Consider the following 115,343-nt stretch of genomic DNA (forward strand, 5'->3'; position numbering starts at 1 on the left):
AGAGATTCCACAGGATTCAAAGGATATTTCGATTATTTATAATATTGATAGCAATAATGTGAATGGAGCATTCCATACATCTCAAGATGGAGTAGAATCACTCATCAATCAATGTCGGATGGCAACTGTAAAGGACTTAAGTAAAACAGATAAGCCCCTAAATAATGAATTTAAAAAAGTAAAAGAGGAGCTTATTAGTTCTCCAGAGAAAGTTATTTTTTTACAAGATGATACTTATATTCTTGCAGTTAAAGAAGAGGGCATAGTATTTTACTTTGCCAAATAATAAAAAAACATAAGTGTGTAAAGCATTTGGCTTGCATTTACAGGCTCAAAATGTATTTATATAATGAGAGTATTAAAATGATAATAGAAGAGGTGTAAGGGTGAAAAAAATACTGGTTGTTGTAGATATGCAAAATGATTTTATTGATGGGGCACTAGGCACTAAGGAAGCTGTTAGTATTGTACCTTATGTCATAGAGAAAATTAAGGAATACCAAGCAAATGGTGATCCCATTTACTTTACAAAGGATACCCATGGGGAAGATTATTTGAGAACACAAGAAGGCAAGAACTTACCTGTTCCACATTGTATTAAAGGGACAAAAGGGTGGGCATTACAACCAGATATTGAAGCCCTTGCTACCTCTTTGCAAATAACAAGTGAAGGCTCTATTCTTTATGAAAAAGGCATTTTTGGAGGGGAAGAATTGGCTAAAACCTTAAGGGAGAGTATAGAAGACCAAAGCAAGGTAGAGATAGAATTGGTTGGCTTATGTACAGATATTTGTGTGCTTTCGAATGCCATTTTGCTTAAGACTTATATGCCAGAAGCAGTAATCAAAGTAGATTCAGCAGGATGCGCAGGGGTAACGCCTGCCACACATCAAAATGCCTTAGAAGCCATGAAGATGTGTCAAATCCAGATTGTTTAAAAGAGGAATAGACTTCTCAACAGGAAAGATATACTTAGGAAAGAAATTTACAATAATAAAAGTTATCATTAGGGCTATAATAATGAGGAGTACGAAGAGGAGGAAAGAGATATGTATAAATTTGATGCAGAAAAAGTAACAGAAGAATTAGTAGAATGGATTAAAGATTACTTTGAAAAAAATGGTCCAGGGTGTACAGCAGTTGTAGGTATCAGTGGTGGTAAAGATAGTTCTGTAGTAGCAACAGCTTGTGTAAAAGCCTTAGGTAAAGAAAGAGTACTTGGTGTATTGATGCCAAGTGGAGAACAAGCAGATATCGACTATAGCTATGACCTTTGTAAGACTCTTGATATTCCTCATGTTGTCATTAATATAGGTAGTACTGCAACAGCTATGTTTGATGTACTAGGAGAGGCTGCAAAGGCGTTAGGTCGTGAGAGTATCTCAGATGTTACACGCATTAATACACCAGCGAGACTTCGTATGACGACTTTATATGGTGTAGCAGGTATGTGTAATGGACGTGTAGCCAATACTTGTAACTTATCAGAGGACTGGGTAGGGTATGCCACTAAGTTTGGTGATGGTGCTGGAGACTTCTCTCCTTTATCACAGCTTACAGTAACAGAAGTAAGAGCAGTAGGGAGAGTGCTAGGTTTACCAAGTAAGTTTGTAGAGAAGACACCAATTGATGGTTTATGTGGTAAGACAGATGAGGAGAATTTAGGATTCACCTATGAAATGTTAGATGAGTACATTCGAGAAGGTAAATGTGAAGACCTAACCATTAAAGCTAAAATTGATGATATGAATGCAAAGAACTTACACAAGCTCCAACCAATGCCTCATTTTGTAGTAAAATAATTATAATTTAATTAAATTAAATCTTTTCATAGATAAACTTTAGACAGGACATACTAATCTCAAGACGTATTAATTGAGGTGAAGTATGCGCAAGTCTACAAAAATTATTTGGATAATTATTGCAATTTTGCTTGCTTTGATTCTCCTGGTGGGCGTGTATTTTTATAATTTATTAAGTGATATACAAGTAGAAAATAGTGGTGTAATTACGCCAGAAACACCAGTATCTTATCCCACACTCCCAGGTATTAATCACATTTTATTAGTAGGTGTAGATAGTACAAATACAGAAGCAGCAACACGTTCAGATGCAATGATGTTACTGACTTTAGACACAGAACATGACAATATTAAGCTAACTTCTTTTGTCCGTGACTCTTATGTGAATATTCCAGGTCAAGGCTATGAAAAGTTAACCCATGCCTATGCTTATGGAGGTCCAGAGCTACTGATAGAGACCGTGAGAGAGAACTTCCAAGTGGATGTAAGTTGTTATGTAGTCATTGATTTTGCATCTTTTATTGAACTTGTAGATATGCTTGGAGGTGTAGAGGCCACCTTAGAAGATTGGGAGCTTAGTGAGTTTAATCGTGTATCTAATGAAAACTATCGTAAGTTTTATAATGGAGGAGAAGAAGACTATATAAGTATTGATGAACCGGGTACGTATACCCTCAATGGTTATCAAACACTTGCTTTTGTCAGAATGCGTAAGAATGATTCCATTTATGCAAGAGAAGAAAGACAACGTATGGTGGTAGAAGAAGTCTTTAATAAGGTCATTCGTATGCCATTTAATATGTACTCTAAGCTTTTCAAACAGGTACTACCTTATATTAAAACCAATATGAATCCATTTGAACTTATGAAGTTAGGTTTTACAGCACTTCAGATTGGAACAACGGATGTAAGGCAAATGGAATTCCCAGACCCAGATAGGGGCCAAGGCGGTATTATACCGGGCAAAGGTTGGGTACTACAGTGGGATGAAGAAGCTGGTAGAGAACAGCTTCATGAATTTTTAAATGAGTAATATAAGACAGATATAAGTATAATTATGTGTCATAGGAAAGGATATTCCTAAGCCCCAATAGGCTTTGTGATATCCTTTTTTTAAATATCTTAAGAAAGATTAAGAATTACTAGCATAAGATTTTAGATTTTATCTCTAAAATAAGAAGATGAAAAGAGGTGATTACTATGATACAGATATTTAAGCGTGCAATAAGACTTATGTTATGGGATTGGAGTACTTTAATCCTATTTGAATTAATTTATAAATTTGGTGCTATGATTATAGCGTTTCCATTACTTGAAGAACTTTTAAGATTTGCGATGCAAAGAGCAGGGCTTAAATATTTGAGTAATCAAAATGTACTTTTAATCTTAAAAAGCCCTATGGCAATTCTTGTTTTAGTAGTATTGGTGATTTTACTAGCTTTTTATATTTATATTGAAATAACAGCTATTATTATATATTGTGACCAAGGTATGAAAGGTGAGAAGATTAGTGTAACAAATCTTTTTGTACAAGCAATAAAAAAGGCAAGTTATATCTTGAAACCTCAAAATGGCTTACTTATTTTGTTTGTTATTGTGATTATTCCTGTGACAGGGTTTCTCCTTACAACAGAAATTTTAAGTAGTTTTCAAATACCAGAGTTTATTTTAGACTTTATACATAAGTCCCCTGTACTTAGGCTTTCTTATATGAGTCTATTAATTTTATTAGAACTACTAGTAATAAGATGGATTTTTAGTATTTATGAAGTGACACTTCAAAATAGAAGTTTTAAAGAAGCAAGAAAGATAAGTAGAGATATGATAAAAGGAAAGATTATCAAAACAACTGTTTATTTCTTGATATGGACGTTATTTGTGACTGTTGTTAAATGGATGATTTACCTTATGGTTATTGGAGTATCTTTAATCCTTGTTCAAGTATCTTATAGTGGTAGCAACCTTAAAAATGAGCTTTGGTTTAACTATACCATGTTGAGCCAGGGACGTTTATTTTTTGATGCTCTTATTCAATTTGTGTTAGGATTTGGCTTTATATCAGCGCTTTATTATAGTTTGAATGAGACGTATCCATCCACAGAGCAAGTTATAAAACAATCAAAGGGACGTAAACGTGTAATAAGGGGGCTCATTAAAGGGATGAGCATAGCTATCTTATTAGGATTTTATTTTGATTATAATGTGAACAGAGATTGGATCTCGGGGATAAGAAATATGAATCCAAATACAAAAGTGATTGCTCATAGAGGGGCGTCTTTATTTGCGCCTGAAAACACTTTAGCGGCATTAGAGGAAGCTGTAAAGCTGGGGGCAAATTATGCAGAAATAGATGTACAACAACTTAAAGATGGTGAACTTATTTTGATGCATGATACCAATTTTAAGCGCACAACAGGTGAAAATAAAAATGTTTGGGAATCAACTTATGAAGAGGTGAAAACCTATGATGCAGGCAGTTCTTTTAATCCACATTATGTAGGAGAGCAGATTCCAAAATTAGAAGATGCCATCGTTTATGCCAAAGATAAGATTGACCTTATGATAGAGCTAAAACTTACAGGCTATGAGGAGGGACTAGAAGAAAAGGTCGTAGAACTCATAGAAAAGTATAAGCTGACAGACCAATGTATGATTGTATCTATGAATTATGATGTGTTAACTAAAGTTAAAGCGATGAACCCAGCAATCAAGACAGGTTATATTACAGCAGTAGCTTATGGGGATTTCGAAGAGCTAGATGGCGTAGATGCCTATAGTATAGAAGCTTCTTTTGCCACTGAGTTTCTTGTAAGAACGCTTAAGTCAAGAGGCAAAGAGGTTTTTGTATGGACACTTAATAATGAAAAGCCTATGTTAGATATGATTAAGCTTGGGGTAGATGGGATTATCACAGATAATCCAGATTTAGCTCATTATGCACTGGGTATCCAAGAAGAGCGCTGGCCTCTTTTTCCTTTTCAAGTAGGACAATTTGAATTATGATAAGATGAAAATTAAAGAAATTTTTGATTTAAATTGGAACGTGTAATTTTTTATAAATTGGCACAATCTAACTCTAGACATTGAATAAAGGAGTATAGATTGTGAAGACATTTATCTTTTTAGGTATTGTACTATTAACAAATATTATTCAAGGCATAACTGGTTTTGCAGGTACAGTCTTAGCTATGCCATTTTCTATTTTACTACTAGGTATAGATGTAGCTAAACCGCTTTTAAACATTATAACTTTAGTAGCGTGTATACTAATTGTATTTGAATCCTATAAGGATATTGTATGGCAAGAGTTTTTAAAGATGACACTGATTATGTTGGTTGGAGTCTTTGTAGGAGAGTATATCTACACTCTTTTCCCAGTAGATATTTTGCTTACAATTTATGCAGTCTTTATTATAGCTATTGCTTTAAAAGGGATTTTTGTGAAGAAAGAATATGAAGTAAGTGATGCTATCTTGATAGGTGTTATTGTACTAGCGGGTATTGTACATGGTATGTTTCTTTCAGGTGGGCCACTTCTTATTATTTATGCGGTTAAGAAATTACCTAATAAAGGAGAGTTTAGAGCCACATTAGCGCCTGTATGGATTGTGCTGAACACTTATCTACTCATTAAACAATTTATAGGTGGTCTTATAACGCCTAATATTATGACGTTATCTTTATTCGCTCTCCCAGTTTTGATTGTAGCTATTATTATAGGTAAGAAGCTTTACTATAAGATGAGCCAAAAGGCCTTTCTTATGCTCTCTTATATCCTACTTCTAATTTCAGGTATAAGCTTACTCATTTAAAAATAATTGCCCCATTATTGAAGGTATCAATAATGGGGCAATTATTTTTTTTATAAAAACTTTAAGAAAAAATGAACCAAAGGGCGTATACTTGTCTCTATAGTAATAGGTGCACCTAATAAGCGTGAGAAGATGGAGGAAATGAAGTGGATGAAATAGAAATTGTACAAAAGGCAAAACAAGGCGATATGCATGCCTTTGAATTGCTTTTTGAAGGGTATAAGGCAAAGGCTATGCGAACGGTATATTTGATGACAGGTAACCCGCATACAACAGAAGATATTGTACAAGAAGCCTTTACAACGTGCTATTTGTCTCTTCATACCTTGAAGCAGCCAGAGTATTTTAAGACTTGGTTTTTTAAACTTCTAACACGCCTTACATGGAGAACAATGAAAAAGGAAAAAGGTCTTGTACCTACTGATACAATCAATGAGATTATGGAGCTGGCAGATGCCAAAGCCAAAGTAGATATTATGGAGGAGGTACAAGATAGAAACGAAATCTATAGCCAAATCCTTAAGTTAGATTACAAATTACAAACAACAATTATTTTGTATTACTATAATGAACTCACTGTCAAAGAAATAGCAAAGGTGATGGGATGTTTAGAAGGAACAGTTAAATCTAGACTTTATACAGCAAGAAAGCAACTTAAGCTTCATTTGATAGAAGAAGGCAAACAACATAAATCAAAGGAGGCGTATGGGATATGAATAAACAAGAGCAAGACTCAAGAATTAAGCAAGTGCTTACGGATAAAGCAAATGGAATAAATGAAAATGCAGTATCTTTTAGAAAGATACAAGCAGCTATATATGAAAAGGAGCAAAATGAAATGAAACAAGGAAAGTTCTCTTTTAAAAATAAGAAAAAAGCAATGATAGCAAGTTTTTGCTGTATAGCATTACTCTCAGGAAGTCTTATTGCAGGGACCATTGCAAAAAGCTGGATAGGTCATGGAGACCATAGGTATCAAACATTCCCAACAGCACAAAAGGTTCAAAAAGATTTAGGTTTTGTACCTAACTATGTAGAAAGCTTACCAGGGGGATTTGAATTTGTATTTGGTGGAAAGGATGAATCCTCTCTGGTAGATGAACAAGGTAAGTCTATTGTAGATACTAAAGGGATGTCATTATGCTATGCACAACCAGGTAGTAAAGATATGCTCACATTAGGTGTAGAGCAAATACCACAACAATACATGACATATGATCATATGCAAGTATTAGAAAATACTTATAAAGGTTATACATTCTACTTTGATGAGCAAATGTACAAATTCGTTCCAGCAGATTACGTATTAACAGAAGAAGATAAAAATGCACAAGCAGCTGGGACATTGGAAATTAGCTATGGTTCAGATGAAGTAACAATAGAACAAATCCAAAGCATTTGGTGGAATGATGGAGATATTCGCTACTATATTATGGGTAGTGACTTTGGCTTTACATCAGATGAAATGGTAGAGATGGCTCAGGCTGTTATTGATGCAAACTAATTACAGATAGGGCTATGGCAGAAGTAATATTTATAGATCTGAAATAGTAAAAGGGTTATAAGACTAGAGATTACCACTAGTTTTATAGCCCTTTTACTATTTCAACATGTCCAAACCTTAAGAAATCGTAAGTAAAAATGAGGAAAATAAAATGTTACAATTAAGTATGAAAATAGAAGGAGGAGTAATAATGAACAGAATAGTAAATCAAAGTGTTATTGGGGTCATATGTGGCATAATCATTTTTCCATTAATCTTTCCTTTTGGGCATGAGTTACCGCAAGCAGCTAATGAAACGCCACCTGTAATTGATTTAACAGGACTCTATTCATCTAGTGAGGCATGGGAACAAAGTTATAAAGAAGTAACTAAGCAGATTAATACATTATCAGAATATGAAGGTCAGCTTGATGATGAAAATAAATTAGAAGAATGTCTTAAGCTAGATGAGAAGATTAATAAGGACATGGAGAAATTACATGTCTATACCATATTGAAGACCAGTATGGATCAAGCTGATCAACAAGCTATAGCACAAAAGGGCAAAATTCAGCAACTACAAACGGATTATTTTGAAAAGGGTGCATTTCTCATGCAAGACTCTGAAGATGAAGCATACGCTGATGAAGGCGATAACTTTTATATGAGAATGGAGTCTATGTTAGGTCAAATAGATACTGTTTATGAACAAATTTTATATGCTGATAATGATGGAATAAGTGAAGAAGACTATAACCAAAAGCTTAAAAATAGACAATATAGTTTAGCGGCTCTTTATAATATGGAAGTTTCTAAAGAAGTTATCTTTAGCCAAACGCTAGGCTATGACAACATCCTTGCATATCTTACTGAGAAACAAGGGGTTGATGAAGAGGTTTATGAAGTAGCCAAAAGAGAAGTAAAGAAAATGAAACCTTTATTAGAACGTTATATAGAACTAAGTAGCAATATGAATATACATATTTCACCAGAGCAATATACTTATGATCATGTACCAGAATTAATTCAAGAAGCCTACCAAATGTTTGGACCAACATATACAGATATTGCAAAGCAAGCATTTGAAGAGAATTGGATTGATCCTTTTAGAGCACCTCATAAAAGTGAAGGCGCTTTTGCAATAGGTACTTATACAACTCATCCTTATATTGTCTTAAACTATGAAGAGACGCCAGATGGATTAGCTACAGTAGCTCATGAGTTAGGACATGGTATACATTATGAGTTATCAAGAAACAATCAACCTTATGAAAAATGGCAAGCAGATATTTTTGCTGCAGAAATTGCATCAATAGCAGCAGAACAAAGCATTTATAATACTATTTATCAAAATGCAGAAACAACAGAGGAAAAGCAATCTGCTTTAATATTAAAGGCTGAAAGTTTATTTAATACGCTTTTTTATCAGATGACCATTGCAGAGTTTGAGGAGAAGGCTTATAAGCTTGTGGAAAGCGGAGAAACACTAACAGCTGAAACACTTAATAGGATATGGGAAGAAGCAAATAAGGCGTACTACGAAGAAAGTTACTCACAAGAGGCAGCTTGGGCAGGTATTTCACATATCTTTGAAAACTTTTATACATTCCAATATGCAACGGACTTTGTAGCAGCAGAAGCTGTAGTGTCAGAACTTATGAATGGAAATGAAGAAATGCAGAACAAGTGGATCAAGTTCTTACAAAGTGGAGGAGAAAAAGCAGGCTATGAGCTCACTAAAGAAGTACTAGGCATTGACCTAAAAAAACCACAGTACTATGAAAATGTAGCAGCTCAGTTTGAAGCTTGTCTCGATGAGCTTGAGATGATTAGCTAGAAATTGATATGAAGGAAAAAGATGAAAGGCTAAGAATGGAGGAGAGGTCGCTGAAATGACCTCTTTTTTGTATTTTTGATAGTGCAGAATTCATTGGAAATAAAACATGAACGTGGTAGAATAGAGGCAACTTATAACAGATGCGGAGGAAAAATGATGAAAAGACAAGATTACATTTCATGGGATGACTATTTTATGGGTATTGCCCTTCTTGCTGCTAGACGTAGTAAGGACCCAAGTACTCAAGTAGGGGCGTGCATTGTAAGTGGTGATAACTCAGACCATACACGACCAAATACGATTTTAAGTGTAGGATACAATGGGCTTCCAATTGGATGCGAAGATGACCAGTTTCCATGGGGAAGAGAAGGGGATTTCTTAGATACAAAGTATCCATTTGTGGTACATGCAGAGCTTAATGCTATTTTGAATGCACAAGGGAAATCGTTAGTGGGATCTAAATTATATGTAGCACTTTTCCCTTGTAATGAATGTTGTAAAGCAATTATTCAATCGGGTATTAGAGAAGTCATTTATCTTTCAGACAAGTATGCGCAAACGGATGCAGTAAGAGCATCGAAGAAAATGTTTGAAGCAGCAGGTGTGAAGCTAACAAGGTTAGAAACAGCTACTGAGAGTATCAAATTAAAATTTGATGTAGAGTAAGATTTGAGGCTATGGAAGTAGCATTGATGGATGAGTCGTTGAATATGATAGAGTATAAGATCATATAAGGAGAGATGCATATGGGAGACGCCCTAGTTTTTTCTATTATTGCATGTATATGTGGTGGCATTTTTGAAGCAATAGGAGTGACAGCATTTAAGCTAGATCATCCCATTCACTTTTGGTCGGGAACAGTTATAAAAAGTGAAGAGATAACAGACATTAAAGCCTATAATAGAGCTAACGGATGGATGTGGGTAATCTATGGTGCATGCTATATTTTAGCAGGAATAGTAGCCTTTTATAAAATGGCCTATGGTGGTGTCATACTGGGTGTAAGTGCCATGCCTGGGATGTTTGTACTGATGGGAACCTATGTAAGCATCGAGAAGAAATATCGTGTCAAAAAGGCTGAAACAATAGAAGAAAAGCTAAGACGTCAAATGAAAGATGATGCATTCAAATAAGCATAGAAGGTGGTGTACAAAAGATGAAGGTTATACAATACTATCATTCCCCTATTGGACCAATAGGCATTATTGAAGAAGAGCAAGCGATTACCCGTATTCTTTATCCAGGTGAAATACTAGAAGAAGTGGTGAAGGAAGAAGAAACAAGCTTGCTAAAAGAAGCGAAGAAACAAATGGATGCATATTTTGCAAACCAGCTTCAACAATTTGATTTGCCTTTAAGACCAGTAGGTACACCTTTTATGCAAGAGGTATGGAAAGCCCTTTTAGACATCCCTTATGGAGAACTTAGATCTTATAAAGATATTGCTGAGGCAGTAGGAAGAAACAAAGCATACCGTGCAGTAGGTCTTGCCAATAATCGTAATCCTATTCCTATCATCATTCCATGCCATAGAGTTGTTGGAGCTAATGGCAAGCTAGTTGGCTATGGCGGAGGACTTGAAATCAAAGAATATTTAATAGAGTTAGAACAAAAAAGTGTTAGAGATTAAATTCTCTAACACTTTTTTGTATAGAGTTTTTTATTTTAAAATAAAAATAGTTTAGATAAGTATAGTTGTTTAAAGAAACATATATTTAAGTATAAGGAAAATAAGGGAGTTGAAAACCGATGAATAGAGTAGAAGGGAGTAAGGATTATATTATTGAACATCTGTTATCACGAGAAATCTTAAGTGGTCTATACCCTAATATTCAATTTTATACTTTGACACCAAGAATTTCTCACATCGTAGTACCGGAATATGCAAATAAGGAATTAGATGAATTAAGAAAGGCTGGTATAGGTATATTTACACCTATATTATTTGGTCTTGATATAGAAGAGGCGCTAGAAGAGGTAAATATATCATCCTTTCATGAATCACCTCTAGGAGAATTAACAGGAAAAGGTACATTGATAGGTTTTGTGGACACGGGAATTCAATATACCAATCCAATCTTTCAATACGAAGATCGTACAACACGTATTAAATCTATATGGGATCAGAGCATAGAGGGTAATCCACCAATTAATTATGGAATGGAGAACTATGATTTTGGTTCTGTATATACAGAAGAGGATATTAATAAAGCCTTATTAGCTGAGAACCCTTATGAGATAGTACCCTCACAAGATACCAATGGACATGGGACATATCTTGCAGGTGTTGCGGCAGGTAAAGATAGAATAGGAGATACAAGATATATAGGAGGTGCACCCGATGCAGATATTGTTGTAGTTAAGCTAAGAGAGGCTAAGTCGTATCTGAGAGAAGAGAATCTATTACCAGATGAAGTAGCTGCTTACCAAGCTAATGACATTATGGAGGGGATTAACTATTTAGTAAGTGTGGCTATTAATCTCAATAAGCCAATCGTCATTTGTTTAGCTCTAGGGAGTAACCAGGGTGCTCATAATGGTTTAACAATAATAGAGCGCTTTCTAAACAGCTTTGCAGATATCTATAATGTTATCTTGGTATCATCATCAGGAAATGAAGGAAATAAGGCACATCATTATGCTGGTACTATTAAACAAGGGGAGAAACAAGAAATAGAAATTAATGTTGAAGAAGGAGAAAAGGGATTTACAGTTCATTTATGGGCTACAGGTTCAGATAAAATTTCTGTAGGATTTAGAACACCTCTAGGCAATACAATACAAGAAGTTCCTACAATATTTACTGAAGTACAAAGCTTCTCCTTTAATCTAGAAAAGAGTAGAGTGACTTTAGACTATGAATTTCCTAATTTAATTACAGGAAGTCAAAGTGCTGAACTCAAATTTATAAATCCTATAGCTGGAATATGGAAGTTATATATCTACGGAAGCAAGATACTGTTTGAAGAATATGATCTTTGGCTTCCAAGAGAGGAATTTATTAAGCAAGGAACAAGGTTTCTAAGACCAGATCCTCTTACAACAGTAAGTATTCCGTCAACTGCAGAAAAGTTAATAGTTGTGGGGAATTATGATGTATTAAGTAATGGCATCTATCCGTCATCAGGGAGAGGACCGACGACTAATGCAATAATCAAACCAGATATTATAGCTCCTGGCGTAAATATATTAGGACCTAATCTGGATGGGGGATATATACCTATGACAGGAACAGGAGCATCTACGGCGATAACTGTTTCAGCTTGTGCCCTTTTATTACAGTGGGCAATTATAGAAGGTAGGTTTCCTATTATTAATACAAATATAGCTCGCACAATTCTCATTAGAGGAGCAAAAAGGGATGCTAATGTAACTTATCCAAATCCTATAGAGGGATATGGAAAGCTAGATCTAAGAGAAAGCATACAAAATATTTAAGATAAATAATAGAAGCTTAAACATATACTTAAATATAAATGAATGAGGGAGCTGAATGAGATGGAGAGTAGACAAACAACTAGGGATTATATTATACAGCACATTATGTCAGTAGAAGCTCTAAGAACAATATATCCTACAGTTAAATTTTATGAACTAGCCCCTGGGATTTCGCATATAGCAATTTCTGAAGGACAAGAAGCAGAACTCAATAAGATTAAACAAGGAGCTGTCGCAGTATTTACTCCCATATTAATGGGGTTAAATATAAGTGGGGTATTGGAAGAGACAAATATACAGCCCTTTCAACAAGGTTCTTTTATCGAGTTAACAGGTAAGGGTACGATGATAGGATTTGTTGATACGGGTATTCAGTATACTAATAATCTCTTTAAATATGAAGATAATACAACACGTATAAAGGCCATATGGGATCAAACTATAGAAGGCAATCCGCCAATGAATTATGGAGTAGACAACTATGATTTTGGTTCAGTATATATGGAAGAAGACATTAATAGGGCACTAGCTTCTGAAGACCCTTATAGTATTGTACCCTCTAGAGATAGCAATGGACATGGAACCTACTTAGCAGGTGTTGCAGCAGGTAAGGATAGAACAGGTGCGGTAGGCTATACAGGAGGTGCACCTGATGCAGATATTGTTGTTGTCAAATTAAGAGAAGCTAAAGAATATCTAAAAAGAGAAAATTTGTTACAAGAAAATGCTGTGGCGTATGAAGTAAATGATATTATGGAGGGGATTAATTGTCTTATAAAGTTTGCCCATGATTTAGATAAAACCATTGCTATATGTATAGCCCTAGGAAGTAATTATGGTGCCCATAATGGATTGACATTAATAGAAAGGTTTCTGAATGATAAATCCAATGTTTATGATGTTATTCTTGTGTCTTCAGCAGGCAATGAAGGTAACACTTCTCATCATTATTCTAATAGGGTTAAGCAAGGTGAAACGCAAGAGATAGAGATTAATGTTGGTGAAGGTGAAAAGGGAGTTGCATTTGCTATATGGGCTTCTGGTGTAGATAAGCTTGAAGTAGGTTTTAGAACACCATTAGGAAATAATGTAGATGTAGTTCCTATTAATTTCGAAGAAAGACAAGAGTTTAAATTTAATTTAGAAAAAAGTCAGGTTACCATAGATTATGAATTTCCAAATCTCACTACAGGCAGTCAGAGTATAGAGGTGAGACTTGTAAATCCGGTGCCAGGAATATGGCGGCTTTATGTACATGGAAAATATATATTGTCAGGAGATTATAATATATGGCTTCCAAGAGAAGGATTTATAAAAGAAAGTACAAGATTTCTAAGACCAGATCCAGAAACAACGGTTTGTATACCTTCTACTGCAGACAAGGTAATCGTAGTTGGAGGATATGATATAGTAACTCAAGGGATATGTCCATCATCAGGAAGAGGACCTACAACTAGTGAGGTAATTAAACCAGATATTATAGCTCCAGGGGTCAATGTACCAGGACCAGATTTGATAGGGGGATATACAACGAAGACAGGAACGGGAGCAGCGGCAGCGATTACTACAGCAGCCTGTTCATTATTATTGCAATGGGCGGTAGTAGAGCAGAATTTTAATATTATTAATACAAGTATTGCAAAGACTATCTTAATAAGAGGAGCAAAAAGAAGTCCGGGAATAAGTTATCCCAATCCAGTAGAGGGGTATGGAAAATTAGATTTAGAGAGTAGTATTGAGAATGTTTAGAAAAATTTGGTTTAAGCATTAGTATAGATTAATAAATAGGGGGAGTTGAGGTGAATGGAAAGTAGACAGCAAATTAGAGACTATGTAATAGAACATATTATGTCTAAAGATGACTTACAAAGATTATATCCTAATATCAAATTTTACGAAATTGATTCTCGCATTTCCCATATACAAGTCCCAGATAGTGCTAGAGAAGATTTTGAAAGGTTGAAAAAAGGTGCAGTAGCAGCATTTACACCTATACTATTTGGACTAAATATAAGTGAAGTGTTAGGGGAAGTAAATATATTACCTTTTCAGCAACCTGGGTTGTTAGAACTTACAGGGAAAGATATTATGATAGGTTTCATTGATACAGGGATTCAATATACCAATAATCTTTTTCGATATGAGGATGGTACAACAAGAATAAAAGCTATATGGGATCAGACAGTTGATGGAAACCCACCAGTGAATTATGGATTTTATGATTATGACTTTGGATCCGTATATACTGAAGAAGAGATTAATAGAGCACTAGCATCAGATGATCCTTATAGTATTGTACCTTCTAGAGACACCAACGGGCATGGAACGTATTTAGCTGGTATTGCCGCAGGGAAGGACAGGGGAGGAGAAACAACTTATACTGGTGGAGCACCTGATGCGGAACTTGTAGTAGTAAAATTAAGAGGTGCGCAGCAATATCTTAGAGAAGAAAAACTGTTGCCAGAAGAGGTACCAGCTTATCAGGCCAATGATATTATGGAGGGGATTAACTATGTAATAAAATATGCACTTGATAGAGATAAGCAAATTGCAGTATGTCTAGCATTAGGAAGTAATTGGGGAGCACATAATGGCCTTACGATTATTGAAGAATTTTTGAGTAGAAAAGCTAGTGTATATGATGTTATTCTTACTTCGTCGGCAGGGAATGAGGGGAATTTATCTGGTCATTATTCTAATGTCATTAGACAAGGAGAGATGCAAGAAGTAGAGATTAATGTATCAGAAGGTGAAAATGGATTTTTTCTCAATGTATGGACTATGGGAGCTGATAAAATTGCGGTGGGTGTTAAAACACCTTTAGGGAATACTATTAATAAGGTACCGATTAATTTTCTTGAGGTACAAACTTTTACTTTTGCACTAGAGAGAAGTGTAATTACAGTAGATTATGAGATTCCTAACTTGATTACAGGAAGTCAAAGTGTAGAAATGAAGTTTAAGAACCCTACCCCAGGAATATGGAAGATCTATATATATGGAGAAAACATTTTATTCGGTGATTATAATATATGGTTGCCAAGAGAGGGATTTATAAAAGAAGAAACAAGATTTTTAAGACCTAATCCTCAAATAACAGTATGTATTCCATCTACAGCTGAAAAAGTAATAGTAGTAGGTAATTATAATTCGCTGAGCCAAAGTGCTTATCCTTCATCAGGGAGGGGTCCTACAACCAATGCAGTCATCAAACCTGATATTATCGCGCCAGGGGTAAATGTGCCAGGTCCAGATTTATTTGGTGGATATACAACTAAGACGGGAACAGGAGCTTCAACAGCTATAACTGCAGCAGCATGTGCATTGCTACTCCAATGGGCAGTCGTAGAGCAAAATTTTAATATTATTAATACAAATATAGCAAGAACTATTTTAATAAGAGGTGCTAGAAGGAAGCCTAATGTAAGTTATCCAAATACGGCAGAAGGTTACGGTGTGTTAGATTTAAAAAATAGTATACAAAATATTTAATACAAGATAGAGTGTGTAAAAGCAGAGAAATAGGAGGATATTTGAGCCTATTCTCTGCTTTTTTGATTATTATACAATAAAAATATATCGTTTTTCGATAAAAATATATTGAAAATAGAATTAGATAGGTCTATAATCAGTTTGAGGTGATATTATGAAGAATGATAATTTAAGTAAATTTTTGTATGGATTATGTATAGCAGGATTAATTGTACTAACAGGTATGATTGTAGGCTTACCATGGGTTGTGAGATGGTTAGTAAGTCGGGTTAATTTTTATAGTGAGACACATACTATAAGGCTAATGATTTTATTGTATACAACAGGCATACCAGCTTGGATCATACTATGGCAAACCAAAAACTTAGCCCATAATATTATTGAGCGTAATCCTTTTTCAATCGCTAGTAAGAAAAACTTAAAAATAATTAGCCTATGTGCAGTGGTGATTTGCTTGGCATATGGTACAGCTCTTTTATTTATTCCAGTAACTATTAGTATGATTGTTATTGTGGGTGGGGCTTTTATGGTAGCTTTAATTGGTGCTATTTTGTACAAACTAGTAGATGTGGCCATAGAAATACAGGAAGAAAATGAACTTACAATATAGAAGAGGTGATTTACATGGCTATTATCGTAAACTTAGATGTTATGCTTGCCAAGAGGAAGATGAGTATGAATGAGCTTTCGGAGCGAGTAGGTATAACCCTTGCCAATTTATCAGTTCTTAAAAATAATAAAGGCAAGGCTATTCGATTTTCAACATTAGATGCAATTTGCAAAGTGTTAGAGTGCCAACCAGGAGATATACTTGAGTATAAGGAAGATGAGGAGTAATCAAGATGAAACACTATTTAAAGCAATATCAACCAACCTTTATATTAGGGATCATAGATATCATTTGTATTATAACTTTCAATATGAATTCTAGAGTTTTAGAAAATGGTATGTTAGAAGAACCTTTCTTTCTTGTACCTATTATCTGGCTTCTTACAGTGCTCGTTTTAGTGATGGCAGTAGTGACAACAGTAAGATTAGTAATTAAGAAGATAAAATATAATCATTAAGAGAAAAGAGGGGAGTAAGATGTATCAAGAAAGGATGCGCTTAGGAGCAGCACTTATATTAAGTTTTGCACTTAGTGAATTTATTATATTTGGGGGACTTGGGATAGCAGTGCCACTTGTAGTAGGTATTTTTTATACTTTAGTTTTAATACTTGATAAAGATAAGTTAAAGGGTAAGAGATTAACCAAATGGTGTATACCTGTTTTACTTATTACATTATGTTTTCCGTTATTTGATAACGACACCTTGAAGTTTTTTAATCTCATATTACTTTTTATGTTATTGATTATTCATATAAGTGAACTATATAACTTGAATACATATGAACCATACACTATTCAGTGGTTATTGAATCATTGTAGTTTAGGTATCATTAAGCCTTTTGAATGCTTTGGTAAGGCTATACAAGATGTAAAGGTGGAAAATGAACAGATACCAGAGAGTAAGGGGCAATTCATCAAAAAGATTATTATAGGGGTTATAATCAGTATTCCCATACTCTTGATGGCAGGATTTTTGCTTATAAGTGCAGATGCAGCTTTTCAAGGGGTAATGAATTTCTTCTTGGATAAAATAGAAATAGATTTATTTTACATTGTGACACGTGCAACATGTATAAGTCTTCTATTTATTCCTTGTATAGGTTTCTTTAAAAACTTAGAAGAACCTATTGATCAAATAGAAGGACAGAAAGATACATGTGCTGATGCATACGAAGACGATGAAGTAAAGATACAATGGAAATTAAGCACTAAGAAAGTAGATTTTACAATAGGCATGACCGTGTGTACGTTGCTTATAGGACTATATCTTGTTTATTGTATGGCACAACTAAGCTACTTTGTATCTGCTTTTAGAGGGATTTTGCCAAGTGATTTTACCTATTCAGAATATGCGAGAAGAGGTTTCTTTGAAATGTTACCTATAACACTTCTTAATATTGGTATTGTTGCAGGGCTTAATTTAGTTGTACAAGGTAAAGAGGAGAAGAAAAAAGCAAAATGGCTTAAAGGTTATAGTGTATTCTTTATTGGCTTTACCATATTTATCATTTCAACAGCATTTGCAAAGATGATTATGTACATGAGTGAATATGGATTAACTATTAAACGTGTTTACGTCACTTGGTTCTTAATATTAAGTTTACTAAGTATTGTATTGATTGGAATAAGTCTATTTAAATCCCACTTTAGAATCATTAAGAAGTTAATGATTACCTTTATGGTACTTTATATTGGATTAAATTATTGTAATGTAGATTATTTGATAGCGAAGTATAATGGGTATTTATATGAGACACAACAAGTAGAAGTGGAAAGAAGTTTTGATGATTTAAGCTTATCTAGTGTAGGTCCTTTTATAGAAATGAAAAGTAAACATTATAATGATTATATAGAAAGCTACATATGGGAAATAGAATATAAGAATCAGTGGGAGAGCTGGAATTTGGCTAAATACCGTGCAAGTCAGTTGATTCAACAAGAAGGACATACAGTGATAAAAGAGGATAAAAGTATGGATAGGCTAGGCATAGACTAGCTAAACTTAGGAGGGGATATGATGATTAATACTGGGTGGTTAAATGTAGGGAGTTTGATACTTGGATTGATTGCTTGGGGGGCGCCTATTCTAAGTTTGATTCAGTACAAGAAAGCTTCTATAGGAAGATATAGCCTATATGCTGTCATAAGCTTTAGTGCATGTGTGACCTCATTATATATGCAAATACTTTATACGGGTCATCTGATACAAATAAGTGATTGGACAGCACTCCTAGATACCTATGGAGCTATAATAGGTGCTTCATCTATTCTTTTGGTGGTGACAGTTGTAATTAATTTCATTGCATTGGTCTTGTATTTGAGAAAAGAATAAGCGCTTAAAACACATTATATTTTTACTGCTCATAGTAGGAGAAAAATAATGTGTATTTTTTTATCCTACTTTCAACAAAATAGCTGTATTGATTGTATTGTTATTAAAGGGAAAAAATATAAGGAGGTAGGGTGACGAAGAATATGGAGTATACACCGGAAAGAATAACGGATTTATATAATAAATATGTAGATATGGTCTATCGTATATGTTTTATGTTTTTTAAGAATGAGATAGATACTGAGGATGCTGTACAAGCTATTTTTATGAAGGTTATTGAAAAAGAGCCAACGTTTGCAAGCGTAGAACATGAAAAGGCTTGGTTAATTGTTACAGCTCAGAACCACTGTAAAAATCAACTTAAGCATTGGTGGCAAAAGCGTATAGAGTTTGATAGTGCCACCCACGATTCAGTACACCATGATGAGGAAAGTGGAGTGCTTGAATTGGTATTAAAGCTACCTGATAAATTTAAGCTACCCATTTATCTTCATTACTATGAAGGATATAGTACAGATGAAATAGCTCAGATGCTAGACGTAAATGCTTCCACTTTACGGTCTAGATTAAAAAAAGGACGGGAACTACTTAAACTCGGAATAGGAGGAGAAGGCGATGAATGAAAAAGAAATTTATACAAGCTTAGAATGTATTAAGCCTACACAAGAACAAAAAGATAGAATGTTAAACAATATATTAGCACAAGCAAAGCAGAAAAAGGTAGAACCTCAAAAAACTTCAAATGTAGTAAGCTTTAGACCCAGACAATGGATGTATGTAGCAGCAAGCCTTTTAGTTGTTGTAGGGGTTGGAAGTTATGTAGGCAAACAAAGTTTGATGACACCACCAAGCTATATGGAACCAGAGAATCCATCCTATGGTCAGCAAGTAGGCGTGAGAAAGTTTATGAATTATAAGGGCTATCGTTATGTATTTTTAGAAAAGATCCCACAAAATATAGATTTTAGTAGTTTAACCAATCAGTTAGGCCAATTAGAAAGTTTGCTTATATTTGGAGAAACGACAGATACTGCCAAGGAGTATGCCACAACTTTTGCACAAGGGGGAACCATTTGGGAAAGTAAAGATTATAACCCAGACTATCGTGTAATCGTAGAGTATGAAGGGCAATATTATTTATGTGAAAATGTAGGGCGTTCAGATGATACTTATTTTGACCTTGCTCATTTCTTTGAAGCAGCAGATTTTGGTGAACGTGCTTTAGGAATAGAAGTAAGTAGAAGAATAGATGGAATATTTGTTACAGAATTGGATCAACAAACAAGTAAAGCATTGCTAGAAGGCATTAGCAAAAGTAGATTTTTGGAACCAGCTCAGATTCCTTATGAGGAGCTGGCAAGTGATGAGGCAAGAGAGAAAAGCATAACATTAAAGGTACTTTTAAGTGATGAGACTTCTTTAGAAATTTTTGCAACACCGTCGTTAAGGATATTAAGTATAGGTGATAACTATTACCAGATATCAGAAGATGTACAAGAAATTTTTAATAGTATAATACCTTATTAAGAGTAGAAAAGTAGCTCCTCTAGAGTCTTAGATACTAGAGGAGCTACTTGTGTATTACATAAAGTGAATTAAGCTTTTACAAGGACTTTTTCTACTTCTACTACATAGAGTACATGATAATCTTTATTTGGATACCATTTACCATCTAGCTCTGTTTCAATAAAGCATTCAGGTTTAAACTCTTGAGCATATAGCTTTTTGCATACAAGAGCCAGGTTAGCTTCTTCGAAGTAAGGTGTTTCACCTTCGTGAGTAAGTGTTAAGCCAGCTTTAGCAATTTTATCTTCATCTCTACCAGATACTTTACCAAGATAGCCTAACTCTTTTTTAAAGGATTCATCATAGAAAGTAAGAGAAAATCTATCTGAGGCATCTATGAATGTCTTAGTATAACGTTGTGGGCGGATAACAACATAAGCAACATTTTTGCCCCACATAACTCCTAGGCCTCCCCAAGATGCTGTCATTGTATTCGCTTTTCCATTAGCCTGGGCTGTTACAAGCATCCAGTCTTTACCGATAAGTTGAAATGGATTTTTATCTAAGGCTTCTGGTTGGATAGATACAAATTGATTCATGTTAACATCTCCTTTTAATATACATATAGGTATGGTATAACTAATTATAATACATTATGGATGTACTTATGTATAAAAATATTAAAGGGGGATAAAGATGGACAGTGTTTTTGAAGTAGTACAAACGCTTATAGCTGTACTTGTAGCCATTACATTTCATGAGTTTGCGCATGGTTATGTTTCATATAAATTAGGAGATCCAACACCAAAGCAAACAGGAAGATTATCTCTTAATCCCTTTAGACATTTAGATTTTTTAGGGACCATTTGTTTGATGGTTGTTCATTTTGGATGGGCAAAGCCAGTACAAGTTAATCCTAATTACTATAAGAACCCTAAAAAGGGTATGGTGTTAGTAGCTCTAGGTGGGCCAGTGATGAACTTTTTGATTGCTCTTCTTAGTGTATTCTTTATGGGTGTGATATTAAAGGTAACAGGTGGCCAAGTAACGGTAGGTTATATGGGAGATATTATTATCTTTGTGTATGGACTTTTACAGATGTTAGCAATCATTAATTTAAGTTTAGGTATTTTCAACTTGATTCCAATACCACCACTAGATGGCTCCAAAATATTAGGTGCAATCTTGCCACAAGATAAGTATTTTAAATATATGAGGTACGAGCGTTTTGGTTATTTAGCATTGCTACTCATTTTGTCTTTTTATGTATTACGTACACCCCTTAATATGATTATGAGTGGGATGTATGAAGGCATTTGGTTTATAGTAAGTCTTATATTAGGTGTATAGGAGCACAAATATTTTGTAGAATAAATACTGGGCATTGTAACCATACTAGATTTGTACGTATAAACAGTTTCGTAAAATTTAGTTAAGGAGGATTACGCCAATGCCTAAGGTAAGTTGTTCAGTAGAATCGTGTTATTACAATAATTCAAGCGTTTGCCAAGCAGAAAGACTCCAGGTTGGAGGAGAAGGTGCATCTATTACAGAGGCTACCTATTGTGAATCCTATACCAGCAAGCAAAATGCCCGTAATGCCATAGAACAGGTAGGTTATCCTGGACAGACAGAAACGATATGTTGTGACGTGAATACTTGTATGTATAATTCAGGGTGGAAATGTTCTTTAAATGAAATTGAAATAAGTAGCTTGTGTAATGTAAGTAACTATGCTCATACAGACTGTTTAAGTTTTGAAAGGAATAGTTAAAAGGAGGTGTCTTAGGACACCTCTTTTTAATTGACTAATGGTTTTTTAGAATATAGTATATAATTATTAGAAAAAATAAAAATATAACTATTTTGTGGGGAAAATATGAGAAAAGTATTAGAGAGTTTACATCAAGGAATCTGTATACTAGATCAGGATAGTAAGATTAAATTTGTAAATAAAGCTTTTAGTGACCAAGTACACTTATCACATCAAGATATTGAAAATAAACAAAAGGATGAAGCTTTTAGATTTACAGATGACAGGAAATATTTAATTATAAAAGATGAATATGGATGTGTAGACCATTTAAGTATTAAATATATAGATGAATTTTTTGAAGGTGAACAAGTAAAGTATATGATCATTGAAGAATGCCAGTATAAGCAAGAAAGAGACATGTTTGAGGCCTATTTTAATCGACTACCTTTCTTGGCGGGCATTAAAGATATAGAAGGTAGATATCTTTTTATCAATGATCAATGTATAGAAGTATCTAAAACATTATCAGATGTAGATACTAGGGAGGAAATATTAGGCAAGACAGATTTAGAACTATGGAATACTCAATATGGCCTTCAGCTAAAAGAGAAAGAAGAAATGGTAATACAAAATAAGTGTCCAATAACGTATGATGAAGAAGCTATCATAGGAGAAGAAACGATTTATTTTCATGTGACTAGAAATTATATCCCAGATGCCCGGGGAGATGTAAAGTACCTTATTGGTTCTAAGATAGATAGAAGTTATGAGTATGGGATGGAACAACGATTGGAAAAGAGCTATGAGCAAATGTCTACGTTAAAGAGTATTTTAAACGATACGGACAATGCCTTAGTTGTACTAGATAATGTAAAACAAGAGATGATGCAACAATTAAATGCAGAGTATATAAGTATTCTAACCTATGATGAAAAAAATGGAATAGTTGGTTCACGAATAAAGTATGGTTCAAAATACTGGAGAGAAGAAGAAGATTTTAAAGGCGTAAAAATTGCATGGGCAGATGTTAAAGATAAACAGTTTTGGGGACTTAAATATATAGATGAAGTGGAGCGTAATAATAGGAAGAAAGAAAAATACGAAAGATACGATTTAAGGATATCAGGAATAATCTATGAAGCGGCATATCCTCTAGTGTATCAAGATGAAATACTAGGAGTCCTTTCTTTTGGATATAGAGATGCAATACATATACCTAAGGATCTAGATACTTTTATAGAAGTTCTTGTCAGACATATAAGCGTATTGCTTAAAAATGCTAGTTTAGCAGAAATGATTAAAAATGTACTTAGAGAAAATAATTTAACTAAAGAAGAGATGCACTGTATTATTAATAATGGGGTAGATGTAATAAGTATTATTGGCCTAGATGGGATAGTTAAGAAAGTAAATAGAGGTTATCGTGAAGTATTGAAATGGGAAGAAGAAAAGATAATAGGGGAACACTGTGATCAGCTAGTACATCCTCATGATATGCCATTATTTGAGGAATGGGCAAGAAGATGTTTACGACAAGAAAATGTTGAACCTTTTACATGTAGGATTCAATGTGGAGATGGTGTATATAAATGGATACAGTGGAAAGCTAAAATATTAGAAGAAAATGATCTAATTATAGCCATGGGAAGAGATGTTACGAAAGAACGACAATTAGAAGAAGCAAAATTAGAGTATGAAAGAGCGTTGCAAATGGAAACTCTTAAAAACGAATTTTTTGCTAATATGTCTCATGAATTTAAAACGCCAATTAATATTGTACTCTCTATGATGCAGCTCATGGGAAAAAATATAGAGGATGGAAGTATTAAGTATAATAAAGGAGTAAACTTAGATAAGCATATAAAGATTGTTAAACAAAATGCTTATAGATTATTAAGGCTTGTCAATAACTTAATTGATATGACACGTATAGATGCGGGATACTATAAGATGAATTTTGAAAATCATAACATCATTAGTATTGTAGAAGATATTACCATGTCTGTAGCAGAGTATACTGAAGAAAAAGGTATTAACCTTGTTTTTGATACACAGGAGGAAGAGGTTATCCTTGCGTGTGATCCAGATAAGATAGAACGTATTATGTTGAATCTACTTTCTAATGCAGTTAAAGCAATGACAAGAGACAAACAAATAGAGCGAGGCCTGAAAATCGAAGTAGATATAAAGGTAGAAAAAGAAAATGTTTATATTTATGTAAAAGACAATGGTACTGGTATCCCTAAAGAAAAGCTACAAGATATATTTACAAGGTTTGTACAGATTGAAGACAGTCTTACAAGAAAATCAGAAGGAAGTGGAATAGGATTAGCTTTAGTTAAATCACTTGTCGAAATGCATAGAGGTGAGATATATGTAGAAAGTGAAGAAGGTATAGGAACAAGCTTCTGGTTTAGCTTACCTATTAGACAAGAGGCCAATGTAAATGTTATAGGTGATCCTACTATTGGTAATAAAATTGAAAAATGTGTAATTGAGTTTTCAGATGTATATAGCATCCATTAGTGGGTAGTTAACTAGAAGGAGAATAAGATGCTAAAGTTTATTGGTGTAGGAAGTGCTTTTAATACAAGATTAGGTAATAATAGTGCCTTTATTAAAGAAGGTCAAGAAATGCTTTTGATAGATTGTGGTGGCACAGTATTTCATGATGTGCAGCAATTGGATTTATTGCAGGGAATCCATAAATTAAAAATTATGATTACCCATACTCATCCAGACCATATAGGAAGCTTGGGAGAGGTTATATTTTATTGTTATTATATTTTAAAGATAAAGGTAGAGGTTTTTTATCCAAATGAAGCGCTTATAAAGTCTTACTTACGTATTATTGGAGTAACAGAGGATATGTATGTGTTGGATGGGAATTGTGAAGTAGACTTTGAATTAAATGGACTGGGATTAATCCATGCACAGTGGGTACAACAGGTTCACGTAGATACTATGCCTGCCTATGGATTTATCTTAAATACAGAAGAACAAAGGCTGTATTACAGCGGAGATTCCAGTCAAATCCCAGATAAAGTTATTGAAGAACTAGAAAATGGTGAGCTTGATGTTATCTATCAAGATAGCTGTGGATTGGATTATGAAGGTAATGTCCATCTCTATTTATATAAGTTAGCGGATAAGATTCAACCTCAATATAGAAAGCAAGTCTATTGCATGCACCTTGATCAGCATATTAAAATGGATGAGATTAGAGGGTTAGGATTCAATGTTGTAGAACGAGAGCCTGTACCTAATAGAATAGAATAAAATAACCCCTTATAGAAAGTCTTGTGAATTGACTTTCTATAAGGGGTTATTTTTATGGCGGAAGGGTTAGGACTACATGTACACTATCCCTTTTACATTTGCTCTTAAAAAGAGACTTTACAGGCGGCGTATGCCGTCGGCTAGGAGGTTGAAGCCTAGTACGACTAGGGCAATCATGATACCAGGGAAGATTGCAAGGTAAGGTGCCTGTAGCATATAGGGTTGTGCTTCGCCAAGGATCTTACCCCAACTTGCAAGTGGAGGTTGTAGGCCTAGTCCTAAGTAGCTTAGACCGGCTTCTGAGAGGATAGCTGAAGCGAAGGAGAGTGTAGCAGTTATATAGATACTAGAGGCTAAGTTGGGCAAAATGTGTACAAACATAATGCGAAATGGATTGATGCCTCCAGTTATGGCAGCTTCTACAAAGGTAGCATTCCTATATTGTAAGTAACCACTGCGTACAATCCTAGTAAAGCGTGGGATGTTCATAATGCTTAGTGCCACAATAATCATTGGCATATTAGATCCCCAAAGGGCAATAAGCATAAGTGCAAGTAGTGTGCCTGGAAATGCCATCTTTACTTCAATAAGCTTGATAATGAGCGTATCAACAAAACCTCCGAAGTACCCTGAAGCAATCCCTAGTAAGCCTCCTATTAAGAGAGAAAAGCATACTGTACTTATTCCAATGACAAAGATTAATCTAGCACCTACCATAATACGGCTTAGTACATCTCGACCAAATTGATCTGTACCCATCAAATGTATGAAAGATGGGGCTTGAAGTTTGTTTATAATATCCATAGCCTCTGGGTCATAAGGTGTATAGAAAAAGCTAGTAAGCGCTAATAAACCAATAAATCCAATTAAAAATGTTCCAATAATAAGTTCAGTATTCCATTTGAATGCCTTCATATTAGCGCCCTCCTATTACACGGATACGTGGGTCTATTATGCTGTAGAGGATATCTACTATAAAGTTGATCACAACAACAATCCCTCCTAAGTAGAGGACAAGCCCTTGGATAAGAGGAAGGTCACGACTATTAATAGCTGTAACAATAAGGTTCCCAAGGCCTGGAAGGTTAAAGACATTTTCTGTAATAATACTCCCACCTAATATATCAATAACGAGCATGCCTAAAATAGTAATAGTAGGAATAAGCGCATTTTTGAAGACGTGTTTGGTGAGGACTTTGCCTTCGGATAATCCTTTGCTTCTGGCTGTCTGGACATAGTGCTTGGGAAGTTCTTCGAGCATAGTTGTGCTCAAGTAACGGATGAGTACAGCAGCAGCTCCCAGTGATATGGAAAGACCAGGGAGAAAAAGACTTTGAAACCACTTCAAAGGATGAGTAACAAAAGGTATATAGCCACCACTTGGAAAAATGTTGAGCGTGACAGAAAAAAGTAGTACCAATACAATACCCATCCAAAAAGAAGGAATGGCGATACTCAGTTGTGAAAGGATACAGACAAACTTGCCGCTAGCATGGTCATGACGTACAATGAACAGTCCTATAGGCAGTCCAATGAGCACTGTTAAGGTAAGTGAAACAAGTGCTAGAGATGCTGTGACAGGAATACGTGCAAGAAGGAGTTCACTAACGGGTATATGGAAGCGAATAGAGTCACCTAAGTTTCCTCTAAATGCATTACCTATCCAATCTATATAACGTGTGAGAGCTGGTGCATCTAAATTCAAAGATTGTCTCATCGCCTCAAGTTGTAAGGGGTCTGCATCGGGACCCAGTATAATAGAAGCTGGATCCCCTGGCAGTATTTGAAATACCCCAAATGTCACAATAGATATCAGAAGTAAAGTGGTGATTAATGAAATGAATTTTTTAATATAGAATCCCATAAGACCACCTTTTATTCTCCTATATAGTAAAGCTTCGTTGCATCAAAATAAGGTGCAGGATAAGGGGTATAACCTTGAAGATCTGGTTTGGATGCCATAATTAAGTGTGGATCCATGATGTAGACTGCAACCGCTTCATCTGCAAGAAATTGTTGAGCTTGCTTATAAATTGCTGCACGTTTATCAGGGTCCGTTTCATGGATACCATCAGCTATAAGCTGGTCATAGGTATCACTCTTTAAGTGGTAGAAGTTTTTAGCGTATTCACTTTGATAGCGTACAAAGGTTTCGTGTGGGTCAAGCTTACCTGCTAAGCCGATAATAGTTGTTTCGTAGTTACCACCACTATAGACTGTATCTAGCCATGTACCCCATTCCATAAGTTCAATATTAAGGGTAATGCCAACTTGTTTTAACATATCAGCAAGCACTTGAGCTGTATCAATATGGGTTTGGTAGTTAGAAGGAACTTTAATGGTTGTTGTAAAACCATTAGGAAGTCCAGCTTCTTCTAAAAGGGCTTTTGCTTTTTCCGGGTTATAAGGATAAGGTTCCTTTTGGCTAAGATCATTGAACCAGAAGCCCATTACAGGGCTGGCATTGGTATAAAGTTTGCTACCATAACCACCTACAACACCATTGATAATTAAATCTTTATCTATAGCATAGTTGATTGCTTGACGGACTCTTAAGTCGTTAAAAGGCTCGATATCATGATTGAGTGCAAAGATCTGAACCATATTTTGTGGGAAAGAAGTCATAGTAAAGTCTTTTTCTAAAGCAGGCACACTCATAGAAAGCACTTGAGCTATATCTAAGTCACCTGATTTAAGCGCCATTAAAATACTACTTTCATCTGTCATAATACGGAATTCAATTTCATCTATAGATGCCATACGTGTTGTATCGTAATAGGCATCATTGCGTTTAAGAACAATACTTTTAGCTGGTGAATAGCTTACAAAACTAAAAGGACCTGTGCCTATAGGTTTGCTGGATTGCTCTGTATAATTTTTAGGAATAACGGGTTCAATCAAGGTGCTTAAGAAAGAAGCATCTTGGTTACTTAAAGTAAAGGTTAAAGTATCTTCATCTATTGCTTCAATAGAAGTTACAGATTGGAATTTTGATGAAAGAGGAGTTTCACCATTAAGACCGGATAAACGTTTATAAGAGTATAATACATCATCCATTGTCATAGGTTCTCCGTTATGGAAGGTTACATCAGTTCTGATGTCAAAAGTATACTGTAGGCCGTCGTCGCTTACGGTATAGTCTGTGGCAAGTTGAGGTAAGAATGCACCTTTTTCATCAAAACGAATAAGTCCCTCAAAGACATTGTTCATGACAGCCTTTGTGTCAGCAGCAGCGCTTAGGTGAGGATCTAGGTGATCAGGTTCTGATGGCATAGTTGTGCGTACAATTCCACCTACTTGTATTTCACTAGTTAGAGCCGTGACATTAGTAGATGCCTTAAGGTCTCCTCCAGTGTTGTTTGTACATCCTACTGCTAATAGCATAGAGCAAGAAAGTACTAAGCTTAAAAATTTTTTCATAAATTGCCTCCTTGTACAATGCACACTTATAAATGTATAAGTTGCGCTTGTTATAGTATTCAATACGCTTCTATTATAAAAAAGTCTGAACTTAGATACAAGAAAAATTAAGTGTAACCATTTTATAAAAATGGAATAATATGGTAGTAATTAGAATGTGGAAAGAGGCGATGAGGGATGAATAATCAATTAGGTTTAATTGCTATTTTAGGAATAAGCTATTTGCTTCTAAGCCAAGAACACGGATTTGACTATCGAGGAGAAAGTGGAGAAGGCTATAAACAATTCAAGAGCGAACTCTATGACATTAGTTTTAAGTATCCTGCAGACTGGACTAAAAATCCTAACTATGAAGAACGTTATGATGGCCCAGGGGGCTTCGTAGAAGTTGCAGAAATTGAAGCTTATAATAGGCCAATAAATGTGGTTGTACAGCAAGAAATTAATACACCTATTAAACCTTTTGGGATGAATCCAAAAGTTATGGATGTAGATTTAGATGGTCAACCAGCTAGAGTAATTATACCATCAGCAGATCAAAATAAAGTTTTTGATAGAGAAGTAGCAATTATTGTCAAAAATAAAAAGCCTGTTGTTGAAGGTCAAGAGAGGTATGACTACACAATTATATGGACCGATAAAGCAAATCTTGAAAATATACTTAACTCCTTTAAATTTATATAGAAATCCAAAGTTAAATAAAGTAGGTACTCTGATTATTTTTGAAAGTTTAGGGTATCTACTTTTATGATATAAGCAAAGTATGTTTTCCTAAATCAATAAGTTTTTTGTGAAGGTATATAATGAGGATAAGTATTTTTAATAATTATAGGGACAAGCATTAATAAATGCAAAGTAATTGATGATAAAAACTAAAGTTTTATGAAAAATGATGTCTTATTGATGGGAAAATGTTAAGATAGACATTAGAAATAGGACAAAGGAGTCAACAGATGAAGCCATATATTGTACCACAACTTGAATTAATAGATGAGGATTTAACCAACTTAGAAGATGAGATGGTTATAGAAGAAAAACATCTTAAAAGTATTTATATAGAAGAGCAAAACTGTAAGAATGTACTTTTTAAAGGATGTATTTTAGAAAATGTTACTTTTAGTGATAATTGCTTTAAGAAAATAGAGTTTAATAATGTTATTTTTAAGCGCTGTGACTTATCTAATATGAGCTTAGAAGATGCTATTTTTCACATATGCCAATTTGAAGATTGCAAATTAACGGGTCTTAATATTCCAGAAAGCTGTGTGCAGTATACAACTTTTAAAACATGTATTGGAGATTACTTAGGATTAGGATTTTCAACACTGAAAGAAGTAGATTTTGAAGAATGTAGCTTGAAAATGAGCTATCTTGGAGAATGCAAGTTTCAAAAAGTACAATTTAAACTATGTGATTTAACTGGAGCTGAAATGGCAGGTACAAAGCTTAAAGGATTAGATTTCACAACCTGTCAAATTGAAGGATTAAAGGTAAAGCTACAAGAATTAGTAGGCCTTAAGGTTACACCAACTCAAGCATTAAATTTTGCAAAAATGCTTGGATTAAAAATAGAGGGGATGGAGTAAGATGAGTAGACTATTTTATACAGAAACAAGAAAACGTTTAGCTGAGCAACTTGAAGAAGGGAGCTTAACATTACTATTTTCAGGAAACGCACCTAAAAAAAGTGCAGATGAATGTTATCCTTTTACAACTAATCGTCATTTTTACTACTTATGTGGTATTAAAGAAGAGGGTATTATTCTTGGACTTATGAAGGTTAAAGATGAAGTTAAATCTATTTTGTTTATCAAAAAGGCTGATCCTGTAATGGAAAAATGGGTAGGTAAGACTATTTCTAAAGAAGAGGCAGAAGCAATTTCAGGCATTAGTGAAATTCATTATTTAGATGCCTTTGAAAGTACACTCCATCATGCCATTATGTCTGGTGATGTTCATAAGATTTATTTAGACTTTGAAGTAGATGGATTTAAAAATGATTTAACTAAGGAGCAACGCTTTGCAAATGACTGTAAAGAACGTTATCCTTTTGTGCAATTTGGCAATGTACATAATCATATTTCAGCGTTACGTATGATTAAATCCGAACATGAAATAGACAAGTTGAGAGAAGCTATTCAAATAACAGATGAAGGGATTAGAGCCCTTATGCAAAATGCAAAGAGCGGCATTATGGAGTATGCACTTGAAGCCCATTTTGACTTTGTACTTAAGACACATGGAATAGAAGACTACGCGTTTAAAACAATTGCAGCATCAGGGGTAAATGCTACAGTGCTTCACTACTCAAGCAATAATAGTGTGATTCCACAAGATAGCTTAATACTCTTTGACTTAGGTGCTCAATATGAATACTATAATGCAGATATTACAAGAACATTCCCTGTAGAAGGTAAGTTTACCCAAAGACAAAAACTCTTCTATAATATTGTACTACGTGCAAACGAAGAAGTAATTAAAATGATTAAACCAGGTATACCGTTTACTGCACTTAATGAACGTGTTAAAGAGATCTATTTTGAAGAACTTGAGCCACTTGGATTAGTAGAGACAATGGAAGATGTGAGCAAATACTATTATCATGGTGTAAGCCACTTCTTAGGTCTTGATACACATGATGTAGGTAGCCGTAAAGTAGAACTTCAAGAAGGAATGGTACTCACTGTAGAACCAGGTCTTTACATTGAAGAAGAAGCCATTGGTATTCGTATTGAAGATGATATTCTTGTTACAGCAACAGGATGTGAAAATCTTTCTAAAGATATTATTAAAACAGCGGAAGATATCGAAGCGTTTATGGCAAAACGCTAAGTTAGAACTAAAAAGTTCTGCCACCCAATGCCTAATTTATAGGAATGGGTGGCAGAACTTTTTATTGTTAGTTGTAAGTAATACTTTCAGAGGCTTCAAGACCTTCAAAGTAGCTACCAATTTGGTCATCTAAATCTTCGAGGACACAAGTGTAATCTCCAATAGTTATGTAGTTCATGCTTGGAATAATATAGCTTGTAAATGTTGTATGGTCATCTAGAGAGAATTCAACGCGGTATGAGAGGCCTTCAGTCTGTGCTTTTGCAATAGCCTCATAGTCACTTGTTTCTAATGTAGCAACTTTGGCATGAGTGAGTGCATCTAAGAGTTTTACGCTATCTTCTTTTTCTAACATGTTTAAGATAGAGCCACCCATGTGGTCAAAGATATCTGTAAACATAATATGTTGTTGCAAGTTAGCAGCTTGAAGATACTCTTTTATATCAATAGGTGTATCATCTGCTTTACCTACATTTTCACAAATATAGAATTCGCCGTTAGATTCAAAAGCCATTCTAAATGCAGGAGCGTAGTTTGTAAGCTCAAAGAGTGTACCATCATTTTGCTTGCTAATTTCTTTTCCTAATTGACTTTCTTCTAACTTGAAGGCTTCTCCATTGTTGAGGAATACATAACGATTACCGTCAATTGTCATCATAGGTCTCATACCCATAGGAGAAGTTTGCTGTGGAGCAGTTATGGCTTCTGAGTTAGTTGATACTTGTGGTGGAGTTGGTACAGAAGCTTTGGTTGTTGCACATCCTGTTAATGCACCTACTGCACAGATTGAAGCGATTCCTAAAGTTGCTAAACGTTTTGTTAATTGATTTTTCATTTTTAATTCCTACCTTCCGAAGTTGTAATCTATTTTAAATTTTTTATTCCCATTTAAGTGGTTTCACTAGTAATACAACTGAAGATAGGATTTTGTTGAGTTGTTTTGAAAAAATTTTAGATTTTATAAGAAGTATAAATAAAAGAGGCACTTCCCTAGGAATTTAAGGGAGTGCCTCTTCGTGGTTTATTGATTTAAAGCTACTGAACTGTAGCAATAATTGTCTCTGGATTCGTTAAGAGCTCAACACCTTTAGGTAATTCAATGTCGCGTACAAAAATTTTAGCACCACGATCTAAGCTACCTACATTAAGCATAAAGGATTCAGGAAGTACATCTACAGATCCTTTAACTAGAATACGTGATAAAGCTTTTTCTAATATGTATTTTTTGCTACTTAAGAGTTCTACACCTTCATAATTCATAGGGACATTCATTTTAATGTATTCACCAGGTTTGACAAACTGAAAATCTACATGAAGAATTTGAGAGTGTAGATGGTCTGGTTGAAATTCTCTTAAGACACAGTTATAAACTTGTCCTTCAAGTTCTAATGGAAACATCATATTTGTAGAGTCGTTGATAATAGCTTGAAGAGAGGTAAGAGGTATTTGAATGGCAATAGATTCTTTTAAGGATTGTCCATACATAATACCAGGAATAAACCCTTTTCCTCTTAAACTAACTAAACTGTGTTTTGAATCACGTGGCATAATTTTAAAAACTTTTTGTGACATGACAAATTTTCCCCCTTTGTAAAAATACCTATATCTTATATGTACGAGCTATAGGAGGAAAATATGCTAAAAAGATTTTGTTTATATAAAGTAGGCAACAAGAGCAATAATGAGCATATGTAAAGGATAGAAGATGTAAAAGAAAGATTTATGTAAGGGAATAGATTTATCAGGTACGAAATAGATTACAGGTAATGCCAAAATAGCAGGTAATTGCATACTAATCATAAAGAGTGCCACATCAGTAAAGAAGGTTAAATAATAAAATATAGTAAGGAGTGTAAAGATTAATGTATATTTCATTAAGCCTCTCGTTTTATAACGTTTAGTAGAGTGAAGAAAGTAGTACATAAGTAATACTGTTAAGACGCCGTATATACCATAGTCTGCAACGGTACTTAGTATTAAGATAACTATTGAAGGTAGGATGCGTAATATTAAAGGTAGATGATGGGTTGAGTTGATAAAATATAAAAGAGCAAGTGCACATAAAAAGGTAAAGCCAATATTCCAGTGAGAGAGTAGAATGAGGCCAGAGGTACTATATAGGACGTCTTTAAAAGCACTACCATAGCTAAGAAACATAAATGGAATCTGAGCAGCTAATGTCATAAGTGCAATATTTTTTGTATACTGTTTGAGGTTGCTAGTATAAGAAAAGCCACAAGCAATCTTATAAGCAAAAATAGGCATAGAAAGTCTACCGAGTAACCTGCAGATTAGATAGGGTGTAGAGTATGAAGGTAAAAATGCAAGTGCTACGTGGTCTATAAGCATCAAAATCATGGCAATTATTTTTAACATAGATGAGAACTCCTTAATTAAATATTGGCTTATATTATAGCATATTTAGTAGAGGGACAAAGTAGAAGAAATTAATTAACTTTAAATTTTATAGCACTTATTAAGCTTCTTCGTCATGCTTGATTTATGGGTGGCGTTTTTTGAAGGATTTGGTGTAAAATATGATTTGTGAAAGATACTAAAGATAAATAAGATAGATTTAAACAGACTAAAGAGAATGTGAGGCATATAATATGAAGGAATTATGGGAGCTGTTTGTTGTGTTTATGAGAATGGGCGCCTTTACTTTTGGAGGAGGGTATGCCATGCTTCCGATTATTCAAAAGGAGATTGTGGAAAAGAGGAACTGGGCTACCAATGAAGAGATCATGGATTATTATGCTATTGGACAAATGACACCAGGGATTATTGCGGTGAATACAGCAACTTTCATTGGATATAAGTTAAAAGGAATTATAGGAGGGATTGTGGCAACACTGGGTATGGTTACACCTTCACTTGTAATCATTACAATTATTGCAGCATTTTTTAAGAACTTTGCTCATTATCCTGTTATACAGCATGCCTTTGGAGGTATTCGTTTAGTGGTTATAGCACTCATTATACAAACGGTTTATACAATGGCAAAAAAGACCATTCATGATAAGCTTACAATTGCCCTTTTTGTAGTAGGATTTATATTGCTTATTGTGATACCTATTTCACCTGTATGGATTATTGTTTGCTCAGCTTTAATTGGATTAGTAGCAAGTCGCAAAAAGGGGGTAGAATAAAATGCTTATTTATATTCAACTTTTTTGTGAGTTCTTTAGAATAGGATTGTTTGCACTAGGTGGTGGGTTGGCGACAGTACCTTTTTTAGAGCAATTGATTGATAAGTATGGGTGGATTACATCAGCGGATTTATTAGATTTAATTGCCATTGCTGAATCTACACCAGGACCAATAGGGGTGAATGCAGCAACTTATGTAGGATTTAATGTAGCAGGAATCCCTGGAAGTATTACAACGGTACTAGGACTTGTCACACCTTCTATTATTATCATTATTATTGTGGCTCATTTCTTTGAAAAATTTAAAAAGCAAAAAATGGTACAAGATTGTTTTTACGGTATTCGTCCCGTTGTAGCAGGACTTATAGGTGCGGCGGGATTTAATGTAGCGAAGATGGCGATTGTGGATTTAAAAACAATTTTAGTCTGTGGTGCTTTCTTAGTTATTATGAGTAAATGGAAGAAACATCCCATTCTTTATATTGCACTAGGTGCAGGAGTGGGCATTATTTTAGGCTTGTAAGGAGGAACGAATATAAAAAGGATGATAGGAATACGTACTTTGAAAACAGGAATAGGAGCAACCATTACACTCCTTATTGCCACTGCGCTTGGACTTAAGTATGCAACGGCAGCTTCTGTTATTACCATATTAAGTATTCAAAGTACAAAGAAACAATCAGTAGAAATGGCAATTAAAAGGTTAGTTGCAACGGTGATTGCTCTTTTACTTGCAACACTTGTTTTTAATGGATTAGGATTTTATGCTTTAAGTTTTGGGGTTTTCCTAATTATTTTTATCCCTATAGCTTCAAAAGGTAATATGGTTGAAGGGATTGTACCAGCATCTGTATTAGTAACTCATTTTTTAGGAGAAGGCAGTATTACGCTCAACTTATTTTTGAATGAGCTGGCACTGGTTGTAGTTGGAGTTATTGTTGCGCTGATTATCAACTTATATATGCCAAGTGTAGAAAATGAGATTATGAAATGTAGACACGAGTTAGAGAAAACGATGTATAGTATTTTTGAAAATATGGCCTGTGCATTAAAGTCAGAATGTGCACAGGTAGATGATCGGTTCTATGCGCTACTAGGACAACAAATAGAGGAAGGCAAATCAAATGCTTATCGTTATACAAATAATTATTTATTTAGTAAGCATCCGCCTTTTATCCAGTACTTTGATATGCGTAAGCAACAGTTTCAAGTGATGGCTTATATGAAAGAACATTTTACTAAGTTCTTTATGACAACAGCTCAAGCTGATGTTGTTGCACGTTTTACAGCGGAAGTTGCAGAAAGTGTTCATGGCGAAAAGTCAGCGAAAGACCTTTTAGTACAACTAGAAAAATTAAGAGAAGACTTTAGAAAATCTGATTTACCAAAGACCCGTGAGGAATTTGAGAACCGAGCAATGCTTTATCAGTTTCTAAATGATATTGAACATTTCTTAGAGATTAAACAGAGCTTTAGAGAAAGTTTAACACAAGAGGAATTTGAGGAATATAAAAAGGGGTATGCCATTTAAAGGCATACCTTTTTTTAGTTTGAATTATGTGTTATCCAGTATGAATAATATCAAAACTATGGAAGTAAGTTTTGATGACATTATGAAAATAAGCATTAGGAGATAGTGTACTATAAATTTTTACAAAAGCCTCTTGGTCAATGAAGCCACCAGCTTTATCTAGGTGGCCACCACCAGAACCTACATGACTAGTAATGTAATTGGCGAATTCATTAGCTTTGACTTCTTTAGTACAACTACGCAAAGAGAATTTAATGCCTTCTTCATTTTGAAAATAGACAATGCATAGGGAGATATTTTCTACTTGAATGGCTAAGTCACTAATAAATCCTAAGATATTTGGATCACAAGGTCTTGATTCAAATATAGCAACTTTCCCTATAGTATCTAATGAACAATTGATTAGAGCGTTACCAGCAGTTTCAAGGTCATTAAAGGATAGATTAGAGTGTTTAAGGTTGTGAATAAGCGCTGAGTCATATGAAATAGAATCTGCCATATCTCTGTCAAGGGGATGACGAGTTTCAGATAAATAATTTGTATCAGTTAGAAGCCCGTAGTATAGAGCAGTTGCAACATTTGGGTGAGAATTGAAATCAAAATTAGCTTGAGTAAGTAAATCCCAAAGTAAAGTTGCACAGCTACCAAGGTAAGGCCTAATATCTTGAAGCTCAAATTCAGTGCCTTGAATAATGTGATGATCAATAATGCATACAGCATGGGCGCTGAAACGTGTAAGGTTATTATTATTGTAATGACAATCTACGGTCACTAATAAGTCGGGGGGCTCTAGCTTAGCAACAAATTCTAGTGGAATAGCAAGTTGCTTAATCATGATTTTGAGGTTAGGCTTTTGTATCTGGGTTCCACTATAGATGAGACGAGCAGTTTTGCCAATACTTCTTAGATAAGAATAAAGTGCAAAACCTGAAGCAATGGTATCAGCATCTGGGTTGTTATGGCATTGAATAACAATGTTTTTATATTGAATAATAGTATCTAAGATCATGGCTCAATCTCCCCTGTATTTATAGTATAATTATATCAATTTTTTTAATACTTATACAACATAAAATATAAAGATTGAGGCATATAAACGGATATATCTTCCAGTAGTATTGATTAAAGTTGAAAAATTCACTACAATAACAATAACACTATTAATTTTAGGAGGAAAACGTGGAATACTTATTCATTTATTTTTTAGTCATTAATCTTATAGGATTTGGAATGATGTATAGCGATAAAAAACGTGCAATTAAGAAAAAATACCGCATTCCAGAGAAAACACTTTTCCTTGTTGCATTAGTTGGTGGAAGTTTGGGGACAACATTAGGCATGGAGACTTTCAGACACAAGACAAAGCATTGGTATTTTAAATGGGGAATGCCAGCCATTTTTGTTTTGCAAATCATCATATTAGGTCTTGTTATGAAATACAAATAAGTAAAAAGCAGACAGAAGGAGTAGGCCATGCATTTAAGAGACTTTATGAAGCTAAAAAGCTGGGCTGTAGTAGGGGATGTAGATAATCCACTTAAATATGCTAATCAAATCAGAAATGAATTGAAAGAAAAAGGATATAAAGTATATGGTGTACATCCTACAGGAACAGGTTTCACTTATAAAAGCTTAAAAGATATAAAAGGTGATATAGACATCGTAGATTTATGTATTAATCCTATAGATGGTCTAGATTATATTAAGGAAATTGTAACATTAGGAATTAAGCACGTGCTGATTCAACCAGGTGCAGGGAGTGAAAAGATTATTTCCTATTTAAAAGAAAATGGGGTGATTGTCCTAGAAGGCTGTGCACTAGTAGGGATCAGATTATATTAAAAGAAAAGAGGGAATGGAAGATGATGAGTTCTTTTTTTATGCCAACGAAAGTAATAATAGGTGAAAATTGTATAGATGCTAATAGTCACTTATTAAAAGGTTTAGGAAGTAAAGCACTTATTGTAACAGGGAAACGTTCAGCTAAATTAAACGGATCAGGAAAAGATGTTGAAGATGCGTTAAGAAAAGAGAATATTCCCTTTGTTCTTTTTGATCAAATAGAAGAAAATCCTTCTTTAGAAACAGTAGAAAAAGCAAGAGATTTTGGATTAAAAGAAGGTGCAGACTTTGTTATTGGAATAGGTGGAGGCTCCCCTATTGATGCAGCAAAAGCGATAGCTGTACTACTTAAAAATACTGATTTAACAGGTGATACACTTATTTGTGGTAAAAGCTTAGAGGCATCACCAGTAGTAGCTGTGCCAACAACAGCAGGTACAGGAACTGAAGTTACACAATACTCTATCCTTACAGATCATAAGGCACAAACAAAGAAAAACATTGGACATACTGTATTTCCAAGGATTGCGTACTTAGATGCAAAATATATGTTAGATATGCCAAAGAATATTACTGTGCATACTGCAGTTGATGCATTAAGCCACTTAGTAGAGAGCTACTTGAATGTAAAAAGCAATGAGATTAGTGAAGCTTTAGTTGAAAGAGGTTTAGAGTACTGGGGGAACTGTGTTGATAACCTCTTAGGTGGATTCTTTACTTATGAGTGTCGCAAAGACTTGATGTTAGCTTCTATGCTAGGTGGTATGGCTATAGCTCAAACAGGCACAAGTTTACCACATGGTATGGGTTATGCACTTACTTATCACAAAGGCGTGCCACATGGCTTAGCAAATGGTGTACTTTATGTACATTATTTAAGATGCTTTAAAGACCAAGCAAAAGTTCAAAGACTTCATAAGCTCATTGGTGTAAAAAATCATGATGAACTAGAAAAGATTTTAACAGCCCTTTGTCTGACAGATATCAAAGTAACAGATGAAGAACTACAACAATACGCACAAGAAATGAGTGCAAATCAAGCAAAACTTCAAAATCACCCAGAAGAAATAGGGTATGAGGAGATTTATCATATTTATAAAGCAAGTTTAAATATTTGATGGAGTGAGGGCATGTAGGTAAGCTTATTGTATTCCAACTTCTAGTCCTCAACTTTTAAGACAGACTAAGCTCATTTCATCAAACTAACGGTCAAAACTCAGAAAAAAAGTTCACTTTTCTTCAAACATTTCCCTAAAACCAGTTTGATTGCATTTACTAAGCCTCTCTAAAAAGTTTGCGTAGAAAGTTTCCATACAATAACTTACCTTACAGCCTATCACATCATAGCCCCACCGGTAGAGGGCTAGCTAGACTACATCATATACTAAAAGTTTTTACTTCATAAAATATACTAATGAATGATGAAAATAAAAGTATTGTTAGGGGAGATAATATGATCGTTGTAAGGAAGATGGAGCCTAGTGAGGCTTCTGCTGTCAAGAAGGTGGGGCAGAGGGCTTTTGGGATAGTTGAGAGTTTATTTGTAACTAGGCCCAAGGAGGCAATGATTGCTTTATTGGATGATAAGATTGTTGGGGGCATTATTATTAAATACATAGTAAGTGATGGGAAAAAGATAGGGTACTACGATGGGGCTTTTATTGACTCGGATTACCAAGGTCTGGGGATAGGTAATAAGTTGTATGCAGAGACAACGAAATATTTATGGGAGCAAGGGTGTGATGCGCTTTGTGCTCTTGTAAAAGATGATAATGTTGGATCATGGAAATTGTTTTTGAATAATGGTTTTAGTCAAACAAGTATAAAAGAGGGCATACATCAGTTAGGTCTTGGAACCATGCTAAAAACTTATTTTACAACCCCATTTTTTATAGCTAATGGAATGGAGTTTTATCTTGCAGTCAAATATCAAAGTGTACAATCTAAAGTGTGTAAGACAGGTAGTCAAATTGCCTTATATCTTCTTGTGAATTTTTTATTGATGCTACCCACCTTATTTATGGGAAGGTCAAACTTTGGATTATTTATAAGTGCCTATATGGTTCTTCTAATAGGAGGCGTATTGTTTAGCTATATAGGTACTTTGTTCTCTAAAAGACAATGGTATTTTAGGATGAATAGTGGAGGTGCAGCCCTTGCTGCATTTATTAATCTCAGTGGTGCTTTTCCTATGATAGGTAGTTGGTATCCCGAAAAATATGAGAATACCCAGGCCTTCAAAAAAGATATGGGAATAAGTGCACTATGGGAATGGTTATTTGTATTAGGAGTAACATTTATAGCTCTTTTGTTAGAACCTTTGTACTTTAGGTATATGGCTCAAATAGGTGGTGTATTTCTGATTTTTCGTATACTTATTTTCTATCCATTTGAATCCTTTGGAGGAAGACGCGTTTATCTTTGGAATAAAGGATGGTATGGTGTATTAACGGTGCTATCTATTTTGTTATTAATGTTTTCGTAGTAGTTATTAAGATTTTGAACCTATTTAAAGAGCATGTATCTGTAGCATTTTAAATAGGTTCTTTTTATTTTTTTATAGATAGACATAAAATGAAATAAATGGTGTTAAATAAAAATATAAAAGAAACAAAAATATTTTAAAAGTGATAAAAATGTTATATTATAGACTTATGCTAACATATAGGGGGAGATTTGGATGGATACCATAGAGTTATGGAGTGACAGTATAAAAAAGATAAGTGGTGTAAAATATGTCAAGATTAAGGGTGACATTGAACATATTGAAGCAATACACATCGTAATAAATGGAATAAAGTCTCCTAAACAAATTGTTAGAGATGTGGAGGCAGTTTTGTTAGCCATGTTTGACTACCAGGTAGATCACAGAATAATAAGCGTGGCACAGCTTGAATTAGAAGAAGTTCAGACGATCATGCGTATTAAATATGAGGGGATTAACGTGAAGATGGATGACCCTTATATAGAATGCGATGTGCAACTTAGCCATAACGGACAAGTCTTTACACATACCGAAAGGGGTATAAGGACACCATTAAATAGATATATTACCATTGCTAAAGGAGCCGTTGGATGTATAGAGAAAGTGGTTCAAGGCAAATACTTTTTGGACATCATTGATGTTCAATTACATCAGAGTAAAGGGATAGAGTTTGTCTGTATCGTTATTCAGATGATTGGTAATAAGCAAGATGATACATTGATTGGAACGGCTATTATTAAAGATGATAGCTATGAAGCGGTTGTAAAAGCAACATTAGATGCGATTAACCGTAGAATTTTAACTTAGGTATAGGAGCCAATTATAAATACATAACCTCTAAGCGGAGCGGAATTATGACAGGCCAATAGCGGGCGTCTGTTAATTCACGTGAGAGGAGAATGAAACAATGAAAAATACATTCGCAAAATTATTACCAGTGGCATTTGCTTTATTAGCACTTGCAATCGCAGCTGGTGCAGAATTAACTTATATATTCTAAGATTGTATTGACTTTTATAATTGGCTTTTATATATAGATTAAGGAGATAATATACATGAAGCAATTAACATTAAAACAAAAAAGCTTCTTTTTGAGTATATATGCTATTGCAGTTAGTTTAATTATATATAGTACTATTCAGGGATGTTTTAAAATAGAAACCCAGCAGATAAGAGAAATTATATTTTTTATATTTGTAATAGGTTTAAGTGAGAGTGTAACTTTATGCTTTAAAAAAGTATCTTTTAGCACAACTTTTGCATTAACTCTGGCTACCTATTTAACATTAGGACCATTGCCGAGCTTGATATGTTTATTAGGAGGATTTCTAATTCGTGTACTTAAAATAGATGAAAATAAATATAAACATATTTTAAATACACCACTTTATGGAACAGCTTTTAATTGTAGTATGCTTATTATTAGTTTTTTAATAAGTCATCTATTATATACAAATATTACTATAGGGCTAAGTATTGAAAATCAATTCTTAGGGATTATTGCATTTTCGATAAGTTACTTTTTAGTTAATAAAGGACTTCTTGCTATGCTCCAAGGGATTTATGCAGGGGGAGTAATTAGCAAATATTTTAAAAATGAATTCTTCTTGTCAATGATTAGTTTTTTAATCATGATACCTTTTGGTTGGATGTTTGCAGTTCTTTATGAGCATTATAGTTATTGGGGAATTATTGTTCCACTATTCCCGGTTTTATTGATTCGTTATACATTTACATACTATGCAGAGGCAAAAGAGCAATATGTTCAAACGGTAGAAACATTGATGAATGCTGTAGAGGCAAGAGATTGCTATACTAATGGGCATTCAAAAAGAGTAGCTGAAGTGGCATCTCTTATTGCGAAGAAGCTAGGTTATAGGAATGGACAAATAGAAAAGCTTCGTATTGCTGCTATGTTGCATGATATAGGAAAGATAGGAATTAGTGATAATATTCTACATAAACCAGGTAAGCTAACTGATGAAGAGTTTGCTACTATAAAAAGTCATCCAGAGATTGGAGAAGGAATTATTAAGGATGTATCCAATCTAAAATATACAAGAAGTATTATTAGAAATCATCATGAACGTTATGATGGTAAAGGTTATCCAGACGGTAAAAAGGGTGATGAATTAAGTGTAGATGTTTATATCATCCAACTTGCAGATGCCATAGATGCTATGGCAAGTGACAGACCTTATCGTAAAGGCTTACCAGCTGATGTTATAGAAAGTGAAATAAGAAAAGGAAGAGGTACACAGTTCCATCCACATGTTGTGGATGCTTACCTTGATTTATTACAATCCAATGCGGAAATACAGAAAATTTGGGAGTAAAATATGTTTGTTCTATCAATAGTTGGTGCAATAATTATAGGCTATTTGTGTAAAGGACAACTGAGTAACTTGAGATTTGTACAAATAAAAGGGATTGCCTTTATCTTTGCTAGTTTCATTGTAGAATGGATAGCAAAAATACTTTTAAATCAAAATATGATTGAGTTAGGGAATGTTTCATGGAGCTTGCACCTTTTCACTTATATTTTACTAGGAATAATGATTATTAAAAATTGGGAAAAAGGCTCTATTAAACTTATTGGGATAGGGACATTGTTAAATGCTCTAGTTATTTTCTCTAATAATGGCATTATGCCAGTAGGGACATGGGCAATGGAACGATTAGGTATTCCAGAGGGGGCAACTTTACAAGGCATGTATCTTGTGATGCATGACCAGATGCATTTTAAAATACTAGCAGATATTTTGCCTATTCGAATTATGAATAGAGGATTTATTTTAAGTATAGGAGACTTATTCCTTATAGCGGGCATTATGATCATTATTATTTATGGAATGAAAAAAGAAACCTGTAGAAATTATTCTTCTACAGGTTTCCCATCATAAAGGTCCATAAAGTCATAATCAATACCATCTTTTTGATATCCGAGGATGGCATTCATATTAACGTTTTCAGCAGCTTTAAAAATAGACTTGTCCACTTGTGGATGAGTCTTTTTTAATGTAGCAATAAGCGCTTTAATCTCTGCACGTTTGCTAGAAGTCTCACCGGCAGCAACAGCACATCCACAATTCATAGCTTTGATACCATTGGCGCGGATAAAGCTTTTGATAGACTCTTCATGGACGTAGTAGAGAGGTCGTATAAGCTCTAATTCTGGGGAGTTGGTTGAGTGTAATTTAGGAAGCATAGTTTTAAAGTTACCAGCATAGAGTACATTCAGAAGAGTTGTTTCTATAACGTCATCAAAGTGATGGCCTAATGCTAACTTATTACAACCTAATTCTTTAGCTCTTGCATATAAGAAGCCACGACGCATACGTGCACACATATAGCAAGGGTAGTCAGAAGAGATACGTTCAATTACTTCAAAGATATCTGAGTCATAGAAATGTACAGGAATATCTAAATGTTTGCAGTTAGCAATAAGATTTGTTTTGTTCTCTTCGTTAAAACCTGGATCCATAGAAATAAAAACAGGGGTAAAGGGAGTATCTGTATGACGACTGAGCATTTGAAAAAGCTTCGCCAATAAGAGACTATCTTTACCACCCGAAATAGCTACTGCAATCACATCTCCTTCTTCAATAAGTTTATAGTCCTTAATTGCTTTGATAAAAGGAGACCATATATATTTTCTATAGTTTTTTTGAATACTACGTTCAATTTCAGATAAAGGCTTGATTTCCACTATTTCACCTCGATAAATAATCATTTAAGCCTTATTATAACAAGTTTACTTAGTGTACTCAAGAACATGAATTTGACATTTCTTCTCTAATTTATCTTTTGGAGAGATAACAAATTTACTATTAGAGTGTTCTTTTTGCTTTGGAATAACAATGAGGTCTACATTTTTTTGTTTTGCTACACTAATGATTGTATCTGTAGTTGGTCCGATAAGGCAAATGGTTTCATGTTCACAATCACTAAGGAGTGCATTGATTTTCTTTGCCATATCCTCTTGTGCCATTTGGACTAAATCCACATTTAAGTTTGCTATAGAATAAAGTAAGCTTGGATAGGTATAGCAATTTGTAAGTGAAAGTGGACTTGTAATATAGAGGCAGATAAGTTTAGCCCCATGCTCTTTTGCGAGAGCTTTAGTAAAGCAAATAAGGTCTGTATCCAGTGTGTGTGTAATAGGTAAGAGTATAGTAGTTGTCATAAAAATACCTCCTTTGCTATTGTATAAAATGATTATACCACAAAACAATAGCTTATTAAATATAACTATAATATAAATAGATTTTGATATTTTTATATAAAAAATATACCATTTTTAAAAAGAATAATATAAAATATCTAAGAATTACTCGTCAATTTGTTCAAGATGTAGAAAAGTGCTTATATTGTCAGAAGATTGTTCTGTTCCTTCAGGTAAGAAAACAATCTTAGGAGGCTTTTTGAACAAGTTAGAAGAAGTAGTAGGTGTATTTACTGTATAGTATAAATAGGCGGTTTCTTCGGGATAAAGATTACCTAAACATATTTTTTCTGCGTTAGGTGTAACATTTAAAGAACCACGTTCACGTACGATCATTAAACTATCTAATTGTGTTTTAAGGTCAGGTAGATATAACGTGACGTTGTTAAGCATTGTATCTGAAATATTGGTGATTTTGATATGATTATTAGCCATAGGAAAACTCCTTTCTCGAGCATAGTAGCTTTTATAGTATAATCCATTTGATTATATAATATATTATATGATTTTTGTGCTCAGTAATTGCTTAGAAGTTATTAAAAGCAAAAAAAGAGGTTGCTAGAAGCAACCTCTTTTTGTTTGGATGTTGTATTATTCACAACGACCCCATGTTGTAGTATTTTTACATGGTGATCCAAAGTTACTGCAAGGGCAATTGCAGCATTCATGATGGTGATGACGACGGCGAGGTTGGATACCAGGGTTATGATCATGTTCGCCACAACCACAGCCACAATCGCATCCACAACCACAGTTACATCCGCAGCCGCATCCGTCTTCAGAACCAGGACGACGACGAGGTTGGATACCAGGATTGTGATCATGTTCGCCACAGCCACATCCGCAATCACAGTCACGATCAGGTTTAGTACATCCGCAATCACAGTCACGATCAGGTTTAGTACATCCACAACCGCATCCGTCTTCAGAACCAGGACGACGACGAGGTTGGATACCAGGATTGTGATCATGTTCGCCACAGCCACAACCACAGCCACAGCCACAACCGCATCCGCAGCAGCATCCACAATTACATCCACAACCATAAGATGGTTTCTTTGCAGGTTTTGGAGGGCATGCACAGTTGCAACGATTTACAGTATAACCATATCCAGCACAGGTTTCTATACGAATGTCATTATTAGGCTCACATGATTTACAATTTGAATTTACATTAGAATTACAACAACAGCATTTACAACAATTACAATTACAAGACATAATATTCCTCCTTAAGAACTTTAAAGGGTTACTTCACTAGATATATTATGCAGCACCGACATAAATTGACATTATATATATAAATTTTAAAAACATATTTTTAAAATTCTTGAATATATATATATTGACAAGCTATATAAGGAGGAGGTTATGAAGAAGAATTTTCTCAGCATTCAATTAGCAACAATATTTGTGGGCAGCATAGTGGGGGCAGGGCTATCATCAGGTAGAGAGTTGAGCCAATTTTTTTCTACATATGGATATAAAAGTTTTATAGGACTTTTTATCTGTGCAATTTCTTACATATTAGTGGGGCGTATGATTGTAGATATTACGATGAAACATAATGTGAAATCATATAATGAATTTATTGATCTTGTTTGTCCTAAGGGAGTAGGGGCCTTTACAAACATTATCCTTACACTGTTTCTTTTAAGTAGTACAGTCATTATCCTTGCAGGAAGCTCCGCAGTTATTCATCAATACTTTGGTGTACCTAGATGGATAGGGTTTTTACTTATGGTGATTTTAAGTTTGATTATTTTACTTAGAAACACAGAAGGTCTTTTTGAAGTTAATATTGCTACAGTACCTTTATTAGTCATTATTATGAGTGCTATTTTTATTAGCTTTATAATAAGAAGACCAGAGACATTTTCTGTAGAGTATATTCAAGCACTTCCTTATACAAAGCAGAATTGGATTACATCAAGTTTAGTGTATTCAGGTTTTAATATTATTTCTATAGTAGGTATACTGGTGCCACTTACTTATGAATTAAGAGATCCTAAAGCACTTAATAAAGGAATACAAATAGGTTCTTGGGTACTTACGTTAGTAAGTTTTTTTATTGTGTTTTTGATGATGGTTAATTACACTTACCCACAACTTTATGAAATTCCTATTTTAGCAGTAGCAATGCAAGGGGGAAGAATTCTAAGAGTAGGCTTACTTGTTGTTATATGGATGGAGATGTTTTCATCCCAAATTTCTAATATATATAGTTTAACAAGAAGCTTAGAAAGTAAAGCAAAGATTCCGTATAAAAAAGGCGTTATTATTGTTTTGGCTATTGCAACACCATTTTCTTTTATTGGTTTTAGCAAATTGGTAGATATTCTTTATCCTTTATATGGGGTATTAAGCTTGGCATTTGTAATGTGCTGTATCATTTTTTATGTGAAAGAACATATAAGTATAAATTCATTAAAAAAAAGTAAGCAAAATGTGATTAGTAGGCATAGACTATAACATAGGTGTGTTATAAAATGCGTTTCAAAGAAGGTGCTCTTCTCGAAAGTGAAGATGTGCCTTCTTTTTTTTGTGTATTAATTTGTGTATTAAATAGAAGTATAAAGTATTTATTAATAAGGGAAGATAATGAATGTGAAATAAATAAAGAAAAAGAAAATTATAAAAAGTAAAGGAAGAGTTACTTTTTGTAATTGGATAAAGGACTATATATATTGTAAAAATATTCCTAGTAATAATACTGTAAGCTAAATTTAAAAAGCTGTGAAGTAATACTTTACAATAGAAAGTGATAGGTAAGGCACTTATTCACTAAAACAAAAATAGGGTTATAGGCAAAGTGATGATAAATGAATGTAAATTAAAAAATAAAAATGTATAATTAGTATAAAAGCGGATTGACAATAGTAAGTTAATAATTTATAATTTAGTTAACAAAAACTTACTTAAAATATTTTTATTAAACAAACTTTAAAGCTTTGTTAAGTACTTAGAGTATCTTATAGGATACAACTAGTAGCCAATCGAAACACAGCAGAACACTACATGAGGAGGCAGACCTATGAAAAAAACTTCTACAGATGCGGCGGCAATAGCTAAGCCAAAATCTAAGAACCTGTCAAAGCGTATCTTTGACTGCTGGCAGTTATACTTATTCGTATTACCAGCGATAATTTGTCTTTTACTTTTCTCTTATGTGCCAATGTACGGAGTACAATTAGCATTTAGAGACTACAACCCAATTATGGGGATTACAGGTAGCCCATGGGTTGGATTCGAACACTTTATTCGTTTCTTTAACTCATACCAATTTAAACAACTTATTAGTAACACATTAATCTTAAGCTTATACTCTTTAATAGTAGGATTCCCTATCCCTATTATCTTAGCTTTAGCATTAAACCAAGTTAAAAACAGTAAGTTCAAGAAATTTGTACAAACAGTTACTTATGCACCACACTTTATCTCAGTCGTAGTACTTGTAGGTATGCTTGGGATTTTCTTCTCAGTAAACGGTGGTTTAGTAAACCAAGTAGTACAATTATTTGGTGGAGAACCAAAATTATTCATGGGTGAAGTTAAATACTTCAGACATATGTATGTTTGGTCAGGAATCTGGCAAAGCATGGGATGGAGTGCGGTTATTTACTTAGCAGCATTATCAGGTGTTAGTCCAGAGCTTCATGAAGCAGCAACAGTAGATGGTGCGACAAAGCTTAAAAGAATTTGGCACATTGACCTTCCAACAATTCTTCCAACAATCGTTACATTACTTATTCTTAACTGTGGTTCTGTAATGAGTATGGGATTTGAAAAAGCATTCTTAATGCAAAACCCATTAAATACAGAGCACTCAGAAATCATTGCAACATATGTTTACAAAATGGGTCTTATCAATGCTGAGTATGGATTCTCAACAGCAGTTGGTTTATTTAACTCAGTAATTAACTGTATTTTACTTATTTCAGTTAATAAGATTTCTAAAAAAATCGGACAAGACGGATTGTGGTAAGAAAGGAGGAAAAGTAAATGTTAGAAAAAATATTTGGAGAAGGCTTCCATAAACAAGCAAAATCAGATAAGGTATTTGACGTTATTAATTACATCGGTTTAGCACTGATTCTGTTACTTGTACTTTATCCACTTTACTTTATCGTAATCGCATCATTTAGTTCACCTGATGCTGTATCAAGAGGTGAAGTTTGGCTATGGCCAGTAGAATTTAGTACAGAAGGGTACAAACGTATCTTTGAATACAAAGAAATTTGGACAGGATACGGTAACTCTCTTAAATACACAATAGTAGGTACAGGTGTTAACTTACTTCTTACTATTCCAGCGGCATTCGCAGTATCAAGAAAAGAATTAGTTGGTAAAAACGTAATCATGGCACTTTTCACATTCACTATGTTCTTTGGTGGTGGTCTTGTACCAACTTACTTACTTATCAACAACTTAGGTATGATGAATACAATTTGGGCACTTGTTCTTCCAGGTGCGGTAAGTGTATACAACCTTATCGTTGCAAGATCATTCTTTGCTCAAAGTATTCCAGAAGAATTATATGAAGCATCAATCGTTGATGGTTGTACTTATATGCAATACTTCTTTAAAGTTGTATTACCAGTTTCAAAACCAATTATCGCGGTTATGTTCCTTATCTACGCAGTAGGTCACTGGAACTCATACTTCAGCGCATTAATCTACTTAACAGATAGAGATATGTATCCTCTTCAAGTTATCTTAAGAGAAATCCTTATCCAACAACAATCTGTTGCTGGTGGTAGCTTAGCAAATGCTGAAGCAGTAGAAATGCAAAGAAAACTTTCTGAAATGATTAAATATGGTGTTATCATCGTTTCATCATTACCAGTACTTTGTATCTATCCATTCGTACAAAAACACTTTGTTAAAGGTATGATGATCGGTTCTGTTAAAGGTTGATATGAGCTCCTCTTAGGGGGAGTTCCTTTAACAAAATACAATGTTAGTTTTAAACTTAGCTAGAATATTTAAGCAGAGAAAAGAGGTAGTTAGTATGACAAAATTTAAAAGAGTACTTACTTTAGCTACAGCTACTGCAATCGCAGTAACAAGCTTCGTAGGATGTTCATCAAATAAAACAGCAGCTGGTAATGATACAGCAGCAGCTGACATCAACATTAACCTTACAGGTTATCCATTAGTAGACCAACCAATTACACTTGCAGCGTTTGCTTTCGGTGAGCCAGGTGGTGGAGATTGGGAAGATTACCCAGTATTTAAAGCTTTAGAAGAAAAAACAGGTATTACTGTTGATTTCCAAACAGTAAGTGGTGATGGTGCTGAAGAAAAGTTAAACCTTACATTAGCATCAAATAACTTACCAGATGTATTCTTCTCAGGTCTTAGCGATACTATGATTAACAAGTATGCTAAAATGGGCCTTTTCATGCCTCTTGAAGATTTAATTGCAGAATATGCACCAAACATTCAAGCTTTACTTGAAGAAAGACCAGAAGTAAGACAAGCGATTACAATGCCAGATGGTCACATCTACGCTATTCCTTCAATCAATGGAAACTTAGATGGTAATGTACCAACTAAATTATTTATCAACAAAACTTGGTTAGATAAACTTGGTTTAGAAGTACCAAAAACAACAGAAGAATTCCAAGCTGTACTTGCAGCATTCGTTTCACAAGATCCAAACGGAAATGGTAAAGCGGACGAAATTGGTTTATCATACGAACCAACACCACCATACAATATCTGGAATGGTGATACAGGTTTAAGTGGTGCTTTCGGTGTAACAGATAGTGGTTCAAACTTAATGCTTAAAGATGGCGAACTTCTTTTCGTACCAACATCAGATGGCTACAAAGATTACATCAAATGGACAAGAGATTTATATGTAAACAAATTAATTGATGCAGAGATCTTTACACAAGACCATAACCAATATATGGCGAAAAGAAACTCTGATTACCTTGGTGCTTACTTAACACATGGTCCAGCTGAAGGAACAGATGTAGAGTGGATCTGTATTGAACCACTTGAAGGACCAAATGGTGATAAATTATGGTCAAACTTTGAACATGGTATTGATAAAAACCGTGCAATCATCTCAGCTACAAACAAATACCCAGAAGCAACTATGAGACTTATTGACTCATTCTTCGAAGTAGAAAACTCACTTAACTTAAGATACGGTAAATCTCTTGAAACAAGAGATGGCGGTAAATACGAAGTTATTTCATTAGAACCAGGTGTACAATCAGAAGCTCCAGGTGCATACGTACCAACTCTTGAAACACCAGAAAGAATTAACGAATTCTTAGTTCAAACAGAAAGCCAATTAGCTCAACAAGAAAGATATGCTATGTACGAACCATTCTTAGCAGATGCTCTTCCACTCTTCAACTTAACTCCAGAAGAATCAAAAGAACTTTCAGCTATGGCAACAGACATCAGAAACTTTGCTGCTGAGAAAAAAGCTAAATGGACAACAAACCAAGCAGATATCGATGCTGAATGGAATAGCTACGTTGATACACTTAACAAAATGGGCTTAGAGAGATACATGGAAATCTACAGAACAGCTTATGAAAGAAGTTTAAATCAATAATTATAAATTAATAACTTTACAAAAGAAAAGCTCTCTTCGACTATGAAGGGAGCTTTTCGGCTAAGAAAAGGAAGATATTATGATGGACTCAAAAAAAATGACAAAGTTTTTGTTTTTAAATGTTATAGGATCCATTCTTTATGGGGTAGGAATACATAGTTTTACAGCACCACAACAAATTGCACCTGGGGGCGCAAGTGGTATAGGGATTTTGGTGAATTACGTATCAGGATTTCCAATAGGACTTTTTACTTTCTTGTTCAATATTCCATTGTTAATTTTGGCCTATAGATGTGTAACAAAGAAGTTTTTCTATCATGCTCTTTTTTCAATTACATTGTTTTCTTTTATAACAGACTATGTAGTTGTATTATTCCCTGTTTATGCGGGTGATTCATTGCTTGCATGTATTTTTGGTGGTGCATTTATGGGGGTAGGTCTAGCCCTTGTACATATGGCAGAATCTACAACAGGTGGATTAACAATATTGGGTGTTATTTTACAAAAAAGATATCCTCAATTTGAAGTAGGTAAGTTAATCTTTCTCCTTAACTTTACAGTAGTAGCAGTATCAGCTGTAGTATTTGGAAATATTGAATCAGCACTTTATGGAATTATAGCTATCTATATTTCTAGTATGTGTATGGATGGTATTATTTGTGGGCTTAACAACAACAAATTTGTTGTTATTATTTCAGATCATAATGAAGAAGTTAAAGCCTACATTAGTGATACAACACGTAAGGGATTTACAATTTTAAATGGTGTAGGTGGATACTCTGAAAATGAGAAGCAAGTCATTTTCTGCGCTATTGGAAAAAATGAATATGCGACAGTGAAAAAAATGATTCATACAGTAGACCCTAATGCGTTTGTAATCATTACGGATGCTAGTGAAGTTATAGGAAATGGATTCAAAAGTATGATTTAGATTGTGTTTTATGCACAAAAATTTGTTGAATAAAAGTCATTTAGATGATAAAATACAGATAAAGTAACTTAACAAATATTAAAAGTAAATTAAAGTAAAGTTTTTAGTTAATTATACCAAAAGGAGTTCAGCGAGATGACACACAAACTTATTGGTTATGTTGGTACAAGAGATCTAGCTAATGTTACAGAAGCAGATGCAAAAAATCTTGATATTATCAACATTGCATTCGGTCACGTAATTGATGGCGACGTAGTATGGAAAAACGAAACAGCTAAAGAAGACTTAGCAAGAATTAAAGCAATTAACCCAGAGATTAAATTTGTTTTATCTGTTGGTGGATGGGGTGCAGGTGGTTTCTCAGAAGCAGCTTACACAGAAGAAGGAAGAAAAAGATTCTCAAAAACAGGTGTTGATATCGTATTAGAGTACGGCTTAGACGGTTTAGACCTTGACTGGGAATATCCAAGTTATACAGTTGCTGGCATTGGCGGTTGTACCCTCGATAAACAAAACTTCACATTATTACTTAAACAAATTCGTGAAGATTTAAATGAAGTTAACAAAGATTACTTATTAACAATCGCAGCAGGTGGCGGCGCTTACTACTTAAAAGGTGTAGAAATGGATAAAGCAGCAGAGTACTTAGACTATGTTCAGCTTATGACATATGACCTTCGTGGTGGATTCCAAACACTTACAGGTCACCACACTAACCTTTATGCACCACACTTAGATTTATTTGCAGCAAGTACAGAAGAAGCTGTTCGTGACTTTATGGCAGCTGGTGTACCAGCAGAAAAACTTGTTATTGGTATTGCATTCTACAGCAGAATGTGGAAAGGTGTACCAAACGTAGATAATGGATACCTTCAAATGGCTGAAACAGTTGGAACATATGGTCCAAGCTACCATGAGCTTGTAGCAGATTACATCAACAAAAATGGCTTCACAAGACATTGGGATGATGTATGTAAAGCACCATACTTATTCAATGGTGATACATTCATTAGCTACGATGATGAAGAATCTATTTCACACAAAATCAAGTTTATGAACGAAAAAGGTTTACTTGGAGCAATGTACTGGGAGTACGGTACAGATGAAACACGTACTTTAACAGGACATATGAGACAAGAAATCGAAAAATTATAAGATTATAGACACATAAGAGAAGGTGAGTTTATGAATATTACAATCAATGGGGCAAAAGTTACTAATGTAGCAGTTGAGATGTTCTACGAAGACTTCTTGCCAGAAAACCTAAAGTATTTAAAAGGCATGTTTGAAGCAAAAGCGAAAGAACTTTATGTACTTGTTACAAATGGAGAAACTGTAGAATATAAACTTCTTGTAGGTCTTGGAAAAGAAAAAGATTTAACACAAGAAGTTGTAAGAAATGCAGTGGCAAAAGTAGCAAGAAAAGTAAAAGAACTTAACTTAGAAGGTGCAAGCATTAAAGTTTGTAAGTCTTCTGTATTAAGTGAAATGAGTATCATCGAAGCGATGACAGATGCTATAGAATTAGGTCTATATGCTTTTGATAAGTATAAAACAGACAAAAAAGAAGATAAGAACTTAGCGTTTTCCTTTGAAGAAGTAACTGATGTAGAAGCAGCTAACAGATGTGTAGAAGAAAGAAAGCACATTGCAGCAGGGATCAACACAGCACGTGATATCATAAATGAACCTTCTAATGTATTATATCCAGAAACACTTGCTGAGATTGTACAAAACTGTGGTAAGCAGTATGGATTTGAAGTAGAAGTACTAGAAGGTACAGAGCTTGAAACATTAGGTATGCATGCTATGCTTACTGTAGGGAACGGCTCGGTACATAAACCACGTCTTATCGTAATGCGTCATAAAAATGGTGGAGACATGGAAACATTAGGTTTAGTAGGTAAAGGGCTTACTTGTGATACAGGTGGCTACTCTTTAAAATCAAGTGATTCTATGTACTACCAAAAAACAGATATGAGTGGTGCAGCAAGTGTTCTTGGTACTATGATTGCACTTAGTCAAAATGATGTTAAGAAAAATGTTATTGGGGTTATTCCAGCTTGTGAAAACGTTGTTTCAGGTTGCAGCTACAAAGTAGGTGACGTATTGACAACAATGGCAGGTAAAACTGTACAAGTATTAAATACAGATGCTGAAGGTCGCTTAGCCTTAGCGGATGCGTTAACATATATTATACAACAAGAAAAAGTAAGTAAGGTGATTGATTTAGCTACATTAACAGGTGTTGCAGGGGTTACTTTTGGTAATGTCTATACAGCAGCTATCTCAAATCATGATGATTTCTATAATACATTCTTAGATGCAGCGAAAGTAGCAGAAGAAAAATTCTGGAGACTTCCAACAGATGCACGTTATAGAGAATGGATTAACAGTGATGTGGCAGATATTAAAAATACAGGGGCTGCAGGTGGTGGTACAATTACAGCAGCTATGTTCTTACAAGAATTTGTTGAAGAACTTCCTTGGATTCACCTTGATATTGCAGCAACTGCTTGCGTTGATCCAGCTGTACGCGACTATGAATATAGAGGCGGTACAGGTGTAGCAATTAGAACACTATATGAACTTATAACAAAGTAGCGGAGGGGTTTATTATGCAACAATGGTTTACAGAGGCCAAACTTGGTATTTTCATTCACTATGGAATTTATGCAGTAAATGGTATTGCAGAGTCATGGTCATTCTACAATGGTAGAATTTCTCATGAAGACTATATGAAACAATTAGATGGATTCACAGCGGCTAATTTCGATGCAGAGTACTGGGCTGATTTAATTCAAAAATCAGGTGCAAAATATGCAGTACTTACAACAAAACATCATGATGGTGTAGCACTATTTGATACAAAATACAGCGATTTAAACGTTGTAAAGAAAACACCAGCAAAAAGAGATATCGTAAAAGAGTTTTACGAAGCAATCGAAAAACGTGGTATCAGAAAAGGTGTATACTACTCACTTATTGACTGGTCACACCCAGATTATGCAAGTGTATATGAAGGCGGCAGAGTGCCAGAAGATTTAAGTACAGTGAACAAATTCTCTAACCCAACAGATGGTGTTCAAGATTTAGAGAAATGGAACAGATTCTTAGAGTTCAACAACAACCAATTAGGTGAACTTCTTACTAACTATGGTAAAGTAGACCTTCTTTGGTTTGATGGTGACTGGGAAAGAAGTGCAGACCAATGGGGTCTTCCTAAATTCAAAGAATACCTTCAAAGCTTTAATGAAGATATTATCATCAACTCTCGTTTAGCAGGACATGGTGATTACAAAACTCCAGAACAAGGTATTCCAATTACTCGTCCAGAAGGCGCTTGGGAATTCTGTACAACAATTAACTCATCTTGGGGTTACCAACATAAAGATAATGATTACAAATCATTAAAACAAATTCTTAGAATGTTTGTTGACTGTATCAGCATGGGCGGTAACATGCTTCTAGATATCGGACCAATGGAAGATGGAACAATTCCACAACAACAAGTGGATACACTTCTTGGTCTTGGTAAATGGATCGGTGAACATGAAGAAGCAATCTTCGGAACAGAAGACGGTATTATGCAACGTTACTGGGCTGGTGGTAGCACACTTTCAAAAGATAAGAAAACACTTTACTTATTTGTACATGATACACCACAAGAAAGCTTATGCTTAAAAGGTTTATCAACACCAATTAAACGTATTAGTGTCCTTCACTCAGGCAAAGAATTAACACACGTTGTACACGGTGGTGTGCCTTGGTTCAACATTCCAGGTACAACATGGATTAACATTACTCCAGAAGATGCACATGAACATATCACAGTAGTTAAAGTAGAACTTGAAGACGAAATCGATATGTACGGTGGATCTGGAGCTGTAGTAACTCATAACTAAGAATGTTTAGGGGGGCAAGTGGTGTAGCTTTCTCTTACAACTTCTGTTCGAGAACGTTAAGAATGTGTAAATTTGATACAAGTAGAAACGCTCAAAACTCGCTTTGCTCAAACATTTCGCTAAGAGCTCTATTTGCATCTTCACTAACACATTCTAAACAACCTCTCAAGGAAGTTTTCAGAGAAACCTTCCACGCCCAGCCCTAGCTAAACATTCAGGGTGGGGCGGCCCGGAGGGGCCTTTCAAAGGAAACTTCCAGCGTAAAGGCACACATCTTCTTTTTAAACAACGAGAGAAATCTTCCACGCCCAGCCTTATCTAAACATTTAGGGGTGGGACGGCCCGGCCCGATTTATGATGAAAGTTTTGTAGAAGTTACCCTTGTGGGAAGGGGAGCTTCTATGAAAAAAAATATTTATGAGTTAACTGCGAGAAAACAGGGAAAATAATTTAGGGATTAAAAGAGTGGGAAGAATAACGGATGAGGCAATTGCATTTGGGAAGGTGTAATTGTGAAATGAATTAATTTGTGATATAAAATTTTATTGATGTGCAATATAAATTTATATGGAATATGAGGAGAAGGAAATGAGCGTAAACTTTAGAGTTCCAAAAACTAATATTGAATTTAATCCTCCAGTGTATATGTGTAAGAAAGCAACAAAACCTTTTACACTAGATGGAAACATTGATAAACCTTTCTGGGAAGATATTCCGTTTACAGATTATTTTGTAGACATTGAAGGTGATGTTAGACCAGAGCCACGTTTTAAAACACGTGCAAAAATGACTTGGGATAATGAAAACCTTTACTTTGGGGCAGTGCTTGAAGGGCCAGAAATCTGGGCGACACTTACAGAGCGTGACTGTGTTATTTTCCAAGATAATGACTTTGAAATCTTCGTAGATTCAAACTCAGATACACATGCTTACTTTGAATTCGAAATGAATGCATTAAACACTGTATGGGATTTAATGTTAACAAAACCTTACCGTGATGGTGGTAAACCAATCAATGCATTTGACATTCAAGGACTTCAAACTGCAGTTCACATTGATGGAGAACTTAACAATCCAAAAGCAGACAACAAACGTTGGATGGTAGAGGTTGTTATGCCATTTGCAGTATTACGTCAAGGTCAAGATGATTACAACCGTAATCCTAAAGCAGGTGAATACTACAGAGTTAACTTCTCTCGTGTACACTGGAGAGTAGATGAAACAGAAGCTGGTTTCACAAAACAAATTAATCCTGAAACAGGTAGAAGCTATCCAGAAGATAACTGGGTATGGGCACCAACAGGTCTTATTAATATTCACTACCCAGAGCTTTGGGGCTTTGTATTCTTTGCTGAAGGGGATGAAACATACGAAATCCCAGCAGATGAATATACAAAATGGGAACTTAGAAGACTTTACTACAAACAACACGAACATTATGACTTACATGGTCATTTTACAACGGACTTTGAAGCACTTAAAGGTGATTGGAATTTCACAATTACACCAGAAATCGAAGTTACAAAAAACGCTTTTGAAATGCGTGCGTTATCAACAGATGGTAAGAAAGAAATTACAATCTTCTCTGATAGCCGTACAATGATTCAAGAAGTGAAATAAGGAGGTAGCTATGTTAGTATCCTTAGAACACCAAAAAGCTATAGAAGCGCGCTTTGAAGAAGTACGTGAAATTGCTAAAGGTAGAAGCGAAGCACTCTTTAGCGTGCTCGATACTTGTACAGAAGAAGAAGCAATTTGCTTAAAATATTTATATGCTTACATGCCAGAGCATGACCTTGCAAACTATGATGGAGCTTTATTCCTTCAATTTGTAAAACAAGCTTTAGCAGTAAGAAAAATGGTACCTTGGGGTGACAAGCTTACAGGAGAACTTTTCCTTAACTATGTTCTTCAATACCGTATCAATAACGAAAATATTGAGTTTTATAAAGATGCCTTTGCAGATGAACTTTTACCACGTGTAAAAGACCTTAATATGCATGACGCAGTCATTGAAACAAACTACTGGTGTTTTGAAAAGGCAACTTACCAATCAACAGATATTCGTACAGCATCTCCATTTACAGTATTACGCAACACATACGGTAGATGTGGTGAAGAGTCTACACTTTGTACAGCAGCACTTCGTTCAGTAGGGATTCCTGCAAGACAAGTGTATGCTCCAAGATGGGCTCACTGTGATGATAACCATGCATGGACAGAAGCTTGGATTGATGGTGAGTGGCACTTCTTAGGTGCATGTGAACCAGAAATGCAATTAGATACAGGTTGGTTCTTACTTCCTGCATCTAAAGGGATGCTTATCCATACAAGAGCATTCTCTACATTCCCAGGTGACGAACCATGTGTTTACCAAACAGAAAGAATTGCAGAAGTGAATGTACTTGATCACTATGCAGAAGTGAAAACAATCACAGTTAAAGTAACAGATGCTAAAGGCAATCCTTTAACAGATGCTAAAGTACGTTTTGAACTGATTAACTACTCAGAACTTTATCCATTAGCGGACCTTAAGACAAATGCACAAGGTGAAGTAAGCTTTATTACAGGTCTTGGTGATCTCATGATCTGTGCTTACAAAGACGGTGCACATGCTTACGCTAAGATGGATGTAAGAACAATGGATACATTAGAAATCGCTGTGCCAGATACATTTGTAGTAGAAGGCGATCAAGCAGATTTAACAATGATTCCAGCAGAAGGCAAAGTGCCAACTGAAACAGAACTTCCGGAAGAAGTTAAAGCAATGCATGAACAAAAACATGCACGTGCTTTAGAAATTCGCGGTGGTTTCAAAGCTACTTTCTATGCAGGTGAAAAAGCAGCAGAGTTTGCAAGTCACTATACACCATTTGAAAAAGAAGTAGCAGAAATTATAGAAAAAGCTTTAGGTAACTATCAAGAAATCATTAACTTCTTCCAAGATTCAGAAACTAAAGGGTTATTGGAAGAAAAAGTAAGTTTACTTGGTACACTTAACAAGAAAGATTTTACAGATATTACATGTGAAATCCTCAAAGCACACCTTCAAGCTGCAGTAGAGTATAAAGAAGATTTTGATAATGTAACTTTTGTAAACTATATTCTTGCACCAAGAATTGCATCTGAGATGATTGAAAGTTATAGACCGGAACTTTTAGCTCGTTTAGATGAAACACAAAAAGTAGCATTTAGACAAAATCCAGAAGCGGCTTACAATTATGTGATGGCAAATGTCAAACATGGTGAAGAAACAAACTACTCATTAGTTTATACACGTCCAGTAGGATTACTTGACCTTGGTATTGGTAACGATGCATCACGCAAAGTTCTTTTCGTAGCAATTTGTAGAACACTTGGTGTTCCAGCAAAATACGTAAGAGAAAATAATACAGTAGCTTATTACAAAGAAGGTAGATGGATCAACTTAACAGGCGAAGTAGCAGCCGAAGTACAAACAGGCACACTTAAACTTGTTAAAGGTGATGTAGATCAAGCTTTCGATTACTATAGAAACTTCACTATTGCTAAACTTACAGATGGTGTTTATACAACACTTGAATTAGATAATGTAAGTATAGAAGGTGAAAGTGTTAAATTAAGTCTAGAATGTGGACATTATCGTATCTTAACTACTAATAGACAAGCAGATGGTACACTTCATGCACGTATGTATTATACAGACGTGACATTAGGGGAAGAAGTGTCACTTACAATTGAAGTCCGTCACGAAGAAGATACGAAAAAAGTAGTAGAGATAAGCGATGAAGAGGTTATGACATTAGAAGGCGAAACAAGAAGAGTCTCAGAACTTGTAGCAGATAATGTACCAGCAATCGTTGCTTATTTAGAAGTAAGTGGAGAGCCTACAGAGCATTTATTAAATGAAATGCTTGAAGGTGTAGAGAAATATAGACAGGCTATGCCTCATATTCTATTTATCTTAAAAGATGCAAAAGACATCAATGATCCAACACTTCAAAAAGTACTTAAAGTACTTCCTCACATTGAACTTTATGTGAAAAAAGATGAAGTTGTATTAGATGCTTTATACGAAGCATTTGAAATTCATGATAAAAAATACCCATTAGCATACGATATGAATGCGCCAATGAAGGCACAATATGCTTGGGCAGGCTACAATGTAGGTATTGGGGAATTGTTACTTAAATATTTAGGTTAAAAAATTAGAAAAAATACCTAACAAATGCTTGACTAAGTAGGGTTGAGAATTAGATAATAGAAGAGAGACTCGTGTTAAGTGGGGGTAATACTGATGAGAAGAAAAAAAGAAGTTACAATGCAATATATTGCTGATCAACTTCAGATTAGCAAAGTTACAGTTTCAAAAGCCTTGAAGGATCAAGACGGAGTAAGTGATGAATTAAGACAAAAGATTAAAGATGTGGCACGTGAACTGGGATATAAACTTCCAGGTTCAGACCAAGCTACAATAACAGCTAAAAACATTGTCATTATGGTACAAGAAAAATATGTAGATGCCAAAGAGTATACTACATTTTATCTTAGATTCTATCAAAAGTTAGCATCTAGCTTAACTCAAAGAGGATTTATGTGTAACCTATTTCCTCTAGGTGATAACACACCGAGTGCACTAGAGTTAAACAAATGGTTTAATGACAGTAATGTGGGAGGCGTTATTGTTCTTGGGGATGTTAAGAAAAAACATATTGAGATTATTAAAGATTTACAGATTTCAATGCTCTTTTTAGATTGCTACAATGCAGATGTGAGTGTAGATTGTATTGTTACAGATAACTACTATAGTACATTTGAAATTACAAACTACTTAAAGAAATGCGGACATTCACGCATAGGCTTTGTAGGTAATGTTAATGCAACAAGTAGTATTCAAGATCGCTTTTTAGGGTATTGCAGATCTCTTATGGGATCAGGATTACCTATTAAGTTTGAAAGTATTATCCCAGATAGAGATGATTCGAATGAAGAAATTGAATTTGTTCTACCACGAGAAATGCCAACAGCATTTGTATGTAACTGTGATGATACAGCGTATAAATTTGTAAAGCACCTTAACGAACATGGTTATAGAGTGCCTGAAGATGTATCTGTTGTAGGATTTGATAATGACATTTATGCAGAAATCTCATATCCTAAACTCACTACAGTAGCAGTAAATGTTGAAGTAATGACAGAAAAAGCAACTAATCTTATTATAGACAAAATACAAAATGGTGAACGAGACAAATTAAGTCGTATCTTCGTAACAGGTGATACCGTTTACCGTGACTCAGTGAGCAATATCAATTAACATATAAACATTATGAAGGAGAAAGATCATGACTAAAATTATTGGACAAGCATTACCAAATATTCCATGGCAAGATAAACCAGAAGGTTGTACAGATGTTGTTTGGAGATACTCAAACAACCCTGTTATTAAAAGAAATGCAATTCCATCATCAAACAGTATCTTCAACAGTGCAGTAGTACCATTCGAAGGTAAATTTGCTGGTGTATTCAGATGTGATAGCAAATCAAGAAGCATGGATATCTTTGCTGGTTTCAGTGAAGATGGTATCAACTGGAACATCAACCACGAACCAATTACATTCGAAGGTGATGATGCAGAAATCCTTAACAGAGAATACCGTTATGACCCACGTGTATGCTTCATCGAAGATAGATACTACATCACATGGTGTAATGGATACCACGGACCAACAATCGGTGTTGCTTATACATTCGACTTCAAAACATTCCACCAATTAGAAAATGCTTTCTTACCATACAACAGAAATGGTGTTATGTTCCCAAGAAAAATCAATGGTCTTTACGGTATGGTAAGTAGACCATCAGATACAGGACATACTCCATTCGGAGATATCTTCTACAGCCAAACACCAGATATGGAATTCTGGGGCAAACATAGACATGTAATGTCAACAGTAAAAGGTGACGATTCTGCATGGCAATCAACAAAAATCGGTGCAGGCCCAATCCCTATCGAAACTTCAGAAGGTTGGTTAATGATCTACCACGGTGTTCTTAACAGCTGTAATGGTTTCGTATACAGCTTTGGTGCTGCTATCCTTGATATTGATCAACCATGGATCGTTAAATACAGAACTAAACCATACCTTCTTTCACCACAAGAGTTATACGAATGTGTTGGTGACGTTCCAAACGTAGCATTCCCATGTGCAGCTCTTACAGATGCTGAAACAGGAAGAATCGCAATTTACTACGGATGTGCAGATACTGTAACAGGTCTTGCATTCGCACAAGTTGACGAATTAGTAGAATACATCAAAAATAACTCACTATAAGACTAACAGGGGGAAGAAATAATGTTTCTTACAGACAGAAAACTAGAAGCAAGACTATATGAACTCGCAGGTTATCGTTACAGAGACATTATTCCATTTGAATCCTTACTGTCAAAAGAGGATACCTCAGGTATCACTAATCCAGAAGTCCCAACAAGCTTTGCTTGTTGGGATTTAATGGCAGTTGGAGAAAGATGGAGTGGTCGTGATTTATACTTATGGCTACACAAAACAATCAGTGTTCCAAAGGAATGGGAAGGCAAGAAAGTATTAGGTATTTTTGACTTTGGTGAAACTGGTGCAGGAAGTAACTCAGGATTTGAGTCACTTTTATATATGGATGGGAAACCATACCAAGGTGTAGACTCTAACCATAAAGAAGCATTCTTACCAGAAGGTGTTGCTGGTACAGATGTAGACTTTACATTTAGATTATGGTCAGGCTTAGAAGGTGGAGGTACACCAAGACCTCAAGAACATCGTATTAATCGTGCAGACCTTGCATGGTTAGATGAAAAAGTAGATGACCTTTTCTATATGACAAGAGTTATTTTAGAAACACTTAAAGAACTTAATGAATTTGATCCAATGATTCCTCACTTAAGATCTGCTCTCGACCGTGCTTATAAGTTAATTGATTGGTCATATCCAGGAAGTGAAGAATTCTATGCATCTGTACATGCAGCCGATGATTTATTAAATGAGCTTATTGATGGAATGGATAAAAACAGTCTTGTAAAAGTTAAATGTATCGGACATACACATATTGACGTTGCATGGCTTTGGAGACTTAAAAATACTAAAGAGAAATGTGCACGTTCATTCTCAACAGTACTTAGACTTATGGAACAATATCCAGAGTATACATTCCTTCAAACACAACCACAGCTTTATGAATACATCAAAGAAGATTACCCAGAGATGTTTGAAAAGATTAAAGCAAAAGTACAAGAAGGCAAATGGGAAGCAGATGGCGGTATGTGGGTAGAAGCAGACTGTAACTTAACATCTGGTGAATCTCTCACTCGTCAAATCTTAGTAGGTGGTAAATTCTTCAGAGAAGAATTAGGTCAAGAAATCAAATACTTATGGCTTCCAGACGTATTTGGATACTCTTGGGCACTTCCTCAAATTCTCAAAAAATCTGGTATTCCAATGTTCATGACAACTAAAATCAGTTGGAACCAGTACAACCGTATGCCACATGATACATTCAAATGGCGTGGTATTGATGGTAGTGAAGTACTTACTCACTTCATCACAGCTCCAGAACCTTGGAGTCAAAAAGGTTCATGGTTCTACACATACAACGGTCACTTAACTCCAAAAATCGTAAAAGGTGTATACGATGCATACCGCAACAAAGAGCTTACAGATGAAATGCTTATTTCATATGGTTATGGCGATGGCGGTGGTGGTGTTAACCGTGATATGTTAGAACTTCGTAGACGTATCGATAAAATGCCTGGTTTACCAACACTTGAAACAGGTAAAGCTAGCGATTACTTCGAAGGTTTACAAGAAAAAGTAGCAAATACTGATGAATACGTTCATACATGGGATGGTGAGCTTTACTTAGAATACCACCGTGGTACTTACACAAGCCAAGCTTACAACAAAAAAATGAACAGATTCTTAGAAAACTACTATCGTAAAGTAGAATGGTTAACAGTACTTGAAGCACTTGAAAAAGGCAATATTGCTGATGCGGCTCAAGATACATTAACAGAAGGATGGAAAATTATCTTAACACACCAATTCCATGATATTATTCCAGGTTCTTCAATTCGTGAAGTATACGAAGATAGCCATGTAAATTACGAAAAAGCAGAAAACATTGCTAAAGAAGTAGAAACAAAAGCACTTAACCACATCGTAGCAAAAGAAGCTAAGAAATGGACTATCGTTAACAGCACAAACTGGGAACGTAGTGATGAAGCTTTCATTGCACACGAAGGTGAAGGTCACTTTGTAGATGCTGAGGGTAATGTACTTACATCTCAAAAAACACACAACGGTTCTGTGGTTTATGTGGATAAAGTACCTGCTTTAGGTTGGAAAACAATCACACTTGTGGAAAAAGAAGCAGCAAATGCAAACGTAGAAGCATTTAGCTTTAATGATAAATGTGTAGAAACACCATTCTATACAGTAGTAATGAATGAAGCAGGTCACATTACATCTTTAGTAGATAAAGAAGTAAATCGTGAAGTGCTTGCTGCTGGCGCACGTGCTAACGTGATCCAAATGTTTGAAGATAAACCACTTGCTCACGAAGCGTGGGATGTAGATATCTTCTACCAAGAAAAGATGCGTGAAGTAACAGATCTTACACGTATGGAAGTAACAGAAGTAGGTCCACTTCAAATGGTTATCCGTCTTGAATGGAAATACATGAACACAACAATCAAACAAGATATGATCTTCTACAAAGAAGACAAACGTATCGACTTTAAAACATGGGTAGACTTTAGAGAACGTAAACAACTTATGAAAGTTGCATTCCCTGTAGATATCCGTGCAACATACGCAACTTACGATGTACAATACGGTAACGTACAACGTCCAACACACTGGAATACAAGCTGGGATTGGGCAAGATTCGAAACAGTTGCACATAAATGGGTTGACTTATCAGAACGTAACTACGGTGTCAGCTTAATGAATGACTGTAAATACGGCCATGACATTAAAGACAATGTAATTAGACTTACACTTCTTAAGTCAGCAACACATCCAGATACTGAACAAGATCAAGGTGAACACGAATTCACATACTCACTTCTTCCACATGCAAATAGCTGGGTAGATGCAGATACAGAAAAACGTGCTTACTTCTTAAACAATCCACTTCAAGTTGTTGAAGGTGCTGCTAAGACAGATAGCTATAGCTTCTTAAATGTAGACAACAACTTCATCGAAGTCGATGCAATCAAACGTTCAGAAGATGGTAAACACTTAGTAGTACGTGCACATGAATACACAGGTGGTAAACAACGTGCAACATTCACACTAGGTATGCCAGTTAAGTCATGGCAAGAATCAGACTTAATGGAACGTCCAGAGGGTGAACTTCATACAAATGAAGCCATCACACTTGAATTCGGACCATATGAAGTTAAGACTGTACTAATTGAATTATAGGATTTTATAAAGAAGGGCTCACCAAGCGGTGAGCTCTTTTAATGTTAAAAGAAGGTATTTACAGTATATTTTAAATAGATTATACTATTTTTAATGCTAAAGACTAAGGTTTTAGGGGGAAATGAGAGATGGATGAGAAGGAATATATCAAACAATTAGAAGAGAGAATCACTGCTTTAGAGGAGAAGCTTAATAATATTGGGGTTGGAGTTAATGGGAATATTACTATGACCCAATGTTCTATTCATAATCTAGATACGAGACACGAGTGTGATATAAAGTTAGGGAATTGTTCAATTGGTGATATCCAAATAGGAAGAAATTGCGACATAAATGTAAAAGAGTGCTCAATCGGAACAGCCATTAACTGTGATGTTGATGAAGCAGAAGATCGTATTGAAGAGTTAGAAGAGCGCTTAGAGGAATTGGAAGAGAATATGGACGAGCTAGTATCTAAAATGGAAGAAGTAGAAGAAGAGCTTGATGAAGTAGAGTAATTAGACATGCTAGGTATTAATACAATGAACTATATCACAAGTAAGTACATGCCTTAAACAAATGCTTTTAAATGAACTATAGAATTTTAAAAACGCATAAAGAAGGTGTGTATGAAGAATAATAAAGGGGAAAAAGCACAAAGGAGATTTTTAATGAAGTATATAGTAATTTCCCCAAAAAATAAATGTATGTGTTATGAGTATGCAGAGCAAGTTGCAGAGTATTGTATGGAAAAAGACAATGATTACTTAGATCGTTACTGTAAGGATCAGCAGTTAGAATATCAAAATATGACGCCTGTTGAGATTGGTTATGCCTATACAACAATAGGAGCAGAGCATGCAGGTTGTAGAGTATATGAAACAAAAGAAGTTATAAAAGCAATGGCAGAGGAAGCTGTAGAAACAGAACTTATTTTAGAAGCCAAAACATTTTTTGATGATCATAGACGTATGCATGAAGTAGATTGTCCAGGCTACTTAGAAGATATACTTGTAGGTGTCACACCTATACCTTTAAGTAGCCTTTCAGGTAATGTATATAGCTGTGAAAATATAGATGGTGCAAGTAAGGAAAGAACCAATCCAGGAGTATAATAGAAGATAAATCATAGGTTGATAAAAAGGACTACCATTTGGTGAGTCCTTTTTATATTGAAGTCTATTAGTATTTTAATATGGAGTTATCAAGGCTGAAACAATTAATGAAAGAGGATTAAAGATCTAGAAAAAACGGTATAAGTAAGATTTGAATTGCTCCTAGAATAAGGTTATATTATATTTATAGATGTTATTAAAAGTCTAATAACATAAGGAATTACAAGGGGTTGACAGAGTGCAACCTCAAGTTGACAAAGTGCATGGGTCAGATGATAGAGAATGCTATGTTGGCTTGCTAGAATATAGAGGACAAAAATAAATAGGAGGTCAACATATGACATTTGGTGAAAAGTTATTTAAGTTAAGGAAAGAAAAAGGGTTATCTCAAGAAGCTTTAGCAGAGCAGCTGAATACATCAAGACAAGCTGTTAGTAAGTGGGAAAATAATCAGGGATTTCCTGAAACAGAAAAATTATTAATGATAGGAAATATCTTTGAAGTATCTATTGATTATTTACTTAAGCATACTACAGAAGCAACGTATCAAGAGGAGAAAGGGTATTATGTTAGTCAAGAAATGGCGGAAGGTTATTTAGCTCATGAACATAAGCAGGCTAAATATATTTCAGCAGGGATTGGTCTATTGATTTTATCAACAATACCTTATTTAATTTTTAAGGAATCACCTACAATCTATATTTTATTTACAATTATTATTGCAACGTTAGGAATTGGTACGATTGTCACAGGTGGTATGATGGAGGATACAAAGTATAAAGTACTTAAAAATGAGCAGTTAATCTTTGATCAACATTATCTTAAAGTATTACAAGAAGGATATAATAACTTACGTAAGAAATACATGATGCTTGCTATAGTAGGTACATGTTTGCTTGTGGCAGGAGGGTTACCGTTCTTGTTGAGCAAAAAACAACTTGTAGAGGCAACGATTATATCAAATTATTATCCAGGTTGTGTATTCTTTATTGCTGTGGGAGCTTATATATTAGTTCGCATTATTTCAGTACAAGAAGCTTATGAAATATTAATAAGGAATGAAGAGTATACCAATCGATTAGGTTTTAAATTACTTAGAAGAGTGCGTAAAAAAGTGGATGAACTTTAAAAGCACAACAAGCCACTCTAAATCTACCTTCCCTCTGAAAAAACATAGGTAGATTTAGAGTGGCTTGTGTATTGTGGCAAAGTATGAAGACTCCATATAAGGAATGCACATTCTTAAGGTATGGAATTTAATGTAGTAGGATGCGTTGACTAGGCTTAATTAGGTGCGCCTGTGTTGGGGTTCCGTAGGTGAAAGAGCTTATGAGAAGTTATCACTGTCGGTTGCCAAGTCGGCTGGCCGCATTAAGGAGCTTCGTAGCAGACTACATGATTAAAGTTGATAGCCTATTGAATGTGACTGAAAGGAATATGTAGACTTCTTATAGTAACTTATCTAGGAGATTGCCACCATCTTTTAGATAAGTGCCTAAAAATAAATGCATCCATACCAGCAGAGGGAGACTAGAACTTCACAATCTATTTTTAGTGGTATAGAAGGAAAGTGGCCTAGGATAACTTTCTTTCTATACTTTTATATTAGAAAGCTTGTAATTGAAATGATGTGTAAGTTGAGTGTTTATTGATACTATAGTTATACAGGAAACGTGCCCCTCTGTATAGAGTTAAAAATTCATAAAATTTAAAATAATTAAGAGGGCAAAATAAACTTCTCTTTGGTGATTTTTTTCCTAGAAATCATGAAAGTGAATTTCCAAGGGAGAGGGTATAAAATAGAGGGGATTGTACAAAATGTATAGTTGAAAAATATTGGGCTAGCAATATGCACAAAGGGCAATCTAAGCCCCTTATTTTGCAAGAATAACTAAATCCTCTAAAGCTTGGAATCCATTTTTTTCATAGAATGTCTTTGATGGATAGCTTCTTTCAGTATTTAAGATTATACCATTCATTCCTTGTAATTTAATATCAACTTCGATTAGTTTTAAAAATTTACTGCCTATTCCCTGCCCTTGTAATTTTGTTGCTATACAAAATTCATCTATATAATACTCCATTCCATTTATCCAAGGTTTCATCATCCCTATACTTAGTGCTATAACTTGGGTATCTATTATTCCAATATATCCAATGAAATAGTTATTTTTTAAATGATTTTCAAAAAAAGTAGTGACTTGTTCTCGTGATTCATAGACATCATTCCATGGTTCTTGAGAAAAAGTCTGAATGAATAAATCTACACATTGATCCAGTCGATCTTCTTCTAATCGAATAAGCTCTAATTGTTCTATCATATTTGCACCTCATCAAATTTTATATAAAATATCTATTTTATTTTTATTATACATAGAAAAGCTAGAGCGGACGAGTATTCTATAAATTTTTTCACTAAGGTGAAACAATAAGAATAGCTCGAAGGCTCTAGCTTCTTTTGTGTATATTTTATTGTAGATTAAGCTTGTGATAGGTATACATCCCACGTACCATTGCTATAGCCATTAGAATAAGTGCTATGATGCCAGTGATAATAGAAAGAGTGGATGCAAGTGTAATGAAATAATGCTTAAGTGTTACAAGCCAAAGTATAAAAGGCATAATAAGCAAGCTAACCATATGAATAGATGTGGTTTTGCGTAGGTAAAAAGTATAACCTACGGTACTTACAGCTAAACAGCCTAGTGCAAGCAGTGTATATAAAGGTGTTTGTGTTTGGTAGAAGAAGTACCCTAAAAGAGGTAAAAAAGCAAGTCCTATACCAAGTGTATAATCTGTAGTGTTGTTCATGTTGATTCCCCCTAGAAAAAAACTTAAACTTCAGTTAATGTATATACATTATACAATAAAATCAAATAAAATAAAGTATTTTTATTAAAAGTGTAAAAATGGGTGTGAAATAGATAAAATATATTTTATAAATTAATATAAAACATAAAATATTTTGGATTAGAGTAGTGAATTATAGCTAGTTGAAGGCTTTAGAATTAGTGCATATAGTATGAAATAGAGAAGAAGAGTAGAGAAAAAATAAATTAGTTATAGAGATAATAATTAATGTTTGATATAATAGTACACAAAAAACCACATGAAACCACAATTTGAGAGAGGGGCTGAAAACGAATATGCTAGCAATAGAGAGACAAAGGATCATACTAGATAAGTTACGTGAAGATGGCGCAGTACGTGTAGTTGATTTGAGTAAGCTATTTGATGTGACAGAAGAAACGGTAAGGCGTGATTTGGATAAACTAGAGAAACAAAATTTGCTTAAGAAGACATATGGGGGAGCGGTTTCTTTAGAAAATGATGAGAAAGAAGTAGAAGAGCATCCTTTTGAATATCGTATCAAGCAAAATTCGGAGAGTAAGGACAAGATAGGTAGGGCTATTGCTGATCTCATCCAAGATGGAGAAATCCTAATGGTAGATTGTAGTACAACATGTTTAGAAGTCTTAAGCCATATAGAAGAACAAAAGAAAGTTACAGTTATTACAAATGGACTAAGTACTATGACACTAGCAAGTAAGCTGAGTCACTTGACTTTAATAGGCACTGGGGGAACTTATAGAGAGAAATCTATCTCTTTTGTAGGTCCAACTGCCAAGAATAATATTAAGAGTTATTATGCAGATAAGGCTATTATATCCTGTAAAGGGATAACCAAAGAGCGTGGTGTTATGGAGTCTAGTGAGTTTGAAGCGGAGATTAAACAAAGCTTTATAGAATCTGCAAAAGAAACTATTTTAGCAGTAGATCATCAAAAGATAGATAAAAGTGCCATACATCGTTTGATAGGGCTAGAGAAAATTCATTATATCGTAACAGATGAGCCACTAGATGAAGAATGGTTAGAGGTATGTCGTAAATATAATATCAAACTTATTATAGCTAAATAGGGGAATAAATAAAGTTAATGATAGCAGAACGTATTTGTTGAAAAGGGGCTGTCGTACTAAGAATATACATACAATAGGTTGTGGTGTTTATTCTTAGTACGGCAGCCCCTTAGATATTTATAGTTTAAACATTGCAATCAGTCTTCTAGTAAGAAAAATAAATTTTTGTACGGACAGTAGTCTTTCTCACTTCCAGGTTCAATATTGCTTGGAGTGTAGATAAGTGCTCTATCTTTCCAAAAGAGCAAGCTGCGGATCATCTCTTCTTTAGTTTGAATGTTAGTATCTTCAGGTTCTTTTTCAGATTTACCTCCTGGGTACATGGTGATGAGTTCATAAGCATCTTCAACTTCTTTAGATTTTCTAAGAATGCACATGACTTGATAACTATATCCAGGTGCTTTGCCTTTGACAAAGCGTGTATAGAGTTCTCTTTCAAGTCGTTTAGCGTAGACAATTTCATCTTGGTCAGTTGTCTCAAGTAGCATGCTATAGCCTATAGGTTCTTCGAAGGTGGTAACAATGCGCTCTACATCTTCTGTTAGTTGCTTGAAGGTACCCTTTTCTTGGAGAAGGTCTAAAGTTTTCTCCCAACCGTGCAAAAATTCTTTATCATGACAAATCATATGACTTTTTAATGCTTCTGTAAGTATAATGTTCATTTAGTATCCTCCATTGATGTCGTCAAAAGTTATACCATTTAAGAACTAGTATTGTCTAGAATGATGGTATTCTATGTAGAAGTTTTGTATAAGTATGAGGATACAATTTTGCATGATATACTAAGATGAACTATTAGACTTTTGTCAGATAAAATTTTGTTAGGAAGGAAAAGAGATAATGCAATATATTTTCATTCATGGACTGGGACAAAGTGTATCAAGTTGGGATGATACTATTGGCTATTTAACAGAACGTGAACATGTTATTTGCCCTGAGGTATCTTCATTTATAGAAGGTGAAGAGGTTACCTATAAGAATTTGTATCAAAATTTCGCCAGATATTTAAATAGTCTTCATGAGCCGATTAATTTATGTGGGCTTTCATTAGGAGCAGTTATGGCATTAAACTATGCTATAGATTACCCTACTAAAGTGCAGTCATTAACATTAATTGCAGGACAATATAAAATGCCTAAAACATTACTAAAGCTACAAAGTATGATTTTCCGCTTGATTCCAGAGAGGGCTTTTGGGGATATAGGCATGGGGAAGAAGGATTTTATTGAATTAACTGGTTCAATGGTAGAGCTTGATTTTGGCAGTCATCTACAAGGGATAGCTTGTCCAGTGCTTATAGTATGTGGAGAAAAAGATCCGGCTAATAAGAAGGCTGCAAGAGAATTAGCTGAGTATATAAATGGGGCACAACTCCAATTTATAAAAGATGCAAAACATGAAGTGAATACTGATACGCCACAAGTATTAGCAGAAATACTTAATCATTTTTATAACTAATAAAAGGAGTGACTTCATTTAGATGATGAAGTCACTCCTTTTATTAGTTTATAGATAAAATCAGTAAAAAGTATCTTGGTAAATAAATTAGTAAATATCAGTAAAACAGAGTTTGTGTGGTAAAATATACAAATAACCAGCGAAAACCTAAGCGAATACTAGGTTTAATGGTTAAAAATGATGAAATAAATTAATTAATAGTATGAATAAAAGTTAAAAATACTGAAAAATATATTGCGTGTTTTATAATTAGGTGATAGTATAACATCATAGACAAAACCACATAAAACCACATAAACAAAGAATATGTTTGTGTATGAGATAAAAAATCAAACATTTAATAAAGGAGCAAAGGGATGAACAACTTACAAGAGTATGAAATCAAAGTGAAAATGTGTGAAATCGGAAAACGTGTTTACGGAAGAGGAATGGTTGCATCTAATGATGGTAACTTCTCTGTAAAGATTAGTGATACAGAAATTCTTTGTACACCAACAGGCACAAGCAAAGGATTTATGACACCAGAGATGATTTGTAAAGTAGATTTAGAAGGTAATGTATTAGAAGCAACAGCACCTTATAAGCCATCTTCAGAAGTGAAAATGCATCTTAGAATTTACCAACTTAGAAAAGATGTTAATGCTGTTGTTCATGCGCATCCAATGTATGCGACTGCATTTGCAATTTGTGGCAAGCCACTTGATAAGCAAATTATGCCAGAGTCTACAATCTTCCTTGGTGATGTACCATTAGCAGGTTATGGTATGCCTTCTACAGTAGAAGTACCAGATGCTATTGAACCATTCTTAGATACACATGATGCAGTACTTCTTGCAAATCACGGTGCACTTGCATGGGGAGTAGATATTGAAGCAGCTTACCACAAGATGGAAGGTTTAGAGTTCTACGCACAACTTCTTTATTTAACAGAAAGCATGGGAGGCGCTAAAGAACTTCCACAAAATGAGGTAGATCGTTTAGTTGAACTTAGAAGAGGGATGAATTTACCAGGTAGACATCCAAAACTTTAATACATAGAAATGAAATAATATTGAGTATAAAGAACAAGCGCATAATGAGAGAAGGATTAATTAAACACATTAAGGGGGAAAGAAAATGGAAAATACATATCGTTTAAAAGGTGCACTTCCTAAAGTCGGAATTAGACCAACTATTGATGGCAGAAGAGAAGGCGTTAGAGAATCATTAGAAGAACAAACAATGAGCATGGCTAAAGCAGTAGCTACACTTATTGAAGGCACACTTCGTCATCCAAATGGTGATAAAGTTGAATGTGTCATTGCAGATACTACAATCGGCGGTGTAGCAGAAGCAAGTGCATGTGAAGCAAAATTTGAAAAAGAAAATGTAGAAGTTTCTATTACAGTTACACCATGTTGGTGTTATGGTGCAGAAACACTTGATCTTAACCCACACCGTGTGAAAGCAATCTGGGGATTCAACGGTACAGAAAGACCAGGTGCTGTATATCTTGCATCAGCAGCTGCAGCTCATGCACAAGCAGGGCTTCCTGTGTTCTCAATCTATGGCAAAGATGTTCAAGATTCAGGAGATCAAACAATTCCAGCAGATGTAGAAACTAAACTTCTTACTTTTGCAAAAGCAGGTCTTGCTGTAGCACAAATGAGAAACAAATCTTATTTATCAATTGGTAGTGTATCAATGGGTATCTCAGGTTCTATTGTAGATCCACACTTCTTTAGTGACTACTTAGGTATGAGAACAGAATACGTAGATATGATTGAAATCATGAGACGTATTGAAAATGAAATCTACGATAAAGATGAATATGAAAAAGCACTTGCTTGGGTAAAAGCTAATTGCAAAGAAGGTGCAGAACTTAACAAACCACATCTTATCAAAGACCAAGCAGCTAAAGAAGCAGATTGGGAATTCATTGTGAAGATGACACTTATTTGTCGTGACCTTATGGTGGGTAATGAGAAGTTAGCAGAAAAAGGTTTTGTTGAAGAAGCAAATGGACACAATGCCATTGCAGCAGGTTTCCAAGGTCAACGTCATTGGACAGATTACAAACCAAATGGTGACTTTACAGAAGCTATCCTTAATTCATCATTTGACTGGAATGGTACACGTGAAGCTTTTGTTGTAGCTACAGAAAATGATGCACTTAATGGTGTGCCAATGTTATTTGGTCATCTTCTTACAGGTACATCTCAAATTTTCTCAGATGTACGTACATACTGGAGTCCTGAAGCTGTAGAACGTGTAACAGGACATAAGTTAGAAGGTCTTGCAGCAAATGGTATTATCCACCTTATTAACTCAGGTTCTACAACACTTGATGGAACTGGTAAACAAAGAAATGCAGTTGGCGAACCAGCTATGAAACCATTCTGGGATATTACAGAAGAAGAAGTTAAAGCTTGCCTTGATGCCACAACATGGCCATCAGCAAACCGTGAATACTTCAGAGGGGGCGGTTACTCATCATGCTTCCTTACAGAAGGTGGTATGCCTGTAACAATGAGCCGTATCTCTATGGTGAAAGGTCTTGGACCAATCCTTCAAATTGCAGAAGGTTACACAGTAGAGCTTCCAAGTGATGTACATGATACACTTAACAAACGTACTGATCAAACATGGCCTACTACATGGTTTGTGCCAAACTTAACAGGTGAAGGTGCATTCAAAGATGTATATAGTGTTATGAATGAATGGGCTGCTAACCATGGTGCAATCAGCTATGGGCATATTGGGGGAGACCTTATTACTCTTGCTTCTATGCTTCGTATTCCAGTAGCAATGCACAATGTACCAGAAGAAAGAATCTTTAGACCTAAAGTATGGAGCGCATTTGGTACAAAAGATCAAGAAGGTGCTGACTTCAGAGCTTGTAACAACTACGGACCACTTTACAAAAACGCATAGGAGGTCCTTATGAATAAAGCATATATTGCATTTGACTTAGGTGCATCAAGTGGAAGATTAATGTTAGGAATTGAGAAGGGCGAGACGGTAGAACTAGAAGAAGTTCACCGTTTCCCTAATGATTCAGTAACTATAGGCGGGACTATGTACTGGGACATTCCAAGGCTTTTCCATGAGATGAAACAAGGTCTTAAGAAGGTAGCAAGAAGAACTGATGTAGATATTCAATCTATAGGGATTGATACCTGGGGGGTAGATGGTGCGTGGATTGATGAGAATGGGCAAATGATTAATTTGCCTATTCATTATAGAGATGGTAGAACGGGAAAAGTCATTGAGGAAGTAGAAGGTCTCATTGATGAGGAAATGCTTTATACTTTAACAGGTATACAAAAAGCTAATTTCAATACGATTTATCAAATATATTATGACAAAAAGTATAACAAAGTCATCAAAGAGCATGGCTATAAGTGGCTTTTTATGCCAGATTTATTAGGTTATTTCTTTACAGGGAATCTTTATAATGAAGCAACGGTTGCTTCAACAAGTGGATTACTAGATGCACAGACAAGAACCTTTAGTGAAGAAATTTTTAATAAATTAGGTTTTAAGCGTGAATGGATGAATGAACTTGTTATGCCAGGTACTAAGATTGGTACACTTTCACAAGCTATACAAGAGGAAACAGGGCTGGGGGGCCTTCCGGTTATAGCAGTAGCAAGTCATGATACAGCTTCTGCAGTAGCAGGAGCGAAAATAGAGAAGGAAAATGAGCTTTACTTAGTATGTGGTACTTGGTGCCTAATGGGATTAGAAGTAGGTACACCTTATTTAACAAAAGAAGCACAAGAAGCTGGTTTTACCAATGAAGGTAGTGCAAAGGGCAAGATAAGATTACTTAAAAATATCAATGGCCTTTGGATTTTACAACAGCTTAAAAAGTGTTTAAATGATAGAGGACTTCCGGTAGATTTTCCTGATATTATTGCAGAGGCTAAAGAATCTAGCCATACTTATGCTATTGATATTGCAGATGAAAGATTTATGGCACCTGTTAATATGGAACAAGAAATTGTTAAGGCATGTGAAGAGGTATATGGTATAAAGCTTACGACAATGGGTGATATTGCTACAGCAGTATATAACGGGTTAGGGAAACTGTATAAAGAGACAGTTATCCAGTTTGAAGCACTCATTGAGGAATCTATTACTACTATTCATATGGTAGGTGGTGGGACGAAAGATCAGCACCTATGCCAAGTTGTAAGTGAAATGACAGGCAAAACTGTGATTAAAGGTACAACAGAAGCTTCAGCTATGGGAAATGTACTTTTACAACAAGGAAGCTGCTAGAGAGTCTATATGATATGAGAAGGATAAAGAGGATTCGTAATATGCTATGCTTTTAGAATAAGTGTATTGTGGATGTTATATCCTTATATAACGATTGAGATAAAGAAATAATGCATCTGGGATCCTAATATAGGAGAGCAGATGCATTTTGTTATAGATTGATTAATTTAGGAGGAGCATATGAGTTCACATATAAGCAAGAAATATAAACATTTCTATGGAGATTTACATACACATACAGGTTTTTCAGATGGACAAGGTACACCTGAAGAAGCTTTTAAATGGGCAAAGGAAAGTAGAAGAGGAGACTTTTTAGCTGTGTCAGACCATGCGGATCGTATTGACCAAAGAAAGTGGGAAGCAACTTTGAAGGCAGCGCAGGAAGCAACGGATGAGACGTTTGTAGCATTGGCTTCTGTTGAATCGGGTTATAGTGAAGAGTATATAGATGAAGACGGTGTGGCTGTAGTTAATGGAGGAGAACTTAATCTATTAGGTGCAAGTGAACTTATAGTAGAAAGTGGCTATCCAACAAATGGTGAGCACTTTGGAGAGCTTCTCAAAAAGCAAAAAGAAGCAATAGCCTTTTTTAATCATCCTCAAGAAGCCAGTTGGCCAACAGATAAAATATGGAATGCCTATAAGGATTTTGAAGTGTTAAATCCAGAAGAAAATTTACAAATTGTAGGTGTAGAGGTATCTAATGAAACAAGTGCTTATAATGATTTGCATGAGTTAGTATATAGTGTAGCCTTAGATAAAGGATGGCGATTTGCACCTTTTGCCAACTCAGATACACACAGTGGTAAATGGTTAAGTGGATTTGATGACCGTACAGTTGTGCTGGCAGAAGCACTTACAGCCAAGGATTTATTAGAAGCATTTAGACAACGACGTTTCTATGCTGTACAGAATCCAAGTTTTCAAATAGAGTTTGAAGTGAATGGTCAGGTCATGGGGAGTGTGTTAGAACCGTCATGCATAGATTATGAGATAAAGATAGAGGTAGAAAATAGATCTCCAAAGGAAGGAGAAGCCTTTAAATGTATACAATTAATATCAGATAATGGAGAGGTAATAGCTGAAAAGTTATTAGACAGTTTCTATGACCTATGGCAATTTGAAGTGGCGAGTACAACAGCACATTACTATTTTGTAAGAGTAGTCAATCAACTAGGCGAGAAAATATGGACAGCACCTATATGGACAGGAAGAAAGGCTAAGGTATGGGAACCGGTGCAAAAGGGTATTCGTATACCAATGGATAAAATGAGTATATGTGAAGTCTCTTCAGAGAAAGTAGCACATCAAGCAAAGGAGGTACTTAATCTAGATACTAAAACTTGGTGGGAAGCTGAAGGCCCAATGGGAGAGCTCCTATTGGATTTGGGAGAGCTCAAAAATATAGTGGGGGTAGGCTATCGTAAAAATTATATTCATTATGAAGATAAAGAGGCACTTGCAAAGCTTCTGGATTGTTATGAGTATGAGATAAGATTAGAAAAGAATGGAGAAGCTATTCATAAGGAAAAAGGCCGTATCTTAAATTATGGAAAAGAGCATTATACTCACTTTGAGTCAGTCAAAGGTAGATATATTTATATTAAGGCTAAAAGTATAAATGAAAATGCTACAGTTGCGATAGGGAATATCTTTATTTATACTCAATGAATTTATAATAAATTTATATAGAAGCGTTAAAATGCTATCTGAAATTAGAGACCTATTTATATACCAAAAATACTAAATTGTAAAATTTTTAGAGTGTGATATAATAGGCTAGGTAATAATAAAGGTATCTAAGCCAAAAGGAGCATAGCCAGAAATGAAGAAGATAAGTGAGACTCAGAGGAAGCAGCTTACCAAGTTCTTTTTAAGAATGATGCTGCTAAGCTTTATCGCAGTAGTACTTATAGGAGGCGTTGTAGCTTGCACTGTAGGAAATACTTTTAGTAAGATAAAAGTTGCAAGTAGAGATGAATTAGATCCAAACCTCCCACAATATAATCGTAATGAAGATACAGATCAAGAAGCATTACATTTAAATGTAGCAGTATTTGGGGTAGATAAAGATGAATCAAGAACAGATGTTATCTTTGTCGTACACTTTAATAGTGAAACAGGGAAGACAGAAGTGATTTCAGTACCAAGAGATACAAAAGTAACTTGGACGGATTATCAGATTGAAAAAGCAAAAGAACTTGATAGATATATACAAAATCCATGTAAAATTACAGAAATGAGTTCTTTTGGTGGTATAGAGAATATTAGATATTTCACTGTAAATGCACTAGAAGATATTTTAGGGATTAAAATAGACCATTACGTTGTTGTAAATATTGATGCATTTAGAAAGATTGTAGATGGTATAGGTGGCGTAACTGTTGATGTACCAAGACGTATGGAGTACACAGATAATAGCCAAGGCCTTTATATAGATCTTGAACCGGGCTTACAAACTCTAAACGGAGAACAAGCAGAGGGTTTAGTAAGATGGAGACATAATAATGACTACAGTGAGCAATATGCAGAAGGCGATACAGGGCGTATAGAAACACAACAAATTTTCTTAACAGCCTTTGCTAAAAAGGTCATGAGTCCACAAATTTTAAAAGCAGTACCACAAATGGTTAACATCTTATACTCAGATGTGCAAACAGATGTTGCTTTAAAAGATATACCTACATACTTAGGATATATTAATAAGTTTAATACAGCTAAGTTGAACTTTGAAACACTTCCAGGTGAATTTATTAGAGAAGAAAAGTGGTACTACATGGTAGACTATGATGAAGTAGATGAATTTGTAGCAGCACATTTTAATGATAATGTAGCAATAGCGCAAAGTGGGGTTGTTGCTACTGAAGAATAAAGCAAAAGGGTAAGGTGATACCAAGTGGTCGCCTTACCCTTTTTATAATTTGCTATTTTTCATCAGTCTTGTCTGTAGTTTTATCAGAGGTTTGGTTAGGATCATCAGTAAACCAGCGACTGGTTGTTGTTGGGTTGCTAATAATACCAGCAGTAACTAAGATTGCTAAGACAGCATTTACAATTTCTTGATATTCGCTTGGGACAATTTTAATCCCGAAAGCAGAAAGAACAAGAGGAATAACTGCAGCAATAGAAACCCAGAGACCATAGTTGCGCCATCTACTATTATTGTTCATAAACTTACCTCCTACTCTAACAATGAGAGCGATGATTCAATAATAGTATACGTGCTAGTTGTCTAAATGGTGATAGATATTTAGGCCAAACGTTCCACCATATAATCGTCTTCAAAAAGACCTACATATCTACTACCTTCTTCATCTTCATAAGTGCCTTTGCCATGCATTCTACCATCTACAAAGTCACCGGTATAGCTATGTCCATTAGGAAAACGCATAGTACCTTTACCAGTAATATGACCATCTACTACGTCACCAATATAGATACTTCCATTTAATAATGAGACCTTACCTTTACCTGTAGCTACACCATCTACTAAGTCCCCTTCATAAGTACCGATGTTAGGTAGATATAATTGACCATGTGTTGATGTAACCATGTAGTCATCTTCAAAGATACCTTGATATTTAGCACCTGTTTCATCTTCATAAGTGCCTTCACCATGCATATAACCATCTAAAAATTGACCAATATACTTGTGGCCATTATTGAAAGTTCTCATGCCTTTACCAGTAAGTTTACCATGCACAACATCACCGCGATAAGACGAACCATCTAAATAGGTATAAGTACCTTTACCATGAGGAATACCTTCCTCTACATCCCCTTCATATGTACCAATTTCACTAAGTGTTAATTTGCCACGACCTGTAGCAATACCATCTCTAAATTCACCTTCATAGCAATCACCATTAGCAAAGCGGCAAATTCCATGAGCTTGGATTTTGTTATTCATAAAAGTACCTTCGAAGACTAGGCCTTCTGTAGTATGGAAAGTCCCTTTACCTTCACGTACACCATTAAGAAAAGCACCTTCATGGAAGGAACCATCGCTCCAATGATAAACCCCTTGTCCGGTTTGTTCACCTTTGTAGAAGTCTCCTTCATAGGTTTCTTCGTCATCTAAATAGGCTTTCCCACGGCCATGAGGTTCTCCATTTTTAAATTCCCCTTCGTAGATTAGCTTTCCATCTTCGTTATAAAGCTTACCCATCCCATGAAACATAGGACCCTTCATCGCACCTTCATACATTACATTTCCGTTTTTATGGTATAAGACTTCGTCTTCGTATACATCATCGTGTTTTGAAAATAATGATTTAAGTTTTTCAAACATTTTTGGATCCTTCCTTTGTATATTTTATAGCTTTATTATATCAGTTTTTAAAGGAAAAAAACAGCTTATCAGCCGAAAAGATAACAAGTTAAAAAGTAAGCACAGAGTATACCGACAAATGATGCAATCAAGCCACCTACAACGGTATAACGTGTGTTTTTTACTTTGATAGTCATAAAGTATACAGACATGGTATAAAAGATGGTTTCAGTACATCCAAACATAATAGAAACAAGACGACCAATGAAAGAATCAGGGCCGTAAGTTTGGAAAATATCCAGAATAAGGCCAGTAGAAGCAGAAGAAGATACGGTACGCATGAGCGCGATAGGTAGGACTTCTTTTGGGAAATTAGTTGAAGCAACTAAAGGACTTAATAGACGTACCAGACCATCTAGACCGCCAGAGCTTTTGAGCATACCTACACCTAGCATTAAGGCAACGAGTGTAGGTAAAATAGAAACAACAACAGAAAGGCCTTCTTTGGCACCATCAATAAAAGATTGAAAGATATCTACCTTATGTAATAAACCATAAATAACAATAGAACACATAACAAGGGGTATAAGTAAATCAGATATGTACATAAACGCTTTCATTAATCGTTCCTCCTATACATAAGTTTTGCAAAAGTAATTGCAACAATAGAAGCAACAGCGGTAGCAAGTATAGAAGGTCCAATAACTTCTGTCGGATTGGCAGAGCCATATGCACTTCTATAGGCAACCATGTTAATAGATACAAGTTGAATTGTAGAGATGTTTACAATTAGGAACATACACATAGCATGTGTAGCCGTTTTAGGATGTGTTTTATTAAGCTTTTGTAATTCTACCATAGCCTTAAGACCAGGAGGTGTAGCAGCCCAACCTAGACCTAAAAAATTAGCAATAATATTTGTGGCAATGTATTTCCTTGCGGGATGATCCTTAGGGACATCAGGAAAAAGGAAATTCAATATAGGTGTCATCTTTTTGGCTAGAGCGTCAATAAGATGAGCGTTTTCTGCAATACGCATAATACCCATCCACATAGCAAGTGCACCACAGGTTTTAAAGCAAAGTTCTACTGCAGATTGACTAGACTCTAACATGGAAGTTGTAAGGGCTTGCATATTGCCGCCAAAGAGGGCCATAAGCAAAGAAAAGATAACCATAAATCCCCATAAGTAATTAAGCATTTCATTCTCTCCTAACTTCTAATAAAATATCTTGTCCTAATATATATGCACGTAAGTAGAGAAACTTGCCATCAAGAGAGAGAAAAGCTATTGGCAGAAAAATGTATTATTGGTAAATGAAAAAAGGTCATAAAAGCAGGTGAAACAGATTATTCGACAAAAAAATAAAAAAAATTCATCAAAACAGGTACAAATATTCGATTCGACAAATATTATATTATTAAATTGATAAAAAAATCAAAAAAAACGATAAAAATTTACAAAACGGGAATTGACTTTTATTGCTAATTATGGTACTTTAATAGTACATAAATTAGAAAAATGTACTTAGGTTAAGGAAAATATGTTATAAAGGGAGAGGATTTAAGTGAAATCAACAGGAATTGTAAGAAAAGTTGATGAGCTAGGACGAGTTGTGTTACCAATCGAATTAAGAAGAAATCTTAATATCCAAGAAAAAGATTCATTAGAAATTTTTGTAGATGATGAAAGAATTATCCTCAAAAAATATGAACCAGCAGATATCTTCAACGGGTCAATGGAAGACCTTATTGATTACAAGGGTAAAAAGGTTGCAAAAAGCACAATATATGAATTAGCAAAAATGGCGGGGATCCAAGTAGTAGAATAAATAAAAGGAGGTTGTGAAAACAACCTCCTTTTTTGTGTTATTAATTTAGATAGACATCAGAGAATTCGATATCAACTTTTTCACTATGTAAAGTATGGATATAATTAGAATCCATAAGATGTGCAAAGTTTATTTCAATAGGTAGGCGTATGATAAATTCAGTTCCTTCATTAACTACGCTACTTACTTCAATAATCCCATTATTTAATTCAACAAAGGACTTAACTAGAGAGAGCCCGATGCCGGCCCCTTCGGCTTTTCGAATTAATCCATTTTCGATGCGGGTAAAACGTTCAAATATGACTTTTTGACTCTCAGGTGGAATACCTACTCCTGTATCTTTAATATGAATACAAGCCTGGTTATTCTCTGCAGTGATAAAGACATCAATGTGCCCACCTTCAGGTGTATACTTAATAGCATTTGATAAGAGATTTAAAAGTGAACGTTCAAGAAGGTCTGTATCAATGGTGCAAAAGATTTCTTCCTCCTCTGTATCAAATAATGCAGAGATATTTTTACGCTCCATATAGGATAAAGTTGAACCTAATATATTTTCTGTTAGGTCTACAATGTTAATGGTGCGTTTAGATACGTTGAAGAAATGACTTTCAATACGATTAATATCTAAGAAATTATTGAGTAGACGTAATAGACGCATACAGTTTTGATTAATCATTGTATTGTAGGTAGAAATTTTATCATATTCACCCTGTGTAATGAGATTATTTTGAAGTTGTGTAGCACTGTAAATAATGTTGACTGGCGTTTTTAGCTCATGAGAGATGGTGCAGAAGAATTCTAGTTTTAGTTTTTCTAATGCAATATCTTGTTGAAGTTTATCTTGGTGCTTCTTGTAGGAAATATCCTTAGCAGAAGCAATGATTGCACGTGGTTCATTAGCATGAGAAAGCGTTAGATAAAGTTCAACATCTACTTGCTCAGATGTTGAAGTATTCATCTTGATTTCTATTGTTGCATGTTCTTGAGCATGTTTATAAAGGCTTTGTATGATTTGTTCAACCAAATCTCTGTCTTCAATGGCTATATAGTTCATGAAAGGTGTATACAGTATGTCTTGCGTATCAGAAGCCTTTAAGAGTATGCGTCCGTGTTCATTTGAGTGATAAATATTATGATCTACAATAACAAAAAGAGCATTGGGGTAGAAGAACATCATTTGTGAGTACAAAGTATCTACATATTGAAACTGTTTTTGAATAGATTCATTTTCCTCAGACATATGCTGGAGATAATGATTCATTAAAGTTGTACTTTCGTTGTAGAGCTCTAGTTTTTGTGTAAGATCTTTTGAATACTGAATAATAGAGTCTTGAGAGACCAACTTAAAGAACGCAACCATTAATGTAAGCTGATAAATCATGTATAAGTAGGCATATTTAATACCTGTATATAAACTTAATACAAAACCAATGATAATAAGCATACTTAAAGTAAGAAGATAAAAGAATATCTTTCTATTTGCTTTTTGTACAAAGAGGTTTTTAGTATCTCCTATATGATATGCCATGCAAAGCATAAGAAAACATAGGATAATACATAAGATAATATAGTACAAAATAGGTAAAGCAAATAAGTTATTTGTAATATTAAAAGGTGTAATTGTTTGATGTATTGTAAAAACTATAAGTGTTCCTAGTAAATAAATATTGCAAATAAATTTGCGTTTGTGAGGATGATTAAAGTATTTAAATACTAATATAGTAGCTATGCAAAAGAGTATAATAAATATTATAAAGCAATTAAAGAATTCGGTGTAAACTTCATCAGTAAGTGGCCAGCTGAATCGAAAGTTTAATAAGAGTAAATTAAGGGTTAAGAATAAGAAGCTTCCTCCATTCATGCAACCAATAGTACATAGTAATGCTGAATTATGAGCATCTAGACTAAACAAGCTAGTAGCAACGATTAAACAACTTAAAAGTAAAACACAAGCGAGATACATAGTATAGGCTTGTTTTAAATCAACGAAGAAAAATAGATATGTAATATTAAAAATACAAAAAGCATAAATAATTTTAGACATACTAAAAGACAATATTTTTTTCATAAGCTCCCCTATTATTAAAAAGTTATAATTAAATTTTTATATTGAACGCCCGTCCTTATTATAATATAAAAATGTGAAATATTCTATAATATTACATATATAAGTCAATGTATAGGGTTAATAGAATCTTTATATCATAGTGATATAGTGTTTAAAAAGAATTAGAGAGGTGCAGTAATGATTAAGTTACTTGTTGATAGTACATGTGACATGCCTAAAGAATTTAAGATGGGACAAGATGTGGACTTCTTGCCTCTTCGTATTCGTATCCAAGATAAAGAGTACTTAGACAAAAAAGAAATTGCAGTTGAAGAAGTTTACAAAGCAATGAAAGAAGGCATTATGCCACAAACTTCTCAGCCTACACCTATAGAAATTTTTACTCAACTAGAGCAATATGGCCAAAATGAAGATGATGTAATTTATTTAAGTTTTTCATCTAAAATGTCAGGTACCTACCAAACCGTGTATTTAGCAATGGAAGAGATAAAACAAAGATATCCAAAGAGCAAGTTTACCGCTATTGATTCAAAATCAGGCTCTATCTGTATAGGATTCATGGTAATAGAAGCAAATAAAATGATAGAAGAGGGTAAGACATACGAAGAAATTGTAGAACGGTTAAGATTCTTGAGTGAACATGCAGAACATATCTTTACTCTGTCAGACTTAAAGTGGATTGTAAAAGGTGGACGTATTAATAAATTTGAAGGTGTCCTTGGGAATATGCTTCATATTATGCCACTCATAGAAGTAAATGATGGATTTATAGAAGTATTTGATAAGGTTAGAGGTGAGAAGAAACTTCTAAATAAATTAGTTGATGTAGTAGAGCAACGTATTGGCAAGTACACTAATCAAAAAATAGGTCTTGTACATGCAGAAGATAAGGAACTCTTAGAAAAGATCAAAGTATTATTAAGAGAAAGACTTGGCGATGTTGAGTTTATAGAAACAGGTATTGGGAGTGTATTAAGTGCTCATCTAGGATTAAGCGGTGTAGGAATATGTTTCTTTAATGAAATTTAACAACTTAGTCATAAGCCATTAGATTTTAGCTAGTAGACTAATACTAACAAAAGGCGGAGGGAATGAACTTATGGAACTTGAAATGTTTAGCTTCATTGAAGAAGTCTTAAACCAATTAGATGGTATGAAAATAAATTTAGATATAGCAAGCCGTGAACTAGAACATTTTTTTGAAGAAATGCTAGAGAATAATAATGAAGGGTATCTTAACATTAATTCACGTGTAAAATCGAAACAAAGCTTAAAAGAAAAAATGCTGCGTTATGATTATTATACAGAGTATAAAACACCAGAGGTAATGTTTAACCGTCTTTCTGATTTAATAGGTATTCGTCTAGAGTGTCGTTTCGTTGGAGATGAAGCAGTTATATATAAACTTTTACGTAAGCAATTTACAATTCCTTCAGAAGAATATCATGGCTTCTATAGTCCAGAAAGTAATAAGCATATCTTTTTAGAACTAGCAAGCAAACAGCCTAAAAGCCAAAAAAATGGTATGAAAATGTATCGTATAGATGGTAAATATATATTTGATGATAAATGTTATAACTTTGAGGTACAGATTAAATCATTAGTAAATATATTCTGGAGTGAAATTGAGCATAAAGTTATTTATAAAAATTATAACTATATTATTGCAGATCGTTTCTATAAGGATATTATGAGTTCTATTAAAAATAGTTTAACAACGATAGATCAGCAGCTTTTACTTATTTCTAATCAATTTGATAGAAGACAATCAAAAAGTAAGTCAGGAAGAAAAATACAAATAGAACAACTTTTATCTAAGGCACTTTATGATCTATTTGCCCATAAGATTAAAGAAAGCATAGGGATTTTAGTAGACTTTAGAAAGTCTTGTGATACCATTGTAAAATATGTATTTAGAGATGCACTAAGTGATGATGAGGTTCTTTATAATGCAACAATGACTAGCGTATTTTCTAGATTAAACGAGATAGAGAACAAAGAAGTAGATTTTACATCTCAAATCTTATTTAAGCGAGAGTGTCAGGTTGAAGATGCGTTTAGTTATAAGTTGGTGAACTTTATAAGAACGATTATTAATGATGAATTCCAATGGAATATTTTCTTTAGGATTTTATTTGAGGTCGAGCCGGAATGTAATGCGGGAGATTTAGAAAACTTTGTAGCATTTTATAAATCAAGATTCTATAGTGGTGTCAATCTTAGAAGCTTAGAAAAAAGGTTAGCAAAGAAGAAGCCCTATGGATTATGGATGAATTACTAGAGCATTTTGCAGATTTATTCATACGTGTAAATACAGTTGAGTTATTGTATGATAATGTGATTGAACAAGTTATTAGTATACTTAGTAATATTGTAGATACCATTAGTCGTAATATCTTTACATACGATGACTGGACTAATGAGAAAGAAATTTACATCCAATTATTGGAACTACGTTTATCATCTGTATTAGATATTGATGTGGAGGCTACAAAGGTATTAGATTTTCTTGAAGATGTAAGAAAAAGTGATTCTAATATTGATATTCATAAGAGTATTGTTAAGTACATTGATAAATTATAATTTAATATTAGAGGGGGTGTGACAGAATAACTAATTTTTAGAATTAGTGGTTTTGTTACAGCCCCTTTATAGATTTTTATGAAATGAAATAGTATACTAAATAGTAGGACAACTTTATACAAAGGAAGAAGGTGAGAAAATGAATAAGGGCCTAAAGGAAGTAGAATTACAACTTCAAAGGTTAAAAAATGATCCGGAAATCATAGATTTTTTTATTGAATGGGCATATCAAAATTTAAGACAAGATCCAGAATATGTAAAATATATTTTAGAGCAAGCGTTAGAGGTATGTAGGGGAGAAGATTATAAAATACCAATGGCAGAATGTCTTTACTATTTAGGGTGGTATTATTGTGATAAAAGTGATTATAGAAAATCAGTACGTTTGCTTCTAGAAGCTAATAACTTATTTATTGAAATGAGACATAAGAGGGGAATGAGTAAAAGCTATAATGCCCTTGTACCCAATTATGTAGAACTCAGTATGTTTGACTTAGCTATAGAAAATGGAATCAAGTCACTAGATCTAGCAGAAGAACTAGATGATGAGACCTTTATTAATACAATATTATTGAATACAGGTTTTGCATATATGAGTTGTGAAAAGTATGAGGAAGCCGCACATTTAGTGAAACGTGTACGTATATATGAAGACCATTTAAGTTTAGATAGTAAAGTTAGCTTATATTGTATTATGACTCAAATTAAGTTACATGAGAATGCATTTGAAGAGGCCTATGATTATACTGAAAAAATTATAGAGATAGCAGATATAAGAGGTTTTAGTAATTACTATATTGAAGCAGAAAACTTAAGAGGACTTGTAGCCTGGAGAATGAAAAAGTACGATGCCAGCGAGGAACACTTTAAAAAGGCCTTGTTATATGGTGAAGGACAAGCGTGTAATAATGTGATATTTACTACTTACTATTCTTATGGAGAGCTTCTGTATGAGTGCAATAAATATGAAGAAGCTAAAAGGTACATAATGGGAGCTATTGAAATTGGTAAGACATTAGGATTACCCTACGCACTTATAAAAGGCTATAAGTTATTAAGTAAGTGCTATGCAGAGCAAGAGGATTATAAAGAAGCCTATGAAACAAGTACCATTTGTAGAAATTACGAGAAAGAATTCTTTAACTTGAATACATCATTAGCATTTAATCAACTTAATATGAGAACGCTACAAGTTAAAGCCACATTATATGAACAGCTCTATAACAAAATTGAAGGTGTGTTTAGGGTAGGACAGCGCTTAACCTCAAATTTAGATATTAAAGAAACATTTGAAAGTATTTATAGAGAATTAACTAATTTGGTAGATGCAGATGCCTTTGGCTTAGCCTTAATTGATAGTGAAGAAAACAATTTAAATTATGAGTTTTTTAGGCTAGAAAACAATAATTATAACTTAGGTGCTGTTTGTATGTATGATGAGACAAGCTTAGGGGTCTATGCACTTACCCATGATGTTATTGTACATATTAATGATGCTGATAAAGAAAGTGCAAAGTATGTAAAGCATCATAGATTAATAGGTGAAAGAATAGGATATGATGCACAATCCATTATATATTGCCCACTAACAGTAGAAAATAAAAAGATTGGTGTTGTAACAGCGCAAAGTCATAACAAAAATGCTTATAACGAAAGAGATATTAATACGTTAAAATTATTTGCAACGTATGCAGCAATAGCTATTTATAATGGGCAATTATTTAATCAAGTCAATTACTTAGCCAGTTATGATGGGCTTACTCATGTATGGAATAGAAGAGAAGTATTTAAGCTAGCAGAAGAGGTATTTAAAAGGGTAAAAAACTCACAAGATAAACTATGTGTGATTATGCTAGACGTAGATTATTTCAAACATATTAATGATGCATATGGACACCTTGTAGGAGATAAGGTTTTAGTCAAAGTAGCGGCAATTAGTAAAGAGAAGATTAAAGATACAGATTTAATGGGACGATATGGTGGAGAAGAATTTATAATATTCTTGCCTCATACCACGCTGGAAGAAACTCTTCTAAGAGCTAATATGATATGTGAAGGAATTCATAATTATAAGAAGAAGATACCTAATACACCACCATTTAGAATCAGTGCCAGTCTTGGTGTCTATGAGTTTGATGGAAGTGAAGTAAGTTTAGACGAAGGAATTAAAAGAGCAGATGAGGCACTATACCAAGCGAAGCAACAAGGGAAAAACCAAGTAGTTTGTTATCAGGAAACGTTAAAGGCTTAATAGATAAATTTCTTTTTATATGAAAATCCCCTATACAGTTAGATTAACATCTCTAGCTGTATAGGGGATTTATTTATTAAGGTTGATGACATTACTAAAATTTATAGTATTGCATAGGACGGTTATCACTAGTACGTAATCCAGTAAGGTATGAAACATTTGGAAGCAATGCTTCTAGTTCTTCTAAAGTGATTTCCGATTGAATAAAAGCATAAGCACCATCTATTAAATTAGTAGCAAGTTTATGTGCATTTCTAAGTAAGTCATAGAAACTAAAAGTATAAACATTTCCTGTTACAGGGTGTAACCATACAGCCTTTTTTACATTCATATAATCTGTAAATTCATCCACGCAGTCATGATAAGAAAATGTATTGGCTAAGTTTGCTATACTTTTTGGGAGTAAAGGTGTAGCAACTGTAGCTAGATTCTTCTTAAGGCCAAGACGATCATAGGTCAAAATAAAGTAGTTTCTAAAATCGTGATAAGAATCTTTAATAACACGGCTACCATTAGGAAGTGCATAGATAGAAAAAAGGAGTTCTTCATACATATCCAAGATAATTTGAGGAAGCTCAACATCTTTTAGAATATGTTTATGCACCTTGAAACTATTGGCACTGCGATTGAATTTCTCTTGAAGTAAAAGTGAATCAATGGCCACTTCGATGCGTTTATGCATACCTTGATATTTAAGGGTATTAGGGTCTTCACTATTATAACGGCCACCTAAGTAAAAAATATAAGGATGGCAAGTTACATCTAAAGCATAGTGACACAGTAGACCACAGATATAAGCCATACAAGGGTCAAAAAGTTCAGGATTATTAACGTGTTTTTTTGCAAAACAAAGAGAAGAAGATAAGAAGTATCCTGTATGGCTTTGATGCATCAATGAAGCGACACTAAAGAAGTTTTGGTTTTTATGTGGGGCATGATAATACATAGGGTCCGGTCCTTGAAGCCCTATGAAATAAAGATTTCTATTATCTTTTATAATTTTATAAACAGGAGAATCTGATAAATTTTTAGCTTGATCTAAACCAAAAAGGTAATGGGTAATCGTATCTGGCATACTTTTTAAACTCCTTCAATATTGCAATATTAAGGTAATTATAGCACCTTAAGGACCGGGGAGATAGCCTTTTTAGTATAAAAAAAACACCACAATTAGTGGTGCTTTTTGTCAATCTTTCTTATCTTCATCTGTATGGGTAGCCATAACTTTCATATTCAAATAAAGCATTAATCCCATGAGAACAAATATTGCAATAATAATTTTATAATCATGGCTTGCTAAAGCGATTGCAGAAAGTCCGAATACACCACTAATTGCATAAAGAGTAATAACAGCTTGTTTTTGGCTGTAGCCTTTATCAACTAAACGGTGGTGCAAATGGCCTCTATCTGGTGCAGTAATAGGTTTACCAGCAAGTAGTCGTCTAATGATCGCAAAGGCTGTATCAAACACAGGTAAGCCTAATACTAAAATAGCGACAACAATTGTTACGATGGTATAACTTTTAAGTAGACCTAGAATAGATGTAACAGATAAAATAAAGCCTAAAAATGTTGAACCTGTATCTCCCATAAAGATGGAAGCAGGATTAAAGTTATAAGGTAAAAATCCTAAACAAGACCCAGCTAAAATAGTTGTAAGTAAAATAGCAATAGGATAACCGCTATAGATAGAAAGAACCATTAAGCAGAGTGATGCAATAGAGGATACACCAGCAGCAAGTCCGTCTAAACCATCAATGAAGTTAACGGCGTTGGTAATACCAACAATCCATACAACAGTAATAGGAATAGAGAGCATATCTAGGAACATGGTAGATCCTTCGATAAATGGTATAGATATAAATGGTATTGTAACGCCACATAAGGCAACAATTGTAGCTGCTAAAATTTGAATCAGGAATTTTAGCTTAGCACCTAATTCATAAATATCATCAAAGAAACCTAATAAGAATATAATAAGTGCTCCGGTAGTAATACCAAAAAGTTGTTTCCAATCTAATACGGTAATGAATTGAATACATATTAATAATGTAATCATAAAGCCAGCTACAATAGCAATACCACCCATTCTAGGAATTGGCTTACTATGCATATCACGTTTTCTCGGTTTTGCAATAGCACCTACTTTGAAAGCAATCTTCTTCGCAATAGGTGTTGTTGCAAAAGCGATGAGAAAAGAGAGCACAAAAGCCATAATGTATAGACTAGCAAAATTCATGCTGTTCATCTCCTTAAATTATGTAAGTCTCTTGAGCTCACTTATCAAGAAAACTTCCATTATTTATTTTGTGCCAAATAAACGGTCTCCTGCATCGCCAAGCCCTGGAACAATATAACCATGGTCATTAAGTTTTTCATCAAGACAAGCTACATAGATATTTACATCTGGATGTGCATCTTGAAGTGTTTTAAGACCTTCTGGAGCAGCGATTAGGCAAAGGAAGTTGATATTTTTTGCACCTTTGTCTTTAATAAATTGTACAGCAGCAACAGCAGAACCACCTGTAGCAAGCATTGGATCAAGTACGAAAAGATCTCTTTCTTGAATATCTTGTGGAAGTTTGCAGTAGTATTCTACAGGTTGTAATGTTTCAGGATCACGGTAAAGACCAATGTGACCAACTTTTGCTGTTGGAACAAGATCAAGCATACCATCAACCATACCAAGACCAGCACGAAGGATAGGTACAATACTTAAGTTTTTACCAGCAATACGTTTACCAACTGCTGTACCGATTGGTGTTTCAAGTTCATAATCTTCAAGAGGAAGTTCTCTTGTTGCTTCATAGCACATAAGTTGTGAGATTTCACGAACAAGTTCACGGAATTCTTTTGAACCTGTATCTGTGCATCTAAGACGTGATACCTTGTGTTGAATTAATGGGTGATCCATAATAAATACTTTACTCATAAATAAGTCCTCCTAAGATTATATTATTTTTCGATTAGTTCAATACGTCTAATGTGACGCTCATCATTTGAAAATGGTGTATTTAAGAAAGTCTCAACTACTTTAAGGGCATGTCCTGCACCAATAACACGTGCACCTAATGCAAGCATATTAGCATCATTGTGTTCGCGTGTTGCAGCAGCAGAGAAACAATCATGACAAAGTGCACAACGAATACCTGGTACTTTATTAGCAGTAATAGAAATACCAATACCTGTTCCACAAATGATAATACCTTTATCACATTCTCCATTTGCTACAGCCATAGCTGCACGTCTTCCATACTCAGGATAATCAACTGCCTCAGTAGAATCGCAACCAAAATCTTTGTAAGCGATATTATGAGCGTCTAAATAACCTAAGATTTCTTGTTTTAATCCATAACCACCATGGTCACAAGCAATTGCTAGCATAAAAAGTCCTCCGCTAATTTAAAAGTGTTTTATTTTATAGTATATACATAAATGAAAGAATTCATTTATGTATATATATGGGCATTATACGTAATTAATATGATGTCCTGCAGATTTTTCAAGTCTGTTCATAATAGCACTGCCTACCCCTTCAGTAGAGAAACTTAAAGAATAAACTTTTTGAACATGTAAGTCATCAAAGCTTCTTAATGCTTCAAAGAGGTTCATAGCAATATCATCAGGATGATTACGACTACCTAAACTAATGATATACTCTGCATTAAAAAGTGCCTTTGTCTCATCATCACAAAGTACACCAGAACAAATATTATGAAGGTTGTCTTCGCTTAATTGTTCATTGATAGCAAGGACAACTTTATCATCTTCACCTTTATAGATGATAACATCTGCATTAGGTGAATAATGCGTATACTTCATACCTGGAGCTTTAGGTTTTACATTACTTTCAACGCTTAGAAGAGCAGGATCCATAATAATATCTCCTAGAACTTCATGTAGCATAGCCTCTGTAATGCCGCCAGGTCTTAAGATAGTAGGCACTTCACTTGTTAAGTCTACAATAGTAGATTCAACACCTACAGTTGATAAGCCTCCATCTACAATCGCATCTATTTTACCATTTAAATCTTCAAATACACGCTTTGCATTTGTTGGACTAGGTTTACCAGAAAGGTTTGCACTAGGTGCAGCAAGTGGTAGACCAGTCATTTTGATTAAAGATTGTATAGTAGGATGAGAAGGAAAACGAATAGCAACAGTAGATAACCCGCCACGTACACTAAGTGGTACTAAAGAAGAAGACTCAAAAATAAGCGTTAATGGACCAGGCCAAAAATGCTTCATAAGAAGTGTAGCTGAGTCAGGGATATGCGCGACGAGTGGTTTAAGCATCTCTAAATCAGCAATATGTAAGATAAGAGGATTATCACTTGGACGTCCTTTAGCTTTATAAATATTAGATACAGCATGCTCGTCTAAAGCATTTGCAGCCAAACCGTAAACGGTCTCAGTAGGTACTGCAACAAGGCCTCCATTTTTTAGAATATCAGCAGCAATGTGAAGTTTTTCTTGCTCATCAATCATTAATGTGTTCATGACAATACTCCTATAATTTCGCTTTTAGAAATTTATCCTATATAGTATACCACAAAAATCCAATAAAATAATAGTACAATATAAAAAAATTAGACGAGCTTTGTAGAAGCTCGTCTAATTTTTTATATATCATTACGATCTATTTGATAGCATAAGCGACATCTTGCCTCATAGCTTTCAGAAGCACCTATTAAAATAAGAGGATCGTTATAAGAAGCAGGTTTGCCTGCAATAAGACGTTGTGTAAAGTTAGCAGGACGTCCACAACACATACAAATGGCTGTAAGCTTTGTTACATCATCGGCAAGTGCTAAAAGTTCAGGCATTTGACCAAAGCTTTCTGCTTTGAAATCTTTATCAAGTCCAGCACAAACAACACGTTTGCCAGAGTTAACAAGTTTCATGATAACACTTACAATTTCTCCATCAAGGAATTGAACTTCATCAATACCAATAACTGTTGTATCATCTTGCACATAATCTAAAATTTCTTCAATGTGAGAAATAGAAATAGCTTCTAATTTTTTGCCGTCATGTGAGCAGATATGGTCTTCTGCATAACGGTTATCAATATTAGGTGTGAAAATGATAGTTGGCATACCAGCTAATATGGTACGTTTAAGTCTTCTAATAAGTTCTTCAGATTTACCTGAGAACATAGGGCCACAGATCATTTCTAAGCGGCCAACGTCTACAAAATGTGAATACATCTAGAACAAATCCTTTCGTAATGGAATCAATTTTCTTCTCTATCTAATACACATACTTCTACAGTTTCAGGTAATTGAATGAGTTGTTCATATACAGTAGATAGAGATGGAGCATGTGATGATACAGGCGGTTTCCCAATAATAAGCTGGGTGATATTATTTTTTATGATAAATTCATGAATAGTTTTTGGTATATCCGTGCTACAGAGGAAGTGAACTTGTCCTCCTAATTCACTACCATAAACAAATAATTCTTCGAATAATAAGCTGCTGTCTGGAGATTCAAATATGGTTTCACCTTTGCGGATATGTATAATATGAAGTTCACCATTTTTTTCAGTGGCAAGATCATAACCTTTTCTAATAAGTCGTTTACTATTTTCTTGAATAGTGATACATACAAGTACTTTATTCATGTGCTTACCCTCCTAATTTGTGGATTAAAAATGCACCTTCTCTATCATACAATCAAATTATGAAACTGTATATATGTATTTGTTAACAATTCATGAAGAGAATAAGAAACCTTGAAATAACAAGGTTTCTTAGAGTTGGTTAATTGTGGATATAGATTATAGGTTAAAGAAAGCAGCCATAGCAGAAGTTGTATGAATAAAGTCAGAAGTCGCCATGAGCTCACGTGCAGAGTGCATACTAAGCATTGGTGTACCGATATCAATTGAACGTACGCCTAAGTGAGAAGCTGTTACAGGCCCAATAGTAGATCCACCACGTTCATCTGAACGATTTACAAATACTTGGTAAGGAATATTATTGCTTGCACAAAGGTTAGCAAATACACCAAAAGAGTCACTATCTGTTGTGTAGCTACAACCAGCAGTTAATTTGATAGCTGGTCCATTACCAGGAAGTACTTTATTTGTTGGATCAGATTTTTCTGGGTAGTTTGGATGAAGAAGATGAGCTACGTCGGCAGAAATAATGAAAGACATAGCAAGAGATCTTAAGTATTCATCACGAGACTTACCAAGAGCCATAGCAATACGCTCAAGTGTGTGGTTAAGGAGTGGAGAATTTGCACCTTGTTTTGAAGTGCTTCCCACTTCTTCGTTATCAAAGCAAGCTAAAACATTGATACCACAAGTAGATGTACTGTTGATTAGAGCATCAAGTCCACTGTAAACCATAGATAAGTCATCAAGTCTAGCAGCTGAGATGAACTCTTCATTTAAGCCTACTAAGCAGCTTTTTTCAACTGGATAAAGGAATAAGTCCATTTCTAAAATATCAGAAGATGCTACACCAAGTTTTTTAGCAACTTCTTCTAATATAAGATTGCCTTCAATTTTTTCTTTCATATAAGTAAGGATTGGAAGGGTTTCTTTTTGTGGATTAAGTTTAACACCATTATTCACTTCACGATTCATATGAATGGCTAAGTTTGGAATGATAAGAATAGGTTTTTCAAGGTCTACTAATTGGATAGTAGGATGAAGAGGATGACTACCTTTAAGTGCTACACGACCAGCAGCAGATAAAGGACGATCTAACCAAGTATTAACGATAGGTCCACCGTAGATTTCAGTATTAAGTTTAACGTAAGACTCTGTACTCATTTGAGGGTTTGGTTTGATTTTAAATCCTGGTACATCAGTATGAGCACCTACTATTTTAAAACCTTCATTTTCAATAGATGTACTATTTACAGTGAAAGCAATAACTGCTGAATGATTAGAAGTTACATAGTATTTGCCACCTTCTTGAAGCTCCCAGTTAGAAGCAGAATCTAAGAAAGAAAAGCCCTCAGATTCTAATTTTTGAATAACAGAATCTGCAGCATGAAACATAGAAGTACTTTTATCTAAAAAAGATAGAAGTCCATTAACCAATAGATTAGACATAATAATTCTCCTTTGTATAATGCGATAATAATCGATTTAATATTATTATTTTATCAAAAAGCGACGCATAATAACAGGGAAAGAAAAGAGAAAGTTAAATTATGAAAAAGTGTTGACAAAATAATATGAGATGCATAATATAATAATATATGAGCAATCATTCATATGAAAAAGGGAAATCGGCAGATAAAAAAGGAGGCGGAGTATGAAATATTTATTTAGAATAGAAGGCATTGATTGTGCTAACTGTGCGGCAAAAATTGAAAGAGCTTTAAATAAAGATGGGTTATTTAAAGAAGCTTATATTAACTTTATGCTTAAGAAAGTTGAAGTACATACTGAAGAAAAAGATTCTAAGATAATAGAAGAAAAGATCAGAAAAATTGCAAATAAGGTAGAGGATGGTGTAGTCATTACACCTTGGGATAACCAAACTCAAGAAGCTACTCAAGCTGTAGCTCAAAAACACTTATTTAAAATAGATGGTATTGATTGTGCTAATTGTGCAGCAAAAATTGAGCGCGCTTTAAATAAAGATGACTTCTTTAAAGAAGCCTATATTAATTTTATGCTTAAGAAGGTAGAAGTCCTTACAGAGGAAACTAACATTACTCTTATAGAAGAAAAACTTAAAAAGATTGCTAACAAGGTAGAAGATGGCGTAATTATTGAACCTTGGGATAATCAAGTTAGTTCAACTACATCATATCGCCATGAGCATGGAGACGGATGTGGGTGTGGTGAAGCACATCATCACAGCCATAAGGATGAATGTGGATGCGGTGTAGATCATCATCACCAACATGAGAATGGATGTGGATGTGGTGACCATCATCATAAACAAGTAACAAGAAAAAAAGTTGCTAAGAGAACAGCAACTAGAAAAGCAGTAGCTGGGAAAGCAACAGTTAGATCTATTGGTACAGTAGAGAATAATAGAATTGAAAAAGTAAAACAACCTAAGAATGAAGTTAGTCAGGCACCTAAGTCAGCTATACAAAAGTTTAAAGAGTACTTAAAAACTGAAGATGCAATGATGATGCGTATTATTGTAGGTTTAGGTTTATTATTGTTTGGGGCAGTAAGTAAATTAGAAGTATTCACAATTATATCTTATGTTATTGTTGGCTATGACATTGTCTTAAAAGCTGTTAAAAATATTATTAAAGGAAAAGTATTTGATGAGAACTTCTTAATGACGATTGCTACATTAGCTGCATTTGTTATTGGTGAGTATAGCGAAGCCGTAGCGGTTATGCTTTTCTACCAAGTAGGGGAGTACTTCCAATCTAAAGCAGTAGCGAAGTCAAGAAAAGCTATTGAAGGGCTTATGGATATCAAACCTGAATTTGCCCGTGTGAAGAGAAATGGTAATTGGGTCGTTGTAGCACCAGGTGAAGTAAGAATTGGTGATACTTTAGCAGTTAGACCAGGAGAGAAAATTCCTCTTGATGGTATTATTGTAAAAGGTAAAAGTAATTTGGACCATTCTGCATTAACAGGCGAATCTGTGCCTGTATTTATGGAAGAAGGTAGTGAAGTATTAAGCGGAAGTATTAACGTTGACCAACTTATTGAAATTAAAGTTACACAAACACTACAAAACTCTACAGTATCCAAAATTTTAGACTTAATAGAAAATGCAACAAGCAAAAAAGCACAAACAGAGCAATTTATTACTAAATTTGCAGCTGTATATACACCAGCAGTTGTTATAGCAGCAGCGCTTATTGCTATTATTCCTTCATTAGTTACAGGTGATTGGAACCACTGGATTTATACAAGTATTGTCTTTTTAGTTATCTCTTGCCCATGTGCATTAGTTGTATCTATACCTCTTGGGTTCTTTGGAGGAATCGGTGCAGCTTCTAAATGTGGTGTGCTTATTAAAGGAAGTAACTATCTAGAAAAACTTACACAAATTGATACAGTTGTAATGGATAAAACAGGAACAATTACAAAAGGAAGCTTTGAAGTTATTGGTATCTTCCCAGCACGTAAAGGGTTAGAAGAAGACCTTATAAGATATGCTGTACAAATTGAAAGAAACTCTAATCATCCGATAGCACGAGCTATTGCTAATTATAGAAGTGAGTTAGTGACAGAAGAGCTTACAGATTACACAGAAAAAGCAGGATACGGATTAAGTGCTACATTAAAAGGTAAGAAAGTTATTGCTGGTAATGAACGCTTCATGGAAATGAATCATGTTGAGTATAAGGTACCAAAAATGTTAGGAACAAGTGTACACGTTGCAGTAGATGGTGAATATATTGGATGTCTTATTGTAGCTGACGTTGTAAAAGAAGAAAGTATGAAAGCTATTGAAGAACTTAAGAAACAAGGTATTCAAAAGGTAATCATGCTTACAGGTGACAAAAAAGAAGTTGCTGAATATATTGGTGGGGAAGTTGGTGTAGACCAAGTCTATGCAGAGCTACTTCCACAAGATAAAGTACATCAAGTTGAAAAACTGATTGAAGAAGGCAATAAAGTAGCCTTCGTAGGTGACGGTATTAATGACGCACCTGTACTTGCATTAGCAGATGTAGGGATTGCTATGGGTGGCATAGGTTCAGATGCAGCAGTAGAAGCAAGTGATATTGTGCTTATGCAAGATAACTTAATGCAAATTAATAAAGGAATTGAGATTGCTAAGTATACAAAACGTATTGTTAAACAAAATATTATCTTCGCACTGGGAACTAAATTCTTAGTAATGATTTTAGGTATATTAGGTTTTGCCAATATGTGGCTTGCAGTATTTGCCGATGTAGGGGTATCTATTATTGCAATTTTAAATGCCATTCGTATTTTACCTAAACACGGGAAAATGGATAAATAAAAAGAAGGAGTTGTTGCATTGGATAATGCAATAGCTCCTTTTATGTTGTAAGAAAGGTGGTAGGTTTGATTATTCTCCTTCAGCTTAACGTTCGGTGGCAAAGAAAATAATATAAAACTCCTTGTGTATAGGAGAGTGGAAACTGTGCATAGTTTATGCTTTCGGCTTCAACTTCAAGAACGCTAAGAAGGCGTAAATTCTATAATCACAAAAACGCCATAAACTCACTTCGCTTACCCTGAAGGGCACACAGCAGACATATGGCTAAAACCTTTGTTCATATTTCATTAACGCCTTCTAAGCAACCTTTCATAAAGAAGCCTGCAGCGTAGCTATACATAGCCTTCCACTTTCTAAACTGCCTAGAGTAACCATAAAAGGCAATCTAATAGCTCACCTCACTAGCCGCTTTCGTAGAATGATCAAACCTACCACTGGAGCAAAGAAAAGACAATACAAAAGCTCCTTCATGGATCAAGGGAGATAGATCGGTGAAGGAGCAAATTTAACTTTTCGGGATTTAACTTTATGGGAATTTTAATGTATGAGTTCTAGGTAATGTGATTGTATTTTCTGTGCGAGTGGGAGTTCTGTCTTAGGAATAGGGATGATTAGTTTTTGATAAGTGTCATAAGTTGTGCCAGGTATACCGTAATTGAATTGAAGGTAATTTTGTTCTCCGTAGATGACTTCAATTTGATCTAGTGCATAACAAGATTTATATAAACTGTATAGTGTACCGTCATAATAAATGTATTTGTCAGTAATAATAGTCATTGTTTCCTTTTCTAGTTTATCGTTGTGGTAGATAGAGATGCAAATACTTATTAAACTTGAAAGGATAACGCTTAGAGTAATTAAAGTAGCAGCAATGAGGTAATGGTTTGGTGTATTAGAAAAGATAAAGCCAATAGATACAATGAGACCTAAAATACCTATTAACATAATAATCGATAAATCAATATGGTAATCTTCAGTAGCTCTATCTCTGGTAAGTGTATAAGCAGAAGGTATATAGGACCATTTTGCCAGTGGAGAGAGCTTTTCTTCCTTTATAGCTTTAATAATCAAGTGATTCTTATAATGTAAAATAAAAGAGCAAAAGCCAGTAATGATAAGAAATAATCCAAGTATTATAGTAAGTATATAGGCTGGACTAGCAGCATTAAAATGCAAAACAAAATATACAGTTAAAATGGTGCCTAATATAAAATATAGAACAGCCAATAGACATTTAAAAAATTCTTTACTCATAATATCCCCCCTTTTACTAGAGAAACAAGTAAGTGATTAATAGGAGTAATATAGTATATGAAGCAAGAAGTAAATTTGACTTTGTCCGATTGAAATAATTATGTGAGAATAAAACATTGAGATGTGACAAATAATAGAGGGGAATAGAAAAGCAAAGAAAGGTGTGATAGTTATGGCTAAAAAAGGTATGAGAAGACCAGATGTTAATGATCCACATGGTTTAGAAAGTAATAGTAAGTCTCATTTTCCTAAAAATGATGTAGAACCTGTTCCAGAAATTAGTGGTAAAGCAAAGACAGGTAATAAAAAAGCAGGAAAAATTTATTAAATAGCACATTCTAGATGAAAGTAAAATTAAAGGGCTGTCATAAAATGAAAGTTATTTTGTGGCAGCCCTTTCAAAGCTATTTATTTAATTTCTTGACGAACGGCATACTATCCTCTACACTTGAAATGGCAAGAATTATTTTTTGCATACATTAAGATAATAAGGAGAGTGAATAGAACAATGGATATTGGACCGAGTAGTCCCAGGTACAAGGTTTTAAAATCAAATAATAAAATGATTTCTTTTTGTTAGTACAAGATGCCTAGTCGCTTTTTTAGGTCCCTTGTCTAATGAAAAGACGAAGGATGTGAAAAAATGATTAGTATGTATAAAACTCAACATGACCGTCTAGAACTCATGCAATCTTTTGAAACTGGAACTTGGATAAATGTAGAAAATCCAACCTTAGAAGAGATGGATTATCTCTCAAAAACTTTTGGTATTGCACCTGAAGATTTAAAAGCAGGTCTTGACGAAGAAGAACGTGCTCACATTAATACGGAAGATGATTATACAGTTATTATCGTAGACGTTCCTATTAAAGATGAAGAGGGTGTGCACGAATATGTAACAATACCTATGGAAATTGTAATTAGTGAACATTTCATTATGACTATTTGTCTTAGACGTGTAGAAATGATTCAAGACTTTATTACAGGAAAAGTAAAGACATTCTATACCTTTAAAAAAACAAGATTCATTCTGCAACTACTTTATAAAAATGCTTCTTATTATCTTCAATATCTAAGATATATAGATAAAGCAAGTAACAAAGTAGAACAAGAATTAAATAAAGCAATGAGAAATAAAGAACTTATACAACTTTTAGAATTAGAAAAGAGTTTGGTTTACTTTACCACATCATTACGAGCAAATGAAATAGTATTCGAAAAAATGATGCGCATGGAGAAAATCAAACAATACCCAGAAGATAAGGATTTATTAGAAGACCTTATTATTGAAAATAAACAGGCGATGGAGATGGCCAATATATATAGTAGTATTTTAAGTGAGACAAGAGATGCCTTTGCTTCTGTTATATCTAATAACTTAAATATTGTGATGAAAACCCTAACATCATTAACCATAGTACTTTCTATTCCTACAATGATTTTCAGTTTATTTGGTATGAATGTGCCCCTCCCTTTTATGCATGATCCAGCAGGTCTTGTGTATATCTTATTTGGCTGTTTTATTTTAATTATTATAGGTGTGATTATTATGTTTCGTAAGAAAATGTTCTAGTAAATTTTTTTATTATTTTGTAAAAAAACGTATTTTAATCTATAAAGTTAAGTGATAAAATATTCATATAAATATTATTTTAGTAAGGGCAAATATTAAAACAAGGGGTAATATTAAATATGAAAGATAAAAAGGTAACTATTTATGAATGCAATGCAGGGGATATTATTGCAAGAAACGTTATAGACATCCGTTCAGGTATTACACTATGTCAAGAAGGCCACGTTTTAACTGAGCAAAGTATAGAGTGGCTGAAGCGATTCATGTGTTCAGATATTTATATAGAATCTAATACTTGGGATAAAGTATGGCATATACCTGCCGAATCTAAAGTGTCTTATGAACAAGATAAAGAAAAGTTACAAAAGACACTTAGTGCAATAGGACTAGGAGAAGAAATAGATAAAGAAGCAGTAGAAGAAATAAAAACTACTTTTTTCACAAAGCTTAATAGTAATAGTACAATTATGGGATGTGTGAATGTAGTTAAAACTTTAGATGAGTATACCTATACACATAGTTTAAATGTAGGGATGCTTTCAGTATTAATTGGTAAGTGGATGGGACTTAAAGAAGAGCAATTAGAGGAGCTTTTTTTAGCAGGTGTTTTACATGATGCAGGTAAGTATAAAGTTAATCAAAATGTATTAAATAAAAAGGGTGAATTGAATAGCTTAGAGTACTTAATAGTAAAGAGACATGCAACAGAAAGTTATAATCTTATTAAAGATGTGGATGGAATAAGTAATGCGGTAAAAGAGGGGGTACTTAGCCACCATGAACGCATAGACGGAACGGGCTATCCAAGAGAACTAAAGGGTGATGAAATCCACCTTTATGGTAGGATTTTAGCAATTGCAGATACATATGATGCAATGATTTCTGAAAGGGTCTATAAAACACGTCAAACCCCATTTGAAGTTATGGAAAAGATGCTGAGTGAGGGCATAGATAAACTAGATACACAGATTTTACTGCTCTTTTTGAAAAATATGGCGGACTATTATATTGGTGTACAAGTAACACTAAATACTGGTGAAGTAGGTGAAGTGGTTTTCATGCATCCACATTGTATTTATAGACCGATTATAAAAGTAGCAGAGACTTATTATGATTTAGATCGTAGAACAGATTTAGAAATCGTTGAAATGATCTCGTAATAGAAAATAATAAACTGTATCATTTTACATATAGATAAAGAGGCTGTTACTAACTTGGTCAATGAGAAGAGTTAGTAGCAGCTTTTTATTTACTTAAGATAGAAGCATACAGGCAGTTAGAAATTGTATAAGGATAAAAATAAATAAGACCTAGCTAGTGATGGAAGCTATAAGTAAGTGCATCCATGACCAGCTAGGTCTTTAAAGTTAGAAATTATATAGAGCTTATAAATTAAGCACGTTTAACAGAAAGTGTTACAGTTTCACCGTTAACTTTCCATTCTTTTGTATAACCATCAACAAGAGTGCCTTCTGCTACTTCATTTGCAAGAACTTCAGATGCAATTTCAGCATTGTTTCTTGTCATAAGGTCAGCAATCTTAGCATTATCTGCATAACCAACTAAGATGTGATCTTGAACTTCGAAGTCAGCTTCTTTTCTCATTGTTTGGATTTTAGAAATGATTTCACGTACGAAACCTTCTTCAATGAGTTCTTCTGAAAGGTTAGTATCAAGTACAACTGTGAAACCACCTTCACTTTGTGCTACGAAACCTTCTTTTTGAGCTGTAGCGATAAGAACATCATCTTTTGTAAGCTCAATTTCTTGACCGTTGATATCAAGTTTAAGAACGCCTGTTGCATTAAGTTCAGCCATAGCTTTTGTACCATCAAGCTCTGTAAGAGCAGTTCTGATTGGGTTGAGAAGTTGGCCGTATTTTGGTCCTAAAGTACGCATTTGTGGTTTAAATGTGTAAGAGATGAAGTCACTTGCATCTTCTGTGAAGACAACGTTCTTAACATTTAATTCGTCTGCAATGATTTCATTGTATGCAGCAGGAAGAACTTCTGTTGCACCAATTCTCATTGTACCGATTGGTTGACGGTTTTTAATGTTAGATTCGTTACGGCAAGCACGACCAAGTACTACGATTTGAAGTACATCATCCATGTGTTTTTCAAGCTCTTTGTTGATCATTGCTTCGTTTGCAACTGGGAAGTCACAAAGGTGAATGCTCTCTGGAGCGTTAGTATCGTTTGTACGAACTAAGTTTTGGTACATTTCTTCTGTCATGAAAGGAATGAATGGTGCAGATACTTTAGCTAAAGTTGTAAGAACTGTGTAAAGTGTCATGTACGCATTTACTTTATCTTGTGGCATATCACTTTGCCAGAATCTTTCACGGCTACGACGAACGTACCAGTTAGATACATCATCAATGAAGTCTTGCATTACACGAGAAGCTTCGAAGATACGGTAGTTTTCAAGGTTTTCATCAACTTCTTTCACTAATGTGTTAAGTTTTGAAAGAACCCATTTATCCATCATGTTTAATGAATCATAGTTAAGTTCATATTGTGTTGGATTGAAGTTATCAATGTTTGCATAAAGGATGTAGAACGCATAAGTGTTCCAGAAAGTACCCATGAACTTTCTTTGTGCTTCGCTTACGTTTTCTGGACCGAAACGGCTTGGAAGGTATGGAGCACTTGCTGAGTAGAAGTACCAACGAACAGCGTCAGCACCTTGACCATCAAGTACTGTCCAAGGATCTACTACATTACCTTTATGTTTACTCATTTTAAGACCATCTTTATCACATACGTGACCTAAAACGATAACGTTTTTGTATGGAGCCTTATCGAAGATAAGTGTTGAGATAGCCATAAGTGTGTAGAACCAACCACGAGTTTGGTCAACAGCTTCAGAGATGAAGTCAGCTGGGTAGTTTGCTTCAAACACTTCTTTGTTTTCAAATGGATAGTGAAGTTGTGCGAATGGCATTGATCCACTATCATACCAGCAGTCAATAACGTCTGATACACGTGTCATTTGTTTATTACATTTTGGACAGTTAAGGTGTACATTATCGATGTATGGTTTATGAAGTTCGATGTCATCTGGACAGTCAGAACTCATTGCTTTAAGTTCTTCAATGCTACCGATAAGGTGTTGGTGACCGCATTCACATTCCCAGATTGGAAGTGGAGTACCCCAGTAACGTGAACGTGAAAGACCCCAGTCGATTACGCCTTCAAGGAAGTTACCAAAACGGCCTTCACCGATTGATGGTGGTAACCAGTTAACTGTGTTATTGTTTTTAACAAGTTTGTCACGAACTTTTGACATAGAGATGAACCATGTGTCACGTGCATAGTAAAGAAGTGGTGTATCACATCTCCAGCAGTGTGGGTAACTATGTTCATAAGGTGCAGCTTTAAAGAGTTTGCCATTAGCTTCTAACCATTTAAGGATAGCTGGGTCAGCGTCTTTAACGAAGATATCTTGCCACTCAGTAACTTCTGGTGTGAAGTAACCTTGTTCGTTAACAAGTTGAACGAATGGAAGGTCATTTTCGCGACCGATTCTCGCATCATCTTCACCGAATGCAGGTGCAATGTGTACGATACCTGTACCGTCTGACATTGTAACGTAGTTATCAGCAACTACGAAGTAAGCTTTTTTGTTTGGTTTAGCAAAGTCGAAGAGTGGTTCGTATGCTTTGCCGCAAAGGTCAGTACCTTTTACTGTTTCAACTACAGTAGCTTCTTCATCAGAGAATACACTTGCAACAAGTGCTTCAGCTAAGATGTAGAATGTACCACTAGCATCTACTTTTACATAGTTCTCATCTGGGTTTACACAAAGTGCAACGTTTGATGGAAGTGTCCAAGGTGTTGTTGTCCAAGCAAGGAAGTAAGTATTTTCTTCACCTACAACTTTGAACTTAGCAATAGCTGTAGCATCTTTGACATCTTTGTAGCCTTGAGCTACTTCGTGTGATGAAAGAGATGTTCCACATCTTGGGCAGTAAGGAACGATTTTGTGACCTTTGTAGATAAGATCCTTGTCCCAGATTTGGCGAAGTGACCACCATACAGATTCGATGTAGTTATTGTGATAAGTAACATATGGATTATCCATGTCTACCCAGTAACCAACACGGCTAGTCATTTTTTCCCATTCACTTTGGTATTTCCAAACACTTTCTTTACATTTAGTAATGAAGTCTTCTACACCATAGTTTTCGATTTGTGGTTTACCACTGATGCCAAGAAGTTTTTCAACTTCAAGCTCTACTGGAAGACCATGTGTGTCCCAACCAGCTTTACGAAGTACTTTGTAACCTTTCATAGTACGGTAACGAGGGATAAGGTCTTTGATAACGCGAGTTAAGATATGACCGATATGAGGTTTACCGTTTGCTGTTGGTGGGCCATCGTAGAATGTAAATACAGGGCCGTCTTCTCTTGATTTGATTGATTCTTCAAACACGTTGTTTTCTTGCCAGAACTTGAGGACTTCAAGCTCACGATCAACGAAGTTGAGATTGGTATCAACTTTTTTATACATTGTTTGTGCCTCCTTAGGATTTTTATAAATATATAGTAGCGCCAACAGATATAAACACTGTAAGGCTTGATGACGTGGGGAAATGCTAAAAAAATATAAAAAAGCCCTTCCGTCCACGTTTATATACAGGACGAAAGGGCATTAAGTATCCATCTTCCGCGGTACCACCTGATTTGCCTATTAGGCCACTCGTTATACCTTTCCTTGAGTTAACGGGAGGATTCCGTCAGAGCCTACTTAGAAGTTCGGTCTGCCACTCCAAGGTGATTGTTCATATTTTCTATCGTATGGGCTCACACCGTCCCCACTCGCTTTAACGCCTTAAAAATACTACTTTTCCTTTTCATAGTGTTTCAAAATTATATGAATTTATTCCTATTATAAAAGGTAATAAGAAATTTGTAAAGATTATTTGTCGAATGCACCGCCACTTTTCTTATTGTTAAAACCTTTGTGTGTAGTGATAGAAACATTCTCAGGACGTTTAACTTGATTTTTTTGGTTATTTTTATTCTTTTTAGCTTCAATAAGTTGTTTCATACGTTCCATTTGTGTAGACATAGTTGTGTACTCTTCATTCTATAGATTTGATAACTGTATTGTATATCATTTGGCTGTACATAGCTAGGGCTGAGAGTAGATAAAAGGCTAAAATAAGAAGGTTATAAAGAAATAATAGAATATGGATTAAACTATAAGTAATGGAGAAAAAATGAATAAAACAACTTGTGTAGAATATATGGATGAGTACAAAAAAGTGATATACTAAATAAAATACAAGTAGTGTTTATTTTAATACGCTATAGAGAATATAAGTTCAATAATAGTGTTAGGGAAAAGAGAGGGAAGAAAAAATGAGTACAAAAGTTATAGAGTTTAGTATGGTCACAGGATGGGAATGGTTTGTACAGCTATTAAGTTTAGTCTTATTAATTCCCATAGTGGTAGGTCCTATTATTCTTATTATATTAGGGATAAGAGCATTAAGTATTTATGTTAAGAAGAATCGTAAAGGATAGATATTTATTGATTTGAGATGGTGATTAGAGAAAGAAGGTAAACTAAGATCAACTTGAAAAATAGATAATCTATAAATAGAAATCCAACATAATTTTGGGAAAGGAAATTATATTATGAAGAAAATATTTGCAAAAAGAGCACTTATTATAATGAGCATTATTTTTGCTATAGGACTAATGTTTGTATTTAGCTCAGTTAAAGCTGGAGAAAATGCTGGACACAAAGCGATGAAAAATAATGGTGGTTCAATGGATACAAATGCATATTATCGAGTAATAGATACAACAACACTTAACTATCAACTTACGGGGGGAGTTTTATCTTTAATAGGTGGATGTGGTGTATTAATAAGTGGATATGCGCTTTATAAAGAGATATAGTAATACATATTTATTCTAATGATAAAGAAGCAAATAGTTAATTGTTAAAAGTAGTGTTTTGGTTGAGATAACAAAAGTACTACTTTTTTATTTATAAGAATTACGGTATTCCAACTTCGGAGGAACTTAGAAAAGGGGGGGATGATTGTAATCTTAGGCTGGCTTGTTTTGCGTGCAAATCTTTTTGAACAAAATAAATTAAAACTAAAAGGAGTAGTTTATAATAAATAACATAAGCTACTAAAAGGAAAAGTCCACAAGTTGTGTAAGAATTGGTGATTTATCCACGTATGTATAAGAAATAATAGAGCATAATGTGGACAAATAGTGTGAAAAGAGTATTCCATTTAGACTACAAATAACTATTTATATGATATAATAATAGATAACAAACATAGGTAGACAGCGATAAGTATTTATAAATGAACAGGAGACTATTGTATGAGTAATAGAAATCTTACATTGTTAACAGACCTTTATCAATTAACTATGATGCAAGGTTATTTTGAAAATGATGTAAATAACCACGAAGTAGTATTTGACTTATTTTATAGAAAAAATCCATCAGGAAATGGCTATGCGATTTGCTGTGGATTAGAGCAAGCTATTGATTATATTAAAAATCTTCATTTTGCAGATGAAGATATTCAGTACTTAGAATCCCTTAATATCTTTAGCAAGGATTTCTTAGAGTATTTAAGTGATTTTAAATTTACAGGAGATATTGATGCTATACCAGAAGGGACGGTTGTACTTCCAGGTGAACCACTTATGCGTGTCAAAGCACCTATTTTTGAAGCACAATTTATTGAAACAACATTATTAAATATTATCAATCACCAAAGTTTAATTGCTACAAAGGCATCTCGTGTTGTAAGAGCAGCAGAAGGTGATACAGTACTTGAATTTGGACTTCGTCGTGCGCAAGGACCAGATGCAGGACTATATGGTGCAAGAGCAGCTATTATTGGTGGTTGCCATGCTACATCTAATGTACTTACAGGGCAAATGTTTGATGTACCCGTAGCAGGTACTCATGCACATAGCTGGGTTATGAGTTTTGAAAGTGAGCTAGAGGCTTTCCGTGCTTATGCAAAGTTATTCCCTCATAAGTGTATTTTACTTGTAGATACTTATGATACATTAGGGCAAGGTGTGCCTAATGCCATCAAAGTCTTTGATGAGATGAAAGCAGCAGGTATTGAATCCAAATCCTATGGTATTCGTTTAGATAGTGGTGACCTTGCTTATTTATCAAAATGTGCAAGAAAGATGCTTGATGATGCAGGCTATAAAGATGCAGTTATTAGTGCATCTTGTGATTTAGATGAATACTTAATTGCAGACCTTAAACGTCAAGGTGCAGCTATTACATTATGGGGTGTAGGTACAAAGCTTATCACTTCAGATGATTGTCCATCTTTTGGAGGAATCTATAAGCTTGCAGCAGAACGTGAAAATCAAGAAATGTTCAAACCAAAAATTAAAATCTCAGAGAATCCAGAAAAAATAACAAACCCAGGGATTAAAAAAGTTATCCGTATCTATGACAATGCTACACAAAAGGTTAAAGTAGATTTAATCGCTCTAGAAGAGGAAGAATTTGATTTAACTCAAGATATTACGGTACGTGATCCAAAAGCAAGATGGAGAAAAATGCATCTTAAAGCTGGGGAATACACTATGCGTGAACTCCTTGTACCAATCTTTAGAGAAGGTGAATGTGTTTATGAATCACCAAAGACAATGGACATTCGTGCTTATGCAAAACAAGAGTTAGAAAAGCTATGGGATGAGCAAAAGCGCCTAATTAATCCAGCTCATATTCCAGTAGACTTATCTGATGATTTATATTATCTCAAAGAACGTATGCTAGATGCATATAAATAAACTTCTATAATGGTTATCAGACAAAACAAAAGAAGGAAGTGAGAATGTGCTAAGAGGAATTTGGGTATTATGGGCTATGGGTTTTCACTTTGTAACCAATACATTTAATCGTAAAAGATATAGAGTGGATAACAAAGAGTTAGATCGTGCAACAAAGCAAGCTTATCGTGCTAAAATTTATGCAATGATGAGAGAATTAAGCCGGAGAATGATACGTGCAGCAGGAGCAGAACTTGTGATTAAAGGTAAAGAAAATTTACCTGAACATGGGCCAGTTGTTTATATGGCAAATCATAAAGGTCTTTTTGATAGTCCTGTTATGGCTACGCTAGTAGAAAAGGATACTTTAATCTTTATTGGAAAAGATGAAACAAAGAAAATGCCTGTTATTGGACCATGGTTTGATGCAATGGGGTGTATTTATATTGTAAGAGATGATATGAAACAATCTCTAAAAGCGATTTTAGATGGGATCGATGAACTTAAACAAGGGCAGTCAGTAGTAATCTTTCCAGAAGGAACACGCCAAAAAGGACCAGAAATGGGAAGCTTTAAAGCAGGAAGCTTTAAACTAGCAACAAAAGCAAACGTACCGATTGTACCTATAGCTATTCAAAACAGTTATAAGGTGTTAGAAGAAAAGGGTAGAATTCAAAAAACTACAATTTATGTTAATGTAGGTAAGCCAATAGACGTAGCGAGTTTAAGTGCAGAAGAAAAGAAAAGATTACCACAAGATGTAGAAGACACCGTAAGAGCGTTATTAGAAGAGATTACAGAGTAATTATAAATATATAGAGAAGAAATTGCAGATTAAGCATAAAGAATTAAGAGTACTAATCAAACATCAGATAAAATGGGGGGCTACGCATGGATACATTAAGAGAAGCTGTTAATGAGACAATGACTTTAGAAGTGACACCAGATAAGATGCTTGCTGTAGTATCTTTTAAACCATCTTTAGGAGATGGAAAGCAGTTAGGGATAGATGAAATAAAAAAGCAAATCCATGATAAAGGAATAGTATATGGACTTGATGAGAATGTCTTAAATGATATTGAGTCAAATAGACAAATGGAGTTTAAATATATCATTGCAAGAGGAATGGTGCCACAAAAAGGTGATGATGCTAAAAGCCTATTTCATTTTGATGTAGAAAACTTTAATAAAGTTCAACCTAAAGAAAATGAAGATGGTACTGTAGACTTTAAAAGCTTAAATATAGTTCATAATGTGAATAAAGGGCAAGTTCTATATGAAAAAGTACCTGCTACTGAGGGTATAGAAGGTATGAATGTTTTTGGCGAAGTAGTACGCGCAGTCAAAGGTAAAGATATAAGGTTACCACGTGGTAAAAATGTAGACTTATTAGAAGATGGTAAAACATTAGTAGCAGGTATCAGTGGTCGTCTTTGCTATGATAAACATAATATTTATATTGCTCCACTTTTAGTCATTGAAAAAGACGTGGATAGTAGTACAGGTAATGTAGAATTTGTAGGAAGTATACTTATCAATGGAAGTGTTAAAAATGGCTTCAAAGTAAAGGCCACGGGCAACATAGAAATCCATGGAAGCGTAGAGGCAGCACATCTTGAAGCTGAAGGTGATATCAGTGTTTGGTATGGTATACAAGGTATAGATAAAGGAACTGTAAAGACCAATGGGAATTTGGTGGCGAAGTTTATTCAAAATGCAAGTGTAGAAGCTACAGGGAATGTAGTAGCAGAAGCTATTATGCATAGCCAAGTTGCAGCTAGCAATGTTTATGTAGAAAAAGGAAAAGGGCTTATAGTTGGAGGGCAGATTATAGCAAGTCATTATATAACTGCTACTACGATGGGTTCTTCAATGGCAACACAAACAGACTTACAAATTGGTATACCACCACATGTTATGAATGAATTTAAACAGATTGAAAAGAAATACTTTACACTATCAGAAGAACTAAGTAAAATTGGTCAAAGTGTAAATTTCCTTACAACCAAACAAGCTAGAGGAGAATTACCACCAGATAAGCTAGAACTTCTAAGGAAATTATTAATTACGAGGCAGCAAACTCAAAGTACTCACAGAGAACTATCAAGTAGATATAAGGAACTTTCTGAGAGCATACAAGATGCTACAGGAGGGCAAATCAAAGTCAAAAATATACTTCACTCAGGTGTGAAAGTTACAATGGGTAGCTTAGTAAAGTATATTTTTGAAGATGTTACATATTGTACAGTTAAGCGATCAGGTGCTGATATTGTTATTGGTGGCTATTAAAGAATAGGTGAAAATAGCCTAGAAATAGATTCTTTAAACTTGATAAATAGAGGCCTAGCATCATAAATTTCTAAAGTTAGATCTTTACAATCTAATAAATCTTTTTCAAAAGCTTCGCTAAGTTGAATAGCGGAGCTTTTGTCATAGATAAAAGCATTCATCTCAAAGTTAAGTTTTAGACTTCTCATATCAAAGTTTGCTGTCCCTACACAAGAAAGGGTTTGGTCTATTACAATGGTTTTAGAATGTAGAAAACCCTTTTCATAAGTATAGGCTCTAGCTCCACAGCTTATAAGTTCACCAATATAAGAATAAGTTGCCCAATAAACAAACATATGGTCAGGTTTGTTAGGAATCATAATACGTACATCAAGGCCAGATAAGCTTGCTAGCTTGAGAGCAGTAAGAAGTGCTTCATCAGGAATAAAGTAAGGGGTTTGAATCCAAATACTAGACTTTGCTTCATTAATCATTTTGATATAGCCATTTCTAATTGTAGGGTACTTAGAATCAGGGCCACTTGAAACAAGCTGTATAATAGCGCCTGTAGCATGGCATAAAGGTGCTAGATTAGGCAGCTTATAATGATCTAGACAATGGGACTCATGTGATGCAAAACGCCAATCTAATAGAAATTGAAGATTGCAAAGTAAAGCACCACTACCTACTATTTTAAGATGGGTATCACGCCAATACCCCATACGTTTACTTTTTCCAAGATATTCATCACCCACATTAAAACCACCAAGATAGGCAACTTTATCATCAATAATACAGAGTTTGCGATGGTTACGATAATTAAAATGGAGGTTAAGCCAAGGTGTAAAAGGTGGTGCAAAGCAGGTTAAATTAATTCCGGCTTCTCTGAGCTCCTTAAAATAGGAAGAAGGTGTTTTAAGGCAACCCATACCATCATAGAGTAATGAGACTTCTACCCCCTCAGATGCTTTCTTGATAAGTAAGTCTTTAAATGCCAGACCTAACTTATCATTATGAATAATATAGTACTCTAGATGAACATATTGAGTTGCAGACTTGATATCTTCAAAGAGTGCATTAAATTTAGCGTGACCATCGGTGAAGATTTCTATTGCATTATCACAGGTATAGACAGATTCATGACCGATGAGTAAGAAGTGTAAAAGGTTATAGTCACAACAACTTGAACAGTTATTATGGGTGCAATGACTACATGAGTCTTTATAAATCTCACTATGTAGTAGATGCATATAACGATCAGATTCTTCTTTTTTATTAAACATCTTACGTTTTTTCATACTCTGTCCAAAAAAAAGATAGAGAAAGAATCCAATAAAAGGAAGAAATAGGAGTACCATTAGCCACGCCCATGTTGCGGTTACATCTTTATGCTCAATAAAAATCATATAGCCTATGAGACTTAAATTGATGAATAGGGATAAAATAAGGAAGAAAATAAGCATGATGATACCACCTTTTTGTAAGATAAAAACTAATATGTTAATCATATTGTGGTATATTCGGTTATATGCTATACTATTTGAAGATTAAAGTTGTACAAGGAGGTCTAAGATGGAAACCTGGATGGTAGTTTTAATATGGGTAGTCGTAATTGCCGCAATCGGTGCTGGGCTTTATTTTTGGGGTAGAAAGCTACAAAAAAGATATGATGAACAACAACAAATGGTTAACCAATATAAACAAGTGGTTCCATTATTTGTTATTGATAAGAAGAAAGATAAATTAGAGAACTTAAAGCTTCCTAAACAAGTAAAAGAACAAGTTCCAAAAATGCAACGTAAACGTAAAATGCCAGTTGTTATTGCAAAAGCAGGTCCACAAATCGTAACACTTATGTGTGATGAAGTTGTATACAATACAGTACCTGTTAAAAAACAAATTAAAGCCGAAGTAGCAGGTATTATGCTTGTTAATGTGGTTTCTGGAAAACTTCCAACGCCACAAAAAGAAGGTTTTATGAACAAAATGAAACGTAAAGCGAAAGAGCTTAGAAATAAATAGTCACAAAAACACAAGCAAATGCTTGTGTTTTTTTTATGAGCAAAAACTTTTACAAAAATATAAATTATGATATAGTTATAAAAAAGATTTATAAAAATGATGGATAAAGTGAGTATACTTCCACTTAGCTCGAGATATACTGAATATGAGATTGTACATAAAAGTGAGGAATATCATTGGAGAAAATAAAGTATTTTATAGATTATATATTGAAATTAGAAAAGCGATTTACAGGACATGAAATTGCTTCTAGAAGTGCACAAATTACGTATTATTGGGTATTAGCATTTTTCCCATTTTTGGTTATGGTCATCTCTATTTTAACATTTACGAATATTGCACAGAGTGAATTTATGGTGTACTTAGCAGAAGTTATTCCAACTGCGATTATGCCTTTTATTGAGCAGACAATTAATCAGTTAATTGAATACCGTAGTGCAACACTACTGTCATTTAGTGCGATTGCTGCAATCTGGTCAGCATCAGCAGCTGTAAATGCTATGATGAAAGGTATTTATAAGGCTTATAGTGCTGTAGATGAAAGATCCTTTTTTATTAGAAAGATTATTTCTATGATTTATTCAGTTATTCTTGCAGTGTTGATAGCAGGGATGATTGTATTATTAGTATTTGGAAATAGAATAGGTGAATATATTATTCATCGATTTAGTATTGAACAGCAATATTATAAAATGCTGTGGGATCTTGTTCGTTTCACCTTGCCAGTAGCAGCTCTGTTGGTAGGTTTATATATTATCTACAAATATGTTCCGAGAAAACATTTAAGAGATGGGAATGTATGGCCAGGTACTATTTTTGCTAGTATCAGTTGGTATGCTTTTTCTTATCTCTTTTCAATCTACGTAGATAAGTTCAGTAAATATAATCAAATGTATGGAAGTATTGGAAGCATATTCATTTTACTTATTTGGCTTTATACCAGTGGTATGCTTGTACTTATTGGAGCTGAGATGAATGCACTTTTCCAAGATATGAAGCATGTAAGACCAGCAAGAATAAGAAGGGAGGAAAGAAGTGGAAAGTAACATTAAGCGTTCCTTCTATCTAAGAGATGGG

General features: G+C 34.5%; 112 protein-coding genes and 1 other annotated feature (2 of these 113 running past the window's edge). Of the genes, 80 read left to right on the forward strand and 32 right to left on the reverse strand.

The genetic code is table 11. The features are described from left to right. The 22 genes from BN2390_RS03990 to BN2390_RS04095 form a co-directional block, all read left to right on the forward strand. Positions 1 to 286, forward strand: the 3' portion of a protein-coding gene (locus tag BN2390_RS03990) for a zf-HC2 domain-containing protein (RefSeq protein ID WP_053983060.1). It extends 368 nt beyond the left edge of the window; the window shows 286 of its 654 coding nt (coding positions 369-654); the start codon falls outside the window, past its left edge; the stop codon is at positions 284 to 286. A 100-nt stretch (positions 287 to 386) separates the two neighbouring features. Beyond that, positions 387 to 938 carry a cysteine hydrolase family protein gene (locus tag BN2390_RS03995; RefSeq protein WP_053983061.1) on the forward strand — a complete coding sequence of 184 codons (552 nt, stop codon included), beginning with the start codon at positions 387 to 389 and terminating at the stop codon, positions 936 to 938. Between the two features lie 111 nt (positions 939 to 1,049). After that, a complete protein-coding gene (gene nadE / locus BN2390_RS04000; protein ID WP_053983062.1) occupies positions 1,050 to 1,802 on the forward strand; it encodes an NAD(+) synthase in 753 nt (250 codons plus the stop codon). A gap of 85 nt (positions 1,803 to 1,887) precedes the next feature. Beyond that, positions 1,888 to 2,835 (forward strand): LCP family protein, encoded by a 948-nt coding sequence (locus tag BN2390_RS04005; protein ID WP_053983063.1) that lies wholly within the window; start codon positions 1,888 to 1,890, stop codon positions 2,833 to 2,835. Positions 2,836 to 3,002: 167 nt separating this feature from the next. Further along, positions 3,003 to 4,805, forward strand: coding sequence for a glycerophosphodiester phosphodiesterase (locus tag BN2390_RS04010; protein ID WP_053983064.1), 1,803 nt, complete (start codon positions 3,003 to 3,005; stop codon positions 4,803 to 4,805). 101 nt (positions 4,806 to 4,906) lie between these two features. Next, on the forward strand, positions 4,907 to 5,614 hold the full coding sequence (locus BN2390_RS04015; protein WP_082238571.1) for a sulfite exporter TauE/SafE family protein: 708 nt from the start codon (positions 4,907 to 4,909) through the stop codon (positions 5,612 to 5,614). Between the two features lie 146 nt (positions 5,615 to 5,760). Next, positions 5,761 to 6,330, forward strand: coding sequence for an RNA polymerase sigma factor (locus BN2390_RS04020; RefSeq protein ID WP_053983065.1), 570 nt, complete (start codon positions 5,761 to 5,763; stop codon positions 6,328 to 6,330). Beyond that, complete coding sequence (locus BN2390_RS04025; protein ID WP_053983066.1) at positions 6,327 to 7,118, forward strand: hypothetical protein; 792 nt, start codon at positions 6,327 to 6,329, stop codon at positions 7,116 to 7,118. Before BN2390_RS04020 ends, BN2390_RS04025 begins: the two co-directional genes overlap by 4 nt. A gap of 190 nt (positions 7,119 to 7,308) precedes the next feature. Beyond that, positions 7,309 to 8,934, forward strand: coding sequence for a M3 family oligoendopeptidase (locus BN2390_RS04030; protein ID WP_053983067.1), 1,626 nt, complete (start codon positions 7,309 to 7,311; stop codon positions 8,932 to 8,934). Positions 8,935 to 9,090: 156 nt separating this feature from the next. After that, entirely contained in the window at positions 9,091 to 9,600 is a 510-nt protein-coding gene (locus BN2390_RS04035; RefSeq protein WP_053983068.1) for a deoxycytidylate deaminase, read from the forward strand. Between the two features lie 80 nt (positions 9,601 to 9,680). Beyond that, the gene (locus BN2390_RS04040) at positions 9,681 to 10,067 is read left to right on the forward strand and encodes a hypothetical protein (RefSeq protein WP_053983069.1); all 387 of its coding nucleotides are present in this window, start codon (positions 9,681 to 9,683) and stop codon (positions 10,065 to 10,067) included. A 23-nt stretch (positions 10,068 to 10,090) separates the two neighbouring features. Beyond that, positions 10,091 to 10,564: a methylated-DNA--[protein]-cysteine S-methyltransferase gene (locus tag BN2390_RS04045; RefSeq protein ID WP_053983070.1), complete on the forward strand. Its 474-nt coding sequence runs from the start codon at positions 10,091 to 10,093 to the stop codon at positions 10,562 to 10,564. Positions 10,565 to 10,683: 119 nt separating this feature from the next. Next, entirely contained in the window at positions 10,684 to 12,372 is a 1,689-nt protein-coding gene (locus tag BN2390_RS04050) for a S8 family peptidase (protein ID WP_053983071.1), read from the forward strand. Between the two features lie 60 nt (positions 12,373 to 12,432). Next, positions 12,433 to 14,121 (forward strand): S8 family peptidase, encoded by a 1,689-nt coding sequence (locus tag BN2390_RS04055; protein WP_053983072.1) that lies wholly within the window; start codon positions 12,433 to 12,435, stop codon positions 14,119 to 14,121. 54 nt (positions 14,122 to 14,175) lie between these two features. Beyond that, entirely contained in the window at positions 14,176 to 15,864 is a 1,689-nt protein-coding gene (locus BN2390_RS04060; RefSeq protein ID WP_053983073.1) for a S8 family peptidase, read from the forward strand. Positions 15,865 to 16,018: 154 nt separating this feature from the next. Then, positions 16,019 to 16,474, forward strand: a complete 456-nt coding sequence (locus BN2390_RS04065) for a DUF2975 domain-containing protein (protein ID WP_053983074.1) — start codon at positions 16,019 to 16,021, stop codon at positions 16,472 to 16,474. A 14-nt stretch (positions 16,475 to 16,488) separates the two neighbouring features. Continuing rightward, positions 16,489 to 16,701: a helix-turn-helix domain-containing protein gene (locus BN2390_RS04070; RefSeq protein WP_053983075.1), complete on the forward strand. Its 213-nt coding sequence runs from the start codon at positions 16,489 to 16,491 to the stop codon at positions 16,699 to 16,701. A 5-nt stretch (positions 16,702 to 16,706) separates the two neighbouring features. Next, positions 16,707 to 16,931, forward strand: coding sequence for a DUF3955 domain-containing protein (locus BN2390_RS04075; RefSeq protein WP_053983076.1), 225 nt, complete (start codon positions 16,707 to 16,709; stop codon positions 16,929 to 16,931). A gap of 19 nt (positions 16,932 to 16,950) precedes the next feature. Then, the gene (locus BN2390_RS04080) at positions 16,951 to 18,471 is read left to right on the forward strand and encodes a DUF4153 domain-containing protein (protein WP_053983077.1); all 1,521 of its coding nucleotides are present in this window, start codon (positions 16,951 to 16,953) and stop codon (positions 18,469 to 18,471) included. Positions 18,472 to 18,492: 21 nt separating this feature from the next. Next, on the forward strand, positions 18,493 to 18,807 hold the full coding sequence (locus BN2390_RS04085) for a hypothetical protein (RefSeq protein WP_053983078.1): 315 nt from the start codon (positions 18,493 to 18,495) through the stop codon (positions 18,805 to 18,807). 131 nt (positions 18,808 to 18,938) lie between these two features. Continuing rightward, complete coding sequence (locus BN2390_RS04090; RefSeq protein WP_242847640.1) at positions 18,939 to 19,430, forward strand: RNA polymerase sigma factor; 492 nt, start codon at positions 18,939 to 18,941, stop codon at positions 19,428 to 19,430. Next, on the forward strand, positions 19,423 to 20,334 hold the full coding sequence (locus BN2390_RS04095; protein WP_053983079.1) for a hypothetical protein: 912 nt from the start codon (positions 19,423 to 19,425) through the stop codon (positions 20,332 to 20,334). Before BN2390_RS04090 ends, BN2390_RS04095 begins: the two co-directional genes overlap by 8 nt. A gap of 68 nt (positions 20,335 to 20,402) precedes the next feature. Here BN2390_RS04095 and BN2390_RS04100 read toward each other — a convergent pair whose 3' ends face one another. Further along, positions 20,403 to 20,912, reverse strand: a complete 510-nt coding sequence (locus BN2390_RS04100; protein ID WP_053983080.1) for a flavin reductase family protein — start codon at positions 20,910 to 20,912, stop codon at positions 20,403 to 20,405. 97 nt (positions 20,913 to 21,009) lie between these two features. On the opposite strand from BN2390_RS04100, the gene BN2390_RS04105 reads away from it, so the two are divergent. From BN2390_RS04105 to BN2390_RS04120, 4 genes are all read left to right on the forward strand, one after another. Further along, complete coding sequence (locus BN2390_RS04105) at positions 21,010 to 21,663, forward strand: site-2 protease family protein (protein ID WP_053983081.1); 654 nt, start codon at positions 21,010 to 21,012, stop codon at positions 21,661 to 21,663. 100 nt (positions 21,664 to 21,763) lie between these two features. Then, positions 21,764 to 22,087 carry a DUF1540 domain-containing protein gene (locus BN2390_RS04110; RefSeq protein ID WP_053983082.1) on the forward strand — a complete coding sequence of 108 codons (324 nt, stop codon included), beginning with the start codon at positions 21,764 to 21,766 and terminating at the stop codon, positions 22,085 to 22,087. Positions 22,088 to 22,192: 105 nt separating this feature from the next. After that, positions 22,193 to 24,595: a sensor histidine kinase gene (locus BN2390_RS04115; protein WP_053983083.1), complete on the forward strand. Its 2,403-nt coding sequence runs from the start codon at positions 22,193 to 22,195 to the stop codon at positions 24,593 to 24,595. Between the two features lie 27 nt (positions 24,596 to 24,622). Further along, positions 24,623 to 25,348, forward strand: a complete 726-nt coding sequence (locus BN2390_RS04120) for an MBL fold metallo-hydrolase (RefSeq protein ID WP_053983084.1) — start codon at positions 24,623 to 24,625, stop codon at positions 25,346 to 25,348. Between the two features lie 117 nt (positions 25,349 to 25,465). Here BN2390_RS04120 and BN2390_RS04125 read toward each other — a convergent pair whose 3' ends face one another. From BN2390_RS04125 to BN2390_RS04135, 3 genes are read right to left on the reverse strand one after another with little or no spacing between them, the layout of a single operon-like run. Then, on the reverse strand, positions 25,466 to 26,263 hold the full coding sequence (locus BN2390_RS04125) for an ABC transporter permease (protein ID WP_053983085.1): 798 nt from the start codon (positions 26,261 to 26,263) through the stop codon (positions 25,466 to 25,468). 1 nt (position 26,264) lies between these two features. Further along, a complete protein-coding gene (locus tag BN2390_RS04130; RefSeq protein WP_053983086.1) occupies positions 26,265 to 27,212 on the reverse strand; it encodes an ABC transporter permease in 948 nt (315 codons plus the stop codon). A gap of 11 nt (positions 27,213 to 27,223) precedes the next feature. Next, the gene (locus tag BN2390_RS04135) at positions 27,224 to 28,768 is read right to left on the reverse strand and encodes an ABC transporter substrate-binding protein (protein ID WP_053983087.1); all 1,545 of its coding nucleotides are present in this window, start codon (positions 28,766 to 28,768) and stop codon (positions 27,224 to 27,226) included. 177 nt (positions 28,769 to 28,945) lie between these two features. Between BN2390_RS04135 and BN2390_RS04140 the strand changes: the two genes are divergently transcribed. The 3 genes from BN2390_RS04140 to BN2390_RS04150 all read left to right on the forward strand — a co-directional run bounded on the left by BN2390_RS04140 (position 28,946) and on the right by BN2390_RS04150 (position 31,600). After that, a complete protein-coding gene (locus tag BN2390_RS04140) occupies positions 28,946 to 29,452 on the forward strand; it encodes an SET domain-containing protein (protein WP_053983088.1) in 507 nt (168 codons plus the stop codon). A gap of 269 nt (positions 29,453 to 29,721) precedes the next feature. Beyond that, positions 29,722 to 30,354 (forward strand): pentapeptide repeat-containing protein, encoded by a 633-nt coding sequence (locus BN2390_RS04145; protein WP_053983089.1) that lies wholly within the window; start codon positions 29,722 to 29,724, stop codon positions 30,352 to 30,354. A 1-nt stretch (position 30,355) separates the two neighbouring features. Then, positions 30,356 to 31,600 (forward strand): aminopeptidase P family protein, encoded by a 1,245-nt coding sequence (locus BN2390_RS04150; protein WP_053983090.1) that lies wholly within the window; start codon positions 30,356 to 30,358, stop codon positions 31,598 to 31,600. Positions 31,601 to 31,667: 67 nt separating this feature from the next. On the opposite strand, the gene BN2390_RS04155 is transcribed toward BN2390_RS04150, so the two are convergent. The 3 genes from BN2390_RS04155 to BN2390_RS04165 all read right to left on the reverse strand — a co-directional run bounded on the left by BN2390_RS04155 (position 31,668) and on the right by BN2390_RS04165 (position 33,976). After that, a complete protein-coding gene (locus BN2390_RS04155) occupies positions 31,668 to 32,435 on the reverse strand; it encodes a hypothetical protein (RefSeq protein WP_053983091.1) in 768 nt (255 codons plus the stop codon). Between the two features lie 200 nt (positions 32,436 to 32,635). After that, entirely contained in the window at positions 32,636 to 33,172 is a 537-nt protein-coding gene (locus BN2390_RS04160; protein WP_053983092.1) for a 50S ribosomal protein L25, read from the reverse strand. An 81-nt stretch (positions 33,173 to 33,253) separates the two neighbouring features. Further along, positions 33,254 to 33,976 carry a TraX family protein gene (locus tag BN2390_RS04165; protein WP_053983093.1) on the reverse strand — a complete coding sequence of 241 codons (723 nt, stop codon included), beginning with the start codon at positions 33,974 to 33,976 and terminating at the stop codon, positions 33,254 to 33,256. A 233-nt stretch (positions 33,977 to 34,209) separates the two neighbouring features. Here BN2390_RS04165 and BN2390_RS04170 point away from each other — a divergent pair, with 233 nt between their 5' ends. From BN2390_RS04170 to BN2390_RS04180, 3 genes are read left to right on the forward strand one after another with little or no spacing between them, the layout of a single operon-like run. Further along, positions 34,210 to 34,749, forward strand: coding sequence for a chromate transporter (locus BN2390_RS04170; RefSeq protein ID WP_053983094.1), 540 nt, complete (start codon positions 34,210 to 34,212; stop codon positions 34,747 to 34,749). A gap of 1 nt (position 34,750) precedes the next feature. After that, the gene (locus tag BN2390_RS04175; RefSeq protein WP_053983095.1) at positions 34,751 to 35,272 is read left to right on the forward strand and encodes a chromate transporter; all 522 of its coding nucleotides are present in this window, start codon (positions 34,751 to 34,753) and stop codon (positions 35,270 to 35,272) included. Positions 35,273 to 35,293: 21 nt separating this feature from the next. Beyond that, entirely contained in the window at positions 35,294 to 36,280 is a 987-nt protein-coding gene (locus BN2390_RS04180; RefSeq protein ID WP_053983096.1) for an aromatic acid exporter family protein, read from the forward strand. 31 nt (positions 36,281 to 36,311) lie between these two features. Here BN2390_RS04180 and BN2390_RS04185 read toward each other — a convergent pair whose 3' ends face one another. Next, positions 36,312 to 37,289: a DHH family phosphoesterase gene (locus BN2390_RS04185; protein WP_053983097.1), complete on the reverse strand. Its 978-nt coding sequence runs from the start codon at positions 37,287 to 37,289 to the stop codon at positions 36,312 to 36,314. Between the two features lie 170 nt (positions 37,290 to 37,459). Here BN2390_RS04185 and BN2390_RS04190 point away from each other — a divergent pair, with 170 nt between their 5' ends. From BN2390_RS04190 to BN2390_RS04220, 7 genes are all read left to right on the forward strand, one after another. Then, positions 37,460 to 37,726, forward strand: coding sequence for a DUF1294 domain-containing protein (locus BN2390_RS04190; protein ID WP_082238574.1), 267 nt, complete (start codon positions 37,460 to 37,462; stop codon positions 37,724 to 37,726). A gap of 27 nt (positions 37,727 to 37,753) precedes the next feature. Next, positions 37,754 to 38,122 (forward strand): CoA-binding protein, encoded by a 369-nt coding sequence (locus tag BN2390_RS04195; protein ID WP_053983098.1) that lies wholly within the window; start codon positions 37,754 to 37,756, stop codon positions 38,120 to 38,122. A 38-nt stretch (positions 38,123 to 38,160) separates the two neighbouring features. After that, the gene (locus BN2390_RS04200; protein ID WP_242847641.1) at positions 38,161 to 39,240 is read left to right on the forward strand and encodes an iron-containing alcohol dehydrogenase family protein; all 1,080 of its coding nucleotides are present in this window, start codon (positions 38,161 to 38,163) and stop codon (positions 39,238 to 39,240) included. A gap of 335 nt (positions 39,241 to 39,575) precedes the next feature. Continuing rightward, positions 39,576 to 40,607: a GNAT family N-acetyltransferase gene (locus BN2390_RS04205; RefSeq protein WP_053983100.1), complete on the forward strand. Its 1,032-nt coding sequence runs from the start codon at positions 39,576 to 39,578 to the stop codon at positions 40,605 to 40,607. A 195-nt stretch (positions 40,608 to 40,802) separates the two neighbouring features. Then, positions 40,803 to 41,414, forward strand: coding sequence for a hypothetical protein (locus BN2390_RS04210; protein ID WP_053983101.1), 612 nt, complete (start codon positions 40,803 to 40,805; stop codon positions 41,412 to 41,414). A 248-nt stretch (positions 41,415 to 41,662) separates the two neighbouring features. Continuing rightward, the gene (locus BN2390_RS04215; RefSeq protein ID WP_053983102.1) at positions 41,663 to 42,943 is read left to right on the forward strand and encodes an HD-GYP domain-containing protein; all 1,281 of its coding nucleotides are present in this window, start codon (positions 41,663 to 41,665) and stop codon (positions 42,941 to 42,943) included. Positions 42,944 to 42,946: 3 nt separating this feature from the next. Continuing rightward, positions 42,947 to 43,510 carry a DUF5317 family protein gene (locus BN2390_RS04220; RefSeq protein WP_053983103.1) on the forward strand — a complete coding sequence of 188 codons (564 nt, stop codon included), beginning with the start codon at positions 42,947 to 42,949 and terminating at the stop codon, positions 43,508 to 43,510. On the opposite strand, the gene BN2390_RS04225 is transcribed toward BN2390_RS04220, so the two are convergent. The 4 genes from BN2390_RS04225 to BN2390_RS21570 all read right to left on the reverse strand — a co-directional run bounded on the left by BN2390_RS04225 (position 43,483) and on the right by BN2390_RS21570 (position 46,053). After that, positions 43,483 to 44,340 (reverse strand): tRNA 2-thiocytidine biosynthesis TtcA family protein, encoded by an 858-nt coding sequence (locus BN2390_RS04225; RefSeq protein ID WP_053983104.1) that lies wholly within the window; start codon positions 44,338 to 44,340, stop codon positions 43,483 to 43,485. The two genes, BN2390_RS04220 and BN2390_RS04225, sit on opposite strands and share 28 nt — an antisense overlap. A 21-nt stretch (positions 44,341 to 44,361) precedes the next feature. After that, a complete protein-coding gene (locus BN2390_RS04230; RefSeq protein ID WP_053983105.1) occupies positions 44,362 to 44,793 on the reverse strand; it encodes a universal stress protein in 432 nt (143 codons plus the stop codon). A gap of 144 nt (positions 44,794 to 44,937) precedes the next feature. Continuing rightward, a complete protein-coding gene (locus tag BN2390_RS04235) occupies positions 44,938 to 45,267 on the reverse strand; it encodes a hypothetical protein (RefSeq protein ID WP_053983106.1) in 330 nt (109 codons plus the stop codon). Positions 45,268 to 45,423: 156 nt separating this feature from the next. Beyond that, on the reverse strand, positions 45,424 to 46,053 hold the full coding sequence (locus BN2390_RS21570; RefSeq protein WP_154668764.1) for a hypothetical protein: 630 nt from the start codon (positions 46,051 to 46,053) through the stop codon (positions 45,424 to 45,426). A 150-nt stretch (positions 46,054 to 46,203) separates the two neighbouring features. On the opposite strand from BN2390_RS21570, the gene BN2390_RS04245 reads away from it, so the two are divergent. From BN2390_RS04245 to BN2390_RS04320, 17 genes are all read left to right on the forward strand, one after another. Beyond that, complete coding sequence (locus BN2390_RS04245; RefSeq protein WP_053983108.1) at positions 46,204 to 47,304, forward strand: YkvI family membrane protein; 1,101 nt, start codon at positions 46,204 to 46,206, stop codon at positions 47,302 to 47,304. 17 nt (positions 47,305 to 47,321) lie between these two features. Next, a complete protein-coding gene (locus BN2390_RS21575) occupies positions 47,322 to 47,477 on the forward strand; it encodes a hypothetical protein (RefSeq protein WP_154668765.1) in 156 nt (51 codons plus the stop codon). Between the two features lie 389 nt (positions 47,478 to 47,866). Beyond that, a complete protein-coding gene (locus BN2390_RS04250) occupies positions 47,867 to 48,817 on the forward strand; it encodes an ABC transporter permease (protein ID WP_053983109.1) in 951 nt (316 codons plus the stop codon). A gap of 17 nt (positions 48,818 to 48,834) precedes the next feature. Next, complete coding sequence (locus BN2390_RS04255; protein WP_053983110.1) at positions 48,835 to 49,749, forward strand: carbohydrate ABC transporter permease; 915 nt, start codon at positions 48,835 to 48,837, stop codon at positions 49,747 to 49,749. A gap of 94 nt (positions 49,750 to 49,843) precedes the next feature. Then, positions 49,844 to 51,412, forward strand: coding sequence for an extracellular solute-binding protein (locus tag BN2390_RS04260; RefSeq protein ID WP_198524849.1), 1,569 nt, complete (start codon positions 49,844 to 49,846; stop codon positions 51,410 to 51,412). An 82-nt stretch (positions 51,413 to 51,494) separates the two neighbouring features. Continuing rightward, complete coding sequence (locus BN2390_RS04265) at positions 51,495 to 52,343, forward strand: YitT family protein (protein WP_053983112.1); 849 nt, start codon at positions 51,495 to 51,497, stop codon at positions 52,341 to 52,343. Positions 52,344 to 52,478: 135 nt separating this feature from the next. Further along, a complete protein-coding gene (locus BN2390_RS04270; protein ID WP_053983113.1) occupies positions 52,479 to 53,498 on the forward strand; it encodes a glycoside hydrolase family 18 protein in 1,020 nt (339 codons plus the stop codon). Between the two features lie 30 nt (positions 53,499 to 53,528). Then, a complete protein-coding gene (locus tag BN2390_RS04275; protein ID WP_053983114.1) occupies positions 53,529 to 54,947 on the forward strand; it encodes a leucyl aminopeptidase in 1,419 nt (472 codons plus the stop codon). A gap of 14 nt (positions 54,948 to 54,961) precedes the next feature. Beyond that, the gene (locus BN2390_RS04280; protein ID WP_053983115.1) at positions 54,962 to 56,248 is read left to right on the forward strand and encodes an alpha-L-fucosidase; all 1,287 of its coding nucleotides are present in this window, start codon (positions 54,962 to 54,964) and stop codon (positions 56,246 to 56,248) included. A 588-nt stretch (positions 56,249 to 56,836) separates the two neighbouring features. After that, positions 56,837 to 57,868: a carbohydrate-binding family 9-like protein gene (locus BN2390_RS04285; RefSeq protein ID WP_053983116.1), complete on the forward strand. Its 1,032-nt coding sequence runs from the start codon at positions 56,837 to 56,839 to the stop codon at positions 57,866 to 57,868. Between the two features lie 10 nt (positions 57,869 to 57,878). After that, on the forward strand, positions 57,879 to 60,431 hold the full coding sequence (locus BN2390_RS04290) for a transglutaminase domain-containing protein (protein ID WP_053983117.1): 2,553 nt from the start codon (positions 57,879 to 57,881) through the stop codon (positions 60,429 to 60,431). A 93-nt stretch (positions 60,432 to 60,524) separates the two neighbouring features. After that, positions 60,525 to 61,541: a LacI family DNA-binding transcriptional regulator gene (locus tag BN2390_RS04295; RefSeq protein WP_053983118.1), complete on the forward strand. Its 1,017-nt coding sequence runs from the start codon at positions 60,525 to 60,527 to the stop codon at positions 61,539 to 61,541. A gap of 28 nt (positions 61,542 to 61,569) precedes the next feature. Further along, positions 61,570 to 62,559, forward strand: coding sequence for a glycoside hydrolase family 130 protein (locus BN2390_RS04300; RefSeq protein WP_053983119.1), 990 nt, complete (start codon positions 61,570 to 61,572; stop codon positions 62,557 to 62,559). Between the two features lie 21 nt (positions 62,560 to 62,580). Beyond that, the gene (locus BN2390_RS04305) at positions 62,581 to 65,703 is read left to right on the forward strand and encodes an alpha-mannosidase (protein ID WP_053983120.1); all 3,123 of its coding nucleotides are present in this window, start codon (positions 62,581 to 62,583) and stop codon (positions 65,701 to 65,703) included. A 128-nt stretch (positions 65,704 to 65,831) separates the two neighbouring features. Next, on the forward strand, positions 65,832 to 66,200 hold the full coding sequence (locus BN2390_RS04310) for a hypothetical protein (protein ID WP_053983121.1): 369 nt from the start codon (positions 65,832 to 65,834) through the stop codon (positions 66,198 to 66,200). A gap of 153 nt (positions 66,201 to 66,353) precedes the next feature. Continuing rightward, on the forward strand, positions 66,354 to 66,797 hold the full coding sequence (locus tag BN2390_RS04315; RefSeq protein ID WP_154668766.1) for a hypothetical protein: 444 nt from the start codon (positions 66,354 to 66,356) through the stop codon (positions 66,795 to 66,797). 337 nt (positions 66,798 to 67,134) lie between these two features. Continuing rightward, a complete protein-coding gene (locus BN2390_RS04320) occupies positions 67,135 to 67,926 on the forward strand; it encodes a helix-turn-helix domain-containing protein (RefSeq protein WP_053983123.1) in 792 nt (263 codons plus the stop codon). 745 nt (positions 67,927 to 68,671) lie between these two features. Here the strand turns inward: BN2390_RS04320 and BN2390_RS04325 are convergent. After that, complete coding sequence (locus BN2390_RS04325) at positions 68,672 to 69,118, reverse strand: GNAT family N-acetyltransferase (RefSeq protein ID WP_198524850.1); 447 nt, start codon at positions 69,116 to 69,118, stop codon at positions 68,672 to 68,674. 148 nt (positions 69,119 to 69,266) lie between these two features. Next, positions 69,267 to 69,608, reverse strand: coding sequence for a hypothetical protein (locus BN2390_RS04330; protein ID WP_053983124.1), 342 nt, complete (start codon positions 69,606 to 69,608; stop codon positions 69,267 to 69,269). 335 nt (positions 69,609 to 69,943) lie between these two features. Between BN2390_RS04330 and BN2390_RS04335 the strand changes: the two genes are divergently transcribed. Continuing rightward, positions 69,944 to 70,717, forward strand: coding sequence for a DeoR/GlpR family DNA-binding transcription regulator (locus BN2390_RS04335; protein ID WP_053983125.1), 774 nt, complete (start codon positions 69,944 to 69,946; stop codon positions 70,715 to 70,717). A gap of 137 nt (positions 70,718 to 70,854) precedes the next feature. Here BN2390_RS04335 and BN2390_RS04340 read toward each other — a convergent pair whose 3' ends face one another. Then, positions 70,855 to 71,379, reverse strand: coding sequence for a hypothetical protein (locus BN2390_RS04340; RefSeq protein WP_053983126.1), 525 nt, complete (start codon positions 71,377 to 71,379; stop codon positions 70,855 to 70,857). A gap of 178 nt (positions 71,380 to 71,557) precedes the next feature. Here BN2390_RS04340 and BN2390_RS04345 point away from each other — a divergent pair, with 178 nt between their 5' ends. The 6 genes from BN2390_RS04345 to BN2390_RS04370 all read left to right on the forward strand — a co-directional run bounded on the left by BN2390_RS04345 (position 71,558) and on the right by BN2390_RS04370 (position 79,313). Next, positions 71,558 to 72,175 (forward strand): alpha/beta fold hydrolase, encoded by a 618-nt coding sequence (locus BN2390_RS04345; RefSeq protein ID WP_053983127.1) that lies wholly within the window; start codon positions 71,558 to 71,560, stop codon positions 72,173 to 72,175. Between the two features lie 356 nt (positions 72,176 to 72,531). Continuing rightward, entirely contained in the window at positions 72,532 to 73,206 is a 675-nt protein-coding gene (locus tag BN2390_RS04350; RefSeq protein ID WP_053983128.1) for a class II aldolase/adducin family protein, read from the forward strand. An 85-nt stretch (positions 73,207 to 73,291) separates the two neighbouring features. Continuing rightward, positions 73,292 to 75,088, forward strand: a complete 1,797-nt coding sequence (locus BN2390_RS04355) for an L-fucose isomerase (protein WP_053983129.1) — start codon at positions 73,292 to 73,294, stop codon at positions 75,086 to 75,088. Positions 75,089 to 75,097: 9 nt separating this feature from the next. Then, on the forward strand, positions 75,098 to 76,441 hold the full coding sequence (locus BN2390_RS04360) for a rhamnulokinase (RefSeq protein WP_053983130.1): 1,344 nt from the start codon (positions 75,098 to 75,100) through the stop codon (positions 76,439 to 76,441). Positions 76,442 to 76,621: 180 nt separating this feature from the next. Next, positions 76,622 to 78,112, forward strand: a complete 1,491-nt coding sequence (locus BN2390_RS04365; RefSeq protein WP_053983131.1) for a CehA/McbA family metallohydrolase — start codon at positions 76,622 to 76,624, stop codon at positions 78,110 to 78,112. Between the two features lie 154 nt (positions 78,113 to 78,266). Next, positions 78,267 to 79,313 carry an LCP family protein gene (locus BN2390_RS04370; protein ID WP_053983132.1) on the forward strand — a complete coding sequence of 349 codons (1,047 nt, stop codon included), beginning with the start codon at positions 78,267 to 78,269 and terminating at the stop codon, positions 79,311 to 79,313. A 52-nt stretch (positions 79,314 to 79,365) separates the two neighbouring features. On the opposite strand, the gene BN2390_RS04375 is transcribed toward BN2390_RS04370, so the two are convergent. From BN2390_RS04375 to BN2390_RS04390, 4 genes are all read right to left on the reverse strand, one after another. Continuing rightward, on the reverse strand, positions 79,366 to 79,611 hold the full coding sequence (locus BN2390_RS04375; protein ID WP_053983133.1) for a phage holin family protein: 246 nt from the start codon (positions 79,609 to 79,611) through the stop codon (positions 79,366 to 79,368). A gap of 80 nt (positions 79,612 to 79,691) precedes the next feature. Beyond that, positions 79,692 to 80,732: an MORN repeat-containing protein gene (locus BN2390_RS04380; protein ID WP_053983134.1), complete on the reverse strand. Its 1,041-nt coding sequence runs from the start codon at positions 80,730 to 80,732 to the stop codon at positions 79,692 to 79,694. A 68-nt stretch (positions 80,733 to 80,800) separates the two neighbouring features. Continuing rightward, the gene (locus BN2390_RS04385) at positions 80,801 to 81,331 is read right to left on the reverse strand and encodes a spore maturation protein (RefSeq protein ID WP_053983135.1); all 531 of its coding nucleotides are present in this window, start codon (positions 81,329 to 81,331) and stop codon (positions 80,801 to 80,803) included. Further along, positions 81,331 to 81,912 (reverse strand): nucleoside recognition domain-containing protein, encoded by a 582-nt coding sequence (locus BN2390_RS04390; RefSeq protein WP_053983136.1) that lies wholly within the window; start codon positions 81,910 to 81,912, stop codon positions 81,331 to 81,333. The genes BN2390_RS04385 and BN2390_RS04390 overlap by 1 nt, the downstream gene beginning before the upstream one ends. Positions 81,913 to 82,279: 367 nt before the next feature. Between BN2390_RS04390 and BN2390_RS04395 the strand changes: the two genes are divergently transcribed. Further along, positions 82,280 to 82,543, forward strand: coding sequence for an AbrB/MazE/SpoVT family DNA-binding domain-containing protein (locus BN2390_RS04395; protein ID WP_053983137.1), 264 nt, complete (start codon positions 82,280 to 82,282; stop codon positions 82,541 to 82,543). A 40-nt stretch (positions 82,544 to 82,583) separates the two neighbouring features. Here BN2390_RS04395 and BN2390_RS04400 read toward each other — a convergent pair whose 3' ends face one another. After that, positions 82,584 to 84,614 carry a sensor histidine kinase gene (locus BN2390_RS04400; RefSeq protein WP_053983138.1) on the reverse strand — a complete coding sequence of 677 codons (2,031 nt, stop codon included), beginning with the start codon at positions 84,612 to 84,614 and terminating at the stop codon, positions 82,584 to 82,586. A 177-nt stretch (positions 84,615 to 84,791) separates the two neighbouring features. Here BN2390_RS04400 and BN2390_RS04405 point away from each other — a divergent pair, with 177 nt between their 5' ends. The 4 genes from BN2390_RS04405 to BN2390_RS04420 all read left to right on the forward strand — a co-directional run bounded on the left by BN2390_RS04405 (position 84,792) and on the right by BN2390_RS04420 (position 89,448). Further along, entirely contained in the window at positions 84,792 to 85,643 is an 852-nt protein-coding gene (locus BN2390_RS04405) for a DegV family protein (RefSeq protein WP_053983139.1), read from the forward strand. Between the two features lie 70 nt (positions 85,644 to 85,713). After that, complete coding sequence (locus BN2390_RS04410; protein ID WP_053983140.1) at positions 85,714 to 86,895, forward strand: GTP pyrophosphokinase; 1,182 nt, start codon at positions 85,714 to 85,716, stop codon at positions 86,893 to 86,895. After that, positions 86,880 to 87,197 (forward strand): hypothetical protein, encoded by a 318-nt coding sequence (locus BN2390_RS04415; RefSeq protein ID WP_053983141.1) that lies wholly within the window; start codon positions 86,880 to 86,882, stop codon positions 87,195 to 87,197. Before BN2390_RS04410 ends, BN2390_RS04415 begins: the two co-directional genes overlap by 16 nt. Positions 87,198 to 87,336: 139 nt before the next feature. Then, the gene (locus tag BN2390_RS04420) at positions 87,337 to 89,448 is read left to right on the forward strand and encodes a sensor domain-containing diguanylate cyclase (RefSeq protein WP_053983142.1); all 2,112 of its coding nucleotides are present in this window, start codon (positions 87,337 to 87,339) and stop codon (positions 89,446 to 89,448) included. Between the two features lie 94 nt (positions 89,449 to 89,542). Here the strand turns inward: BN2390_RS04420 and BN2390_RS04425 are convergent, their stop codons facing one another. The 8 genes from BN2390_RS04425 to BN2390_RS04460 form a co-directional block, all read right to left on the reverse strand. Beyond that, positions 89,543 to 90,523, reverse strand: coding sequence for a zinc dependent phospholipase C family protein (locus BN2390_RS04425; RefSeq protein WP_053983143.1), 981 nt, complete (start codon positions 90,521 to 90,523; stop codon positions 89,543 to 89,545). A gap of 111 nt (positions 90,524 to 90,634) precedes the next feature. Beyond that, positions 90,635 to 91,687: a glycosyltransferase family 4 protein gene (locus BN2390_RS04430; RefSeq protein ID WP_053983144.1), complete on the reverse strand. Its 1,053-nt coding sequence runs from the start codon at positions 91,685 to 91,687 to the stop codon at positions 90,635 to 90,637. 63 nt (positions 91,688 to 91,750) lie between these two features. Continuing rightward, the gene (upp, locus tag BN2390_RS04435) at positions 91,751 to 92,380 is read right to left on the reverse strand and encodes a uracil phosphoribosyltransferase (protein WP_053983145.1); all 630 of its coding nucleotides are present in this window, start codon (positions 92,378 to 92,380) and stop codon (positions 91,751 to 91,753) included. A gap of 23 nt (positions 92,381 to 92,403) precedes the next feature. Then, positions 92,404 to 92,832, reverse strand: coding sequence for a ribose 5-phosphate isomerase B (gene rpiB, locus BN2390_RS04440; RefSeq protein ID WP_053983146.1), 429 nt, complete (start codon positions 92,830 to 92,832; stop codon positions 92,404 to 92,406). A gap of 84 nt (positions 92,833 to 92,916) precedes the next feature. Next, positions 92,917 to 93,948 (reverse strand): L-threonylcarbamoyladenylate synthase, encoded by a 1,032-nt coding sequence (locus BN2390_RS04445; protein WP_053983147.1) that lies wholly within the window; start codon positions 93,946 to 93,948, stop codon positions 92,917 to 92,919. Between the two features lie 122 nt (positions 93,949 to 94,070). Then, on the reverse strand, positions 94,071 to 94,658 hold the full coding sequence (locus BN2390_RS04450; protein WP_053983148.1) for a thymidine kinase: 588 nt from the start codon (positions 94,656 to 94,658) through the stop codon (positions 94,071 to 94,073). Between the two features lie 26 nt (positions 94,659 to 94,684). After that, positions 94,685 to 95,074, reverse strand: a complete 390-nt coding sequence (locus tag BN2390_RS04455) for an adenine nucleotide alpha hydrolase family protein (RefSeq protein WP_053983149.1) — start codon at positions 95,072 to 95,074, stop codon at positions 94,685 to 94,687. Between the two features lie 156 nt (positions 95,075 to 95,230). Further along, the gene (locus tag BN2390_RS04460; protein ID WP_053983150.1) at positions 95,231 to 96,520 is read right to left on the reverse strand and encodes a M18 family aminopeptidase; all 1,290 of its coding nucleotides are present in this window, start codon (positions 96,518 to 96,520) and stop codon (positions 95,231 to 95,233) included. A gap of 205 nt (positions 96,521 to 96,725) precedes the next feature. Here BN2390_RS04460 and BN2390_RS04465 point away from each other — a divergent pair, with 205 nt between their 5' ends. Next, positions 96,726 to 99,365: a heavy metal translocating P-type ATPase gene (locus BN2390_RS04465; RefSeq protein ID WP_082238580.1), complete on the forward strand. Its 2,640-nt coding sequence runs from the start codon at positions 96,726 to 96,728 to the stop codon at positions 99,363 to 99,365. A gap of 537 nt (positions 99,366 to 99,902) precedes the next feature. Here BN2390_RS04465 and BN2390_RS04470 read toward each other — a convergent pair. Beyond that, positions 99,903 to 100,619 (reverse strand): hypothetical protein, encoded by a 717-nt coding sequence (locus BN2390_RS04470; protein ID WP_053983151.1) that lies wholly within the window; start codon positions 100,617 to 100,619, stop codon positions 99,903 to 99,905. A 172-nt stretch (positions 100,620 to 100,791) separates the two neighbouring features. Here BN2390_RS04470 and BN2390_RS21900 point away from each other — a divergent pair, with 172 nt between their 5' ends. The 3 genes from BN2390_RS21900 (at position 100,792) to BN2390_RS04480 (ending at position 103,352) form a co-directional block, all read left to right on the forward strand. Continuing rightward, positions 100,792 to 100,947, forward strand: a complete 156-nt coding sequence (locus BN2390_RS21900; protein WP_198524851.1) for a hypothetical protein — start codon at positions 100,792 to 100,794, stop codon at positions 100,945 to 100,947. A gap of 315 nt (positions 100,948 to 101,262) precedes the next feature. After that, the gene (locus BN2390_RS04475) at positions 101,263 to 102,192 is read left to right on the forward strand and encodes a magnesium transporter CorA family protein (protein WP_053983152.1); all 930 of its coding nucleotides are present in this window, start codon (positions 101,263 to 101,265) and stop codon (positions 102,190 to 102,192) included. 119 nt (positions 102,193 to 102,311) lie between these two features. Then, a complete protein-coding gene (locus BN2390_RS04480; protein ID WP_053983153.1) occupies positions 102,312 to 103,352 on the forward strand; it encodes an HD-GYP domain-containing protein in 1,041 nt (346 codons plus the stop codon). A gap of 232 nt (positions 103,353 to 103,584) precedes the next feature. On the opposite strand, the gene ileS is transcribed toward BN2390_RS04480, so the two are convergent. After that, positions 103,585 to 106,707 carry an isoleucine--tRNA ligase gene (ileS, locus tag BN2390_RS04485; RefSeq protein ID WP_053983154.1) on the reverse strand — a complete coding sequence of 1,041 codons (3,123 nt, stop codon included), beginning with the start codon at positions 106,705 to 106,707 and terminating at the stop codon, positions 103,585 to 103,587. A 123-nt stretch (positions 106,708 to 106,830) separates the two neighbouring features. Beyond that, positions 106,831 to 107,063, reverse strand: a binding site (T-box leader). Positions 107,064 to 107,115: 52 nt separating this feature from the next. Then, the gene (locus tag BN2390_RS21580) at positions 107,116 to 107,268 is read right to left on the reverse strand and encodes a hypothetical protein (protein ID WP_154668767.1); all 153 of its coding nucleotides are present in this window, start codon (positions 107,266 to 107,268) and stop codon (positions 107,116 to 107,118) included. Positions 107,269 to 107,561: 293 nt separating this feature from the next. On the opposite strand from BN2390_RS21580, the gene BN2390_RS21585 reads away from it, so the two are divergent. The 5 genes from BN2390_RS21585 (at position 107,562) to BN2390_RS04505 (ending at position 112,265) form a co-directional block, all read left to right on the forward strand. Further along, positions 107,562 to 107,726 (forward strand): hypothetical protein, encoded by a 165-nt coding sequence (locus BN2390_RS21585; RefSeq protein WP_154668768.1) that lies wholly within the window; start codon positions 107,562 to 107,564, stop codon positions 107,724 to 107,726. A gap of 114 nt (positions 107,727 to 107,840) precedes the next feature. Then, the gene (locus BN2390_RS04490) at positions 107,841 to 108,107 is read left to right on the forward strand and encodes a hypothetical protein (protein WP_053983155.1); all 267 of its coding nucleotides are present in this window, start codon (positions 107,841 to 107,843) and stop codon (positions 108,105 to 108,107) included. Positions 108,108 to 108,548: 441 nt separating this feature from the next. Next, on the forward strand, positions 108,549 to 109,997 hold the full coding sequence (locus BN2390_RS04495) for a nicotinate phosphoribosyltransferase (RefSeq protein ID WP_053983156.1): 1,449 nt from the start codon (positions 108,549 to 108,551) through the stop codon (positions 109,995 to 109,997). A gap of 46 nt (positions 109,998 to 110,043) precedes the next feature. Further along, positions 110,044 to 110,781, forward strand: coding sequence for a lysophospholipid acyltransferase family protein (locus BN2390_RS04500; RefSeq protein WP_053983157.1), 738 nt, complete (start codon positions 110,044 to 110,046; stop codon positions 110,779 to 110,781). An 86-nt stretch (positions 110,782 to 110,867) separates the two neighbouring features. Next, positions 110,868 to 112,265: a DUF342 domain-containing protein gene (locus BN2390_RS04505; RefSeq protein ID WP_053983158.1), complete on the forward strand. Its 1,398-nt coding sequence runs from the start codon at positions 110,868 to 110,870 to the stop codon at positions 112,263 to 112,265. On the opposite strand, the gene cls is transcribed toward BN2390_RS04505, so the two are convergent. After that, a complete protein-coding gene (gene cls, locus BN2390_RS04510) occupies positions 112,262 to 113,752 on the reverse strand; it encodes a cardiolipin synthase (protein WP_242847642.1) in 1,491 nt (496 codons plus the stop codon). The genes BN2390_RS04505 and cls overlap by 4 nt on opposite strands. Positions 113,753 to 113,816: 64 nt before the next feature. Here cls and BN2390_RS04515 point away from each other — a divergent pair, with 64 nt between their 5' ends. The 3 genes from BN2390_RS04515 to BN2390_RS04525 all read left to right on the forward strand — a co-directional run. After that, on the forward strand, positions 113,817 to 114,266 hold the full coding sequence (locus tag BN2390_RS04515; protein ID WP_053983160.1) for a Z-ring associated ZapG family protein: 450 nt from the start codon (positions 113,817 to 113,819) through the stop codon (positions 114,264 to 114,266). Positions 114,267 to 114,442: 176 nt separating this feature from the next. Beyond that, positions 114,443 to 115,312 (forward strand): YihY/virulence factor BrkB family protein, encoded by an 870-nt coding sequence (locus BN2390_RS04520; RefSeq protein WP_053983161.1) that lies wholly within the window; start codon positions 114,443 to 114,445, stop codon positions 115,310 to 115,312. Continuing rightward, a protein-coding gene (locus BN2390_RS04525; RefSeq protein WP_242847643.1) for a DNA-3-methyladenine glycosylase crosses the window boundary here: on the forward strand, positions 115,302 to 115,343 show its start. Its footprint extends 567 nt past the window's final position; 42 of the gene's 609 nt are visible here — the first part of the coding sequence; its start codon is at positions 115,302 to 115,304; its stop codon lies off the right edge, out of view. Before BN2390_RS04520 ends, BN2390_RS04525 begins: the two co-directional genes overlap by 11 nt.

The sequence above is a fragment of the Niameybacter massiliensis genome, from assembly GCF_001282685.1.
Taxonomy (GTDB): Bacteria; Bacillota; Clostridia; order Lachnospirales; family Cellulosilyticaceae; genus Holtiella; species Holtiella tumoricola.

Coding starts and splice junctions, on each gene's coding strand:
- cls (WP_242847642.1), bottom strand. CDS start 113,752: ATGATTAACATATTAGTTTTTATCTTACAAAAAGGTGGTATCATCATG.
- BN2390_RS04010 (WP_053983064.1), top strand. CDS start 3,003: ATGATACAGATATTTAAGCGTGCAATAAGACTTATGTTATGGGATTGG.
- BN2390_RS04070 (WP_053983075.1), top strand. CDS start 16,489: ATGGCTATTATCGTAAACTTAGATGTTATGCTTGCCAAGAGGAAGATG.
- BN2390_RS21585 (WP_154668768.1), top strand. CDS start 107,562: ATGAGTACAAAAGTTATAGAGTTTAGTATGGTCACAGGATGGGAATGG.
- BN2390_RS04250 (WP_053983109.1), top strand. CDS start 47,867: ATGAAAAAAACTTCTACAGATGCGGCGGCAATAGCTAAGCCAAAATCT.
- BN2390_RS04195 (WP_053983098.1), top strand. CDS start 37,754: ATGCATTTAAGAGACTTTATGAAGCTAAAAAGCTGGGCTGTAGTAGGG.
- BN2390_RS04115 (WP_053983083.1), top strand. CDS start 22,193: ATGAGAAAAGTATTAGAGAGTTTACATCAAGGAATCTGTATACTAGAT.
- BN2390_RS04295 (WP_053983118.1), top strand. CDS start 60,525: ATGAGAAGAAAAAAAGAAGTTACAATGCAATATATTGCTGATCAACTT.
- BN2390_RS21575 (WP_154668765.1), top strand. CDS start 47,322: ATGCGTTTCAAAGAAGGTGCTCTTCTCGAAAGTGAAGATGTGCCTTCT.
- BN2390_RS04480 (WP_053983153.1), top strand. CDS start 102,312: ATGAAAGATAAAAAGGTAACTATTTATGAATGCAATGCAGGGGATATT.
- upp (WP_053983145.1), bottom strand. CDS start 92,380: ATGAGTAAAGTATTTATTATGGATCACCCATTAATTCAACACAAGGTA.
- BN2390_RS04285 (WP_053983116.1), top strand. CDS start 56,837: ATGAGCGTAAACTTTAGAGTTCCAAAAACTAATATTGAATTTAATCCT.
- BN2390_RS04175 (WP_053983095.1), top strand. CDS start 34,751: ATGCTTATTTATATTCAACTTTTTTGTGAGTTCTTTAGAATAGGATTG.
- BN2390_RS04280 (WP_053983115.1), top strand. CDS start 54,962: ATGCAACAATGGTTTACAGAGGCCAAACTTGGTATTTTCATTCACTAT.
- BN2390_RS04465 (WP_082238580.1), top strand. CDS start 96,726: ATGAAATATTTATTTAGAATAGAAGGCATTGATTGTGCTAACTGTGCG.
- BN2390_RS04345 (WP_053983127.1), top strand. CDS start 71,558: ATGCAATATATTTTCATTCATGGACTGGGACAAAGTGTATCAAGTTGG.
- nadE (WP_053983062.1), top strand. CDS start 1,050: ATGTATAAATTTGATGCAGAAAAAGTAACAGAAGAATTAGTAGAATGG.
- BN2390_RS04155 (WP_053983091.1), bottom strand. CDS start 32,435: ATGAAAAATCAATTAACAAAACGTTTAGCAACTTTAGGAATCGCTTCA.
- BN2390_RS04475 (WP_053983152.1), top strand. CDS start 101,263: ATGATTAGTATGTATAAAACTCAACATGACCGTCTAGAACTCATGCAA.
- BN2390_RS04385 (WP_053983135.1), bottom strand. CDS start 81,331: ATGAAAGCGTTTATGTACATATCTGATTTACTTATACCCCTTGTTATG.
- BN2390_RS04290 (WP_053983117.1), top strand. CDS start 57,879: ATGTTAGTATCCTTAGAACACCAAAAAGCTATAGAAGCGCGCTTTGAA.
- BN2390_RS04300 (WP_053983119.1), top strand. CDS start 61,570: ATGACTAAAATTATTGGACAAGCATTACCAAATATTCCATGGCAAGAT.
- BN2390_RS04220 (WP_053983103.1), top strand. CDS start 42,947: ATGTTTGTTCTATCAATAGTTGGTGCAATAATTATAGGCTATTTGTGT.
- BN2390_RS04145 (WP_053983089.1), top strand. CDS start 29,722: ATGAAGCCATATATTGTACCACAACTTGAATTAATAGATGAGGATTTA.
- BN2390_RS04235 (WP_053983106.1), bottom strand. CDS start 45,267: ATGGCTAATAATCATATCAAAATCACCAATATTTCAGATACAATGCTT.
- ileS (WP_053983154.1), bottom strand. CDS start 106,707: ATGTATAAAAAAGTTGATACCAATCTCAACTTCGTTGATCGTGAGCTT.
- BN2390_RS04365 (WP_053983131.1), top strand. CDS start 76,622: ATGAGTTCACATATAAGCAAGAAATATAAACATTTCTATGGAGATTTA.
- BN2390_RS04180 (WP_053983096.1), top strand. CDS start 35,294: ATGATAGGAATACGTACTTTGAAAACAGGAATAGGAGCAACCATTACA.
- BN2390_RS04210 (WP_053983101.1), top strand. CDS start 40,803: ATGGATACCATAGAGTTATGGAGTGACAGTATAAAAAAGATAAGTGGT.
- BN2390_RS04460 (WP_053983150.1), bottom strand. CDS start 96,520: ATGTCTAATCTATTGGTTAATGGACTTCTATCTTTTTTAGATAAAAGT.
- BN2390_RS04105 (WP_053983081.1), top strand. CDS start 21,010: ATGGACAGTGTTTTTGAAGTAGTACAAACGCTTATAGCTGTACTTGTA.
- BN2390_RS04515 (WP_053983160.1), top strand. CDS start 113,817: ATGGAAACCTGGATGGTAGTTTTAATATGGGTAGTCGTAATTGCCGCA.
- BN2390_RS04450 (WP_053983148.1), bottom strand. CDS start 94,658: ATGTATTCACATTTTGTAGACGTTGGCCGCTTAGAAATGATCTGTGGC.
- BN2390_RS04400 (WP_053983138.1), bottom strand. CDS start 84,614: ATGAAAAAAATATTGTCTTTTAGTATGTCTAAAATTATTTATGCTTTT.
- BN2390_RS04370 (WP_053983132.1), top strand. CDS start 78,267: ATGAAGAAGATAAGTGAGACTCAGAGGAAGCAGCTTACCAAGTTCTTT.
- BN2390_RS04320 (WP_053983123.1), top strand. CDS start 67,135: ATGACATTTGGTGAAAAGTTATTTAAGTTAAGGAAAGAAAAAGGGTTA.
- BN2390_RS04325 (WP_198524850.1), bottom strand. CDS start 69,118: ATGATAGAACAATTAGAGCTTATTCGATTAGAAGAAGATCGACTGGAT.
- BN2390_RS04355 (WP_053983129.1), top strand. CDS start 73,292: ATGGAAAATACATATCGTTTAAAAGGTGCACTTCCTAAAGTCGGAATT.
- BN2390_RS04165 (WP_053983093.1), bottom strand. CDS start 33,976: ATGTTAAAAATAATTGCCATGATTTTGATGCTTATAGACCACGTAGCA.
- BN2390_RS04425 (WP_053983143.1), bottom strand. CDS start 90,523: ATGCCAGATACGATTACCCATTACCTTTTTGGTTTAGATCAAGCTAAA.
- BN2390_RS04265 (WP_053983112.1), top strand. CDS start 51,495: ATGGACTCAAAAAAAATGACAAAGTTTTTGTTTTTAAATGTTATAGGA.
- BN2390_RS04390 (WP_053983136.1), bottom strand. CDS start 81,912: ATGCTTAATTACTTATGGGGATTTATGGTTATCTTTTCTTTGCTTATG.
- BN2390_RS21570 (WP_154668764.1), bottom strand. CDS start 46,053: ATGTCTTGTAATTGTAATTGTTGTAAATGCTGTTGTTGTAATTCTAAT.
- BN2390_RS04270 (WP_053983113.1), top strand. CDS start 52,479: ATGACACACAAACTTATTGGTTATGTTGGTACAAGAGATCTAGCTAAT.
- BN2390_RS04335 (WP_053983125.1), top strand. CDS start 69,944: ATGCTAGCAATAGAGAGACAAAGGATCATACTAGATAAGTTACGTGAA.
- BN2390_RS04140 (WP_053983088.1), top strand. CDS start 28,946: ATGAATAATCAATTAGGTTTAATTGCTATTTTAGGAATAAGCTATTTG.
- BN2390_RS04415 (WP_053983141.1), top strand. CDS start 86,880: ATGGATGAATTACTAGAGCATTTTGCAGATTTATTCATACGTGTAAAT.
- BN2390_RS04035 (WP_053983068.1), top strand. CDS start 9,091: ATGAAAAGACAAGATTACATTTCATGGGATGACTATTTTATGGGTATT.
- BN2390_RS04245 (WP_053983108.1), top strand. CDS start 46,204: ATGAAGAAGAATTTTCTCAGCATTCAATTAGCAACAATATTTGTGGGC.
- BN2390_RS04430 (WP_053983144.1), bottom strand. CDS start 91,687: ATGAATTTTGCTAGTCTATACATTATGGCTTTTGTGCTCTCTTTTCTC.
- BN2390_RS04080 (WP_053983077.1), top strand. CDS start 16,951: ATGTATCAAGAAAGGATGCGCTTAGGAGCAGCACTTATATTAAGTTTT.
- BN2390_RS04055 (WP_053983072.1), top strand. CDS start 12,433: ATGGAGAGTAGACAAACAACTAGGGATTATATTATACAGCACATTATG.
- BN2390_RS04405 (WP_053983139.1), top strand. CDS start 84,792: ATGATTAAGTTACTTGTTGATAGTACATGTGACATGCCTAAAGAATTT.
- BN2390_RS04380 (WP_053983134.1), bottom strand. CDS start 80,732: ATGTTTGAAAAACTTAAATCATTATTTTCAAAACACGATGATGTATAC.
- BN2390_RS04185 (WP_053983097.1), bottom strand. CDS start 37,289: ATGATCTTAGATACTATTATTCAATATAAAAACATTGTTATTCAATGC.
- BN2390_RS04150 (WP_053983090.1), top strand. CDS start 30,356: ATGAGTAGACTATTTTATACAGAAACAAGAAAACGTTTAGCTGAGCAA.
- BN2390_RS04445 (WP_053983147.1), bottom strand. CDS start 93,948: ATGAACACATTAATGATTGATGAGCAAGAAAAACTTCACATTGCTGCT.
- BN2390_RS04305 (WP_053983120.1), top strand. CDS start 62,581: ATGTTTCTTACAGACAGAAAACTAGAAGCAAGACTATATGAACTCGCA.
- BN2390_RS04420 (WP_053983142.1), top strand. CDS start 87,337: ATGAATAAGGGCCTAAAGGAAGTAGAATTACAACTTCAAAGGTTAAAA.
- BN2390_RS04310 (WP_053983121.1), top strand. CDS start 65,832: ATGGATGAGAAGGAATATATCAAACAATTAGAAGAGAGAATCACTGCT.
- BN2390_RS04100 (WP_053983080.1), bottom strand. CDS start 20,912: ATGAATCAATTTGTATCTATCCAACCAGAAGCCTTAGATAAAAATCCA.
- rpiB (WP_053983146.1), bottom strand. CDS start 92,832: ATGCTAGCAATTGCTTGTGACCATGGTGGTTATGGATTAAAACAAGAA.
- BN2390_RS04200 (WP_242847641.1), top strand. CDS start 38,161: ATGCCAACGAAAGTAATAATAGGTGAAAATTGTATAGATGCTAATAGT.
- BN2390_RS21580 (WP_154668767.1), bottom strand. CDS start 107,268: ATGTCTACACAAATGGAACGTATGAAACAACTTATTGAAGCTAAAAAG.
- BN2390_RS04205 (WP_053983100.1), top strand. CDS start 39,576: ATGATCGTTGTAAGGAAGATGGAGCCTAGTGAGGCTTCTGCTGTCAAG.
- BN2390_RS04255 (WP_053983110.1), top strand. CDS start 48,835: ATGTTAGAAAAAATATTTGGAGAAGGCTTCCATAAACAAGCAAAATCA.
- BN2390_RS04025 (WP_053983066.1), top strand. CDS start 6,327: ATGAATAAACAAGAGCAAGACTCAAGAATTAAGCAAGTGCTTACGGAT.
- BN2390_RS04075 (WP_053983076.1), top strand. CDS start 16,707: ATGAAACACTATTTAAAGCAATATCAACCAACCTTTATATTAGGGATC.
- BN2390_RS04315 (WP_154668766.1), top strand. CDS start 66,354: ATGAAGTATATAGTAATTTCCCCAAAAAATAAATGTATGTGTTATGAG.
- BN2390_RS04085 (WP_053983078.1), top strand. CDS start 18,493: ATGATTAATACTGGGTGGTTAAATGTAGGGAGTTTGATACTTGGATTG.
- BN2390_RS04225 (WP_053983104.1), bottom strand. CDS start 44,340: ATGATTATTTATCGAGGTGAAATAGTGGAAATCAAGCCTTTATCTGAA.
- BN2390_RS21900 (WP_198524851.1), top strand. CDS start 100,792: ATGGCTAAAAAAGGTATGAGAAGACCAGATGTTAATGATCCACATGGT.
- BN2390_RS04170 (WP_053983094.1), top strand. CDS start 34,210: ATGAAGGAATTATGGGAGCTGTTTGTTGTGTTTATGAGAATGGGCGCC.
- BN2390_RS04130 (WP_053983086.1), bottom strand. CDS start 27,212: ATGGGATTCTATATTAAAAAATTCATTTCATTAATCACCACTTTACTT.
- BN2390_RS04230 (WP_053983105.1), bottom strand. CDS start 44,793: ATGACAACTACTATACTCTTACCTATTACACACACACTGGATACAGAC.
- BN2390_RS04260 (WP_198524849.1), top strand. CDS start 49,844: ATGACAAAATTTAAAAGAGTACTTACTTTAGCTACAGCTACTGCAATC.
- BN2390_RS04060 (WP_053983073.1), top strand. CDS start 14,176: ATGGAAAGTAGACAGCAAATTAGAGACTATGTAATAGAACATATTATG.
- BN2390_RS04030 (WP_053983067.1), top strand. CDS start 7,309: ATGAACAGAATAGTAAATCAAAGTGTTATTGGGGTCATATGTGGCATA.
- BN2390_RS04330 (WP_053983124.1), bottom strand. CDS start 69,608: ATGAACAACACTACAGATTATACACTTGGTATAGGACTTGCTTTTTTA.
- BN2390_RS04110 (WP_053983082.1), top strand. CDS start 21,764: ATGCCTAAGGTAAGTTGTTCAGTAGAATCGTGTTATTACAATAATTCA.
- BN2390_RS04505 (WP_053983158.1), top strand. CDS start 110,868: ATGGATACATTAAGAGAAGCTGTTAATGAGACAATGACTTTAGAAGTG.
- BN2390_RS04470 (WP_053983151.1), bottom strand. CDS start 100,619: ATGAGTAAAGAATTTTTTAAATGTCTATTGGCTGTTCTATATTTTATA.
- BN2390_RS04040 (WP_053983069.1), top strand. CDS start 9,681: ATGGGAGACGCCCTAGTTTTTTCTATTATTGCATGTATATGTGGTGGC.
- BN2390_RS04095 (WP_053983079.1), top strand. CDS start 19,423: ATGAATGAAAAAGAAATTTATACAAGCTTAGAATGTATTAAGCCTACA.
- BN2390_RS04350 (WP_053983128.1), top strand. CDS start 72,532: ATGAACAACTTACAAGAGTATGAAATCAAAGTGAAAATGTGTGAAATC.
- BN2390_RS04410 (WP_053983140.1), top strand. CDS start 85,714: ATGGAACTTGAAATGTTTAGCTTCATTGAAGAAGTCTTAAACCAATTA.
- BN2390_RS04455 (WP_053983149.1), bottom strand. CDS start 95,074: ATGAATAAAGTACTTGTATGTATCACTATTCAAGAAAATAGTAAACGA.
- BN2390_RS04125 (WP_053983085.1), bottom strand. CDS start 26,263: ATGAAGGCATTCAAATGGAATACTGAACTTATTATTGGAACATTTTTA.
- BN2390_RS04375 (WP_053983133.1), bottom strand. CDS start 79,611: ATGAACAATAATAGTAGATGGCGCAACTATGGTCTCTGGGTTTCTATT.
- BN2390_RS04120 (WP_053983084.1), top strand. CDS start 24,623: ATGCTAAAGTTTATTGGTGTAGGAAGTGCTTTTAATACAAGATTAGGT.
- BN2390_RS04050 (WP_053983071.1), top strand. CDS start 10,684: ATGAATAGAGTAGAAGGGAGTAAGGATTATATTATTGAACATCTGTTA.
- BN2390_RS04135 (WP_053983087.1), bottom strand. CDS start 28,768: ATGAAAAAATTTTTAAGCTTAGTACTTTCTTGCTCTATGCTATTAGCA.
- BN2390_RS04045 (WP_053983070.1), top strand. CDS start 10,091: ATGAAGGTTATACAATACTATCATTCCCCTATTGGACCAATAGGCATT.
- BN2390_RS04005 (WP_053983063.1), top strand. CDS start 1,888: ATGCGCAAGTCTACAAAAATTATTTGGATAATTATTGCAATTTTGCTT.
- BN2390_RS04495 (WP_053983156.1), top strand. CDS start 108,549: ATGAGTAATAGAAATCTTACATTGTTAACAGACCTTTATCAATTAACT.
- BN2390_RS04215 (WP_053983102.1), top strand. CDS start 41,663: ATGAAGCAATTAACATTAAAACAAAAAAGCTTCTTTTTGAGTATATAT.
- BN2390_RS04160 (WP_053983092.1), bottom strand. CDS start 33,172: ATGTCACAAAAAGTTTTTAAAATTATGCCACGTGATTCAAAACACAGT.
- BN2390_RS04065 (WP_053983074.1), top strand. CDS start 16,019: ATGAAGAATGATAATTTAAGTAAATTTTTGTATGGATTATGTATAGCA.
- BN2390_RS04360 (WP_053983130.1), top strand. CDS start 75,098: ATGAATAAAGCATATATTGCATTTGACTTAGGTGCATCAAGTGGAAGA.
- BN2390_RS04340 (WP_053983126.1), bottom strand. CDS start 71,379: ATGAACATTATACTTACAGAAGCATTAAAAAGTCATATGATTTGTCAT.
- BN2390_RS04490 (WP_053983155.1), top strand. CDS start 107,841: ATGAAGAAAATATTTGCAAAAAGAGCACTTATTATAATGAGCATTATT.
- BN2390_RS04275 (WP_053983114.1), top strand. CDS start 53,529: ATGAATATTACAATCAATGGGGCAAAAGTTACTAATGTAGCAGTTGAG.